The following is a 115,343-nucleotide window of genomic DNA, read 5'->3' as shown; positions in this document are numbered from 1 at the left end:
TAAGTGAATCGCTACACAAAGTCCAAGCACCATAGCACTAATTCTTTGTGCATACCAAAGCTTTGCCTGCAGGATGCCCGTACTCATAACTTGCCCCATCTACTTCCGCGGACAGCAGCCTTTGCCACCAACTTTTTCAGGCCGGCAATGCTTGCTGTCGGCTCAATAGCCTTCGGACAACGCTCTGTGCAAGAGCCTTGTGTATGACATGCATGGCAGCCAGCATCGCCTGCTACGGCACGCATACGCTCAACTTGCTGAATATCCCTTACATCATTCGTTAGTGTCCAGGCGCGATTTAATGCAGCCGGACCCAGATAATTTGGCCTAGACTCTACAACCTCACAAGAGGCATAACAAACACCACAACCAATACATTCAATTCCTGCATTAGCTAACTGACGCTCTACAGAATTTGGTTCGACCTTAGCAAAATCATCATGGCGGGTTTGATTGCCTTTAAAGAATCCAACTGCACCTTTCCACTTATTAAAAAACTCTCGCATATCAGTTGCAAGATCTTTAATGACGGGCAAGTTATTCAAGGGGGCGATCTGTAATGAATCACCCTGAAGAATTTGAGAGACGTGCGTACGACAAGTCCAGCGAGCCACGCCATTAACAGTCATAGCGCAGGAGCCGCACATACCTACCCGACAAGCAAAGCGATAACTCAAGGTGGAATCAAGCTTCCTCTGAATATAGGTAACCACATCCAAAACCGTTTGATTTGGGTTGCGAGGCACGAGGTATTCAACAAACTCGCCCTCCTGGGAGCCGCGCCACACCCTTACTTTGAGATCAGTATTTGACATGAATCTATTATATTGACGAATAGTAAAAAATAAATCGAATTAATTTTTCTTTGAGATAAAGTATTTATTTATAATAAAACCTATGTCTAGCATCAAAACCCTCAAAAACTTCCTTTCAATCACTCGTCATAAGAGTGTTGCTGCAGCAGCCAGGGAAATTGGTCTTACTGCTGCTGCCGCTGGCCAGCAATTACAACAACTAGAAAAAGAAATTGGCCTTGAGCTATTTGATCGGACTAAGCGGTCTCTTACACTAAATGCGCACGGCAGATCTTTAATTGAGCCTATCCAAGAAATTGTGGCTCGTTACGAGACTCTTGGCTCGGATCTAAAATCAGATCTTAGCGGCACTATTGTTTTGGGAGCACTCGTATCCACCCTGATGGGCGCATTCGGTAAAACTTTAAATGAACTAAAACAGAGCTTCCCCAGCCTTGAAGTGAAATTAATTGCTGGTTTATCGAGCAACTTCCTAGATCAGGTTTTAGATGGCAGCTTGGATGCAGCAATTGTCACAGAGTCTCCATATGCATTACCGCAAAACGTCCAATGGACCGAGCTATACAAAGAGCCGATGATCTTGATTACGCCAGCATCTCTATCAAAACGCAATGCAAGCTTAGCGCAATTTGAGCCTAAGCTTCCCTTCATTCGTTTCGAAAGAAATACTTGGACAGGCCACCTTGTAGATCAAACCATTAAAGCCAATAAGCTATCCATTCAAGAGGGAATGGAGCTTAACTCTGTTGAAGCGATTATTGAATTAGTGCGACAAGGGCTTGGCTACTCAATAGTCCCAAAGCTTGCAAATATTGCCTGGGAAAATGATCGACAACTATCAATTAGAGATTTATCCGGCAAGGCTATCTACAGAAAAGTGGGCTTATTAGAGCGGAAGAAACACAGCCGGCAAAATGTTACTCAACTAATTAAGCAGCAATTTTTATCGACTCTATAGCGCTTCTCGATATAGGGCAGCAGCATCACTCAGTGTGATCTCACGTGGACTGTTTTTTAGGAGGCGGGTTTGCAACATGGCATCCCTAGCTAATTGGTCTAAGTCATTCTCCGTAATACCGACCTCGACTAAATGCTGTGGCAATCCAAGCTCCCCAGCAAGTCCACCTAGATAATCGGCCAATCCATTTGCCTGCTCGATGGTTGTTCCCTTTAGACCTGGCTTAATAATCTGCCCGAGTTCTGCGTACATAGAATGTGCAACTTCAATGTTAAAGCGAATTACGGGTGCCAACATTAAGGAGTTGGACAAGCCATGAGGCACATGAAATCTTGCCCCAATCGGATATGCCAATGCATGAACTCCTGCTACTGGCGCGTTGGTAAATGCCATACCTCCTAGACAGGCACCGAGCAACATATTTTCACGCGCAACAATATCGCTTCCAGAGTTAACGGCTTTATGAAGATTGCCTGATAGCAAACGCAGCGCCTCTTTGGCTACGCAATCAGATATGGGATTTTTTTGATGCTTAGTTGTATATGCCTCAATAGCATGAACCATCGCGTCTATTCCAGTAGCAGCTGTTACGTGGGCCGGCAAGCCAAGCGTTAACTCTGCATCCAATATCGCCAAATCTGGCAATAGATGTGGCGAGAGAACACCCTTCTTTTCACTTTCACTAACAGTTACTACAGAGCTTTGAGTTACCTCAGAACCTGTACCAGCAGTTGTAGGCACCAGAATCAAGGGCAATCTTGGTCCTTTGGCCATTCCAATACCGTATATGTCGGCAAGATTTTCAGTACCAGGACTTAACAAAGCAACAAGCTTTGCTACATCCATCGAGCTACCGCCACCAAAGCCCACAATGAAATCTGCTTTACAGTCCTGCGCCACCTTCACCGCTTGATTAATTACAAGAACCGGAGGATCCGCCTCAACATCGGAAAAAATCTGAAATGGGAGCTTTAACTCTTTAAATTGGGGCAGCGCTTTATCTAGCAAGCCCGCAGAAAGAACGCCGGGGTCCGTAACAATTAAGACAGATTTGCCGCCTCGTTCCAGAATTTTTTTTGCAAGATTGGCTGAGCCGCCTCTTTCTAAAAAAATAGAAGGCGTGGAATGAAAGACAAATTGCATACTGAGTAACCCGTGAATATTTAAAACGGTTTTAGGAGAACTTTTGCACCAGCTGTTTTTCCGGCATGTAAGTCACTAAAGGCCTGAGGCCCATTATCTAAAGACCGCTTTTCTACCCAAGACAAGTCGCCAAAGGCATTGCGAGCGAGTAAATTGACGGTGGCTTGAAGATCAACCGTGGAGTAGGTGTAGGTTCCAAGCAGTGTGATTTCAGCAAGCGTAAGCTTCCTCATATCAATTTCGCTAGCCCAATCCTGAAGACCTACATGCATCATCACACCGCCCGGCTTTACGGCAGCCAGTGCAGTGTTACGAGTAACCACAGCACCAACGCAATCCATCACAAACTCAACAGAATTCTCGGTAATTTTTTCGTCTATGGGATTGAGTGTCTTGCAGCCAACATGTTCCTCAATAGCTTTTCTGCGCAATGGGTTTACTTCGGCAACCGTTAAATCATCAACACCATAATGCTTCAAGAGCAGCGCAGAAAGCATTCCTATAGCGCCACCACCCAATATCAAAACACGACATTCTTGAATGGGTCTTTGAAGGGCTTGCATTGATAAGTTAATTGCATGAACAGCAGTGGCTGCTGGCTCAGTCAATGCAGCGGCATCCAGACTAAGACCTTCGGGTATGGCAATTAGTGAACTCGCAGGAATACTCATATATTCAGCAAAAGCTCCCGGTCTTGTCATTCCCACCATGGTACGATTGGCGCACAAATTATTTCTTCCCTGTAGACAATATTCGCAGTAGCCACAAGTAATCAATGGATTGCCTGTAACTCTCTGCCCCTTAGTGAAAAGCGAAGAGCTTGTATCAGCAATGATTCCAGCAAATTCATGCCCTAAAACTAAACCTGGTTTTCTTCTTGGGTCATGGCCATGAAAGGCATGCATATCACTACCACAAATACCTACTGACTCAATCTTGAGCACCACCTCCTCAGCATCCAGCGAAGGATAAGGACGATCTAAGATCTGCATTTCATTTGGCTGTGTATAGACCAAGGCTTTCATAATTACGATCCTTATATTGCGGTGTAACCGCCATCGAGCATGATGGTTTGCCCAGTAATGTAGGCAGAGGCATCGCTAGATAAGAAGATGGCTAAACCATGGATATCTTTCATCTCACCATTGCGACCTATCGCTGTTTTTTCTGCATGCATTTTGACTAAATCAGCATTGTTAAAGACTGGCGCTGTTAATGCCGTAGGAAAGAACCCAGGACCAATAGCATTACAAGTAATCCCGAACTTTGACCATTCCTGCGCGATAGCTCGCGTTAACTGAACGACCCCACCCTTTGCTGCACCATAGGGTGCGCTATTAGCAAAAGCGCGATAGCTCTGTAGTGACGCAATATTAATGATGCGGCCCCATTTACGAGCTTGCATTTGTGGTGCCAGAGCTTGGGTCATAAAAAATGGGGCAGCTAACTGCACATTTAATTGCTCTTGCCAGCTCTGTGGAGATACTTCTCCGTAGGGCTCTCTCAAGTTAATGCCTGCAGCGTTAACCAAGATGTCGACTTTTCCGAGATGACTTAAGACGCGCTTGGACAAATCCTCTGCTTGCTCTAAGTCGCTTAAGTTAGCAGTAAATGAGGAGGCCTTAATGTCCTGAGCGATAAGACGCTCTGCGGCTTCCTTCAAAGGAGCTTCTCTGCGGGCAGCAATAGCGACTTCAGCACCAGCCAAACCTAATGCAAGGGCAATGCCCTCACCTAAGCCACTACTACCACCGGTAATGAGGGCTGTTTTACCTTGCAGATTAAATAGTTGATGAATGATTTGACTCATACTTCTACTGGACTTCCAAGATCAAACTTCTCGTTAGGAAAGTACTTTTCTAAACGATCATCTGCAGTACGCGCATGCGCCTCCATTCCCTCTAGACGACTAATTCGAGCTGTTACTAGCGCCATTTCTTTGCTTCCCTCGCGAGTCATCTTCTGCCAAGTCAGTGTTTTCATGAACTTATGCACAGATAAACCACCTGAATATCTTGCCGCACCCTTCGTAGGCAAAACATGGTTTGGTCCACTAGTCTTATCTCCAAAGGCAACAGTAGTTTCTTCACCCAAGAATAAAGATCCATAGCATGTGAGATTGCTTAACCACCAGTCTAAGTCTTTTGCATGGACTTCAAGATGCTCGCTTGCATACTGATCCGAAATCTTAGCCAGCTCTTCTCGGGTGCTGCACACAATAACCTCGCCATAATCACGCCATGCGCAGGCAGCAGCATCTTTTGCTGTTGGCGGCAAGAGATCAATCATCTGAGGAACCAATGCCATTACTTCATTAGCCAATTTGGCTGAGGTAGTAAATAACCATGCAGGAGATTCGTGACCATGTTCAGCCTGGCCAACTAGATCACTCGCTACAATTTTTGGATCCGCCGTTTCATCTGCAATCACTGCAATTTCAGATGGTCCAGCAAATACATCAATTCCGACTTTTCCGAATAGAGAGCGCTTTGCTTCAGCCACAAACTTATTACCCGGCCCCACAACTACGTCAGCAGGTTTGCCGGTAAATAATCCATACGCCATCGAAGCAATCGCCTGAACACCACCCAATGTCATGATGACATCAGCGCCGGCGGCCTTAAATGCATAGAGTACATAAGGATGAATACCGCCACCCCTAAAAGGACTTGAGCATGCAATGATATTTTTAACGCCCGCTGCTTTTGCTGTAGCTACCGTCATATAAGCGGATGCAATGTGAGCATATCTACCAGAAGGCGCATAACAACCCACCACATTTACTGGCAACACCTTTTGACCAGCAGTAACCCCAGCATGTAAGGTGGTAGAGAAATCTTGAATACTATTTTTCTGAGCAATGGCAAAGTCATAGACTTGCTTTACAGCAAAATCAATATCTCGCTTCACTGTTGCTGGCACATCAACTAAAATGGCGTTCATAGCCTGCTCTGACATCACAATATCGCCAGACCATTTATCCAGTTTTAATGCGTAATCCTTAACAGCTGACTCACCATTTTTCTCAATATTAGCAAGCATCTCCGTCACTACCTGCTGAGCTGTAGATGTCTCAGTCTCTGGCGTTTTGGCTGCTTTCTTTAAAAAATCTATAGACATATTTCTATCCTTAGTTTTGTAAGCGCTTACAGTCTCTATCTAAAAAAAGAGGCTACCCCCATTTTTTAGATTGCTTTATCGACTACTTAGAGTTGTTTGCAAATTCGCGAAGCTTTTTATCTGCATTTACCATTTTCATGAATTCATCAGTGATGTATTCATTTGCTGGCGGCACAGTTTGTATGGCGCCAGTTGATTGCATAAAGCCAGCAATAGAGTTAAACCATCCGTCTACTTGTGATGGACCCTTAGAGCCATCCATAATCTTCAACTCAGTCGCCAAGTCATAGTTAGGACGGGTATCAAACTCTTTCTTCATTGAGGCCTCAGAAATAGTGACGCCACCTTGCTCATAGAACTTTTTCATCATCGCAATTGCTTGCGGCTTATTGGCATTCATCCACTTCCAAGCACGCAAATACACAGCTAAGAACTTAGCCACATTTTGTGGATTTTCTTTTGCATAATCAGCACGTACGATCAAGGCACCAGGAACAAAAGCACCACCATCTTTACCGCTACAAATGACCTTTGCTCCAGCCTTCTCTTCGAGCGTATAAATATTTGGCGCCCACAGGCCGCCAAAATCTGCGTTACCGGAAGACATGGCAGAAATAATTTCGCCCTGACCCATATTCTTGATAACAACATCAGTCTTAGCTAAACCATATTTCCTAAGACAAGATTGAACCGCGTAATCTCCAGTGGAGTTACCAGTCAATACAATAGTTTGTCCTTTTAATGACTGAGGATTGGCTGCGAATGCCTCTGCAGCTTTACCAGTGGCTAACAAGGCATTGCCTGCTGACTCATCATTACTCAATCCGATAGTCTTAATACCAAAGCGGACATAACCCAATACAGCAGGAACAGATCCAGTGCCACCTACATCCCATGACTTGGAGGCAGAGGCTGCAATTTGCGGAACTCCAGCGGGGAAAGTGCTAAATTCTGGCTTAAGGCCCAACTCACCCCACCAGTTCTTTTCTGTTGCCACAAAGAATGGAAGTGCCCAATACAAAGCAGGCTGATAGCTCACCTTAATCTCGATTAATGCAGGCTTTGCTTGTGCGTAGACATTACCAACGCTTGCTGCTGCGAGTAACGTTCCCCCCAAAATACTTGCTAATGATTTCTTAAATTGCATTTTTATCTCCTTCAGATATTACAAAAGTGAATCAATGATCAACACCCAGGTTTTGCTCGCGCAACAACTTCCAAATCTGACTACGTAACTGCACAAAAGAACTTAAATCCATTACATCCTCAATACGACTATGAGTATCCCAACCTTCTTTTTCACGAATGGGCTTAATCTCGATCACATCTCGAATCAGACCGGGCCTCCTGGACATCACCACGACACGATCTGCGAGAAACACCGCCTCTTCAACAGCGTGGGTAATAAATAAGACGGTTTTAGGATTCTTGCGGGCAAGCCTTACAAGCTCTTCCTGCATAACCACTCGAGTTTGGGCATCCAAAGCGCCGAATGGCTCATCCATCAAAAGTACTTCCGGCTCTAGGACGTATGCACGCGCAATAGCTACGCGCTGCTGCATACCACCAGATAATTGATGAGGATAGGCCTGCTCATATCCATCTAGTCCCATCAGTGAAATTAAGCGGGCGGTTTTATCTCGTTTTTCGGCCGAACTCATACTCATGGATTTAAGGCCAAACTCAATATTTTCCTGAACTGTTTTCCATGGAAATAAAGCGAATTGCTGGAATACCACTGCACGGTCTGGTCCAGGCCCTTTTACCTCTTTACCGCCAACAAGTACCCGCCCTTTACTAGGCATTTCAAGGCCAGCTACCATGCGTAAGCAAGTAGTCTTTCCGCAACCAGATGGGCCAACGATCGCAACAAACTCTTTGTCTTTAACAGTTAAGTCAACACCGCCAACGGCCAAAAACTCTTTGCCGCTTTGTTTAAAGCTGCGCTCTACTGAATCGAAAACAATATCTGCCATAAATCAAATTTCTCTATAGTGAATAGCGAACTTTTCAGCTTGCCTTAAAAGCACATCAATCAATAAACCAATGAGACCAATTGCAATCATGCCGCTCATCACAATATCGGTCTGAATACTCGCCTGGCCTTTAACCATCATGTATCCAACACCACTAGATGCAACAATGAGTTCAGCGCCAACTAAGGATTGCCAACCTAATCCAGCAGATATCCGCAGGCCGGCAATGATTGATGGGATGGCCGCTGGAAATAAGACTTCGGTCATCAAACGCAACCTACCTGCCCCAAGCATTCTGGCTGCTTCAAGATATTTTTTATCTACGTGAATTGCTCCGCGATAGGTATTGATTAAGACCGGAGGAAATGCCCCCATAAAAATCACCAAAACCGGACCACCGATACCAGTTCCAAACCAGAGGGCAGCAAATGGAACCCAAGCGATTGGCGCAACAAAGCGAATACTTTCAAAAAATGGTGTGATTAGTTGATTGGCACACTTAGATAAAGCCATTAATAATCCTAATGGCACTCCAATCACCACTGCCAATAGGAATCCATATAAAAAGCGCTGAAAACTTGATGCAATATGAGCCAATAAGGTGTAACCAGAGAATGGCTCGTTGAGCAGGTAAACAAACCTCTGCAAAACCTCATGAGGCGCCGGAAGAAACTGCTTTGGAACGACCCCCAGCAGCACCGAGATATACCAAACCCCAAAAAAACTAGTAATGCCTAGTCCCGTCCACAATAAAAACTCACCTTGATTTAAGCGTTCTTGACGTGCCATTACGCTCTCCAAGGTGTGGCATAGCGCTCAGCCTTAGCCAATATCTGAGTCATCAACCAACCAGAAACTGCTACGCTAATCATACCCACCATAATCATTGCCGGATTAATGTCTTGAGCCGCTTGATTTAGGATCGATCCCAAACCTAAAGTTGCGCCAACTAATTCCGCCGCAACTAAAGTGGTCCAGGATGCCTGAAGTGATAGACGTAAGCCAGTAAAAATAAACGGCAATGCGCCAGGAATTAACACTTCGTAATAGTAAGCAAAACGACTAATACCCAACATTGCAGCGGCTTCGCGCTGCGGCACCTCTATTGATCTAACACCAGTGAAGCTATTAATCACTGCTGGCACAAAGGCTGCTACATAAATCACCATCACCTTAGCGGAATTACCAAGCCCTAGCCAAACAATAGCCAAAGGAATCCATGCCAAAGGGGGTATTGGCCTCAAGGTTAAAAATATTGGATTTACAAAAGCTTCAATTTTCTTATTCGCCCCCATCAGAATCCCAAGCAGGATTCCCAATGAGGAAGAGACCAAAAATCCGGAGGTAACTAAAATAACGCTTTGTAAGACATGTTGATGAAGTTTGCCATTGCCGTAACCCTGTAAGGCAATAATTCTGAAAGAATTCCAGGTTTCTGTGGGCGATGGAAATCTAGCAATTGAGATTGTGCCTGTCCACTCTGTCAGCCCAAACCAAGCGAGTAGCAGAATCGCACAGAACAAAAAGAAGGATAAAAGCTTGCTAAAAATTTCCAATTCCTCATAAAATAAATAAAATGTAAGCGCTTTCATTCTAACCATAAATTACTTGCAAAATTAACACCACCAACTGAAATTGACTAGGGCTTTCCCTTAGGTTTTGATGAAAAATAAAATTGGCTCTATCACCATAGTTCATGTAGCGGCTGCAGCAAAAGTTTCTACCGCAACCGTCTCCAGAGCCTTAAATAATCCAGATGCAGTTAGCGCCGAGCTAAAAGAAAAAATTAGTGGTGTTATTAAAAAATTGGGGTACATACCGAATGCTGGGGCTCGCGCATTGATGCTTAAGCGCTCTGGGACTATTGGCGCAATTGTTCCCACTCTTGACAATGCAATTTTTGCACAAGGGCTTGCAGAGTTTCAACGTCAACTAAATCAATCTGGGCACCAACTTTTAGTAGCAAGCAGTAACTACGATCCCGAGATCGAAGCAAACCAAATAACCAACCTACTGACTCGAGGCGTTGAAGGTATTGCCCTCTTTGGCGTTAGCCAGCGGCGCGAAGCATTAAAACTTCTGAAAACTCGCAATATTCCATATATACACGTGGGCTCATTATCCACACCCTATAACGGGTACGCCTCCGGCTTTGATAATCGAGAGGCAATCAAGCCCGGGGTTCAGCACCTACTCTCTCTTGGACATAAACATTTTGGGATATTGGCAGGCATCACTACGTACAATGATCGTGCTAGAGACCGGGTTGATGGAGTTATTGAGCTTTTGACTGAGAAGAAAATTCAGATCAAAAGCGATGTGATAGTGGAGTGTGCTTATGGTTTACATGAGGCGCGTCTCGGATTAAAAAAATTGCTCCTCAACAATCCCAAAATCACTGCAATTATTTGCGGTCAAGACGTTTTAGCTCTGGGCGCGTTGCTTGAGGCTAAAAAGCAAGGGCTGAGAATTCCAAAGGACTTATCAATCATTGGATTTGATGACTTAGAAATTTCTCAACACATCACACCCAGTCTGAGCACTATCCACATAGATGCTATAGGTATGTGGGCGCAAGCGGCCAATCACCTCATTTCCCAAATTAAAGGTGTGGATAACCTTCCCAGAAAAATCAAAACAAGTGTTAATTTGGTTATTCGTGAATCTAGCTCGTCACCACCAAAACTCTAAGCGCGCCCCAAAAGAAAAAGCCACCCCGAAGGATGGCTTAAAATATTTTTTTGGAGGTACTATCTAAAGAATGAACTACAGCTTCATATTAGTCCCGCCAGAGTTCACTCTTTAAGTGGTTTGCATGATTGGATGCATTAGTGCATGATTTTGGTGCATTAATGATTTTCTTTGGCGTGATTGATTGAATATTTAGGGATTTCAATCACTAAATCTTGTTTAGCAACAATGGCTTGACAAGATAAACGGGACTGCGGGTTTAGCCCCCATGCACGATCAAGCATGTCTTCCTCATTCTCATCGGGAGGATTAAGGCTGTTAAAGCCCTCTTTAACGATCACATGGCAAGTAGTGCAAGCGCACACCATATCGCAAGCATGTTCAATGGGAATGTCATTCTCTAACAAGGCTTCACAAATCGAAGTGCCTGGGGCAACCTCAACAACTGCACCCTCAGGACAATACTCACTATGCGGTAGTACAACGATTTGAGTCATGATTCTTTTCTATTGGTATTCGGTTTGTATTTTATTTACTTAAATTTCAGCAACATTCTTGCCAGATAAAGCCTTCTGAATACTAGCGTTCATGCGTTTTTGTGCGAAGTCATCAGTCGCCTTGGCGGCATGATCAACGGCCTTGCGAACAATAGCGCTATCAGTTTCTTCATTTAAGATCTTTTGTAGGATTGCCATCTCTTGATCAACCTCTTTCTGCTCTGCCGAACTCAGTAAAGAGCGATCACTTGCTAGCGCCGTTTGCACTGCATCTAATAAGCGCTGCGCATTTACCTGCTCTTCACGCAATGATCTCGAAAGCAAATCCTCTTTAGCAGATGCAAAACCGTCTTGCAGCATGCGAGTAATTTCTGCATCAGTTAGGCCATAAGAGGGCTTGATATCAATGGATGCTTTTACGCCAGAGCCTTGCTCTACCGCGCTTACAGACAATAAACCATCGGCATCCACCTGAAAGGTGACCCGGATACGGGCTGCGCCTGCAGCCATTGCCGGTATGCCGCGTAATTCAAACCTACCTAATGAGCGACAGTCTTGCGCAAGTTCGCGCTCGCCCTGCACCACCGCAATAGCTAAGGCAGTCTGTCCATCTTTAAAGGTCGTGAAGTCTTGCGCTCTAGCTACCGGTATAGGTGTATTGCGTGGAATGATTTTTTCTACCAAACCGCCCATGGTTTCAATACCAAGCGATAACGGAATAACATCCAATAGGAGCCACTCATCATCTTTGCTTTGATTGCCAGCTAATAAGTCAGCTTGCATCGCCGCACCCAATGCAACTACTTGATCGGGGTTCAGATTGTTCAATGGCTGGGTGCCAAAGAGTTCGCCAACAGCGCGTTGTACATTTGGCATACGGGTTGAGCCGCCCACCATTACTACACCTTTAACATCTTCAGCTTTAAGACCAGCATCACGCAAAGCTTTTTTACACGCTATCAAAGTCTTGGTTACTAGATTTTGGGTTATCTCAAAGAGCTGCGCCTGACTAACGCCAACATTAACTACCGTACCATCTGCCAGCGTCTCGTGAACGCGCGCCAGAGGGTTGTGGCTTAGTAGCTCTTTGGCATGCTTACAGGCCTGTAGCAGCGTACGATGATCATGAATGGATAAAGGGGGAAGCTTGGCCTGCTCAATTACCCAGCAGTACAAGCGGTGGTCAAAGTCATCACCACCTAAAGCAGAATCACCGCCTGTAGAGAGCACCTCAAAGACACCGCGACTCATGCGCAGTATCGAGATATCAAATGTTCCGCCACCTAAGTCATAAACTGCATAGACGCCTTCAGAGGCATTATCTAATCCATAGGCAATCGCAGCAGCAGTCGGCTCATTCAATAAACGGAGAACTTCGATGCCAGCTAACTTAGCAGCATCTTTGGTTGCTTGACGCTGTGCATCATCAAAGTAAGCAGGGACTGTAATCACAGCGCCAACAATCTCATCAGATACAGAATCTTCCGCTAATTGACGCAAGCGCGCCAAGATTTCTGCCGAGACTTCAATTGGACTCTTATCCCCAGCAACTGTTCTGAGTTTAAGCATGCCCGGTTGATCAACAAAGTCGTATGGGGCGCTTTCAATATTCTCGACATCCAACAAGCCGCGACCCATGAAACGCTTCACTGAAACAATGGTGTTTTTTGGGTCAATGACCACGCTCTCAAGCGCTTCAAAGCCAGCTTGAGTTCTACCATTAGGCAAATAACGAATAACGGATGGAAGTAGCTCGCGCCCCTGCGCATCTGGTAACACCTTAGGCAAGGCATCACGCACAATGGCTACTAAAGAATTAGTGGTCCCCAAATCAATGCCCACAGCAATACGGCGCTGATGGGGCGCGAGTGATTTACCGGGTTCAGAGATTTGTAATAAGGCCATAGGAGATAGAGTTTAGCTTGAGTGGGGACTAGATTAAGGCTGCGATGGCATCATCAAGCTCAACCGCAAACTTATCAATGAAGAGCAAGCCACGAAGTAGCTCCGCGGCACGTACATAGTTTTTGGCGGCATCAATGGCTTGGGCGATTTCTGCAAGCGTATCTTGTTTTGATTGCTCTACTTCAGCCATCAAGACTTCAAGTGCAGGCAAGTCTTCCGCTTGTTCATCTAAATTCTCACGCCATTCCATTTGCTTCATCAGAAAAGCAGCAGGCATGGCAGTATTGGTTTCTAACTTGGCATCAACACCATGAAGCTGGCAAATATAGAGGCCGCGTTGGATGGGGTTCTTTAGTGTTTGAACAGCAGTATTAGCAAGGGTAGCCATCTGCATAGCAAGGCGTTGCTCTGCATCGCTACCACGCGCATGGCGATCAGGATGCACTTCTTTCTGAATGGCCAGGTATGCCTGATCTAGAGCAGGCAAATCGATTTTGAATTGCTGATTTAATCCAAAGAAGTTGAAGTAATCGTCAGACGCGGAAGGATTCGCCACAACCACACTCATCTTTTACGTTTGGATTTTGAAACTTGAATCCCTCGTTCAAACCCTCGCGCACAAAGTCTAGCTCCGTACCATCCAAGTAAGCCAAGCTTTTTGGATCTACAAATACCTTAATGCCATTGGACTCAAATACCTGATCTTCAGCAGCAGGCTCATCTACATACTCAAGCTGATATGCCAAGCCAGAGCAACCTGTTGTGCGAACGCCCAAGCGTAAGCCACAACCCTTGCCGCGTTTCTCAAGATTGCGGTTTACGTGTGCAGCTGCTTTGTCAGTTAGGGTAATTGCCATAGTTATGCCTGCTTATTCTTTACTCTTTATTTCGCTGGGTGCTTTTCTTTGTAGTCAGCTACCGCCGCTTTAATGGCATCTTCAGCCAAGATAGAGCAGTGAATTTTTACTGGCGGTAAAGCCAACTCTTCTGCGATCAATGAATTCTTGATCTCAAGTGCTTGATCTAATGTCTTACCTTTAACCCACTCGGTTACTAGTGAAGAGGAGGCAATTGCAGAGCCGCATCCATAAGTCTTAAACTTAGCATCTTCAATTACACCTTGATCGTTCACGCGAATCTGTAACTTCATTACGTCGCCGCAGGCTGGAGCTCCAACCATACCAGTACCTACGCTGTCGTCGCCTTTTTCAAATGAGCCAACATTACGGGGATTTTCATAATGGTCGATGACCTTTTCGCTATATGCCATGGTATTTCCTCTTTAATTTCTTTATCTTTAAATATCTTTTAGTGTGCAGCCCATTGAATCGTGCTGATGTCGATTCCATCTTTATACATTTCCCAGAGCGGAGATAACTCACGCAACTTGGCAATCTTCTCTTTTACCAACTTGATAGTGAAGTCCACCTCTTCTTCAGTCGTAAAGCGACCCAAGGTAAAGCGTATGGAGCTATGTGCCAATTCATCGTTGCGACCCAAGGCACGCAATACATAAGAAGGTTCTAACGATGCTGAGGTACACGCTGAACCAGAGGAGATCGCCAAATCTTTGAGCGCCATCAACATAGACTCGCCTTCAACATAGTTAAAGCTAATGTTGAGGTTATGCGGAACACGATCATCCATGTCGCCGTTGACGTAGACTTCTTCAATATCTTTCAAGCCATTGAGTAAGCGGTCACGCAGTCCGCGAATACGCTTGTTCTCTTCGATCATTTCAACACGAGCAATACGGAAGGCTTCGCCCATACCAACGATTTGGTGAACCGCCAAGGTTCCAGAACGCATACCGCGCTCATGGCCACCGCCATGAATCTGCGCCTCAATACGAATACGTGGCTTACGACGCACAAACAAAGCGCCAATACCTTTAGGGCCATAAGTCTTATGAGCAGAAAAGCTCATCAAATCCACTTTGATCTTTTCTAGATCAATGTCCACTTTGCCAGTTGCTTGCGCTGCATCCACATGAAAAATCGCACCACGTGAACGGCACAACTCACCAATTGCAGGAATATCTTGCACCACACCGATTTCATTATTGACATACATCACTGAAGCCAAAATTGTGCCTGGCTTCATTGCAGCTTCAAGCTGCGCAAAATCAATCAGACCATTAGGCAATACATCTAAATAAGTCACTTCAAAACCTTCGCGCTCAAGTTCACGACAAGTATCTAAAGTCGCTTTGTGCTCGGTCTTGACGGTGATGATGTGATTACCGCGATCTTTGTAAAAATGTGCTGCGCCTTTTAATGCAAGATTAATACTTTCAGTAGCACCGCTTGTAAACACAATCTCTCTTGAATCAGCGTGTACTAATTGAGCAACCTCTGAACGCGCCCACTCAACCGCCTCTTCTGCAGCCCAGCCATAAGCATGACTACGGGATGCGGCGTTACCAAACTGCTCGCGCAAATAAGGCAACATTTTTTCAACCACACGCGGATCAATCGGCGTTGTAGCTGAATAGTCCATGTACACAGGGAAGTGCTTAGGGCTAAACATTGGAACCGGTTGCTTAGGAAGGTCTTGTGGTGCGTTCATGATTTATTTATAGGTAGGTAATACGTTATTAACTTTGGCGCGCCAAATTGAATACAGAATTCACTAATGGTGCTTTAGGTGCCACTTCTTTTTTAGCTGCAAGTGCTGTAGCAGGCTTATCTGCTTTAGAGCTTTCAACTTTAATTTTCTTTTGACGCATATCTTGAATCACAATGCCGCGCCCTTCTTGTTGATGAACCAAGTCTTTCAAGCTCACCGAACTCAGGTACTCAACCATTTTGGAATTGAGATTGCTCCAGAGATCATGCGTCATACAGCGACCATGATTTTCTTCATCGGTATGACAGTTACCTTTGCCACCACATTGGGTTGCATCGAGAGGTTCATCGACAGCAACAATAATGTCAGCCACACTCACCTCAGAGGACGGACGTGCCAAAGTGTAACCACCACCAGGACCACGTGTGCTCTCCACGATATTGAAACGGCGTAATTTGCCGAACAATTGCTCGAGGTAAGAAAGGGAAATCTTTTGTCTTTGGCTAATTCCGGCCAAAGTTACGGGGCCATGCGTTTCACGCAGGGCTAAATCAATCATTGCGGTTACTGCAAAACGACCTTTGGTTGTAAGTCTCATATGTCACCTTGGTAATGGATTGTTATGGACAGCTAACAGTCGGGCGGGTAATACCCGACCATTCCACTCAACTTTACCATATTCCCTATCAAATTGCTCGGGAATTATCCCAAAAAACCTCAATGCAAGCCAGGAATTGACTGCTCAATCTTTAGACAGAGTCCCTAGATCTGGCCCCAAAAGCCATTTCTTTAACCTTAGTGAGTCTATCCCTGGTGCTGGCAGCCTTTTCAAACTCCAAATTCTTGGCTTCAGCGTTCATTTGCTTCTCCAGGCGCTTAATTTCGGCCGCCAAGTCCTTCTCACCCATATCTTCATAATGAGCCCGCTCCTGCTCAACCTGCATCTCCTGACGCTTCTCTTTGACGTCATAGACACCATCAATAATGTCCTTAATGCGCTTTTTGACGCCCTTAGGCTCAATCCCATGAAGCTTATTGAAAGCAATTTGCTTGGTTCGCCGTCTTTCGGTCTCCCCCATGGCGCGTTTCATAGAGTCGGTAATCCGATCGGCATACAAAATCGCTTTGCCACGAACATTACGAGCAGCGCGACCAATAGTCTGTATCAGACTGCGCTCTGAACGTAAGAAGCCTTCTTTATCGGCATCCAAAATGGCCACTAGAGATACCTCAGGAATATCCAAACCTTCGCGCAATAAGTTAATGCCGACCAGCACATCAAAGACGCCCAAACGTAAGTCACGCAAAATTTCTACACGCTCGACTGTATCGATATCAGAGTGAACATAGCGCACCTTCACACCATTATCAGAAAGATAGTCTGTTAATTGCTCCGCCATTCGTTTAGTCAACACAGTCACTAGAACTCGCTCATGCACTTTGACGCGCGCATGAATTTGATCTAATAAATCATCGACCTGTGTACTTGCCGGCAATACTTCAATTTCTGGATCAACCAAACCAGTTGGTCTCGCCACTTGCTCGACCACCTGGCCTTGATGTGTTTTCTCATAATCAGCCGGTGTTGCAGAAACGAAAATAGTTTGACGCATCTTGGTTTCAAACTCAGTAAATTTGAGTGGGCGGTTATCCATCGCTGAGGGTAAGCGAAACCCAAATTCCACCAAAGTATGTTTACGAGATTTATCCCCGTTGTACATGGCGTTCAACTGCCCAATCAGAACATGGCTCTCATCCAGGAACATCAAGGCATCATTGGGCAAATAGTCCACTAGCGTCGGCGGGGCCTCGCCGGGAGCAGCTCCTGAAAGGTGGCGAGAGTAGTTCTCAATCCCTTTGCAGAAACCTAACTCATTGAGCATCTCTAAATCAAAACGAGTACGCTGCTCGAGACGTTGTGCCTCAACCAGTTTGCCATCCTTAACAAACTCATCTAAGCGAGTACGCAATTCTGTTTTGATAGTTTCGATTGCTTTCAAAACAGTTTCACGAGGTGTGACGTAATGTGAACTTGGGTACACAGTAAAGCGTGGAATCTTTTGACGAATCTTACCAGTGAGAGGGTCGAAGAACTGCAAACTCTCCACAACATCATCAAACAACTCTACCCTTACTGCCAACTCATTATGTTCAGCCGGGAAAATATCAATCGTGTCGCCACGCACTCGAAATACACCACGCTTGAAATCCGTTTCGTTGCGGTCGTATTGCATCGCAATGAGGCGCATTAAAATATCACGCTGACTCATCTTGTCACCAGGACGTAATGTCATCACCATGCTGTGATAGTCACCAGGATTACCAATGCCGTAAATTGCAGACACGGTCGCAACAATAATGACATCTCGACGCTCTAATAAACTCTTGGTTGCAGACAAACGCATCTGTTCGATGTGCTCGTTAATAGAGGAATCTTTTTCGATAAAGAGGTCGCGCTGAGGTACATAAGCCTCTGGCTGGTAGTAGTCGTAATAGCTGACGAAGTACTCAACGGCGTTTCTCGGGAAAAACTCCCTAAATTCACTATAAAGCTGGGCAGCGAGGGTCTTATTCGGGGCAAAAATGATGGCAGGACGGCCGGTTCTGGCGATGACATTAGCCATCGTGAAGGTCTTTCCAGACCCCGTAACCCCTAAAAGCGTCTGGAAGGTCAATCCATCCTGAATACCCTCAACCAGCGCATCAATGGCCTGGGGTTGGTCCCCAGCGGGTGAAAATGGCTGATAGAGCTGATAAGGGGAGTCGGGGAAGCTTACAAACTTGGTCGGATCGAGGTCGTGGCCTGCCTCACCCAAGGGATCTGCCACAGGGGTTTTTTGCACTTCTTTTACTTCAACTTTTAGACCAGTTTTGGGCAACTTAGGGGGCATCTCGGCTATCATTTCACCTGTGAGAGTTATTCACAGCGAATTTTGTACAAACAATGATTTTGCCGTTTTTCTTAGGAAATAGTTGATTCTGGCTTCAAAAACCGACAATTAAACTGAATATAACGTCAACAACAAACAAAACCACCCTTAATTAACCCTTAACCACCACTTTCGACCTCCAATGACCCTGTTTGCCTCAGTCCAACTAGCCCCTAAAGATCCTATTTTTGGCCTCACAGAAGCCTACGTTGCAGACCAACGTGCTGACAAAGTGAACTTAGGTGTTGGCGTGTATTACACAGACGAAGGCAAAGTTCCACTTCTAAAGGCAGTGATTAAAGCTGAAGAGGCGATTGTTGCAAAGCACTCACCACGTAGCTACATTCCAATCGAAGGTCCAAATCCATACAACAGTGCAGTGCAAAATTTATTGTTTGGCGCTGACTCCGCACTCATTAAAGAAGGTCGTGTTGTAACTGCCGAATGTCTTGGTGGTACCGGTGCACTGCGCGTTGGTGCGGATTTTATTAAGCGCCTGAACCTCAATGCGCCCTGCGCTATTAGTAACCCGACCTGGGAAAACCATCGCGGCATTTTTGAATCTGCTGGTTTTGATGTTGTCGAGTACACCTACTTTGATGGCAAAACACGTGGCGTAGATTTTGACGGCATGGTGAAGTCCTTAGAGTCTTTCCCAAAGAACACTACCGTGTTGTTGCACGCTTGTTGCCACAACCCAACCGGCGCGGATATTACTGAAGCGCAATGGCGCCAAGTGATTGACATCTGCAAGAACAAAGGCCTCATCCCCTTCTTGGATATGGCCTACCAAGGCTTTGCTGATGGGATTGAGAAAGACGGTATTGCCGTTCGTCTCTTTGCTGATTCAGGCATGTCTTTCTTTGTATCCAGTTCTTTCTCCAAATCATTCTCACTCTATGGTGAGCGTGTTGGTGCCCTGTCTATCGTGACTCAAAGCAAAGATGAATCGACTCGCGTGCTTTCACAATTGAAGCGTGTCATTCGCACTAATTATTCCAATCCTCCAACTCACGGCGCTGCCATTGCTGCTGCCGTTTTGAATTCACCAGAATTACGTAAGCTCTGGGAAGATGAGTTAGCAGAAATGCGTGACCGCATTAAAGCGATGCGTCATGGCCTGGTTGAAAAACTCGCCGCTGCTGGAGTAAAGCAAGATTTTGCTTTTATCGAGAAGCAGCGTGGCATGTTTTCTTACTCAGGCTTAACAGCTGAGCAAGTTGATCACTTACAGAAAGAGGATGGCATTTATGCTCTCTCGACTGGACGCATTTGTGTTGCAGCCCTCAATACCAAAAACATTGATAAAGTGGCTAAAGCAATCGCCCGCGTATTGGCGCAATAAGCGGATACACTGAATTACCGGAGGTACCATGCTATATCAGTTACATGAATTTCAAAAAGCCTTACTTCAACCAGTTAGTTCCTGGGCACGCGCTGCTTCAGAAGCTTTTATCAATGCTTCAAATCCCGCCTCCAAGGTTCCGGGATCGGATCGATTGGCTGCTAGTTATGAACTCCTCTATCGCCTAGGTAAGGATTACAAAAAACCGGAATTTGGCATTCGCTCTGTTAAAGCACATGGTCACGAAGTTGCGATTCATGAAAGAACGGTCATCTCAAAACCTTTCTGCAATCTAATTCGTTTTAAGCGCTTTTCTGATGATGTAGAAACCATCAAGAACCTCAAAGAAGATCCGGCTGTACTAGTAGTCGCTCCAATGTCTGGTCATCATGCCACTTTGTTGCGTGACACAGTGCGTACCCTCTTGCAAGACCATAAGGTTTACATCACCGATTGGATCGATGCTCGTTTGGTACCGGTAGAAGATGGTGAGTTTGGTCTTGATGACTATGTTCATTACGTGCAAGAATTCATTCGCACCATCGGTGCTAAAGACTTACATGTGATTTCCGTTTGCCAACCTACCGTTCCAACTTTAGGCGCAATTTCCTTAATGGCCTCTGCTGGTGAAGCTACTCCCGCATCCATGATCATGATGGGTGGTCCAATCGATGCACGTAAGTCACCAACCGCCGTTAATAATCTGGCAGATCAGAAATCATATGAGTGGTTTAAGAGCCACGTAATTTATAACGTGCCGCCTAACTATCCGGGCGCTGGCCGTAAAGTTTACCCAGGCTTCTTGCAACACACTGGCTTTATCGCCATGAATCCACAAAACCACCTGCAATCACATTGGGATTTCTTCCAAAACTTAGTACGCGGCGACGAACAAGATGCGGAATCCCATATTCGCTTTTACGATGAGTACAACGCAGTATTGGATTTGGACTCTAAGTTTTACCTTGACACTATTAAGACCGTTTTCCAAGACTACTCATTGCCAAACGGCACTTGGGAAGTTGCTGGCGAACTTGTTAAGCCACAAGATATTCAAAAGACTGCTCTCCTCACTATTGAAGGTGAGCTTGATGACATCTCTGGAAGTGGTCAAACACGTTCTGCACATGCTTTATGTGCCGGCATCCCAAAAGACAGTAAAGACCACTATGAAGTTGCCGGTGCTGGGCACTACGGTATCTTCGCTGGTCGCCGCTGGCGTGAGAAGGTTTACCCAAAGATTAAGACGTTCATTCGTGAGCATCAGAATACGAAGAAAACTGCTACACGGACTACCAAGTCTGCATAAATTAAGGGCTCTTCGGAGCCTTTAATTTTAAGAAGAATCCAACAAGCCTTTCCCATGAGCCAAGCAAATAACCTCATCGACCAACTTGAGGATATTCTTCCGCAAACCCAATGTACTAAATGCGGCTACCCAGACTGTCGTGGGTATGCCGAGGCAATGGCCTCTGGTGATGTGCTACCAAATCGCTGCCCGCCTGGTGGGGTTGAGGGTATTGAGCGCCTAAGTAAGGTGTTGATACCCATCTATCCCCAAGATGCCTTTGAGCTTCATCCCACTATCGATCTAGAGTGTGGCGTAGAACGCCCAAGGCCAGTAGCGTTTATTGATCCACAGAAATGCATTGGCTGCACTCTCTGCATTCAGGCATGCCCTGTTGATGCGATCGTTGGGGCCTCAAAACAAATGCATGTGGTTCTGGCTGAGTGGTGTACTGGTTGCGATCTCTGCATTCCACCGTGCCCTGTTGATTGCATTAGCATGATTGATGTCACCGGCAATAAAACTGGTTGGGATGCCTGGTCTCAAGACTTGGCAGACATCTCGCGTCAGCGTTATCACGATCGTGAAAAACGACTCGATAGAGAGCAAAAAGATAATGATGATCGCTTAGCCAGGAAAGCTGCGACTAAATTAGAGGCGGTCAATGCAGAAAGCCCATCATCAGCAGAAGAGCTTAAAGAGCAAGAACGTAAACGTGCCATCATTGCAGCAGCGATTGCACGAGCCCAACAAAAGAAATGATGAATCTAGAAAAGCGTCGTGCTTTTTTTGAGCAGCTCAAAGCCAACAATCCCAAACCAGAAACTGAGCTGGAATATAGCTCGCCATTTGAGCTGTTAATTGCGGTACTACTATCGGCACAAGCAACTGATGTCTCAGTGAATAAGGGAACGCGCAAGCTTTATAAGGTTGCCAATACCCCGCAAGCCCTTTTAGATCTTGGCTTAGATGGTGTTAGACCCTTTATTCAGCATATTGGCTTATTTAACTCCAAAGGCAAGCATATACAGGAAACATGTCGGCTTCTGCTTGAGAAGCATGGCGGAGAAGTTCCCCAAACCCGTGAAGAATTAGAAGCTCTACCCGGTGTAGGCAGAAAGACTGCGAATGTCATTCTGAATACTGCCTTTGGACAAATCGCCATGGCTGTTGATACCCACATTTTTAGAGTCTCTAATCGCACTGGCCTAGCACCCGGCAAAGATGTGGTGAAAGTGGAAGAGCAATTACTGAAGCGTGTACCAAAAGAATATCTATTGGATGCACATCATTGGCTTATTCTGCACGGTCGATATACTTGTAAAGCACGTAATCCAGATTGTGCGCAATGCATCGTGGAGCCTCTATGCGGCTTCAAACAAAAAACTGGCAAAGGAAAAGTTCGTGGCGATATTTAATCCAACCCGTGAAGAAGTGCGTCGCTTTTTCTGTGACACCTGGAAAAAAAAGACTGAGAATCAGATTCTTGATCCGATGGAGACGTTGGCCAGCGATTGGATGGTTGAGCATCCTGAATACCACGACCTACTTGCGGATCCAGAGGGCGCTCTAGGGCAGGATTACACGCCAGAGCGTGGTGAAACCAATCCCTTCCTACATCTATCAATGCACCTATCGATTAGCGAGCAGATCTCAATCAATCAGCCGACTGGCATTAAAGAGATCGCAGATAAACTCTCGCAAAAACTAGGTTCTATGCATGAAGCACAGCACGTCATGATGGAATGCCTAGGGCAAGTGATGTGGGAAGCACAGCGTGAAGGCCAGCCGCTTAACCCAGAGAAATATTTAGAAGCCCTGAAGAAATTGGCTTAATCCTCTTTCATATTGGCACGCTTCACTATTGGCTCTAGTCTTGCTTTCTCATCTGCGAGGAATTTAGTAAAAGCAGCCCTGGTTCCAGGTGATGGCTCAATACCCTGTGGCGTTAGGCGACTTTGAACAGCCGCAGTCTTCAGGCCTGCATTAATCGTTTGATTCATTTTCTCCAAAATAGCATCAGATGTGCCTTTGGGCGCAAAAACTCCAGCCCAGTGACCAATGAAAACTTCAGGATACCCCTGCTCTTTAGTTGTTGGAACATCAGGCAGGGCCGTAATTCTTTTATTCCAAGTGGAAGCAATTGCTTTTAATTTGCCGCCTTGGATTTGCGGAATTACTACAACACTTGCCTCTGAGGTTGCATCAACCTGATTGGAGATAACAGCCACCATTCCTTCGGAACCACTCTTATAAGGAATGATTTCATATTTACCGCCTGCTTTTACTTTCAACATCTCCGCTACGAAGTGTGGAGTACTCCCAGTACCAGCAGTTGAGAAGTTAAGTCCTTTGGGATCTTTGGCTAGAACTAGCAGATCCTTCATATTATTGATTTTGGAGTCTGCTGAAACAACAATAATGGATGGGCTTATAGCGAGCATCCCAACGGGCACTAAATCGCCTTCCTTATATGGCATGGATGACTTAATCATTGGGTTAGTAATAATTCCACCAGCACTAACAAAGAAGGTGTACCCATCTGGCGCACTCTTTGCCACAAAATCCGCACCCAATAGAGAGCCAGCACCTGGTTTGTTTTCCACAATAATAGGTTGACCCAATTGCTTTGAGGCAGCTTCAGCAACCACTCTGGCAACAGTATCGTTAGCGCCGCCAGGACCAAACCCAACAACAAATTTAATGGGGTGATTAGGCCAAGGGTCAGCAGCAAACACCGGTCCAAATGCTAAAGATAAAGATGCAATCAGAGCGGCTTTAGTAAAACACTTCATTTCTATGGTCCTTTTTATCCTACCAAGGTATTGCCGGCAAGGCTGGCTTTAATCCTGCTTTTTGAATGGTATCAACTGCTTTTGTTGATGCTAAAAATACTATGAGATCTTTTGATGCATCTAAATTTTGCGTGTTACTTGTAATACCCGCGGAAAATAGCACTGTCTTTTGAGCTTCTTGCGGTAGCTCACCTATAAAGTCAACACCAGGAATGGGGAGTAGCTCGCTGACTTGCTGAAAGCCCAAATCTGCATCACCCCTAGCTACAACTGAAGCGACCCTTTCGCTATATATCTTTCTTGCAGTTTTATTCATCTGCTCCGAAATCCCCATCTTCGGAAAAAGCTCGGTTGATAAATAAACACCGCTAGCGCTTGCGGAATACGCAACCGACTTTGCATTTAATAAAGCCAATTTCAATCCATTCATTGTGCTGATATCAGGCTTTGGTGCGCCCGCCTTTACTACCGCACCCATTACCGAAGCAACCAAATCAACTCGCGTCCCAGATCGAAGATCTCCGCTCTTAATAAACCCCTCCAAAGAGGGTGCAGCCAGGATTAATACATCAAACCGCTCACCTTTGGCTAATCTAGAAGGGATAGAGTCGGGTGCAGCGCCCATTGATGAGCCATAAGAAATAATGACTTTATTAGGAGATTGTTTTTCATACTCAGGGACTAACTGCTTTAACGCCTCAGCGAATGCTCCTGAGGTAATCACCTGAATATCTGCCGCATAAGAATAGTCAACCTGCAATATATTAGTTGCAAGTATTAAAAAGGCAAAAAATAGTTTACGCATCGAATCCCTAGGATATATTTGCAATTGCAGCCTTGATTGCGGTTGGCAATTCTTGAGCCTGTTTTCTTCTGGCCTCTAATACAGCTTCTTTTGTTTCTTGAGTTCTTTTGGACCAAGCCGATCCGGGGAAGAATACGTCATCCTTAAATCTAGGGATGACATGCCAATGAATATGCGGAACCATATTGCCTAAGGCGGCAATATTCACCTTGTCTGGATGCATGACGTGGCGTATTGCCTCTTCAACAGCGAATACTAGAACCATCAAATGCTCTCGCTCACCATGGGTAAGTTCCGTCATCTCAGCCACATGGCGATTCCAGATCACCCTGCAGAAACCAGGTAGGTCCGAGTCATTAACTAGGATGACTCGACAGTCATCGCCACGCCATATGAGTTGACCCTCTTCGGGCCTGAGTTCGTCTTTACAAAGTACGCAATTAGTCATCTGAAGAATGTAAACGAAAACGGCACCTAAGTCACCCTTGTGGGGTCATTTAGGTGCCGCGGCAGTATGGTGCTACTGCTTACAACGTACTACTTAGGGATTCTTAATGGAACTGCTCTTCTTCAGTAGAACCAGTCAATGCTGTTACAGAAGACTTACCACCTTGAATAACGGTAGTTACGTCGTCGAAGTAACCAGTACCAACTTCTTGCTGATGTGAAACGAATGTGTATCCACGGTCACGAGCAGCAAATTCTGGCTCTTGTACTTTCTCGATGTAAGCAGTCATACCGCGCTGCATGTAGTCTTGAGCCAAGTCGAACATGTTGTACCACATAGAGTGGATACCAGCCAATGTGATGAACTGATACTTGTAACCCATTGCGCCTAATTCACGTTGGAATTTAGCAATGGTTGCGTCGTCCAAGTTTTTCTTCCAGTTGAAAGATGGTGAGCAGTTGTAAGCCAACATTTTGCCTGGGAACTTTGCACGAATTGCTTCAGCAAACTGACGAGCAAACTCAAGGTCAGGGGTACCAGTCTCACACCAAACCATATCTGCGTAAGCAGCGTAAGCCAAACCACGTGAGATCGCTTGATCCAAGCCTTTACGTGTTTTGTAGAAGCCTTCTGGAGTGCGCTCGCCTGTCAAGAATGGCTTGTCATTTGCATCGTAGTCAGATGTCAACAAGTCAGCAGCTTCAGCATCGGTACGGGCCAAGATAATAGTAGAAACACCCATCACGTCAGCAGCCAAGCGTGCAGAAATCAACTTCTGGACTGACTCGGCAGTAGGCAACAATACTTTGCCGCCCAAGTGACCGCACTTCTTAACAGAAGACAATTGATCTTCAAAGTGAACGCCCGCAGCGCCCTGCTTGATCAAGGCTTTACTTAATTCAAATGCATTCAATACACCACCGAAACCAGCTTCAGCATCGGCAACGATTGGAGCGAAATACTCGATGTAACCTGCATCACCTTTGTTGATACCTTTAGCTGTTTGAATTTCATCAGCGCGTTGGAATGAGTTATTGATACGCTCAACCATCTTAGGAACTGAATCTACTGGATATAAAGATTGGTCAGGGTACATTGCTGCATAAGAGTTACCATCAGCAGCAACCTGCCAGCCTGACAAGTAAATAGCTTGTACGCCAGCTTTAACCTGCTGCATTGCTTGACCACCAGTCAAAGCACCCAAACAGTTAACGTAAGCTTCGTTATTTACCAATTCCCAAAGACGCTCAGCACCATGCTTAGCTAAAGTGTGCTCAATCTTCAACGAACCACGAAGACGTACTACGTCCTCAGCTGTATAGCCACGAGTAATACCTTTCCAGCGTGGATTGGTATCCCAGTCTTTTTGTAGTGCTGCGATTTCTGCTTTGCGATCTGCCATGTTTTTCTCCCTAAGTTAAACAAGTACTTCAAAATTTGAAGACCTTTAAGACCTATTCAAGTCTTATGTCTTATATAAGAGTTTAGACAGTTCAAAAAAGCAGGCAAGGGGAATTTGAGATATTTTTGAAAATATTTAGTTATTTAAATTCAATAACTTATATTTACATTTTTACTATGTGGAATAGTTATTCACTGCTTGGAATGAAAAGATCAACTGCTTACTGCACAGAATTTTACGCAGCGTAATGACATTTCATATTATGAAAAATATAGCTTCAGTGGGTTGGCGCAAAGAATTCGATTACGCAGTCCTTCATCAGGCGCATATGAGGCAAGACTTTCAAGTAGCTGCGCTACCGATGGCATAACACCCCAATTAGCAACATGCGGCCAATCAGAGCCCCATACACATCGTTCAGGTGCGGCATCAATTAATACTTGCGCATAAGGAACCACATCTTCATAAGGAGGCGCTTGATCAGTTAAACGATAGGCGCCGGACACTTTCACCCATGCCCGCTCTCGTACTAAATCAACAAGCGCTTTAAAGCCAGGCGAATCCAGACCAACAGAAGTTTTTAAGTAGCCCATATGATCAACCACAAGGGTAGACTTTAAGTTCTGCATGCGCGGCATCAGCGCTGGAAGATCATTTGCATCTAACAAAAATTGAATATGCCAACCCCAATCCCTTGCTAGAGCATCACACTCCTCAAGCTTCGAAATATCTAAGCCGCCTCCAGAGAACATAAGGTTCATGCGAATGCCAACTACACCAGCATCCCTCATCTTTTGATAATAAGAATCTACTTGACCAAGTAGCGGCACAGCAACCCCACGCAAGCGTTGCGGATGATTTCTTAACGCCTTTAGCATTGGCTCATTATCTTGGCCATTCACGCTAACCTGAATCAGTACGCCGTAGGTCATGCCAACCTCATCAAGCATTCGAATGTATTGCTCCTCGGTTGCCTCTGGAGAAGTGTAGGAACGATCAGGCACAAAACTGGCCGCACTAATGACATGCGCATGTGTATCCACTGCGCCAATAGGCATCTGAAAAGGAAAAGGACCACCCTGATGATCGGGCGGTCCTGGGCAAAACGGAATTTCTTTTTGTGACACAGATAAGCCGTTAGTTAGCCTTCAATTCGCGCCCCTTGGTTTCAGGAAGAATTACTGCAGCTATAAAGAAAACACCATAAGCAATCACAGCAAAGATCGCAATCGCCATAGCCAATCCATATTGAGCTGAGAAATAACCAACCAAAGCAGGGAATAAAGCACCAATACCGCGGCCAAAGTTATAGCAAAAGCCCTGACCGGATCCACGCAAACGAGTTGGGAAGAGTTCAGTCAAGAATGCGCCCATGCCCGAGAAATAACCGCTAGCAAAAAAACCGAGGGGGAAGCCAAGCCACATCATCATCTCATTCGTAATTTCTAACTGGGTGTATGCCAAGACTAAAACAATTGCGCCCAGCGAGAAAGTCATAAAGAGTTTCCGACGGCCAAAGCGGTCAGCCATCCAAGCGCCAACCAGGTAACCAACAAAGCTGCCAACAATCAGGAATGCCAAGTAACCGGTAGAGCCAACGACTGTTAATTTACGCTCAGCCTTTAGGAAGGTTGGCACCCAAGTTGTAATTGCGTAATAACCGCCTTGCGCACCCATGGTCAACAAAGAAGCCAAGATGGTAGTTTTCAAGATGCCCGGTTTGAAAATTTCAAAGATTGATGGTGAGTCACCAGCTGCCGCAACTTTTTCACGAGCAATCTTCGCAATCTCAGGCTCCTCTACATTACGACGGATGTAGAGCAGGAGTAATGCTGGGAAAAAGCCCACAACAAACATTGCGCGCCATGCCATATCAGCAGGGAGCAAGCTAAACATAATGGCCTGCAGAAGCACAGCAGCACCCCAACCTACCGCCCAAGCGGATTGCACACTACCTACAGCGCGGCCACGATATTCAGCGCGAATCGTTTCACCCATCAATACAGCACCAGCAGCCCACTCACCCCCGAAACCAAAACCCAAGAGTGCGCGAGCAATCATGAGCTGATTAAAGTCTTGTGTGAATGCACAAATCAAACTGAAGCTAGAGAACCAAAGAATCGTGAACTGAAGCGTGCGTACGCGACCGATACGATCAGCTAAATAACCTGCAAACCATCCACCAAATGCAGAAGCCAATAAAGTACCCGTTACCGCAAGACCAGCCATGCCCCGATCGACCTGCCATACTGCAATAATGGTTCCAATCACCAAGGGGTAAATCATGAAGTCCATGCCGTCTAATGCCCAGCCTAAGAAACAACCCCAAAAAGTTTTCTTTTCTTTGGGGCTCATGACCTTATAAAAACCAGTCAGACTGGTATCCGGTTGTTGACTCATTTTGTCTCCTTTATTTTTTAGGCTTTAAATTAATGAATGAGTAATATCTTTATAACCCAATTATTCCTGCTAAAGCACATACTAGAGAAAACCCCTAACACTCCATCATGATGCATTGCACACTAATTGGCGACCACAGCATATTGATTGATTTCTCTAAATCATCAGATGCCTTAAAAGATATTCATGAGCTAAGCAAGCTACTGTTGGCCAACAAACCCTTATGGGCCGCTGAAATCGTTCCTGGCCTAGATTCGCTGGTCATCCAATTGCAATATACGCATGAAGGACCAAATCTAACGCGTCAACAAGCATTTGCAGAACTAGAGAAAATTCAGCATCAGTTAGCAAAACAAAAGAAGCGCTCAACTTATCCGGCTAAGATTCATCGGATTCAAGTTTGTTATCACCCGGATGTCGCACTAGATCTACACGCCATTGCTAAGGCCTGCCAATTGTCTATTGAAGAGACAATTCATCTTCACAAGAAAAATCTTTATACGGCAGATATTCTGGGCTTTATGCCTGGGTTTGCATACTTTAGTGGCCTTGACCCTAAGTTGCGCCTACCTCGCCTATCCTCTCCTCGGCCAGCAGTACCTAAAGGTAGCGTTGCGATTGCAGAATTACAAACTGCAATTTACCCTCGAACCACGCCAGGCGGATGGAATCTTATTGGTCGCTCACCCAATCAAATGTTTGACATCCAAAATCAACCACCAGGATTATTTATGGCTGGAGATCAAATGCAGATTGAAGAAATTACATTGGATGAGTTTTACAAACAAGATCAAAAGAACGCTCACCAAGAAATTATTCACGCATTAGATAAGGTTAATAACAAAGCATCTATTGAAGTATTACAGTCTGGAACCTTTAGTACTATTCAAGATGAGCCAAGATCCGGCCTTTCTCATTGGGCGGTTGGTCCTGGCGGAGCCTGCGACTTATCATCTCTTCATCTAGCGAATGCTTTAGTAGGCAACTCAATGGACATGGCCGCTATAGAGATGACCTCCAGCGGTCCAAGCCTTCTCTTTCATCAAGCAACTTGTGTAGCATGGGTCGGCGCACACTGTGACGGCATTGTTGATGATCAACGCATCCCAGGCAATCGACCCGTATGGTTGGCAAAAGGCAGCGTGCTCAAATTTTCGCCACTTAATCCCGGGTTTCGAGCGCTATTAGCCATTGGTGGCGGGCTGCAGTTACCTAAAATATTAGGCTCCTCAGGCTCACATATCAGTGCTGATATTGGACCAAAACGTCTTGAAAAGGGGCAGCTCTTATCGCTCATCAACCCCCAATCGCCTTTGCAATCACCTTTCTTAAAGTCACTCCTTAAAGGAGATGCTCTGCCATCTTTCGCAAAATGGCATATCAAGTCACCTTTCACGCCTTTAGCAACAATCACTCCAATCTATTGCTTGGCAGGGCCTCACCTATCCTTTTTATCCATTAAAGAGCGAGAGTTATTTTGGTTGACCGTTTGGACCGTGAGCAACCAAAGCAATCGCATGGGTCTCCGTCTACAAGGTGAGTTCAAGGTCAAAAAGAATTTACCCAATATTCCATCACAAGCAATTACGTTTGGAACTGTACAATACCCGCCCTCACATGAGCCTATTGTGATGCTTGCAGAGCATCAAACTACTGGCGGATACCCGCGCTTAGCCGAAGTCATTTATTCCGACCTCATTAAATTGGCACAAGTTAAACCGGGCTCAAAAATACGATTCATTCCGATAGATATTGAAGAGGCAGACCGTTTAAATGCGGAAGCGTTAAAGTTACAAGAATCAACAATCAACTCAATTCAAACAATTATTCAAACCAGTGGAAATTCGTAATGGATATTAATAGCGATATGGGCGAAGGCTTTGGCGCCTGGGAAATGGGCAACGATGCATTATTGCTTGACTACATTACATCGACCAACATTGCCTGTGGGTGGCACGCTGGCGATCCAGCACGTATGAAAAAGTTGGTTGAAATGGCAAGCAAAAAAGGGGTTCATATTGGCGCACATCCAGGCCTTCCAGATCTAGAAGGGTTTGGGCGACGTGAGATGGCTGTATCCGAAGAGGATGCCTACAACTACGTTCTTTACCAAGCTGGCGCATTAAAAGCTTTTGTGAATGCAATCGGAAAGAAGCTACATCATGTCAAACCGCATGGAGCCCTATATAACCAGGCAGCTAAAGACATCAAACTCGCACGAGGTATCGCACAGGCTGTAAAAGATTTGGGATCCGAAGTTATTTTGTACGGCCTTGCGGGAAGCTGCCTGATCGATGCCGCCAAAGAGCTAAATGTTCCGGCATGGCAAGAGGTATTCGCGGATCGCAAATACACCAAAGAAGGCTTTCTGGTCCCGCGCACTCAAGCGGGTGCGGTAATTGAAGATGAAACAGAAGCCCTTAATCAAGTGATTAGCATGTCAAAAAATGGTAAGGTCATCGCGATTGATGGTAATGAAATCGAAATTCAGACCGACACCTTATGCATTCATGGCGATAATCCGCATGCGGTTGAATTTGCAAAAAGGATTAAAGCAGCTTTATCTTAAGCTGCCTGCCGGCTCTTTGAGGTTACTGTAAAGACGGTTGGAATAATCATGAGCTGGAATACGACGATTCCAAGAAATAGCGCCTTCGGCAATCCAGCATCCATGAAAAAACCGAAAATGAATGGACCAACTGCGGCGCCCAAATCAATTCCCGAATACACGATTCCATAAACCCGTCCAGCTACGCCTTGTGGGGTTGCCTTTTTAACCAATAAATCTCGTGAAGGCGCAACCACTCCATAACCAAAACCTAGTGCAAAGAAAATAATAGGTATCAAGTCAGTTGACATGATTCCAGTCGCCAGCAGCAAGCACATCACTACCGTAATAGACAAACAGGTAGAGACTATTCTTTCCGGAGCCCGTAACTTAGCAGCCAAATAGCCACCAAATAAAACCCCTCCAGCGCTACCTAGCGCCAAAAGGGTAATGTAATAACTACCGATATTGATTGGAATCTCATAAATACCAAATAGCGCACTTGGAGCAAAGGATTGCAAGCTGGAAGTAGATGCCATACTAAAGAAAAAGAATGCCCAACATAACCATACTGCCGGCAACTTTAAGAATGCAAAAGGACTCTCATGAGCGCTACCGAAGTTTGCAGCCTGAGCACTCGCATGTCGCTCCTTGACATTGTCAATCAGCTGGCTTTTATTAAGCCAGAGGACCAATAGAATCAAAGCCTCAAGAACTCCTGCCAACATAAACGCAACACGCCAATCTGCAAGTTGCGCAATGCCCACAATAAAGGCGGGCGCGGCAGCCCATCCCAGATATCCAGTCACACCATGCATAGAGTAGGCGTAAGGTAGATTTGGCGGAGATACTTTGTGATTAATCAATGTGTAATCGACTGGATGAAAAATACCGTTGCCGCATCCAGCAATAACAGCCCCTAATAAGAGCATGGCATACCCATTGCTTTGGGAGTAAATCAATGCCGCAAGGACTAATAATCCAACGCCACAAAATAAAACTGGCCTCGCCCCAATGCGATCAACTAAAAATCCTGAGCCTGCTTGAGCTACACATGAAACCACAAAAAAGACTGACATGAGTAAACCGAGTTCGGCATAGCTCAATGCAAAAGCATCCCTCAACCATGGGAACATGGGAGGTAGAATTAAATGAAAGAAATGAGAGCTGCCGTGAGCTAGGCTAATGAGACCAATAACCCGGACATCACTGGCACGCCTACTAAGCGCAACAGTCATGTACCGAGTGTACTGGCGCAGGAATATTCCTGCTGAACTACGTATTTGTTACTTAGGATTACTTAATGGACCTGACGGCTAAAGCTAAACTCACCTGATTTATCCACATCGACAGGCACCACATCCATGGGTCCGAACTTACCTTCCAAAATCATCTTGGAAACTGGGTTCTCAATATGCTGCTGAATCGCGCGCTTCAGAGGCCTTGCTCCAAAGACTGGATCAAAGCCCACTTCGGCAATCTTATTCAAAGCGGCATCACTAACCTCAAGCTGCATATCCACTTTTGCCAAACGATCCGATAAGTTCTTGAGCAAGATCTTGGCGATACTGGCGATATTGCCTTTGTCCAAACCATGGAACACTACGATTTCGTCAATACGATTTAAAAACTCAGGGCGGAAATGATTCTTCAACTCCTCAAATACCGCTTCTTTAATTTCCGCTTGCTTCTTATCAACCATCGACTGAATTAAATGCGATCCAATATTGCTGGTCATTACGATGACAGTGTTCTTAAAGTCCACAGTACGACCTTGGCCATCAGTTAGACGACCATCATCCAGAACCTGCAAGAGAACGTTAAATACATCTGGGTGAGCTTTCTCGATTTCATCAAACAAGATCACGCTATATGGATGACGACGGACTTGCTCAGTTAAATAACCGCCCTCTTCGTAACCAACATACCCTGGAGGCGCACCAATTAAACGTGCCACGCTATGTTTCTCCATAAACTCACTCATATCAATGCGAATCAGATGATCTTCGCTATCAAACAAGAAGCCAGCCAGGGCTTTGCAGAGCTCAGTCTTACCAACACCGGTAGGCCCAAGGAATAAGAAGGATCCATAAGGACGATTCTCTTCAGCCAAACCAGCGCGGGAACGACGAATAGCATCCGATACTGCGCGAATGGCCTCTTCTTGACCAACCACACGCTTATGCAGCAGCTCCTCCATCTTGAGCAACTTATCGCGCTCACCTTGCATCATCTTCGATACTGGAATACCCGTCGCACGAGAAACTACTTCCGCAATTTCTTCTGCGCCAACTTGAGTGCGAAGTAACCTGTTCTTCAATACGCCATCTTTGTCACCCTTAGCTTCCGCCGCAGCAGCAGACTTCAACTTAGCCTCTAGCTCAGGCAACTTCCCATATTGCAACTCCGCAACCTTTTCTAACTTACCATCGCGTTGCAACTTTGCAATATCTACCCTTACTTTTTCAATTTCCTCTTTCAGCTGAGCTGCGCCCAATACAGCACCCTTCTCTGCCTTCCAAACCTCTTCTAAATCAGCATACTCAGCACCCAGACGTTTAATTTCATCCTCAATGAGACCTAAGCGTTTTTGCGAAGCATCATCCTTCTCCTTCTTAACAGCTTCGCGCTCAATCTTTAATTGAATCAAACGACGCTCCAGCCTATCCATCACTTCAGGCTTGGAATCAATCTCCATCCGAATACGCGAACCCGCTTCGTCAATTAGGTCGATCGCCTTATCTGGCAAGAAACGATCTGTAATGTAGCGATGCGATAACTCAGCAGCCGCAACAATCGCTGGATCAGTAATTTCAATGCCATGATGTAGTTCATAGCGCTCCTTAAGACCTCGCAAGATGGCAATAGTAGCCTCAACGGTAGGCTCTTCCACCATCACTTTTTGGAAACGACGCTCCAGCGCAGGATCCTTTTCGATGTACTTACGATATTCATCCAAGGTAGTTGCGCCGATACAATGCAATTCACCACGAGCTAATGCGGGTTTGAGCATATTGCCGGCATCCATCGCGCCCTCCCCCTTGCCTGCACCAACCATCGTGTGAATCTCATCGATAAAGATGATGGTTTGACCTTCATCTTTAGCGACATCGCTAAGAACAGCCTTCAGGCGCTCCTCAAATTCACCTCGGTACTTGGCACCAGCCAATAACAAGGCCATATCCAAGACCAAGACACGCTTATTTTTCAAAGTCTCAGGAACTTCGCCATTGACGATGCGCTGCGCCAAGCCTTCAACGATAGCAGTCTTACCCACGCCAGGCTCACCAATGAGTACAGGATTGTTCTTACCGCGACGTTGCAAAATTTGAATGGTGCGACGAATCTCATCGTCACGCCCAATGACTGGATCGAGCTTACCCATACGAGCACGCTCAGTTAAATCCACTGTGTATTTCTTTAAGGCTTCACGTTGGCCTTCAGCATCTGCACTATTCACTGATTCTCCTCCGCGCACTAAATCAATAGCCGCTTCTAACGATTTACGATTTAATCCATTTTCACGAGCCACTTTACCGAACTCACCCTTGTCATCAGCCACCACTAGCAAGAACAATTCGCCAGCAATAAATTGATCATTGCGCTTATTGGCCTCTTTTTCACATAGGTTGAGCCAATTACTTAAATCACGACCGACTTGCACTTCTCCGCTGGTACCCTGCACTTCGGGGAGATTGCTGATGATTTTCTCTACGCCTTTTTCAAGCCCAGGGACATTGACCCCTGCTCGAGTCAATAAACTCTTGGCGCCACCATCAGAATCTCGCAACATCGCCAACAGCAGATGGGCTGGCTCGATGTATTGATTGTCTTTAGCTAAAGCAACACTTTGGGCCTCACTTAAGGCCTCTTGAAATTTGGTTGTTAATTTATCTATTCTCATTTTTTGTACCCAATCAACTCCATCTATATCTATCTATAGAATATAAGGGCAATATTAATAATTTCAAGCATCTACCCCACTTTTAACCCTAATTTTTCCTATTTTGACCTGGCTTGTTTACCTCCTTGAATGCGCTGACGGCACCTACTATGCCGGCATTACTAACCGCATAGAGCATCGCTTAGAGGCCCACAATTCAGGGCAAGGCGCTCGCTATACAAGAGCGCGCAGACCAGTTGTACTCTTAGCCACTCAAGAGCACCCTAATCGATCTGAGGCATCGAAAGCCGAGCTTCGCCTAAAGAGCTTGCCGCGATCCCAAAAGCTGACTTTCTTTCAGAATTAGAAGTACTCATTGGCCATATGAGGTTAACCAAATTTGTGCATGACAAGTAAGTCAACCGTATGCATGAGCCCTACAATATAGGCATAAAAAACCAATTATTGAACTGGAGACTAATCATGCAACCAAAATGGGGAACTCGAGGAATGGCGGTCGCGCCACACTCCTTGGCATCAGAATCAGCCTTAGCTGTTTTACGAGAAGGCGGAAACGCCTTAGAGGCAATGATTGCTGCTGCAGCAACTATTGCTGTGGTCTACCCCCATATGAACTCGATAGGTGGAGACTCTTTCTGGGTTGTTCATTCTCCTGGCAAAGAAATGGGTGGAATTGATGCTTGTGGCGCAGCTGCTGGTTTAGCGACAAAGCAATGGTACGCAGAACGCGGCATCGCCAAAGCAATCCCCTTTCGTGGCGCAGTAGCGGCTAATACAGTTGCCGGAACCATATCCGGTTGGGGCGCAGCACACAAGCTATCAAAACAGGGGTTAGGCGGCAAACTACCGCTGTCCCGTCTGCTGGCTGATGCGATTCACTATGCAGAAGCTGGTACGCCAGTTACCTTCAGCCAATCAAGCCTTACAGAAAAGAAGCGTAAGGAACTCAGCCCTATTCCTGGCTTTGCAGAGACTTTTTTGGTGGATGGCAAAGCGCCGACTGTTGGCAGCATCTTTAAGCAAGAACGTCTCGCAAAAACCTTGCGCCAGATTGCCAAAAAAGGAACTGATGACTATTACCGCGGTGAACTGGCTGAATCATTAGCTAAAGAACTCGCAGAGTTAGGAAGTCCACTGAGATTAGATGACTTGCACCGTCACAAGGCAAAACTCATAGACCCTCTTGAGCTAAAACATAGCATGGGTAATGTTTACAACATGACACCACCTACACAAGGCGTTGTCTCATTGATGATCATCGGCATCTTGGATCAATTGAACTTAAAACGCTTCAAAGTGGATAGTCCAGAATACGTTCATCACTGCGTTGAAGCCACCAAGCAAGCATTTAAGATACGCGATCAGTTTGTAACAGATCCTGCATATATGACAGAGAATGCGCAAACCTTCTTATCGCCCGCATTCCTGAAAAAGCTAGCCAAGAATATCGATCCGCAGAAAGCGCTTCCATGGGGCCAGGGTAAAGGTCCTGCAGATACTATTTGGATGGGTGTCATTGACGGTGATGGTAATTGCGTTTCTTTCATTCAAAGCATCTACCATGAGTTTGGCGCAGGCATTGTGCTTCCTACCTCAGGTGTCAACTGGCAAAACCGTGGTTGCAGCTTTTCTCTTGATCCAAACACACTCAATCACCTTGAGCCGTATCGTAAGCCTTTTCACACTCTTAACCCAGCGATGGCTTTATTTAAAGATGGTCGCTCAATGGTTTATGGAACGATGGGTGGTGATGGTCAACCACAAACCCAGTGCGCAGTATTTACTCGTACAGCAACTTATGGCCTTGACCCACAGGATGCTATTAGTCGCCCACGCTGGTTACTCGGTCGCACCTGGGGACAAACGAGTGATAGCTTAAAACTAGAATCACGCTTTGGTCCAGAAGTCGCAAAAGAACTTCATGCCTTAGGCCATGAAATTGAAATGCTAGACGCCTTTGATGAAACCGTTGGTCATGCGGGTTGCATTATTCGTGATCCGTCTGGAATATTGAAAGGGGGATGGGACCCTAGAAGCGATGGAGCTGTGAGCGCTTTCTAATACCTCTCAATGCAGTAACAATTAGACGACATTAAAAAAGGCTACCAAGTTGGTAGCCTTTTTTCTAACTTCGAATTTCAAATTGCCACTAAGTTGGCACTCATGCAGAACGCGTCTTCATATACTTAGCACGCATTGGACGTAGTACGAAAAATGCCAGGATAGCCGCAGTAGCATCCAATACGATCATGATGCCAAATACTGGCAACCAGCTTTCAGTCACGCCATGAATATAGGCTGCAACTGGGGCGCCGATAATAGAACCAACGCCTTGAGCCATGTACAAGAAACCATAGTTTGTAGTGGCATGCTTTTGGCCAAACGTATCAGTCAAAGTAGATGGGAATAAAGAGAAAATCTCACCCCAACCAAAGAACACGATACCTGAGAGCAATACGAACATGACAGGATCTGAGCGTGTCATTACCCATGCAAACATAGCAACTGCTTCTAAACCAAAAGCAATCGTCATGGTGTATTCACGTCCGATACGATCAGATACCCAACCAAATATTGGCCGGGTTAAACCATTGGTAACGCGATCGATTGTTAAGGCTAAAGGCAAGGCAGCCATACCAAAAACCATGGCCGATGTAACGCCAAAGTCTTTTGCAAATGCGCCCATCTGAGAGATCACCATCAAACCTGATGTAGACATCATGGACATCATCAAAAACATCAACCAAAATACTGGTGTCTTTAACATTGTCTTTGGAGCAACTCCTGTTGCAGCGGCCTCTATTTGATCAGCTGTTTGTACGCGATCAGCGTGAGGAACGCGAATGCCTTGAGCAGCCAATAGTCCAACGGCACCAATGATGTAGCCAAAGAACGTCAACGTGCCCTGAATCCCTGTCTCAGTCAAGCTAGTGGAGATTGGGAAGGTCGTCAGCAATGCACCGATACCATAGCCAGCAGCAACCATGCCTACTGCAAAGCCACGATTATTTGGGAACCAACGAACCATTAAGCCAACAACGCCGATGTAAACAATACCGGTACCCAAGCCACCTAACACACCATAGGTGAGGTAAAGATGAGATACGGTAGTCAGGTTAGCCGAAAGAACCCAGCTTGCACCGGTCAGAATAGTACCGATGGATAACAAAAGGCGAGGGCCAAACTTATCAACTAAGTAACCCTGAAACGGCGAGAAAAAAGTCTGTAAAACAATCAAGATCGAAAATGTAATTTGCAACTCTGTCAAAGTAACACCGAGCTGACCCATGATTGGCTTAGTAAATAAAGCCCAAACATATTGAGGGCTGGATATGGACATCATACAAATGACGCCTAAAGCCAGTTGCACCCATTTCGACTTTAGGGGGTTGCTACTAGTACTTTCCGTACTCAATGCTGCTGTTGTCATGTAAATCTCCTGAGCTTTGTTTAATCAAAATTTCTAAAAAACTTTTGTTAATGCATTTTGATCTAAATTTGCGGGTAATTACTAAGGAATTCCCTTGGATGGTGCAGAAACGTTTATTTTGATGCAGCTTGGTGCACCAATAAAACCTTTGAATAAGGGCCTAATCGGGCAAGGAAAATGGAATTAGCTCTGCTTCCAACGAGCCATTGCAGCCTCATCGGTGACGCGGGCATCAACCCAGCGAGAACCTTCAGGGGTATCTTCTTTTTTCCAGAAGGGGGCAGCAGTCTTGAGGTAGTCCATGATGAACTCACAGGCAGCAAATGCTTCGCCTCTGTGTGCGCTAGTAACCGCCACTAATACGATTTGATCTTCGGGCAGTAAAGGTCCAACACGATGAATCACTAATGTCTGATATATATCCCAGCGTGATTTAGCTTGATCAAGAATTTCTTGGAGTGCTTTTTCAGTCATGCCGGGGTAATGCTCAAGCGTCATACCTCTTACCTGGCTACCGTCATTCATATCTCGCACGGTGCCCAAGAAGGAAACTACCGCACCTACTCGCAGATCACCTTTACGTAATGCCAATATTTCTGCACTGACATCAAAATCGCTTTTTTGAATTTTGATTGGCATTTCAGCCCCCGGTTACCGGAGGAAAGAAAGCTACTTCAGCACCATCTTGCAATGCTGCATTTGCATCAACCATGTGCTGGTTCAAGGCACAACGCAAGACTTTGCCATTTGCTAAGACTTCAGACCATGGATTACCACGTTCAATGAGGTGCGCTCTGAGATCGGCAATGGTTTTTACTGTCGCCGGGATGGTGATACTCTCTTGCGAGATGCCAAGCGATTCACGTAGTGAGGCAAAGAATCGTAATTCGAGTTTCATGAGCTAATCGTAAACCGATTACTTGAGCAGTGCATCAAATGGGATGTACTTCACCAAATCGCCAGCTTTAATTGGCTGATTTGGCGCGCAATCAACCAGACCATCACCCCAAGAGACGCTAGTGAGCACGCCAGAACTTTGATTAGGAAATAAATCTAAGCCGCCATTGCTATTCAATTTGACACGCAGGAACTCATTGCGTCGATCGGCTTTCAACCAATCAAAATCTGCGCGCATTAAATACGACTGAGGAAGACTAGCTTCACGACCCTGCAACTTCAGAATAAAAGGACGTACAAACAATAGGAAAGTTACAAAACTAGATACCGGATTACCTGGCAAACCAATAAACCAAGCCTCACCATCCTTAGGTTCGTCTGATTTTCGGACCGCACCAAACGCTAATGGCTTACCTGGCTTAATCGCGATCTGCCACAGATCCAATCTTCCTTCAGCAGTAACTGCTGGCTTGATGTGATCTTCTTCGCCAACTGAGACACCACCAGAGGTAATAATTAAATCATGGTCCTTGCTGGCTTTACGCAATGCTGCACGGGTTGCATCTAAGCGATCTGGGACGATACCCAAATCAGTGGCATCACAACCCAAAGATTTAAGGCAGGCCAATAAAGTGTCGCGATTGGAGTTATAAATGCCGCCTGGTTTTAATGGCTCGCCAGGAAGAGCTAATTCATCGCCAGTAAAAAAGGCGGCGACCTTGACGCGGCGTTTAACACTTAAGTGAGTCAAGCCCGCTGAAGCAGCTACGCCCAACTCTTGTGGGCGCAAGAAAGTACCTGCAGTAAGAGCAGTTTTGCCAGCAGTTAGATCTTCGCCTCTACGACGAATCCACTGACCTGCTGTTGGAGGAGTATTGATAGTCACTTGACCGCTTTCACCCTCTAGTGTGCAATCCTCTTGCATCACGACTGCATCCGCACCAGGAGGCACAGGGGCTCCTGTGAAAATTCTAGCGGCAGTGCCGGACTCTAATGGGGTTCCCATCGATCCAGCCGGAATACGTTGCGCAATCTTGAGTGATTTTCCTGAAGTAACAATATCAGCAGAGCGAACCGCATATCCATCCATCGCAGTGTTATCGAGTGGAGGGACATCAACAAGGCTGCTGACGTTTTCAGCAAGCACCCGGCCTAAAGCGGCCTGCATAGCAACATTCTCACTCTCACCAACAGTTTGAGAATGAGAAAGTAAGTGATCTAAAGCCTGCTGAGCAGTCAACATCGGTGGCTTTGTCATAGAGTGATTATTTATTGCTTAAATTTTCTAAGTTAAGAATTAACTTAGATGTGTAGTAATAAATGCTTTAACTTGATTCACGTCAGCATCGATATTTTCTACGCGCTGTGGCTTAGATTTAATGTCTTTAAATGCTGGCGGACATTCTGCTGGACGACCCAAAGCAATTTCAATTGTTTCCTCAAACTTAATGGGGAGCGCCGTCTCAAGGACGATCATCGGGATTCCAGCTTGCAAATGCTCACGAGCCACTTTCACGCCATCAGCGGTATGGGTATCAATCATGACGCCATAGCGTTGATCAATATCACGAATTGTTTCTAAACGATTCTCGTGAGTGCTACGGCCAGATTGGAAACCGTATTTACCCAGATCTTTAAAGACTGTCTCTTTTGAGATATCGAAACCACCCGCCTCATCCACTTGCTTGAACATGGTTGCAGTTGCTTTACCATCTTGACCCATGAAGTCAAAAACAAAGCGCTCGAAGTTGCTGGCCTTAGAGATATCCATCGAAGGACTGGAAGTATGCAACGTCTCAGCAGACTTACGTGCACGATAGACGCCTGTGGAAAAGAATTCATCCAATACATTGTTTTCATTGGTAGCAACGATGAGATGCTCGATAGGCAAACCCATCATGCGGGCGATATGACCAGCGCAGACATTGCCGAAGTTACCGGATGGTACGGTAAATGAGACTTTTTCAGAGCTGGACTTAGTGGCCAGTAGATAGCCTTGAAAGTAGTACACCACCTGAGCCACTACACGACCCCAATTGATGGAGTTCACGGTGCCAATTTGGTTCTTCGCTTTAAAAGCGTGATCGTTGCTCACCGCCTTAACGATATCCTGGCAGTCATCGAAGACACCAGCTACTGCTAAGTTAAAAATATTGGGATCTTGTAAGGAATACATCTGTGCAGATTGAAACGCACTCATCTTGCCGCGGGGAGAAAGCATAAACACCTTCACACCCTCTTTACCGCGCATCGCATATTCAGCTGCGCTACCCGTATCACCAGATGTAGCGCCCAAAATATTGAGCTGCTGACCTTTCTTCTTGAGAGCGTACTCAAAAAGATTGCCAAGCAATTGCATGGCCATATCTTTGAAAGCCAAGGTTGGGCCATTTGAAAGACTCAATAGACCGATACGTGTTCCCTGCTCTTCCCCCAACCAATGCAAAGGCGTAATGTCTTTGGCATTGTCTTGAGCGCGACCATTACAGTAAACCTGCTCTGTATACGTTTTACGCAAGATTGCCCGTAAATCTGTCTCAGGAATATCGTCGCAATATAGGCTCAATACTTCATAAGCAAGGTCGGCGTATGACAAGCCGCGCCAAGCATCTAGCTGCGCTACAGTAACTTGTGGGTACTGAGTAGGCAAATACAAGCCGCCATCAGGCGCCAATCCACCCAACAAAATTTCTAAGAAGGATTGTTGTGGACTATTGCCACGAGTAGATTGGTAACGCATGTATTTTGCTAAGTTTTACTTAAGACAGATTTTCTAAACGGATCTTCACCACTTCGCCAGCAACTGTCTTGAGATTCTGAATCTCTTTAATCGCGGCAAGCATGTTCTTTTCTTTGGTCTCATGAGTGAGGGCTACCAAATCAGTTTGACTTTCACCTTCATCAGCCTCTTTTTGTAAGAGCGCATCGATGGAAACACCGTGTGATGCCAAGATCTTTGTGATATCCGCTAACACCCCAGCCTGATCAGCTACACGCAAGCGCAAGTAGTAGCTAGTAGTGATCTCGCCAATTGGTAATACTGGCGTGTCATGCACAGCATCTGGCTGGAAAGCCAAGTAAGGTACACGATGTTCTACATCAGCACTTAATAAACGAGTGATGTCCACCAAGTCGGCAATCACTGCTGAGGCCGTTGGTTCTGAGCCAGCACCTTTACCGTAATACAAAGTAGTGCCTACAGCATCGCCAAATACCTGAACGGCATTCATGGCGCCCTCAACGTTTGCAATCAAACGCTTGGAAGGAATGAGAGTTGGGTGCACACGCAACTCAACACCAGTTGACGTTTTCTTGGCAATACCAAGTAACTTAATGCGATAGCCCAATTGTTCGGCATATTTAATATCAATCGCATCTAATTTAGTAATGCCTTCAATGTGTGCTTTTTCAAACTGCATTGGAATACCAAATGCAATCGCACTCATGATGGTAGCTTTATGTGCTGCATCAACGCCTTCGATATCGAAAGTTGGATCCGCTTCTGCGTAACCCAATCGTTGTGCTTCTTTAAGCACGGTGCCGAAATCCAAACCTTTATCGCGCATCTCTGACAAGATGAAATTGGTTGTACCGTTAATAATGCCGGCAATCCATTCGATGCGGTTTGCAGTTAAACCTTCACGCAAGGCTTTAATAATGGGGATACCGCCTGCGACGGCAGCTTCAAAGGCAACCATCACGCCCTTAGCATGCGCAGCCTTAAAGATTTCGTTACCGTGAACAGCAATCAATGCTTTATTAGCTGTAACTACATGCTTACCTGCGGCAATTGCCTCAAGAACCAAGTCTTTAGCGATGCCATAACCACCAATAAGCTCAACAACGATGTCGATCTCTGGGTTATTGATCACGGCACGGGCATCACTTACCACTTGTGCGCGGTCTTTAACCAATTCTTTGGCACGTTCTACATTTAAATCAGCAACTGTATTAATACGAATGCCGCGCCCAGCACGACGAGTAATTTCATCCTGGTTACGCTCGAGAACAGTGAATACGCCACCACCAACAGTGCCAATACCTAACAGACCTACTTGAATCGGTTTCATGATGCCTTTGCTGCAGTTGAAGAAGCCTTACGGCTGTGTTTATTACGATAACGCTCCAGAAAACGGGCAAGGCGGCCTATAGCTTCCTTGAGAACATCTTCGTGAGGCAAGAACACTACACGGAAGTGATCAGGTTTGCCCCAGTTGAAACCAGAGCCCTGCACTAACAATACTTTTTCTTCTTTCAAAAGATCGGCTACAAATTGCTGATCATCTTCAATTGGATAAACCTCGGGATCTAGCTTTGGAAATAAATACAAAGCAGATTTTGGCTTTACGCAAGTCACGCCTGGAATATCAGTTATAAGCTTCCATGCAAGATCACGTTGCTTTGCAAGGCGGCCGCCCTCACCCACCAAATCATTAATACTTTGGTAACCACCCAATGCTGTTTGGATAGCATACTGACCTGGCACGTTCGCACACAAGCGCATTGAGGCCAACATATTGAGACCCTCGATATAGTCGCGGACCATTTCTTTATCGCCTGAAACTACCATCCAGCCAGCACGGTAGCCGCAGGAACGGTAATTTTTAGAAAGGCCATTGAAGGTAATAATGACTACATCTGTAGACAAAGAAGCTAATGAAAGATGCTTCTCACCGTCGTACAACATCTTGTCGTAAATCTCATCCGCAAACAAAATCAAACCATGCTCACGAGCAATTTGAGTTAACTCAAGCAACACTTCTTTAGAGTAAATCGCACCAGTAGGATTGTTTGGATTGATCACCACAATCGCTTTGGTACGCGGTGTAATTTTTTTACGGAGATCGTTTAAGTCAGGTGCCCACTCTTTGGATTCATCACAAAGATAGTGCACTGGTGTGCCACTCGACAAACTGACTGCAGCAGTCCAAAGCGGGTAATCTGGTGTTGGAACTAAAACTTCATCGCCATCATTTAAGAGTGCGTTCATCGACAGAACGATGAGCTCAGAAACACCATTGCCGGTATAGACATCATCTAAGGTCACACCTTGAATGCCCTTTTCTTGGCAATACTGCATGATGGCTTTGCGAGCAGCAAAAATTCCCTTGGAATCAGAATAAGCTGAGGCATTGCTTAAATTGCGAATCATGTCCAACTGAATCTCTTCAGGAGGATCAAAACCGAAAACCCCTACGTTTCCGATGTTTAATTTGATGATTTTGTGGCCCTCCTCCTCCATGCGCTGAGCAAGCTCAAGCACCGGCCCACGTATGTCGTAACAGACGTTATTGAGCTTTTGGGACTTTAGGATCGGTTTCACAATAAATTTAAGGGTAAGTTCTTGAAATATGAGAAAAAACAGCTAGCTATAATCCACATAATTATGACAGAGAGTCCACTTGAAGCTTCAATCTGACCCCCATTCCGGAGCGAATACGATCACTGGCTATGGCGATGGCTACGTAGAGATCAATAAGATCCCTTACGACCATGCGGTCCTACTCAGCTCGGACGGCGCCATCTCTAACTGGTCTGCGCAAACATTTGATAGCTTAGAAGCCAGTCATTTCGCGCAAATGGTTGATTTAAAACCAGAATTAGTCCTCATTGGGACCGGTAGCCGCCAGCGCTTTCCCAAGCCAGAACTCCTTAAATCCTTGATTGCAGCCAAAATTGGCTTTGAAATCATGGATTCTAAAGCCGCCTGCCGCACTTACAACATCCTAGTCGGCGAGGGTCGTCAGGTCGTGCTTGCCCTGATAGTGGAACCCACTTAATGCAATTTGGCCAAATTCGGCAGTCATCAGCCCTGCACCCAGGAAAGATTTTGCTGCTGGTCATTATTTACGGCTTGCTTTGGTTTGGCACCCTCAATTACCGCCACCTCATCCCATCCGATGAAGGCCGCTATGCAGAAATAGCACGAGAAATGCTGGTTACCGGTGATTGGATTACCCCGCGTTACAACGGTTACAAGTATTTTGAAAAACCCCCTCTTCAAGCTTGGGCAACTGCCGCCGCATTTCAAGCATTTGGTATTGGCGATTGGCAAGCGCGCCTTTGGACAGCACTAACGGGTTTCCTAACTATTCTTTTAGTCGGCTTTACTGGTGCGCGCATCTTCAATGCGAGAGCAGGATGGTTGGCTGCCGTTGTATTGGCATCGAGCCCAATCTGGATTATCAGCGGTCACTTCAATTCTCTCGACATGGGCTTGTCCTCATTTTTAGTGGCGGCTCTTTGCAGCCTCTTGCTTGCACAAACTTCCCATAACAAAAATCACTGTTGCAACTGGATGTGGGCTTGCTGGATTTTTATGGCGCTAGCAACACTATCCAAAGGAGTTATTGGCGCAGCGATTCCTGCAATGGTTTTTATTGCTTATTCCATTAGTACATGGGACTGGAAAATCTGGACGCGCTTACGTTTATTTAGTGGAACTATTTTGTTCTTAGCTATCACTGCCCCTTGGTTTGTATTGGTGGCTCAACGCAATCCTGAATTCCTAGAGTTCTTCTTTATTCACGAGCATCTACAACGCTTCACACAAGATGATCACAGTAGAACGGGCCCCATTTACTACTTTGTACCGCTACTCCTGATTGGCTTACTCCCCTGGATTCTGCAGGCCCCTGGGGCGCTTGCACAAGCATGGAGCGAGCGCCGCCGCGAATTCTCAGCAGGCTGGTTATTAGTCTGCTGGTTTGCTGTGATCTTTGCATTCTTTAGCGTATCGCACTCTAAGCTACCGGGTTACATCATCCCCGTTTTCCCAGCGCTCGCTTTAATTATTGGCAATCGTTTAGATCGCTTGCTTGGTCACACCAACACCATGGCATTGCCATGGAAATTACAGACACTTTGCTTTGCAATTTTGGGGTGTGTTGGATTTTTCTTTTTAGATGCCATTGGCAAACAAGCAAGACCTGATGAGATTGAAGCTTATGCGCAATATACCTATTGGGTGATTGCCGCATTAGTAGCGCTTGTCAGCTTTAGCGCTTACGCTGCATGGCAAAGCAAGCGCAATGGCATTCAAAGCATCGTCAGCTTTGCTTGTGGGTTCTTTCTCTGCGCCATCATCGCGGGAACAGGTCACGAGACATTGGGCCGCGCAGTTTCTGGTATCGATCTAGTAGAGCGAGTCAAAGCCTCTATTCCAGAAAAAGTGAACTTCTATTCAGTGCGTCTTCTAGATCACACTGTGCCTTTCTATTTAGGCAGAACAATGATCATGGTTGAATCACCCGATGAGCTTGAGTTTGGGGTTAAGCAAGAGCCAGAACTTTGGATGCCGACATTAAACGCCTTTATTACCCGCTGGCAAGAAGATCAAACGGCCTACGCCATCATGGTTCCAGAGCAATTTGATGCGCTTAAGACCCAGGGCTTCCCAATGCAGGAGGTCGATCGTGATTCACGCAGGGTCATTGTCAAGCATCCAGATATCTCGCAGTAATATAGGACACCATGTCAAACTTCATCCCCTTCACGCGCCCGAGCTTCAATCAAGAAACCATTGATGCTGTTTCAGAGGTATTGCGTTCAGGATGGGTGACATCTGGACCGAAGTTAGCAGAGTTTGAGGCAACCCTAAGCCAATACTTTGGTGACCGTCCTGTGCGCTGTTTTGCAAATGGGACAGCGACCATGAAGATCGCTCTACAAGTTGCCGGCATTGGCAATGGCGATGAAGTGATCACCACCCCAATTTCTTGGGTCGCAACTTCTAATGTGATTTTAGGTGTTGGTGCCAAACCAGTATTTGTGGATATTGATCCTATTACACGCAACATTGATCTGAATAAAGTGGCGGCTGCAATCACGCCAAAGACACGCGCGATCATGCCGGTCTATTTAGCTGGATTACCTGTTGATATGGATCAACTCTATGCGCTAGCCAAACAACACAAGCTTCGCGTGATTGAGGATGCAGCTCAAGCCTTTGGCTCGCAGTGGCAAGGCAAGAAGATTGGCAGCTTTGGTGACCTGGTGAGCTTTAGCTTCCAGGCCAATAAGAACCTCACCACTATTGAGGGTGGCTGCCTTGTTCTCAATAATCTCGACGAAGCAAAGCTGGCTGAGAAATTCCGCCTACAAGGATTAACCCGTCAAGGCATGGACGGCATGGATGTTGATGTATTGGGCGGCAAAGATAACTTGACCGATGTGAATGCAGCCATCGGTCTTGAACAGCTCAAGCAACTTCCCCCTTATCAAACACGTCGTGCCGAACTCGCGCGCCAATACTTTGATATGCTTCGTGCCAAACTGAAATCTGCTGGATTGGAAGGCTTGAGATTAGAACTTCCAGTAGAAAATTTCACTGATAGTAACTGGCATATGTTTCAAGTTATTTTGCCACTTGATCAGCTCAACATTGATCGCGCTCAAGTGATGACGGAGTTAAAAGATTTGGGCATTGGCACTGGCGTTCATTACCCCGCAATTACTGGGTTCACTCTCTATAAAAACCAGGGCTACAAAACTTCAGACACTCCGGTTGCCGAACGCATTGGTCGATCTATTCTCACCCTCCCCTTATTTCCCGCAATGGCAGATGAAGATATTGCCCGTATAGCCAGTGGATTGATCGGAATTTTGCAGAAATACCGCAAAAACTAGCGTTCCTGGGTTAAACCCAAAGAATCAGGCAAAATTGCAGCATGACTGCAAATTTAGTTGCCAACCCAATACTCAGCATCGTTATTCCCGTTTACAACGAGGAAGATGGTCTTCAGGCTCTATTTGATCGCCTTTATCCGGCATTGGATGTCCTGTCTGCCAAACGCAAGATCACCTATGAGATTGTATTTGTTAACGACGGTAGCAAAGATCGATCTGCTGGCATTCTTTCCAAGCAAGTCGAGTTACGTCCTGATGTAACCCGTGCCGTTTTATTTCACAGCAACTTTGGCCAACATATGGCCATCATGGCTGGCTTTGAATACGCCAAAGGCGAACACATCATTACTCTGGATGCAGACCTACAAAATCCTCCCGAAGAAATTGATGCTTTAACTGAGCAGCTATTAAAGGGTCATGATTACGTAGGCACTATTCGCGCCGATCGCCGCGATAGTTTCTTCAGAAAATTCGCTTCACGCGTTATGAATCGCTTGCGCGAAAATATTACGCGCATCACGATGACTGATCAAGGTTGTATGTTGCGTGGCTATAGCCGTCGCATTGTTGACTTAGTACGTCAATGCGATGAGAGTAATACATTTATCCCGGCACTGGCATATACCTTCTCTGCAAATCCAGTCGAAATTACTGTCAAACACGAAGAGCGTTTTGCGGGTGAATCCAAATACAGTTTGTACCAATTGATTCGCCTGAACTTTGACTTAGTCACTGGCTTCTCTGTCATGCCATTGCAGATTTTCTCAATACTCGGCATGCTTCTATCACTTGCGGCTGGTAGCTTGTTCGTCTACCTGCTAGTGCGTCGCTTCCTTCTGGGCGCTGAGGTTGAGGGGGTATTTACCCTATTCGCCCTAACCTTCTTCCTGATTGGTGTAATGCTCTTTGGGCTCGGTCTTTTAGGTGAATATATTGGCCGTATCTATCAGCAAATCCGCAAGCGTCCCCGCTATGTGGTGCAAACTGTTTTAGAGAAAAAATAATTGCACGCAGTCGTCTTTGCCTATCACGATGTTGGCGTCAACTGCCTCAAAGCACTTCTCAATGCTGGCATACAAGTTGATCTCGTAGTAACCCATCAGGATGATCCCAATGAGAATGTTTGGTTTGGGAGCGTTGCAAAACTTTGCCAAGAAAAAAATATTTCTTACATTACTCCAAGCGCTAATGAATTAATAGATTTAGTTCCCAAGCTCCAAGCGTTAGCTCCTGACTATATTTTTTCTTTCTACTATCGCTTCATGATTCCGGAGCAGATTTTGGATTGCGCCAAAATTGCCGCACTCAATATGCATGGCTCACTACTTCCAAAATATCGCGGACGCGCACCAGTTAATTGGGCAATTCTGCATGGCGAAACAGAGACCGGCGCAACTTTACACGTCATGGAAGCCAAACCGGATGCAGGAGATATTGTTGGGCAAGCAGCCGTCAGCATCGGCCCAGATGAAACTGCTACTGATGTATTTGCTAAGGTCAGTCAGGCTGCCGTGAGCGTGATCGATCAGGTCTTGCCTAGCCTTCTAAATGGAATTGTTCCCCGCAAGGCGAACGAGCTCCAAAAAGGCAGTTATTTTGGCGGTAGAAAGCCTGCAGACGGGCAAATTCATTGGAATCAGACTGCCAAACAGGTCCACGACTTGGTTAGGGCTGTTGCACCCCCTTATCCAGGCGCCTTTAGCAACCATGACGGCAAAACCATGATTGTGGCCCGCACCAGCCTAAACGGGCCATTTCCAGGCAAGCTCAATCTTGGGGTTTGTGGCATCCAAGTGGTTGATAATCGGGTATTCGGCATTTGTGGCGACCATCAAGCAGTTGAAGTATTGGAATGGTTTCCAGCAAGCAAATAAGTAGAAAATTCAGCAATAGCAAATTAGATTAAAACGAGGCAGTAGAGATGAAAAAAGTACTCATTCTTGGTGTTAACGGCTTTATTGGTCACCACCTTTCCAAGCGCATTCTCGAGACAACCGACTGGGATGTCTACGGCATGGATATGCAAAACGATCGCCTTGGTGATTTAATCAATCATCCACGCATGCATTTCTTTGAAGGTGACATCACCATCAATAAAGAATGGGTTGAATATCACATTCGCAAATGCGACGTCATCTTGCCTTTAGTGGCGATTGCAACGCCTGCAACTTATGTACAACAACCACTCAAAGTATTTGAACTCGACTTTGAAGCCAACTTACCGATCGTACGCTCTGCAGTCAAATACAAAAAGCATTTGGTATTCCCATCAACTTCTGAAGTGTATGGAATGTGTGAGGATGGTGAATTTGATCCTACCAAATCGAATATGGTTTATGGCCCAATTAACAAGCCGCGCTGGATCTACGCTTGTTCCAAACAATTGATGGATCGCGTGATCTGGGGTTATGGCATGGAAGGCTTGCGCTTTACTCTCTTCCGCCCATTTAACTGGATTGGCCCTGGTCTAGATAGTATCTACACACCAAAAGAAGGCTCATCCCGCGTTGTGACTCAGTTCTTAGGTCATATCGTTCGCGGCGAATCCATCAACGTTGTTGATGGTGGCGCACAGAAACGTGCCTTTACTTATATTGATGATGGTATCGATGCTTTGATGCATATTATCGATAACAAAGATGGTATTGCTAATGGCAAGATTTATAACATCGGTAATCCAAAGAACAATCACTCTATTCGTGAGCTAGCCAATCAAATGTTGGAAATTGCTCGCAGCATTCCTGAGTACGCAAAGAATGCGAATGAAGTGAAGATTGTAGAAACTACTTCGGGTGCTTACTACGGTGAAGGCTATCAAGATGTTCAAAATCGTGTTCCAGCAATTGACAATACGATGAGCGAATTGGGTTGGAAGCCAACCACTACGATGACTGATGCGCTCAAGAACATTTTTGAAGCCTATCGTGGAGACGTAGAAAAAGCACGTCACCTAGTCGACAAAGAATAAGCAAAAGTAAACTCAAAGGTACATGGCAAAGATAGCTCTCAAGGTTGATGTAGATACCTTACGCGGCACCAAAGAAGGCGTACCGAATCTAGCTCGTACTCTTGAGCGTTTTGGCCTGAAAGCCACCTTTCTATTTAGTCTTGGGCCTGACCACACCGGCTGGGCCTTAAAGCGCGTCTTTCGCCCAGGCTTTCTGAAAAAAGTTAGCCGTACCTCTGTTGTGGAGCACTATGGGATTAGGACCTTACTCTATGGCGTCCTCATTCCTGGACCGGATATTGGCAAGAAAGCTGCCGCAGAAATGCGCGTCATTGATAAAGCAGGTCATGAGACGGGCATTCATACGTGGGATCACGTTGCCTGGCAAGATGCAGTTCGTAATCAAGATGCATCCTGGACAAAAGCGATGATGCAAAAAAGCTGGGATCGTTTTATAGAAATTTTTGGTCATGCACCAGTGACCTATGGTGCTGCAGGATGGCAAATGAACGCCGCCGCCTTTGAGCAACTCGATCAATGGGGCATTGCCTATTCCTCTGATGGCAGAGCTGAACCCAATCTCATGCCCTATCGCCTTGCACTTCCTTCAGGAAAAGCAAAGCATGTTCAGTACCCAACCACACTCCCCACCTTTGATGAACTTATTGGCATCGATGGCGCAGATGAATTTGGCGCAGTAAAAAAGTTACTAGAAATCACTCAAAGCAATCCAAATGACCAAGTATTCACATTGCACGCTGAACTAGAGGGGCAAAAGCTATTGCCTGCGTTCGAGCAGCTGCTAGCTGGATGGCTAAATCAAGGTCATGAGCTCGTCACTATGGGCGAGCTTCATAAATCCTGGGAAGCCACCAAGCAACTCGATAAAATAGCTGTACTACCGCTGACCTGGGGTGAAATACCCAATCGTAGCGGTGATTTAATCATTCAAAATAACTAATTAATTTAATCAGCATTAGAGACAACCAACGAAGGATCATCATGACAGTAGCTATCGGTAAACCCATGCCGCAGTGTGCGATTCCAGCAACTTCTGGATTGACGTTTTCACCAGATTCTACAAAAGGCAAAAAACTGGTGCTCTACTTCTACCCTAAAGATATGACGCCGGGCTGCACTGCTGAGTCTGGAGAATTTAGAGACAACATTGAAGCATTTACCAAAGCCAATACTCTGGTAGTAGGTGTTTCACGAGATAGCCTTAAGTCACATGACAATTTCCGCAGCAAACTAGAGCTCCCGTTTGAGCTAGTTGCTGACACGGAAGAAAAACTTTGCCAGATCTTTGGAGTTATGAAGATGAAGAATATGTATGGCAAACAAGTCCGTGGCGTTGAGCGCAGCACCTTCCTATTTGACTCTACTGGCAAGCTAGCAAAAGAGTGGCGCGGCCTGAAGGTTCCCGGTCATGTGACAGAGGTATTACAAGCTGCCCAAGCCACTAAATAATTTTTACAATAATTTGATCAGAGGTGCTTGCAAACCCCAAAATTTGGGGTAAAGTGATTCATATGCACCGTAAACGACGGGAAAGTCTGACAATCCGTTTGATTCAGAAACCTGAATATCTCAGATCAGGTACGGGGAGCAACCCCCTCCGTTTTTCAAGTATCACTGCAACTAGTTTCGTAATAAACCGTCAACGCACTCCGCTTGGCGGTTTTTTCTTTTAGGAGAGTCCATGCCACTGCCCCCAATCCCCACTCAAATTGCTGATCAAGTCAAACTCAGTCGCAAAGATACTCCCGACTTAAAGAAACGACCCGCTCTAGCAAAACCGGTGGTAGTGGAAGCCGTTGATTGGACTAATGACGCAGAGGAAGATTTATCTGCTGCAGAAGTAGCTCTCGAAAAGATCAAAGCGGATCATCGCCCCACCTCTAATGTGCGAAACGAAAGTAAGGCGTCTACACCCGCAAAACCTAAACGCGTGATTCGTACTGGACCGCCAAGCTTATTTGTTCTCGATACCAACGTATTGATGCACGATCCAAGCTCCCTATTCCGCTTCTCAGAGCACGACCTTTATTTACCGATGACGACTCTAGAAGAGCTGGATAACCACAAGAAGGGCATGACCGAGGTAGCTCGTAATGCCCGCACTGTCAGCAGATCCTTGGACCAACTGATTGCCGGAACAAGCGGCACTCTAGATGAGGGCATTCCCCTGAACAAGTTGGGCAACCAAGATGTCACCGGTCGCCTCTTCTTCCAAACCAAATTCTCTACGCAAGCATTACCGGAGGGTTTGCCCGAAGGTAAAGGTGACAACCTGATTTTGGCAGTAGTCAGCGAGCTACAAAAAACTCGTAAGGGTCAAGAAGTGGTATTGGTATCCAAAGATATCAATATGCGCATCAAGGCACGCGCACTTGGCTTACCGGCTGAAGATTATTTCAATGACCAAGTTTTAGAGGATCGCGACTTGATGTATGCCGGAGTCATGCAACTGAATGCAGATTTCTGGCCTAAGCATGGCAAGGATATGGAAAGCTGGGCTGACTCCAAATCTGGCACCATGTTCTATAGAGTCACCGGACCATCCGTACAAAGCATGCTGGTCAATCAGTTTGTCTATCAAGAAAATCCAGATGGCTCTACGCCTTTCTACGCACAGGTTAGAGAAATTAATGGGAAGACCGCTCTCTTACAAACACTCAGAGACTTCTCTCATCAGAAAAATAATGTTTGGAGTGTGACTGCGCGTAACCGCGAGCAGAACTTTGCCATGAATTTGCTCATGAACCCAGATGTAGACTTTGTGACCCTATTGGGACAGGCTGGTACCGGAAAAACTTTGCTTGCACTGGCTGCCGGCCTCGAGCAGGTCCTCGACAGCAAACGCTATAACGAGATCATCATTACACGTGCCACCGTCCCTGTGGGTGAGGATATTGGCTTCCTTCCAGGCACCGAAGAAGAAAAGATGCAACCTTGGATGGGTGCATTTGACGATAACCTTGAGGTATTACAGCGCAATGAAGATGGCGGCGCTGGTGAATGGGGTCGTGCTGCAACTCAAGAGTTAATTCGCTCCCGCATCAAAGTAAAGAGCATGAACTTTATGCGCGGTAGAACTTTTGTGAGCAAGTTTGTCATCATTGATGAGGCGCAAAACCTCACCCCAAAACAAATGAAGACCCTGGTAACCCGTGCAGGCCCTGGAACCAAAATTATTTGCTTAGGTAATATCGCCCAGATTGATACACCTTACCTAACAGAAGGCTCCTCTGGTTTAACTTATGTGGTGGATCGCTTCAAAGGCTGGCGTCACGGCGGTCATGTGACATTGGCTCGCGGTGAGCGCTCACGCCTTGCGGATCATGCTGCTGACGCACTCTAAGCAATCCCTCTCATGCCGCACTCTCCTGGGGTGCGGCATTTTTATTTGTAGCTTACTCATCCTAAGCGGATGCAGCACATTTAGCGGTAAATCAGGATCATCTTCCAAGGTTTCTCAATTTAAGCAAGACACTAGCGTCGGCACTGAAGATATCTCCATTGCAGCCGTAGGCTTGGTGGATGTGCCCTATCGCTATGGCGGTAATACCCCAAAAGGTGGTTTTGATTGCAGTGGGTTGATTGTGTATGTCTATAACAAAGCGGCTGGGGTAAAACTACCCCGCACTATTCAATTGATGAGCACCAAAGGTAGAAGTATTGAAGGTCAGCCTCCTGCACCAGGTGATTTAGTATTCTTCAATACCACTGGTGAGAAATATTCTCATGCTGGAATTTATGTAGGACAAGGCAGATTTGTACATGCCCCTAGTGCCGGAGGAACAGTACGCCTGGATTACATCACATCACCCTATTGGGCATCTAAATTTACTGAAGCACGTCGTATGGCGCCTTGATATTGACATTCTTTAGGGTTAATAGCACTTTCCCCATATTTCCTAATAGCTTAATTTAGATTACAGTATTTTATTAAGCAGTCCACGAAAAGAAGTACTCACAATTGGAGATGTCATGAAAAAAATCATCATCGCTTTAAGTATTGCACTGAGTTTTGCGCTCCCCACCTACGCTTTCGCCGACCAAGCGGCTTGCGAAGCTAAAGCAGTAAGCAAAGAAGGTAAACCCCTCTATGGCGCAGCTAAAGATGCTTCCATTAAAAAATGCATGGGCGGAGCTCAAGCAAATGGCTGTGAAGCTAAAGCAATTAGCAAAGATGGCAAGCCACTGTACGGTGCTGCTAAAGCAGCTTCAATCAAGAAATGTGAAGGCGGAAAATAAGATTAATTATTGAATCTATTTTGATCTGATTAATTTCTTGCATTAAAAAAGCCTCACACTGTGAGGCTTTTTCTTTGGGCAATTTTTTTTCTTATTTGGATTTAAAAAGGCTCGTATCCACCAGAAGAGTATCCAACAGAGCCCATCGCTAAGTTGTCAAACTTAGTATATGGACCTTGCCAACTTAAGCGCACAGTTCCAATCGGACCGTTACGTTGTTTACCAATGATGATCTCAGCCATACCTTTATCGGTGGTAGTGTCCGGGTGATAAACCTCATCACGATAGATGAACATAATTAAGTCGGCATCTTGCTCGATAGCGCCTGACTCACGCAAGTCTGACATGATTGGACGCTTATTAGGGCGTTGCTCAAGACCACGATTTAACTGTGAGAGCGCAACTACAGGACACTGCAGTTCTTTTGCAAGAGACTTGAGGGAGCGGGAGATTTCTGAAATCTCGGTTGCGCGGTTTTCAGAACCGGAGCCACTCATCAACTGCAAGTAATCAATCACTACCAAACCAAGAGTACCACCAAAGTTTCTGGCGATACGGCGTGCGCGTGCGCGCAACTCTAAGCTAGATAAAGAGCCGGTCTCATCAATCAAAATTTGGGTATTACTTAAACGTGCAATGGCATCAGTGACACGCGGCCACTCATCATCTTGCAACTTACCGGTACGCATGCGACTCTGGTCTACGCGCCCTACCGAACCCAATAAACGGGCAGCCAATTGTTCGCCCGACATCTCCATGGAGAAAACCACAACAGGCAAACCTTCTGCCAATGCAACGTTCTCAGCAATATTCAAGGCAAATGCAGTGTTGTGAGTAACGACATAATCATTCGTTACGTAAGTTCTTTGAGGATGGCTTACTGAAATACATTGCGCTTCAGACATCCTAGACGGCTCAATACTCTTGAATGAAAGTCTACGTTGGCGATCCCAACTTGCTCTTAATCTTTCAGTCTTTTCAGGCAGAGTAAACGCTTGAAAACCGGGGTCAAAACTCATATTTAAAACATAACTTAGGCGACCTTGCTTCTTTTCACCCTTGTAGGTGAAGCTTGTCTGCTTATGCGCTATTGAGCAAAAACCACCCAAAGATCTGGCTAAAGTTGCAACATCTTCAGATAATTGTTTGCTTGCTGTACAAAAGCGAATAGAGCCCCATTTCTCAATCCAACCATCGGTATCCATCAGACCTTGGAACAATGCAAGACGAGAATTCTTGTTCGCCTCAAGATAAGTTGCTGGAATGTGTTTATCAAAACTTCTGCAGCCAAGAATACCGATATCCTGCAATGCAGACCTGAAAAAATTTGTCTTTACGGCCGCTCTTTGGCCATTAGCAGCAATTCTTTCTTTTGAGACTAATCTCCAGTCATAAGCATTAGCGTGAACTAACTCCATCTCGTAGTTTGCAAGTAAATTCATGCGCTCTACAAGCTCAGGGGACTTGGTTGAAAACATCACCGAGCTGTGAGACAGAGCTAAAGTTCCATCTCCAAGCAACGCACCCAAAACCCACGGATGGACTGGCAATGCATTCGAATGACCGAAATCGCCTGAGACCGGATCAATCCACAATCTATTTTTATATCGAACACATTGCAGCATTTCCATTAATCGGGTGGTATTGATAATACGTGGCTCGGACCAATCGCGATACATCACACGCCATAAATGCTCGTCACAACACTCCGCTTGACGACCATCAGAAAAAGTTACTTTATATATCTGCTTCATGCCTTGCGGATAAATACCGGTGACCATTGAATGCTGACCATCGACAGAGGCGAGACGATCACCAAACTTCAGATCACCCATCAGCTTCCAGCCATCAACCGTTTTCACTTTTGCATCCAGTGGTTGCGCCTTACCCATAGAAGGACGACCCGCAACAATCACTAAGTCGCCTTTTTGCAGGCCACTAGTTTGCTTATCTAAATCAATAAAGCCCGTGGCAATACCAGTGATGTCGCTACCGCCTTGGCGGTTATAAAGCTCATCAATACGGGCAACAACAGCTTTGAGCAAAGGCTCAATCTCAAGATAGTCGGCCTTGCGACTACCCTCTTCACCAATCTGAAGAATCCGTGATTCAGCCTCATCCAACAAAGTTCTTACAGTGCGCCCCTCAGGAACGAATGCTGAATTAACGATGCTGTCTGAAACTTCGATCAAGCGACGCAAAATACTGCGGTCACGAACGATATCGGCATAGCCTTTAATATTCGCTGCACTGGGAGTGTTTTGCGCCAATGAATTTAGGTAATCAATACCAACCAAATCACCACCCTGCTCAGATTTAATTGCATCATGAACGGTAATGACGTCAGCAGGATGATTGTCGCCAACCAAACGAGCAATTGCTTTGTAGATCAAAGCATGTTCGGGGCGATAGAAATCTTTGTCGTTTAATACTCCACCCAGGTTATCCCAAGAGGAGTTATCGATCAGTAGACCGCCGAGCAAAGATTGCTCGGCCTCTACAGAATGCGGCGGAACTTTTAAAGCCTGCACGACTGCATCCCCAGAACCCATCATGCCGGGATTCAGCGTAACGGAACGTGAACGGGATTCAGCCATGAGGCTAGTTTACAGATCTAAAACTTAAGCTTGCTCGCCAACTACACGAATAGTGATATCTGCAACTACGTCGGTATGAACGGCAACCGCTACAGGATGATCACCAACCATTTTCAATGGGCCAGTAGGCATGCGTACTGAAGACTTCTCAATTGTGAAGCCTTTAGCTTTCAAAGCATCAGCGATGTCGTGATTGGTTACAGAACCAAACAAACGACCGTCAACACCCGCTTTTTGACCGATTTCGAGAACCAAGTCCTTGAGCTTTGCGCCAACTACTTCAGCAGCAGCCAATTTCTCAGCAGCTAATTTTTCCAACTCAGCACGACGAACTGCAAAGTCAGCAATCGCCGCTTCAGTTGCACGACGCGCTTTACGTTGTGGAATTAAAAAGTTACGAGCGAAACCGTCTTTAACGCGAACTACATCGCCAAGGTTGCCCAGGTTAGTTACTTTTTCTAAAAGAATGATTTGCATTGAGGGCTCCCAATTATTTCTTATGTTGATCGGAGAATGGCAATAAAGCCAAGTAACGAGCACGCTTAATAGCAGTGTCTAACTGACGCTGATATTTAGCTTTTGTGCCTGTCAAACGAGCAGGAGTGATCTTAGCGTTTTCGCCAATGAAGTCCTTCAATGTATCTACATCTTTGTAATCAATCTGTTCTACGCCAGCAACAGTGAAACGACAATAACGCTTACGCTTGAACAATGGGTTCTGAGCTGGTTTCTTTTTGAAATCGGGTTTCTTTCCAAACGCCATGATGATTTCCTCTTTAATTTTTCAATTGAATATGGGTAATATGGAAAACAAGTCTTTGATTACGTAGAGTCTTGGGTGCTAAGAATCCCTCAAACACTGCCTCAGCCCCTAAATCCATTCGCTCTAAGTCCTTTTGTATCGGACCGATTGTGATGGCTTCAACGTTCATCTGAATTTTCCTTGCCACTCCTACCTCGTTTGCTTGGCCGCTATGTTCTAGCTGGCAATGCATCACCGGTATTCCTGCTGGTGTAAATCGAATCGCGTCTTTAGATACCAAGATCGCAGTGAGGGTGAAATGATTCAACGCCGCTCCGCTTCTCTGATACGTTTTCTAGTCTGTGTATTCCTCTTCAAATTTCTAACTTAGGCTGTCGCTACAGGAGCGTCGGCTTGAGCAGATTTACGCGCTTCTTCACGTTGCACTTCTTTCATCATGATGGAAGGCTCTGTTTCAGCTTTCTTAGTCTTGATGATGAGGTGACGCAAAACAGCATCGTTAAATTTGAACGCATGCTCGAGCTCTTCCAGAGTTTTCTGGTCGCACTCAATGTTCATGCAAACGTAGTGGGCTTTAGCAAGCTTGTCGATCATGTAAGCCATCTGACGACGACCCCAGTCTTCCATACGATGAATTTTGCCGCCCGCAGCTGCTAATGTAGCTTTGTAACGATCGATCATCGCTGGCACTTGCTCGCTTTGGTCCGGATGGACGATAAAGACGATTTCATAATGACGCATCTAACACTCCTTAAGGATACAGTCACCTGGGCGTCTTGCTAAGTTCTGATGGTTGTGAACTCAGCGCCAGTGTGACAAGGTAGTAACAAATTGTAGGTACTGCTAACAACACTTTTACAGCTGCTTTTCAGCACTTACCGGATTACAGGCAAGACCGCTATTCTAGCAAAAAAATCCTGCCAAGTCAGGGATTTACCAGCTATTTGAGCCTGTTTTTCGGCATTCAGAGAGAGTTGGAGTGCAATTCTGGCTCTCGGGGCAGTCAGACTACCTGAAGCTAAGCACCCAGCAATATCCTTTTCAGGCAAATCGAGCAGGGTTTCACCTGCGCCCGTTCTAGTAGTCCTCACCAAGGCAATTCCATGTTTTACTGCCGCACCAAGGGAATCTCTCCAGGCATCATGAAAGCCTCCCATGCCAGAGCCCGCAAGGACCAAGCCCTTTACTTTGGAGTTCAGCCAATGGGTAATCGTTTCTGAGCGAGCGCCTGCATGGCTAGTCAATATCTCTACCCAAGGCCATTCACCCTCTTTAGGAATGGGTAAATCTTCACTCCAAAGGGCCTGAACCGCCTTAACACCTGACAGCCAAGATGGATTAATCAACCCAACTGAGCTACTAGGAGAAGCTTGGATGGGTGCATTGAGGGCGCTACCATGGCGTTTTGCCAGATCCATAGCCAAACAACCCCTGCCATCCATAACGGCATAAATACCGCCAGGGCAGTTATCAATAGGTGTTGAAGCCCAACGAATAGCGTCCAGCAAGTTGGATGGGCCATCCGCCTTAGGGGCATTGGACGGCAACATAGCGCCAGTCAAGATGACTCTTTTGCCTAAATTTTGAGCATATTTTCCGCAAGTCAGCTGCAAAAAGACACCCGTCTCTTCAATCGTGTCAGTTCCGTGAGTGACCACTATCCCTTTAACCAAGGTATTAGCAAGGGCCTCTCTTACAGTCTCGCCCAGTAAGGTCAATAAAGACTCTGTCAGGTTGCGGCTATTGATATTAGCAACCTGCCTTGAAACCAAGCTGATGCCTTCAGGAACGGCAGACTGAATATGGGTAAGCAAGGAGGCCACTTCGACCTGGCCAGCTTCATATAGCATAGGATTTTCAGCTGGACTCGGCGCCAAACCGGCAATCGTGCCACCCATACCCAACACCAAGATATGGGGTGAAGTTTCAGGAGTATTTTGTTGAGAGCTCATACCCCATTATCCCCCTTAAATAGCTTGATCTATCAAATACTGCTGTATACAATCCCAGTATGGACATAAACACAGTCGATTTTCCGGAGGAGCTGACTGCCCTCCCCAAGCTCACTCCACGTCAGAATGAGATTTTGGAGTTGATTAATAAGGCCATCGATGAAAGTGGTCTGCCGCCCACTCGTGCAGAAATAGCTACTCAACTCGGATTTGCTTCTGCCAATGCCGCCGAAGAACATTTGCGCGCGCTTGCTAAAAAAGGTTACATCGAATTAACGCCCGGTACTTCACGCGGCATTCGGATTCCGCAACGATTTAATCAATCGCACAATAGCAATAAATACCGCCAGCTTTCTTTACCGTCAGGCGCATTACAACAACTCACATTGCCATTAATTGGTCGCGTTGCAGCTGGATCCCCAATCATGGCTGTGGAACATATTGAAAAGCATGTTCCAGTGGATCCAAATTTATTTAGTAAAGGCGCTGATTACCTATTAAAAGTAAAAGGTATGAGCATGCGCGATGCCGGCATCTTAGATGGCGATTACTTGGCAGTAAGAAAGACAACCGAAGTTCGTAATGGTGACATCGTTGTCGCTCGCTTAGATGATGAGGTGACTGTGAAGCGTTGGCAACAAAAGAAAACTGCGAATGGCATGGTCATCGAATTACAAGCAGAGAACCCAGACTTCAAAAACATTTTGGTAGATGATCGTCAGCCCAACTTTGCTATAGAAGGACAAGCGGTTGGCTTAATTAGGGCTGAAGGCCTTTAAGCAAGGTTGCATATAAGAAAAGGCCTCTGAGTAGAGGCCTTTTTATTTGCTGCCGTGAAGAGCGGTATTTTTGATTTACTTCTTACTAGGCGCCACTACGTTAGCATTCTTTGGTGAAGAAGTAATCGTGATCAATGTCTTTGGTCCAGTTAATGACCCTTCATTGAGTTCCACTGTAGCAGTACGATCACCTTTGGTGAATACCAAGATGCTCGTTTTTGTTTTCACTGCGCTCACAGTTGTCCAGCCGGCACGTGGATATTCAGATTGGAAAAATGCATAAATATCAGTGGGCGTTTGCACACCAGATAAAACTACACGACCGACCCAGTTATCACCGCGACCAATAATTAATGAATCCGCGCCAATAATTTTTGAGGCTGCCGGCAAAGGCATATCGCCCAACAACTGAGCCTGAACTTCTTGAACTTCCTGAGGGGTACCTGTTGGCGAATCGCCAGAGCTAGCGCATGCTCCTAACAATACCGACAGGAACAAAGTAAGAGCGCTGAGTTTAAGGGTGTGAAGTTTGATCATTTTTCGCTTTACAGAATTGATGCGACTTTCTTATAGATGCTGAAAGTATTTTAGGTGCTCTACCTATTTCGTCAAGCGAAATTACTGGAGGCGCGTGAGGGAATCGAACCCCCGTACGAAGCTTTGCAGGCTCCTGCCTAACCACTCGGCCAACGCGCCATACTCTTGAATCAAAAATGGGAAGCTTTTGAGGGCTTCCCATCGAACTTGGAGCGGGAAAGGAGGTTCGAACTCCCGACCTATACCTTGGCAAGGTATCGCTCTACCAGCTGAGCTATTCCCGCATAACAGGGCAGTAGTTTAACAAACAATCTGCAAGAAAGCATTATTCCTCACAAAACCTTAAAGCTAGGGGAACTCAATCTCCCTGAAAGGCTTAACTGGCTGGGCTTTATAACGCTTAGTCGATTTTTCCAACGAGCTGAGGCAAGGCCTTTTTCATGTAATAGAACATCGACCAAAGAGTTAAAAATGAGGCAATCCAAATTAACCAGGTACCCACTTGCGCACAATTTAACCAACCAAATAAGGTGTCATTCAGCAATAAAAAAGGAATGGCGATGAGTTGAGCAGTCGTTTTGAGCTTGCCAACCATATGAACTGCCACACTTTTTCCGGCCCCTAATAAAGCCATCCACTCCCTCAGGGCGGAGATTGTGATTTCACGACCAATAATGATGAGTGCAACCCAAACTTGGACGCGATCCATGTTTAATAAAACCAATAAAGCGGCAGCAACAATAAGCTTATCTGCCACAGGATCCAAGAACTGACCAAATGCAGATTCTTGTTTTAAACGGCGCGCTAAGAAACCATCCAACCAATCGGTAATGGCGGCAGAGATAAAGATGATTGCAGCAATCAGATTCTTATCAAACGGAGTAAGCCAAGAATTGGGGAGATAAAAAATAGCTACCAACAGCGGAATCGCTGCAACACGCAACCAGGTCAGGGCGATCGGTAGATTAAAAGGCATTAGATAAGCATAAACCAAGAACGGTCAATGCTCCTAGTGAAGCTGACGATATATCTGTTCAGCGAGCGTTAAAGAGACGCCTTCAACACCGGCGATCTCTTCGATGCTGGCATTGGAGACGCCCTTTAAGCCACCAAAACGAGCCAACAACTTTTGACGACGCTTGGCGCCAATGCCCTCAATCTCCTCTAAACGGGAGATTGTCCTAGCCTTGGCACGCTTAGCGCGCATGCCAGTAATGGCAAACCGGTGGGCCTCATCTCGTATCTGGGCGACTAATAGCAATGCCGCGCTATCAATACCCAATTCCAAAGACTTGCGTCCATCCGCAAAAATGAGGGTTTCCAGTCCAACCTTACGACCTTCACCCTTAGCAACGCCCACAATTAAACCCACATCCATGCCAAATTCAGAAAGCACTTGTCTTGCCATCTCTACCTGGCCTTTGCCGCCATCAATCAAAATCACTTGAGGAATTTTTTCAACAGGTAACTCTTGAAAGTTAGCATAGCGTCTCTGCAAGACCTGGCGCATAGCTGCGTAATCATCACCTGGTGTAATGTCATTAATATTGAAGCGTCGATACTCACTCGACTGCATCGCGTTCTTGGTATACACCACACAAGATGCTTGGGTTGCTTCACCAGAGGTGTGGCTAATATCAAAACATTCGATGCGCAACTGCTCAAGACTCTCCAATTCGAGACTCAAGATATCAGCCAATGCACGTGCCCTAGCCAACTGCCCACCCGTCTCAACTAAGCGTTTAGTGAGTGCAATCTTCGCATTACCCTCTGCCATCCCAAGCCAGTGACGTCTTTGACCTTGGGGTTGATGCAAGAAAGTAATTTTTCTGCCAGCTTGTGCATTTAATAACTCGTGCAAATCTTCAGGGGGAGATTCATTGAGTTGAGTCAGGTCATCGCTTGCGGATTGAAGGGGATGATTTAAAACTAGTACTGGTGGAATTAAATTGGCGGCAGTTGCATCCACATGCTCTTCTAAATAATGCTGAGTAATAAAGGCTTCCAATATCTCCGCGGGGGATGGCAGCTCACCAGAGGTGGAGCGCAAACCTTTAGGGAAATAGGCTCTATCACCCAAGTGACGGCCGCCACGAATCATTGCTAAGTTCACGCAAACCATACTCTCCATTTGTGCTACAGCGATCACATCTACATCACCCTCACCCTCGGCAACGGTATCCATCGACTGTTGTTGTAGCACGCTAGATAAGTCAGCGATGCGATCTCGCAATACCGCAGCCATCTCAAACTCCATTGCTTCGCTATGCTTGTGCATTTCTTTTTCGAGTTCGGATAACACTCGGCTGTGATCACCCTCTAAAAATCGAGTTGCTTGGGCAACATCCTGCCCATACTGTTCAATACTCAGACGGCCAACGCAAGGAGCGCTGCAGCGATGAATCTGATGTAAGAGGCAAGGACGACTGCGATTCTTGAAAACAGAATCCTCACAAGTTCTTAAGCGGAATACTTTTTGAAGAATTTGCACACTATTGCGTACTGCCCAGCTATTCGGAAATGGTCCAAAGTAATGATTGCGCTTATCCACTTTTCCACGATACGAGGCCAGCCTTGGGAACTGATGCCCCGTTAACATCACATAGGGATAAGACTTGTCATCACGAAACAAAATATTGAATGGAGGAGCCAACTCTTTAATGAGATTGTTCTCTAAAATGAGGGCTTCCGTTTCAGTCCGTGTTACCGTTGTCTCATAGCGGGCAATTTTGCCCACCATTAGTTCGATACGCGGTGATAACTGGGTACGCTGGAAATAACTAGAGACACGCTTTTTGAGGTTGCGCGCTTTGCCTACATACAGAATATGTCCCGCTTCATCAAAAAAGCGATATACCCCCGGTAATCCGGGTAGCCGTTTAACATCCTGCTGAAGGGTTTCGAAAAGCGAATTACTCATGCGTTGGGATATTTTCTGCCAAATCGTCGATAACTATGGTGATGCCGGTGTTTGCTGGCGTCTAGCCCGAAGCTTATCAAGCATTCATAGGCAAGAGGTCCGTATTTTTTGCGATGATCTGCCAACCCTTAATTTACTCGCATCAGGAGTAGAGCCGTCCATTAAGCAAAAAATCGATATACAGCCATGGGAGGCCAGCCATGCTAATGCCCGTCATCCAGTACAAATACCCGACGTTGTGATTGAGGCTTTTGGTTGCGAACTGCCAGAACGTTACTTGGCGGGCCTTTTTATCGCCCCGGTCAAACCCATCATTATTAACTTGGAATACTTGAGCGCAGAGCCCTGGGTAATTGATTTTCATGGCAAAGCGTCACCTCAGTCACACGGTATTCCGAAATATTTTTTCTTTCCCGGCTTCCAGGATGAGGTGGGTGGGCTATTGCTAGACCCCATTCCGCCAGAAGGTCATATTGTGGCAAAAAATATTCCTGGCGATCTGAAGACCGTATGGTCTAAATTGCGTCCTGGCGCAAAACGGATCAGCATCTTTTGCTATCCCGGCGCTCCTCTGAAAAAATGGCTAGTTGACTTAGGACATCTTGGTGAAGATGTTGATGTCTTGCTTGCCCATGGTCATGCCGAACAATTAAGTCTTTATGGAGAGCACCCAATCTCTCTATCCACCAATATCCAACTGCTCTCGATGCCATTTGTATCTCAGGATGAATATGACTGGGTACTATCGCAATGCGACTTCAATATTGTGCGGGGAGAAGATTCTTTTGTTCGGGCGCAACTTGCTGGCAAACCATTTATTTGGCATATTTATCCCCAAGAAGACCGCGCCCATGAAGTGAAATTAGCAGCTTTTCTGGACCTCTACCTGGAAGAGGCTAGCCAAGGGTTGAGGCTAGCTACGATAGCCGCCATGACTTGGGCAACGCCCAGCGAATGGCTTAAGGACTTAAACAGCTGGAATGCGCATGCCGAGCATTGGCGCACCCATTTACTTGGAAAACAAGCAGATGGCGGCTTGCCAGCGCGTTTAATCCGCTTTGTCGCCTAATCCCAAGCAATAAAGGCTTGCGGGCGGTTACAATCTTGTTTTTGATAAAAACCGCAGAAAATTAGCTCTGCCCCCCAGGAATAGCAAGATGAAAACAGCACAAGAACTCCGCGTTGGTAACGTAGTGATGATCGGCACCGATGCCCAGGTCGTTTTAAAGGCCGAATATAGCCGCTCTGGCCGCAACTCCTCTGTTGTAAAAATGAAATTTAAGAATTTGTTAACCGGCGCGCCAAACGAAGGTGTTTACAAAGCGGATGACAAATTTGATGTTGTGATTCTCGATAAGAAAGAATGCACTTATTCTTATTTCGCAGATCCAATGTATGTATTTATGGATACTGAATACAACCAGTACGAAGTTGAAGCTGAGTTCATGGGTGATGCATTGAACTACCTCGAAGAAAGCATGCCGTGTGAAGTAGTATTCTACGAAGGTAAAGCACTCTCAGTAGCAATGCCTAACTCATTGGTTCGTGAAATCATTTACACAGAGCCAGCAGTTAAAGGCGATACCAGCTCAGGCAAGGTATTGAAGAATGCAAAATTGGCAACTGGTTATGAATTACAAGTTCCTCTATTCTGCAATACCGGTGACAAGATCGAGATCGATACTCGCACCGGTGAATACCGTAGCCGCGCTAACTAATTAGCTAGCTACAGATGTTAAAAAGCCCGGCATGCCGGGCTTTTTTATTTCTACAGACCAATATTTACTTAATCAGCAATAAGTCCCAACTGTCCCAGCAAGCCTTTAGCGTGCTGGTACTGGGCCTCGTTCTGCAATGCACTCCATATTGGCGCTGGCGCTAAAGGCATCAGACGATTTAAACGTGTTGCAGATTCAGATTGCTTTGTTTTTGAGACTTTTAATTTTGAGAGTAGTTGATCAGCAAGGTCTGGACGATTACAGATCAATACCGCATCGCAACCAGCATCTAGAGCCATTTCTGCACCCTTGACTACCGACCCTGCAACACTTGCGCCTTCCATAGAGAGATCATCACTAAAGATCACACCTTCAAAGCCTAATTCTTGACGCAAGATGGAATGGAGCCAAATCTTTGAAAATCCTGCTGGGTTCTTATCCACTTTTGGATAAATCACATGGGCAGGCATGACTGATGCCAAACTCAAATCTAACCACTCATACGGCTTAGCATCATCATTCAAAATTTCCTTTAAGGGGCGCTCATCTACCGGGATAGCCACGTGTGAATCTGCCTCAGCCCAGCCATGTCCTGGAAAGTGTTTACCGCAGTTGGCCATGCCGGCAAGACGTAAGCCTTCATTCAGACTCTTCGACAAAGCAAAGACTATTTGTGGATCGCGACCAAAAGATCGATCACCAATCACACCGCTGCGACCAAAATCTAAATCGAGCACTGGTGTAAAGCTGAAGTCAACGCCACAAGCACGCAACTCAGCAGCGAGCACATATCCGCAAGCTGTTGCTGCAGCCATTGCGATAGCAGCAGATTCTGCGGCATGAGTTGATTTATTTTTAGCGCTCCACAATTCACCCAATTTACGCATAGCTGGTAAGTGGGTAAAGCCGTCTGTTCTTGCGCGCTGTACTCGACCACCCTCATGATCAATGGATATAAGCACATCAGGGCGCAGCTTCTTAATAGCAGCAGTTAATTTAGTGAGCTGCTGGCGATTGGTAAAGTTTCTACCAAATAAAATAACGCCACCAGTCAGGGGATGCAAGATGCGTCGACGATCCTCGGCATTTAATTCCAGACCAACTACATCCAGAGTGACTGGGCCTGGGGCCATGGTTGACTTACTCATTTCTTCCTCTGATTAAACTGTATTTTTTATTTACATTTGAGTAACGATGACATGCGCAATTGCCATATCTTTTTCATCGCTAACAGTAACATGAGCTTCCCAATTTTTTTCCTGCATAAATTGTGCCAAAGCACCCAAGTACGAAGTGATTGGCTTGCCGCTAGGCTCATTTAGGGTTTGGAGTGAACGCCAAGTCATAGGCATTCTCATTCCCAAACCAATCGCTTTTGAGAAGGCTTCCTTGGCAGCAAAACGGGTAGCTAAGAACGCAATCCCGCGCTTATGGTTTCTGGCAAGGCGGTGCTTAAACACCAACATTTCATCTGGCCCCAGAATTTTTTCAGCCAGGCGGCCATTGGTGCGATCGTATGCCGCCTGTAAGCGCTCAATCTGCAGAATGTCTGTGCCGATGCCGATGATCATATTTACTGTAATGGGTTTTTGTTATTTGCTGTTATTAATACTTAAGCGCTGGCTCTACCCTGAGCCATCAAGACTTTCATGTCGGTGATCGCTTTTTGCCAGCCTTTAAACAAAGCCTCAGCCACAATGGCATGACCAATATTGAGTTCGGATAATTCAGCAATGGCAGCCACTAGTCTGACATTGCCCTCATGCAAACCATGACCAGCATTCACCCTCAGGCCGATACTTTTTCCAAATATCGCAGCCTTACGAATACGTTCCAACTCTTTTGCCTGCTCGGCTCCAGATAAATCAGCGTAACGACCGGTATGCAATTCCACTACGGTTGCGCCAACTTCTTTAGCTGCTTGGATTTGTTTTTCTTCTGGGTCAATAAATAGAGATACCCGAATACCAGCATCAACTAATTTCTTTGCAGCGGCTTTCACCGCCTCAAAATGCCCCAAGACATCCAAACCACCCTCCGTTGTGACTTCTTCACGCTTCTCCGGAACAAGGCATACATCGTGCGGTCTAACCTTGCATGCAATATCAATCATCTCGGGCGTTACCGCACACTCTAAATTCATGCGCGTTTTAATCAGTGGTCGCAGTGCTAATAAATCCGCATCTTTAATATGACGACGATCTTCCCGCAAGTGAAGGGTAATGAGATCTGCGCCAGCTTCCTCAGCCAAGGCTGCCGCCCTTAACGGATCGGGATAGACGGTGCCTCGTGCATTACGTAAAGTGGCGACGTGATCGATATTGATACCCAGTTCAAGGGTGTGGGGGCTACTCATCTGTGTAGATTACTAGATTTTCTTCAAATCAATCAAAATTTGGCGGGTCGTTAATACCTGATCCTGCAAATGCAAGCCCAGCAGAAAGCGCATTAACTGCTTACTCTCAGAAAGAGTCTCAGGGTCTGAGAAATCCCCCGCTGCAATCGCCAAAAGGGATTTACCAGTAAGAACAGGCCAGTGCCCAGGATCATCGGCCTGAACAGGGCGTACCCCTCGCTCTGGTTGATAGACATATTGCTCTTGAGCTAGAGGTACTTCATTTGTTTCAACGCAGCGATCTAAGGCGGCTGCATACCCCGTCTCCTGCAAGAGTGATAACTCAAACGGACGCAAAATCTCTTCTAAGCCTTTAGACTCAAACTCCAAATTCGATAAAGCATTAATAGTCTCAGAATAGCGATCGTAGAGTTTTTCATAATCATCTTCGCGCGCTAAAAACTTGACGAGCAATTCATTGAGATAGAAGCCGCAGAGCAAAGCATCGCCAACCAAAGAAGGCATACCCCCCACCCACTCTGACTTCGTTAAAGTGCGGAGCTCTGATTTACCACTCCAAGAAACTAATAATGGCTGGAAGCGCTGTAGAACAGGTCTTAAGGTTGAGTGTGGACGCTTGGCACCTTTAGCAATTAAAGCCATGCGGCCATATTGCCGAGTAAAGACATCCAGAATTAAGCTAGTCTCTTTATAGGGAATGCTATGCAATACAAAAGCAGGCTCGTCAGCAATGCGAATCGAGGCCATGAAACTTATTCCAGACCTTGAGCCCGCAATTCAGCTCGATCATCTGCCCAGCCACGTTTAACCTTCACCCAAGTCTCTAAAAAGACTTTGCCGTCAAAGAGCTTTTCCATATCGATGCGGGCATCAGTTGAAATCTTCTTGAGACGCTCACCCTTTTGACCAATGATCATTGCCTTGTGACTGTCACGATCAACCAAAATAGTTGCCGCAATCCGACGCATCTTGCCATCCATCTTGAACTGGTCTATTACTACCGTGCTGGTGTATGGCAGTTCTTCGCCAGTAAAGCGGAATACTTTTTCACGCAGAATCTCAGCAGCTAAGAAGCGCTCGCTGCGATCGGTAATAGTATCGCCATCATAGACAGCCTCAGCCTCAGGTAGGTAGCCCTCAAGGACATCTAACAATCTTTCAATATCGCCAGGACTCTTGGCGCTCATCGGTACTATCTCAGAAAACTCACACTTCTGGTCTTCATGGCCACCTAGTTCGCACCAAGGGCGAGCCATGTCTTTAATGAAGCTAAGGAGAGCTTGGTCACGCTCTGATGGAGTCTGAAAGCGACTGTTAAACAGATCTAATTTATTCAGAACCAGAACAACCGGTAAGTCATCTGGCAGCAGCTTCAATACCTTCTTATCGTCTTCACCAAAGTATCCAGCCTCAACCACAAAGCACGCTACGTTTACATCTTGCAAAGCTGTAGTGACAGTGCGGTTCAACGCTTTGTTTAAGGTATTCATTAAACGGGTCTGAAAGCCTGGGGTATCGATAAAGATAAACTGCGCTTCTTCGCGATTCTGAATACCCAATATACGGTGACGTGTCGTTTGCGCTTTACGAGAAGTAATGCTGATCTTCTGACCAACCAACGCATTCAGAAGAGTTGATTTACCCATATTAGGACGCCCAACAATGGCGATGGTGCCGCATCTAAACACGATTAGCCCTTCAGCTTAAGATTGAACTGCTCTTCGGTTGCTTCTTTTTTGGCCGCTTTCTTCTTGGCCGACCGAGTTTTCTTGGGTTTGCGAGATTCTTGCGGTAAAGCCTTAAGCATAGCAATCAAAGCTAACTTTGCTGCCGCTTGTTCAGCAGCACGACGCGAAGCACCCTCACCTTTGACCGCCACTTTATGACTAGGGATCAAGCACTCCACCTCAAACTGCTGGTTGTGTGCAGCACCAGTAGTGCCGGTAACGTTATAGGTCGGCAATGGCAATTGATAGCCTTGCAAGCATTCTTGCAATAAAGTTTTGTCATCCTTACCTAAGGTTTTAGGGTCTACGTTTGCCAAGATAATGGAATACAGCTTACGTAAGCTGGCCTTAGCCGCTTCAAAACCACCATCCATAAAGATTGCGCCAGTCACTGCCTCTAAGGTATCAGCAAGAATAGAGGGGCGACGGAAGCCGCCGCTCTTCAACTCACCTTCGCCCAGGCGCAAGTAATCCGACAAGGATAATGTTTGGGCAATTTCATATAAAGCTTGTTGCTTTACTAAGTTTGCACGTACGCGAGAGAGATCGCCCTCATCTAAGTCCGAATAACGCTCATAGAGCATTTCAGCAACGACACAATTCAGAATAGAGTCGCCCAGAAACTCTAAGCGCTCGTTATTTTTCTTGCTATGACTGCGATGAGTCAAGGCTTGATTTAGTAGCTCGGGCTTCTTGAAGGTATAGCCGAGGCGCTCTTGTAGCGGCCCAGTTTCGATAACGGCGCGCGCATTCATGATATTTACTCGAATCCGCCTACACGGCCAAGATTACCCAGGTTCAACCAAACAAAGAAGGCTTTGCCTACGATATTTTTATCAGGTACAAATCCCCAGTAACGTGAGTCTGCGCTGTTGTCACGGTTATCGCCCATGGCGAAGTAATGTCCTGGAGGGACTTTGCAAGTCACACCAGACTGCTGGTACTGGCAGAACTCAGAACCCGGAAAACGCTCGGTTGGAAATACGGTAGCCGGACGATCTGGATCATTGAGGATCTCATGACGATTGCCGCCCAAGTCTACCGGGAAAGTCTCTGTGAAACGTTTGGCATAGCGCATATTCTCGGGATCGAGATACGGCTCGCCACCACTATATTGCAGAGGCTGACCATTAATAGTCAGACGCTTATTTTCATAGGTGATTTCGTCACCTGGCAAGGCCACTATGCGCTTGATGTAATCCACCGATTCATCACGTGGATAGCGAAACACTACAACATCACCGCGCTTGGGTGAGCCCAAGGCAACGACTTTTTGATTGAGCACCGGCAAACGTATTCCATAGGTAAATTTATTGACCAAAATAAAGTCGCCAATTTGTAATGTTGGAATCATTGAGCCAGAAGGAATCTTGAAAGGCTCAGCGATAAAAGAGCGCAATACAAATACCGCACAAATTACTGGGAAGAAACCTGCCGTGTATTCAAGCCACAAAGGCATACGGTCAATACCAGCCAAACGTCTTTGCGGGGCAAAGTGCAATTTGTCAGCAATCCAAGCGATTCCAGAAACAATCACCAGGATAAAAAGGACTAGAGCAAAGTTCATTAATCCTCCACCTGCAGAATAGCCAAGAAAGCTTCTTGTGGAATTTCCACGTTACCGACTTGCTTCATACGTTTCTTACCTTCTTTTTGCTTCTCTAATAACTTACGTTTACGGGAGATGTCACCGCCGTAGCACTTAGCCAATACGTTTTTACGCAACGCCTTGACGTTTTCACGCGCAACAATATTGCTGCCAATTGCCGCCTGAATAGCCACATCGAACATTTGACGAGGAATAATGCCGCGCATCTTAGCGACCACTTCCCGCCCACGGTGCTGACTATTACTGCGGTGAACAATCACAGAGAGGGCGTCAACCCGCTCACCATTAATGAGGATATCGACCTTCACTACATCTGCTGGGCGATATTCTTTGAACTCGTAATCCATCGAGGCATATCCACGTGAGATGGATTTCATTTTGTCAAAGAAGTCCAAAACAATCTCAGCCATTGGTAACTCATAAGTGAGTTTGACCTGACGACCTAGGTAATTCATATCCATCTGAATACCACGCTTACCAACACACAAGGTAATCATCGCTCCTACATACTCTTGCGGCATGTATAAATTAACGGTCACGATAGGCTCAAGAATGGTATTGATCTTGCTGGCCTCAGGCATCTTCGAAGGGTTATCCACCATCATGAGCGTGCCGTCAGATTGCTCTACTTGATACACCACCGTTGGAGCGGTCGTGATGAGATTCATGCCGTACTGACGCTCCAAACGCTCTTGCACAATCTCCATGTGGAGCAAACCTAAGAAGCCGCAGCGGAATCCAAAACCTAAAGCCTGAGATACCTCTGGCTCATACAAGAGTGAGGCGTCATTTAGCTTGAGCTTTTCAAGGGACTCGCGCAACTGATCGTATTCACTCGCTTCTACTGGATATAGGCCAGCAAAAACTTGGGGCTTCACTTCTTTAAAACCAGGAAGTGGCTCGGCCGCAGGAACGCGCCCTTGCTGCCCAGTAGTATGTGTCACGGTGTCGCCAACCTTGGCGGCTTTTAATTCTTTAATGCCAGCAATCACGAAGCCCACTTGACCGGCAGATAACTCTGGACGATCTACTGACTTTGGGCTAAAGACACCTACATGCTCGACTAAATGGCTTGAACCATTGGCCATCAAGGTAATTTTTTCTTTTGGTTTTAAAGTGCCATTCACAACACGCACCAACATGACTACGCCTACGTAGTTGTCAAACCAGGAGTCAATAATCAAGGCTTGCAATGGATCTTCTGCATTACCCTTTGGCGGCGGCACCCTGGCGATCATTTCTTCGATCACGTCCGCAACGCCCAAGCCAGTCTTGGCTGAGCAAGTAACCGCTTCAGAAGCATCAATACCAATGACATCTTCAATTTCTTTTTTAGCGCGCTCAGGATCAGCTTGCGGCAAGTCAATCTTATTCAGTACTGGTACAACCTCAACGCCCAACTCAAGCGCCATGTAACAGTTGGCAACGGTTTGCGCCTCAACACCTTGACTGGCATCTACGACTAACAAAGCACCTTCACAGGCAGACAAAGAGCGACTAACCTCATAAGAGAAGTCAACGTGTCCCGGTGTGTCAATCAGGTTGATGTGGTAAATTTTGCCGTCTTTGGCTTTGTAATTTAAAGCTGCGGTTTGCGCCTTAATGGTGATGCCGCGCTCACGCTCAATATCCATTGAGTCTAGAACTTGGGCTTCCATTTCACGGTCGGAGAGGCCGCCGCAGAGCTGAATAATGCGATCAGCAAGCGTCGATTTGCCGTGATCGATATGGGCGATGATAGAAAAATTGCGGATTAAATCCATAGCGTCTTAATAGGTCATTCAAAAAACGCCTTGTCAGAACGCACCACGATGATGCGCTGCAAAAAGTCGTCTTAAAGTGATTGTAATGGGTGGCGCCTAAAAGGCGCCAAACCCCTTTTTTAGGCCCAAAATGGGGTTATTTAGGCCTTACAGGAACAACTAAAGTGCTATCAGCGCGGCGGATAAAGACCGGTACAGCCTTATTGGCGTCCAAACCCTTAATTAGAGCCTCAAACTGCTTAATGCTCGTAATATCGGCATCTGCCACCCGAATAATGACGTCACCCGGTCGAATCCCCGCCTTTGCTAAAGGGCCGTCCCCTAAACCGGTCACTTCAACCCCACCCTTGATATTCAAATCCTTCTTTTTGTTATCCGATAGCTCACCAACAACAACCCCTAGGGTATTGGCGCCATTGCCATTTGCCGCAGGGGCATCTGCCTTTTTATTGGCTGCCTGAGTAGATTCGGTATCGGTTACGGTAACCGTTAAATCACGGGTTCCCCCTTTACGCCAAACTTGCACTGGCACCGAAGTGCCTGGCTTCGTTTCGCCAACTACTCTGGGTAAGTCGTTTGATTTAGAAATATCGCGCCCGTTGAAACCAAGAATCACATCCCCTGCTTCAATGCCACCAGCTGCTGCTGGTCCACCTGGCTCAACATTGCGTACATATGCTCCGCGAGGCTTACCTAAACCCAGACTCTCAGCAACTTCTTTTGTCATCTCGCCTAAAGCAACGCCAATTCGGCCGCGAGTCATCTTGCCATTAGTACGCAATTGATCTGCCACACGCATTGCCTCATCAATCGGAATTGCAAAAGAGATGCCCATATAGCCACCAGAGCGACTAAATATTTGTGAGTTGATACCAATCACTTGACCAGCAGTATTTAAAAGTGGGCCGCCAGAGTTTCCTGGATTCACGGCTACGTCAGTCTGAATAAAAGGTAAGTAGTCACCCGTATCGCGGCTCTTGGCCGACACAATCCCTGCAGTTACCGTGTTCTCAAGGCCGAACGGGGAGCCGATTGCAAGCACCCATTCACCTACACGCACCCTAGATGAATCACCCAAAGGCAGCTTTGGTAAATCACGCGCTTCAATTTTGACGACTGCAACATCGGTACGCTTATCCATGCCGAGTAACCTTGCTTTGAACTCGCGCTTATCAGTCAGGGTCACATAGATAGTGGTGGCACCTTCAACAACGTGAGCGTTAGTCAAAATCAAACCATTAGATTCGATAATGAAACCGGAGCCTACGCCACGATCTGCTTCTTGCGGCTTGCCTGGATTAGGTTGCGCTGGTTTAGGTCCATTTGGAATTCCCGGAATAGGTACGCCAAAGAAACGGCGGAAGAATTCGGCTTGATCTTCTGGCATTCCCGGAATGCCACCTTGCGCTTGCTGCACTACCACTTTTTCAGTGGTGCGAATATTGACGACCGCAGGACTTGCGCGTTCAACCAAATCCGCAAAGTCAGGAATCGTGACCCGGGGATTTTGCGCAGAAGCAAATGGAATAAAGGCGACTTGTCCTAGACTAAATATAGCCAAGAGTGCAATGAAGTACTTTTTCATGATGCTATAGACCTACTTGGTGAAAACCAACAATGAAGATATTAAGAATATTAGGTCAGTTTGCCAAAAATCAAGGTACCGTTAGTACCCCCAAAGCCAAAATTGTTTTTGACTGCATGGTCAATCCTCACATCCCTAGCGGTATTGGCGCAGTAGTCCAGGTCGCACTCAGGATCTTGATTGAAAATATTGATAGTTGGTGGTGATTTTTGGTTATGAAGAGCCAAAATCGTGAAAACAGACTCCAAGCCACCTGCACCGCCCAAGAGGTGACCAGTCATAGACTTGGTGGAGTTAATTAAAGTCTTCTTAGCGTGGTCGCCAAGAGCAGCCTTAATAGCGCCAGTTTCATTCTTATCACCCAAAGGCGTGGAAGTGCCGTGAGCATTAATATATTGAATCTGATCAGCATTTAGGCCTGCATCGCGCATTGCATTGACCATACAACGACGGGGGCCATCCATATTTGGGGCAGTCATGTGATAAGCGTCACCACTCATGCCGAAGCCCAGTAATTCGCAATAAATTTTTGCGCCACGGGCTTTAGCGTGCTCATACTCTTCAATCACCACTACGCCTGCGCCCTCACCCAGAACAAAACCATCACGGTCTCTATCCCAAGGGCGTGATGCAGTTGCAGGATCATCATTGCGTGTAGAAAGCGCTCTTGCAGAAGCAAAGCCACCAACCCCTAATGCGGAGATAGTGGATTCAGCACCGCCAGCAACCATGACATCAGCATCACCGTACTGAATTAAGCGTGCAGCCAATCCAATGCTGTGTAAACCCGTTGTACAGGCTGTTACTGCAGCCACGTTTGGACCTTTGAGGCCAAACAAAATGCTGAGGTGGCCAGAAATCATGTTGATGATGGAGCCTGGAACAAAGAAAGGCGAGATACGACGAGGGCCACGAGCCAATAGCTCAGCGCCCGTTTCTTCAATCATTGGCAAGCCACCGATACCGGAGCCAACCATGACACCAACTCGCTCGGCATTTTGTTCAGTAATCTCTAAACCGCTGTCGCGAATAGCTTGTGTACCAGCAGCAATGCCGTAATGGATAAAGGTATCCATGTGGCGCGCCTCTTTGGCAGAAACATATTCTTCGACATTGAAATCTTTTACCTCTCCAGCGAAATGAACGCTAAGCGGAGTATGGTCAAACTTAGTGATGGTAGCAATGCCTGATTTGCCCGCAAGCAAATTAGACCAAGCTACATCAACTGAATTACCAACAGGTGAGATAAGACCAAGGCCGGTGACTACTACCCGGCGTCGGCCATTTGATGCTGACACAGTAATACCTAGGCTAGGGAATTAACCCTGAGCTTTTGATGTAGCGAAGTCGATCGCGAGCTGAACTGTGGTGATCTTTTCAGCTTCCTCATCAGGAATTTCGATGCCGAATTCATCTTCCAAAGCCATAACCAGCTCAACAGTGTCAAGAGAGTCAGCGCCCAAGTCGTTCACGAAAGAAGATTCATTCTTGATGTCTCCTTCTGCGACGCCTAATTGCTCAGCGACGATTTTCTTAACGCGTTGTTCGATGTTGTCCATTAATTTCCCCAGGGGTTGTAAAAAACGATGAAAGGATTTTATCAGTTTGGCGGACCGAATTAGCAAATTCGCCTAAAAATGACCAAATCCTGGCTTTGCCGTTAGGCTAAATAGAGTCCGCCATTGACGTGTAGGGTATTACCCGTAATGTAGCCAGCTGCTGGAGAGGCCAAAAAGGCCACCGCTTGGGCGACATCCTCTGGACTACCCAAACGCGCTAAAGGAATGTTCACTTTTAGGGCATTTTGCTGTTCTTCGCTCAAAGCGCGGGTCATATCAGTATCGATAAATCCAGGAGCTACGCAATTCACAGTGATATTGCGGCTACCAATTTCACGGGCTAAGGCACGGGTCATTCCAGAAACACCCGCTTTTGCAGCTGCGTAGTTTGCCTGACCAGGATTACCCATATGGCCAACAATCGAAGTGATATTAATAATGCGGCCACCACGGGCCTTCATCATGGGACGCATCACTGCTTGAGAAAGACGGAAGACTGAACTGAGGTTGGTATCAATCACATCAGTCCACTCATCAGACTTCATGCGCATTGCTAAATTGTCGCGAGTGATGCCAGCGTTATTCACCAAGATATTGATGCCGCCATACTCTTTGACGATCAGATCAATAATTTCTTCACAAGCATTTGGGGTGGTTACATCCAATACCTTGCCAGCACCGCCTGAAGCTTTTAAACGCTCATCAATCGCTTTAGCTCCACTCTCGGATGTAGCAGTTCCAATTACCTTGGCACCACACTTCACCAGCTCATCCACAATTGCCTGACCGATACCGCGTGAGGCGCCAGTTACTAGGGCAATTTGTCCGCTTAAGTCGAGATTCATATTTGTTTTCCGCTCAGTTCTATATTTCTTTAATCTTGTTTTATTTCAAGCTTGCCAGAACTTCATTCAAGCTAGCTTCGTCAAATACTGGCACACCAGTCACTTGATCATTAATGCGCTTGGTAAGGCCTGCTAATACTTTGCCAGGGCCACACTCCACTACCTGAGTAATACCTTGAGAAGCCATAGCCTGAATAGTTTCCTGCCAGCGCACAGGCTTGGCGGCTTGACGCACTAGGGCATCTTTAATTGCAATCGGATCATTCAAAATTTCAACATCAACGTTGTTGATCACAGAAATCGTGGGGGCTTTAAATTCGATATTGGCTAAATAGCCTTTGAGCTTTTCAGAAGCGGGTTGCAATAAAGAAGAGTGAAATGGTGCAGATACTGGCAATGGCAATGCACGTTTAGCACCAGCCACTTTTAATAGCTCACATGCTTTAGTAACAGCATCACTTGCACCAGCAATCACTACTTGACCGGGAGCATTGAAATTCACGGCCTCAACAACTCCGCCAGCAACAGCACTTGCTTCAGCGCAAATCTTAATCACCGCGGCATCATCCAAACCGAGGATCGCAGCCATGCCGCCCGTACCAACCGGCACAGCAGTTTGCATTGCTTCAGCACGAAAGCGCACCAATGGAACAGCATCTTTAAAAGAAATAACGCCAGACGCAACCAAGGCAGAGTACTCACCAAGGCTATGACCTGCCATTACCTTGGGCGCAGATCCACCTGCTGCCAACCAGGCTCGATAAAAGGCAACGCCCGCAGTCAACATCACAGGCTGAGTATTCGTGGTTAATGACAGCGCCTCTGCAGGGCCTTCAGAAATCAGCTTTGCAACGTCTTCACCCAATGCCTCAGAAGCCTCTTGCAATGTTGCGCGTACTTCTGGGCGCTCAGAAATGGAATTGAGCATGCCAACGGATTGGGAACCTTGACCAGGAAATACAAATGCAAATGTCATGTGATTAATTCGCTAAAAAGAAATTAAAGAGATGAATAAAAATAGTGTGCTGCCCTTAGTATTTAATCGCAACCGCACCCCAAGCGAACCCGCCGCCAACACCCTCTAGCAAGAGATGTTGTCCACGCTGAATCTGCCCAGAGCGTACGCCAGCATCCAATGCCAATGGAATGGATGCAGCCGAAGTATTGCCATGCTCATGCACGGTAACGATCACTTTATCCATGGACATACCCATCTTCTTAGCCGTGCCTTCCATGATGCGAATATTGGCTTGATGCGGTACTAGCCAGTCGATTTGCTCAGCCTTGAGGTTCGCTTTTTCGAGTGCCTCGTGAGCTACCTGCTCTAAGACCTTCACAGCAAGCTTAAAGACCGCTGGACCATCCATGGTCATAAATGGGGAACCATGCACTTCGCCATTACCAGCACGCCCAGGAACACACAAAATATCGCGTTGACTGCCGTCAGCATGTAATGCAGTAGAAAGAATACCCGCCTCTTTAGAAGCCTCAAGCACAACAGCTCCAGCACCATCACCAAACAAGACACAAGTGCCACGGTCTTGGAAATTCAGAATACGCGAGAAGGTCTCAGCACCGATCACCAATACTTTTTTGTATGAGCCACAACGAATAAATGCATCTGCAATAGCAAGTGCATAAGTAAAGCCAGCACAGACTGCTTGCACATCAAAGGCCGCACAAGCAGTGTGCGCGCCTAATTTGTCTTGTACTACGCAAGCAGTACTTGGAAAGCCGCCCAAATGATCTGGGGTAGAAGTGGCCAAAATGATGAGGTCCAAATCTTCAGAGGTAATGCCAGCACTAGTTAATGCAGCTTGTGCCGCCTTCACTGCTAGATCACTAGTTAACTCATTTTCAGCGGCAAAGTGACGTGCAGAAATACCGCTACGCGTTTTAATCCACTCATCACTGGTCTCTAAGCCAGTTTTAGCAAGACGCTCCACTAAGTCTTGATTAGTTAAGCGCAACTCAGGAAGATAGCTTCCAGTGCCCGCTACTCTTGCAAAGATACTCATTCTTATGTCTCCACCACAAAGGCTGCAGCAATGCGCTCTACCATGCGGTTCTTAGCTGCCTCATAGGCGCGATCCAAGGCAAAGCCAAATGCAAAGCGATCAGCAGAACCATGACTCTTAATCACACAACCACGTAAACCCAACAATACTGCACCGTTATAACGGCGATGATCAACCCGCTTACGTACTCTTAGTAGTGGCACCATCGCACAGATCGCCATCAACTTAGTAAGCCATGAGCGATTAAATTCCGAGCGAATCAAACCGCTCATCATTTTTGCTAAACCTTCACTGGCTTTAAGAACTACGTTACCAACAAAGCCATCGCAGACCACAATATCAGTTGTGCCCTTAAAAATATCATTGCCCTCTACGTTGCCATAAAAGTTTAAAGAGGTTTTGCGCAGTAACTCGCCGGTTTGCTTAACAACCTCATTGCCTTTAATTACTTCCTCACCAATATTGAGAAGGCCAATTGAAGGATTTTCTTTGCCATCCACCACTTGCACCATCACGTTTGCCATCTGGGCAAACTGCACCAAATGCATTGGCTCGCAGTCAGCATTTGCGCCAAGATCCAGCATAGTTGTACCGCGCCCTAATTCATTAGGGATGGCGGTAGCAATCGCAGGACGATCAACACCATCAAGCGTTTTGAGAATGTAGCGAGAGATCGCCATGAGTGCGCCAGTATTGCCAGAAGAGATCACTGCATCGGCGGCGCCCTCCTTCACTTGCATGATGGCAACGCGCATAGAGGAATCTTTTTTGCGACGCAGAGCAATCTCAATGGGATCATCCATCAAGACAACTTCGCTAGCGGGAATAATTTGAATGCGCTCCATCGGAGCTTTGGGGGATTTACTCAAGGCTTGCTTGATTAAATCGGGATCGCCAACGAGGGCAATCTTCACATCAGCGTGTTTTTCTAAAAAATCGCAGGCAGCCGGAACCGTCACGACGACTCCATGATCTCCGCCCATGGCATCAATAGCAAGAGTAACGCTCATAAGCTCATTGATTGCTGCAAGTGATTTATCCAAGAAAAAAGCGGCTTTTTCTGGAGCCGCTTCTATCTGTTTAGACTAAAAAATTAGTCGTTTTTAGTTTTAACAACTTTACGACCACGATAGTAGCCGTTAGGTGAAATGTGGTGGCGCAAATGAGCCTCACCAGTTGTGGCTTCAACAGCCGTAGCAGGTGCGGTCAAGAAGTCGTGCGCACGGTGCATGCCACGTTTGGAAGGTGATTTTTTGTTTTGTTGAACGGCCATATTGAACTCCTAAGCAAGGCGATATTCTAGCATGGAAATGCGCCTAAATGCTTGATTTATTGACAAAAGATACTTAAAACAACAACTGAAATCAGACCCCTAATTTCAGTTTTTCTTCATATTTTTCAATACGTTAAAGGGATTTTCCCGCTCATTTGATGGCCCCTCATCACCGCCATCCCCAAAGGTAGATGCATGGGGTTCACAAAACCCATCTGGATGCTTTGGAATCAGGGGTAAAGACAATAGAACCTCATCCTCAATGGTTTCTAAGAGGTTGAAATGCTGATTTACGACCAGGGGCTCTTGCTCCTCATCCTCAACAGGGTATTCATCAGCCTCAGAATCCGTCAAAACCAGAATAAATCGGCGTTTTTCATCCAAATCTACCGCGCAATCTTGTAAACAGCGTTGGCATACCAGGTGCAAACGACCCTTTAGACCCAATTCGAGGATTTGATGAGGCTCACTACCTGGGGAATCCTGAAAATGGGTCTTCACCGACCAATTGAAGCCGTCGGCCGGATTGACGGTTGAAGCCTCCTCAGCCACTCTTGGCATATCTGACATGCTTAAAAAACCAGCGCCTGTATAAGATTGGGGGGCACAAAAATCCACCCTCTTTAAAGCACTGGGCTCGGCAGATAACTCGACTTGAGGTAAAACTTGATTACGATTCATGGCATCAGTCTAATTGAAGGCGCCTTAGAAAGCACAGCAAAAATGAGCATCCCCACAAATGCACCTCAAAACCCAAGACTCATCTTGGCATCCACATCAGCATATCGCCGCGAACTTTTAGAGCGCCTACACATCCCTTTTCAAGTCATCTCACCAAAGGTAGATGAAACCCCACTTACTGGCGAGAGTACTCTTGAGTTAGCACTTCGACTTGCTCAAGCGAAAGCAACTGCAGTTGCCAAAGAACATCCTGATGCCTGGGTAATTGGTTCTGATCAGGTTGCCGATCTTTGTGGCGCAGCAATTGGTAAGCCCGGTAATTTTGAAAGAGCTTTAGCGCAACTACAACTCATGCGTGGTCAAGTAGTGACTTTTCAAACGGCATTATGTTTGATGAAGGGCGACACCCAAACTACTTTATGCATTCCTACTGCAGTCACCTTTCGCAAACTTCCAGACAGCACTTTAGAGTCCTACCTACTTGCCGAAGAGCCTTATGACTGCGCTGGCAGCGCTAAGTCTGAAGGCCTTGGCATTAGCCTGTTAGAGTCCATCAAGAGTGATGACCCAACTGCTTTAATTGGCTTGCCGCTGATCGCATTAACCGGCTTACTACGCGATGCTGGCTTTGCAATTCCATCAAAAAAATAAAGCAAAAATTAATAACTAGATTCATCAGAAAAAATAATTCATGAGCAAACTTGGCACCCTGTATTTAGTTCCCAATACCTTGGGTGATGATGGTCGATCTGAGCAATTACCTTGGGTACTTCCATCTGAAACGATTACACAAACAGCCAAGCTAAGGCACTGGATTGTGGAAGATGCCAAGACGGCGCGGGCGTTGTTAAAAGCAATCGATTCTGTCTCTCCGTTGGCATACACTATTCAAGAAATGCAAATGAGTGAATGGCGTGGAGCTGCGCGCAATGCAAAGTATGGTGACGCGGTTAAGCCGGCAGATTTACTAAAACCTTTGCTTGCCGGAAATGATATGGGCTTGATGTCTGAAGCAGGAGTCCCTGGCGTTGCAGACCCTGGTGCAGAGTTAGTGCTAGCGGCACATAAGCTAGGCGCCCAAGTGAAGCCACTTGTTGGACCGAGCTCTATCTTGTTAGGCCTGATGGCAAGCGGACTCAATGGCCAACGCTTTGCGTTTCAAGGGTACTTGCCTCACGACACCCATGAGCGCACTGCCAAACTTAAGCAACTCGAAGCTGAGTCTCGTAAATTACAACAAACTCAAATTTGGATTGAGACACCCTATCGCAATACTGCCATGCTCATGGCTTGTATCCATTCGTTGGCACCGCAAAGCCTGCTATGCCTCGGCGTGGACCTTAGTCTGCCATCAGAAATGATTGCCACCCTTTCAATTGCAGATTGGCGTAAACGCTATCCGAATGAAGCCGCTTGTGCTTCATTGCAAAATAGGCCAGCAGTATTTCTACTGCTGGCCTAAACCTTCAATGCTTTAGCAATGCTTTAGTTTTGCTTTTTTCTTATTTCTATTTAAGGTCAGGTGTCTTTACCAACGCTTTACCAGCAGCAGTTCCAGCTTCAGCACCAAAGCGTTTAGCAACACGCTCAGCGAAATTCTCTTTCATGGTGTAGTCCAGAATATCGGGCGCCTTAAAGATGTCGCGGGCAACGGTATCTACTGTGCCATACCCATCAGCCAAACCAATCTTGACTGCTTGCTCGCCATTCCAAATACGGCCAGAAAATAAATCTGGCACGTCTTTTAAGCGATCGCCACGGCCCTCTTTCACCACTGCAATAAATTGCTGGTGAATCTCATCAATCATGGTCTTGACCATTTCAACTTGCTTTGGATTCTCTTTGCTAAATGGATCCATCATGCCTTTATTAGAGCCTGAGGTAATCATGCGACGAGTAACACCCAACTTATCCATGAGGCCTGTAAAACCAAAGCCTTCCATGATCACCCCAATGGATCCCACCAAGCTGGCTTTATCAACCAAGATTTGATCCGCAGCGACCGCAACGTAGTAACCACCAGATGCACAGATGTCTTCGACAACGACATAAAACGGTTTTTTGGGATAGAGCTTGCGCAAGCGGTGAATCTCATCATTGATCATGCCGGCTTGAACTGGCGAACCTCCAGGGCTATTAATGCGCAACACAACCCCAGCACTGTGTTCATTCTCGAATGCAGATAGTAAGGATGAATTGATATCCATTGCATTAGCCATCGAGCTGGAAGAAATTTCTCCTTCAAGCGTTACCAATGCAGTGTGCTTTTCTACCCCCATGCCCTTGCCTGGAAGGTGAAAGTCAAATATCGAAAGCAATGCGCCAACAATGACTAGCAAGGTAAGTACTCGCAGTACTGCTTTCCAACGACGTGCTTTACGAGTCTCTTTTAAATTCTCCAACAAGAGATGTTCGAGAGCTTGACGTTCCCAATTCGGGTTTGGGTTGTTTTCCATCTTTTTGCGTCCTTAGTGTTGCAGGTTATTTTTAAGCCATTGCGAGAGTTGCGCGACATCATCCACATGCGTTAATGATGGTGAAGCTTTTAAAGTATCGGGCGGGTGAGCGCCATAAGTCACGGCTACCGCATCGACCCCAGCATTCGCTGCCATATCAAGGTCGTGGGTTGTGTCCCCAATCATGAGCATGCGACGAGTCGATACTTGAGTCACATCCGACAGCTCAAGCAACATTCCTGGATGTGGCTTAGAAAAAGATTCGTCAGCCGTACGAGTCTCATGAAAGAGATGGCCGATCTGATGATGCCCAAGCGAGCGATCTAGTCCGACGCGCGACTTTCCAGTGGCAACAGCTAGTAAATACTGTTTAGCATGCAGTTCTTCTAAAAGTTCTCGTATGCCAACAAACAAATCGAGCTCATGATCTTTGGCCAAGTAGTGATAACGAAAACGCTCTGTCAGCTTTGGAAAATGGGCCGGCTCTATCCAAGGAACCGCTCTGCGCAATGAATCCTGAATTCCCAAACCAATGACTGAACTCGCTAATGTGTCGTCAGGCGCTTTAAAACCCAAATCGCGACAGGCTTGCTGAATACAATGCACGATGGTTGGCGTGGAATCCATGATGGTTCCATCCCAATCCCACACAATCAGGTCATAGGGTCGATTCGATTTATTTGCTTGAGACATTCCGATATTTACTGCTCAAAAGTTTTCATCATGGCGGTAAATTCTGCGGGCAATGGCGACTCAATCCGCATCTTTTCGCCAGTACGCGGATGAGTAAAACCAGCCAGATGAGCGTGTAGATATAAGCGTTTGGATTTAACTACTTTATCCAAATCTTCAAAGCCATACTTATCATCACCCAAAATTGCGTGGCCCAATTTTTGCAAGTGCACCCGAATCTGATGAGTACGTCCCGTCTTCAGTTGCGCCTCAGCGAGAGTGATTGACGCACCTTCGCGCTTGAGCGCTTTAGTCACTCTTAAAGAGGTATGGCTTGGTAATCCATCTGGATCAACCCGAACGCGGCGCTCGCCATTAGGCAGAAGATATTTATGCAGCGGATATTTGAGCTGCATGGTTTGAGCGCCTTGGACAATTTCACCATGTGCAAGCAAGTAATAGCGCTTATCCGTTTGACCCTCACGAATTTGACGGTGCAGCTCCACCAAAGCGCTCCGCTTTTTAGCCAAGAGTAAAACGCCTGATGTGTCACGATCCAAGCGATGAACTAATTCCAAAAACTTGAGCTCTGGACGGGTAATGCGCAGGGTCTCAATGACACCAAGTGCGATGCCTGAGCCACCATGCACCGCTAAACCCGTTGGCTTATTGACTATTAAGAGTGCTTCATCCTCAAAAAGAATCGGCATTTTGTCCGAGTAGCCATGCGCCCGAGATTTGGTTTGAGCGCTATTAACCGCAGCCATTTGCGCGGGTTCAGCAATTCGAACTGGGGGGAGGCGGACCACATCACCCTCAATCAGACGGGTGGTTGGTTCAGCCTGCTTTTTATTCACCCGGACCTCGCCAGATCGAATAATTCGGTAAACGTGGCTTTTGGGAACTCCTTTGGCCCAGCGCAATAGATAGTTATCCAGGCGTTGACCGGCCTCTTCGGGACCAATGGTCTGAAGATGCACTGCAGCAGGTGCTGCAGTAGTGGGTGTTTTCGCCTTTAGGGGCTTGGAAATGGGTTCGGATTTCATGATTTATCTCTCTTGTGACCCTACCAGGGGATGACAAGGGACTCAACAATACCCCATTGTCACGCAACTTGTGCCGTATAATCAACGCTCTAGCCAATTTATTGGCCCGAGACCAACCTGAAGTCAGGTTTGAATCGTGGAGCTTGGAGTCGCCCTTTAAAAGACTCCCGGGGTTGCCCCTCCCCCGTTTAATGAGGCGCAGGGTTGGTGTGCCGTATGCCGCGACCCGCGATTAGAAGACAGTTTTTAGGCGCGCGCCTGCATTGATGACCTAAAGGAGGTCTCTGCGGCGATCGTCAGGTGTGGCACCAAATTAACCAACAGTTAAGCTGGTGAACTAGGCAAAAAATGTCTAGATTTGCATGATCCACACTCATAAACCGCCTTGGGCTTAGTCCCAAGTGGTATCTAACTTGTCCCCTAACGCAGCGCGCAACGACGCCCTCCCCCATAGGAGAGTGTTATGAAACGCATGTTGTTTAATGCAACTCAACAAGAAGAGTTGCGAGTTGCCATCGTTGATGGTCAAAAACTCATTGATATCGATATCGAAGCTGCCGGCCGTGAACAACGCAAAGGCAATATTTACAAAGGTGTCATTACCCGTATTGAACCCTCCCTTGAGGCCTGCTTTGTCAATTACGGCGAAGAGCGTCATGGCTTCTTGCCATTTAAGGAAGTAGCTCGCAGTTACTTTAAAGAAGGTATCGACGTCCGTAATGCTTCTATTAAGGATGCTTTACGCGAAGGTCAAGAAATCATTGTTCAAGTAGAAAAAGAAGAGCGCGGCCAAAAAGGCGCAGCCCTCACATCCTTTATCTCCTTGGCAGGTCGTTATTTGGTTCTCATGCCAAATAACCCACGTGGAGGCGGTGTTTCCCGCCGTATTGAAGGTGAAGACCGTCAAGAACTCCGCGAAGCGATGGCTCAATTGGAAGTGGCAGATGGCATGAGCATCATTGCTCGTACCGCAGGAATTGGTCGTGATGCTACTGAATTGCAGTGGGACTTAAGTTACCTTATGCAATTGTGGAAAGCGATTGATGAAGCTGCTAAAGGCAACTCTGCTCCATTGCTGATCTACCTCGAATCAAGCTTAGTAATTCGCGCGATTCGTGATTACTTCCAGCCTGATATTGGTGAGATCCTCATCGATACCGATGACATCTACGAACAAGCTGCAGCATTTATGTCTGTAGTGATGCCCGACAATTTGCCACGAGTAAAGCGCTATCAAGACGATGTGCCTTTGTTCTCTCGTTTCCAAATTGAGCATCAAATTGAAACTGCTTACTCACGCACCGTGCCATTGCCATCTGGCGGCGCAATCGTGATCGACCACACTGAAGCCTTGGTTTCAGTAGACGTTAACTCAGCACGTGCAACCCGTGGCTCTGATATCGAAGAGACTGCTACTCGCACCAACTTAGAAGCCGCTGATGAAATCGCCCGTCAAGCGCGTTTGCGTGACTTGGGTGGCTTGATCGTGATCGACTTCATTGACATGGAATCGAGCAAAGCACAAAAAGATGTTGAGAACCGTTTACGCGATGCTCTGCGTCATGATCGTGCTCGCGTTCAGATGGGCAAAATCTCCAAGTTTGGCTTGATGGAAATGTCTCGTCAGCGCTTGCGTCCTGCACTGTCTGAAGGTAGCCATGTCACCTGCCCACGTTGCAATGGCACTGGCCACATTCGCGATACTGAATCTTCTGCATTGCAAGTTCTGCGAATTATTCAAGAAGAAGCGATGAAGGAAAACACAGCAGCGATTCATACACAGGTACCAGTCGAAGTGGCTGCCTTCCTCCTAAATGAAAAACGTGCTGAAGTCATCAAGATCGAGGCTCGCTTCAAAGTGAACGTCTTGATGGTTCCTAATAAGCATTTAGAAACTCCGCATTACAAACTAGAGCGCTTGCGTCATGACGATCCACGTCTTGACGACCAAAAGGCTAGCTATGTGATGGCGGAAGAAGCTGCTCGCGAACTCGAGACAGACACAACAGTTAGTAAAAAAGATGCGGATGTAAAAGTACGTCCAGAAGCCGCAGTTAAAGGCATTACTCCAACACAACCTGCACCAGTTAGTCAGCCACGTCCTGCACGTACTGAAAAAGTAGTGACAGAAAGTTCTGGCGGTCTCTTTGGATTTATTAAGAAGCTTTTCTCCTCATCCCCAACAGTTGAAGAGAAGCCCGCTCCGAGCAACCCACGTGGCCGCAATCAAGGCCGTAATGGCAACGATCGCAATCGTGGTCGTAACCGTCGTGGCGAGCGTACTGAGCGCCCAGAAGCGGCTGCAGCTGAAGGTACTCCAACAGAAGGTGCTAACAACAATCGCAACCGCAACAACCGTAACGGCAATCGTAACCAGGGCAATCAAAATGGTCCGAAGCCAGAACGTCAAGATGCGAACCGCAATCAAGCTAATCCAGCAGCAGTAACGCCTGCAACTGAAGCCGCTCCTGGTAGCGAAACTACTCCAGGCGCTGAAGGTGAAGAGCGTCGTGGTCGTGGTCGCAACCGTCGTGGTCGTGGTCAACGTGGCGAGCGTACTGAAGGTGGCAATGATGTTGCTAATACACCAGCAACTGCTGTGTCAGCAAGCCCATTTGCAGGCCCTCCAGTAGGTATGGCTGGTGCATCTGCAAGCATGCCTATTCAGAACATTACGAACAGCTTTGGTAACGTAAAACCTGTAGCAGAGAAACAAGAAAGGCAAGAGCGCGCACCACGCGCTCCACGTCAATCAAATCGTCCTGCACAAAACTCTGCTCCTGCGTCTACTCCAGCGCCAGTTGCTGTTGCGGCTGCCAAGCTAGAAGTAATTGCCAAGCCTGCACCAGAGCTTCCTAAGGTTGCCTTCCAGGCGCTTGAAGAAACTCCATTGCACAGCGTTGTGCAATCAGCCGGCATGATTTGGGTTGCTACCGACTCTTCAAAGCATGCTGATGCTCAAAGTCAGATTCAGGCAGAGCCTGTTGCTCATAACTTGGGCAGAGCACCTAAACCGGCTGTTAGTCTTCATGATGGCCCAATGGTTTTAGTAGAAACCGGCGGCCAAGAAAAAACGGTTTAACGCTTATTGAAGCTTTTTCTCCAGACTGCCATTTATCCCAAAAGGATATTTGGCGGTTTGGCAGAAACCCCGTTTCACAGCCATAATTGCGTATATGGTTGAAAAAGTAATCCCCATTCGAATAGACGAAGGCAAAGGCCTAACGCCACCCATTGGTGCCGAACTCGTCACTCCTCACGGCCATACGAAAGACACTCGGGGACGCACCCTAAGAGATCTCCGTATCTCAGTGACTGATCGCTGCAACTTCCGCTGTACCTATTGCATGCCTAAGGAAGTGTTTGACCAAAACTATCCTTACTTAGCTCATAAAGAATTGCTGAGTTTTGAAGAAATCACTCGCCTCACTTCTATCTTCGCCACATTAGGCGTTGAAAAAATTAGACTGACTGGTGGCGAGCCTTTGCTACGCAAGAATTTAGAAGTGCTGATTGAGATGTTGGCAAAAATTCAGACGACTGAAGGTAAGCCGCTTGATCTAACCTTAACGACTAACGGCAGCATCTTGCGCAAGAAAGCTACCGCTCTAAAAGCAGCCGGCCTCCAAAGATTGACAGTAAGTCTTGATGGGTTGGATGATGCGATCTTCAAGAAAATGAATGATGTCGATTTCCCAGTCGCCGATGTACTTGATGGAATTGCCGCAGCACAAGAAGCAGGCTTCCAGAACATCAAAGTCAATATGGTGGTGAAAAAAGGTACCAACGATCATGAGATTGTTGCAATGGCTAAGCACTTTAAAGGTAGTGGCGTCATTCTGCGTTTTATTGAATTTATGGATGTGGGTAGCTCTAATGGCTGGAATATGGAGCAGGTACTTCCATCCAAAGAAGTCATTGCCAGGATTCATGAAGCCTTTCCTCTGGAGCCTGTTGAAGCCAACTACACCGGCGAAGTTGCACAGCGTTGGCGCTATGTCGATGGCTCTGGCGAGATTGGCGTGATCTCCAGTGTTACTCAAACGTTCTGTCATGAATGCTCTAGAGCGCGCATCTCGACTGATGGGCAAATGTATCTCTGCCTTTTTGCCAATGAAGGTTTTGATTTCAAAACCCTATTGCGCTCCAGCAAGAGTGATTTAGAAATCGCTAATGCAGTAATGAATACCTGGTCAACTCGCAATGATCACTATTCAGAAATTCGAGGTTCGCATACCGCGAATCTGTTATCTGGTAACCGCAAGGTTGAAATGTCTTACATTGGTGGTTAATGATTTCTACTGAAGACATTACTGGACTCATACTTGCTGGCGGGAGAGCACAACGCATGGGTGGCATTGATAAAGGCTTAATCCCTTTTCACGGTAAACCACTCATCGAGTCAGCTATCGTAAAACTCAAGCCCCAGGTACAAACCATTGTGATTAATGCCAACCGCAACATCACAAAGTATGCGAGCTATGGGTATCCAGTGATCATGGATGAAACGCCAGATTTTTCAGGGCCGTTAGCAGGCTTCTCTGTAGGCTTGAAGTCCTGCAAGACGGCTTATCTCCTAACTTCACCTTGCGACTCACCCTTGCTACCCAATAATCTCGCAGAGTTATTAATTACCGAGATGGAGCGAGGGGATTTTGAATTGGTGTACGCCTCTACCAAAGAAGCGGATGGTAAAGTATGGGCACAGCCTGTTTTTTGTCTTATGCGTAGTAACTTGCAAGATTCATTGAATCAATTTCTCCAAAAAGGGGATCTCAAAATTGATCGTTGGTTTAAAGGGTTGAGAAGTAGCACTGTGGTTTTTGAAGATCCGCAGGTATTCGCCAATATAAATACCCCTGAAGAGCTAAAGTCACTAGAAGAAGTATCGGCATGAGTCATTCCCCAAACCAACCAATTCTCTTGACCTCGTCACTTCATGTTGATGATGCACGCAAGGCAATTGCTGCGTTGGTAGAAGATCTCATTGAAGAATCTAAGACGATTAATGATCCTGCAGATGTTGAAACTGTTCCATTGGATCAAGCGATTAATCGGATATTGGCAGCCGATTTACTTTCACCTATTGATGTTCCGGCTGCAGACAATTCAGCTATGGATGGTTTTGCATTTGATGGCAAATGTCTCGACACCAACAGCACGGCCATCACCTTAAGAGTGATTGGTACAGCGCTTGCTGGCAAACCCTTTGAAGGCAGCATTGGTCCTGGGAAATGCCTCAAGATCATGACGGGCGCACTAATGCCCACTGGCTGCGATACCGTCATTCCACAAGAATTCACAAGTGACAAAGATGAGAATGTAATTGAATTCAAGCAAGATCAATTAAAGCCTGGCGAGAACAGACGCCTACGTGGCGAGGACCTTCAAAAGGACAAACCCGCAATTGCTGCCGGCCGCTTACTGCGCCCTTCTGATCTAGGTCTAGCCGCATCACTTGGCATTGCCTCCTTACCTGTAAAGCGCAAACTCAAAGTAGCTATTCTGTCTTGCGGTGATGAATTGCGTGCGCTAGGCCAAGCATTGGATGCAGGCAGCATATATGACAGCAATCGCTACAGCCTTACTGGTTTACTTAATCGCCTGAATTTAGAGATCATTGACTGCGGCATTGTGCGCGATGATCCCACCCTTTTGAAGCAAGCCTTTATCGATGCCGCTAGCAAAGCAGATGTATTGATTTCTTCTGGGGGCGTTTCGGTTGGTGAAGCAGATTTCACAAAACAGATCATGCAAGAGTTAGGCGATGTCGGTTTCTGGAAAATCGCCATGCGCCCAGGACGCCCTATGGCGTTTGGAGTTCTCAAACCAGTCGCTGAAAAATCTCCTGCTCGCAAAACACTCTTCTTTGGCCTACCCGGTAATCCCGTAGCAGTCATGGTGACCTTCTATCAATTTGTCCGAGCAGCACTTCTACAGCTCAATGGTGCCAATCAGACTGAGCCACCTCTTACCCAGGCCATTGCCGAAGTTCCCATTCGAAAAAAACCAGGTCGTACAGAATTTCAACGCGCTATTCTAGGACGTGGAGTCGATGGCAAACCAGCAGTAAGGCTAACTGACAGCCAAGGTGCTGGAATTTTGCGCTCGATGAGTGAGGCCAACTGCTTTGTGATCCTAGGTCATGAGCAAGGAAATGTTGCCGCTGGAGACTGGGTAGATATAGCGCTTTTTGATGGACTGCTTTAAGATTGCGTCATCATGAAACTTAGCAAAAAAGAACTCGTCTTTCTAGACCCAATGCATACCGCCAAAACCTTAGTTTTGGTTTACCTCTGCTTCTCTGTACCAATCGTATTGTTGGCTTTGTTTGTAGCCTTCATTCGTGACGGTGCTATCCCAGGATTTACTGTGTTATCCGCACTCATTCTCAATGCCCTGCTCGGGTTTGGATTGTTGTGGATCGCCTGCAAAGTCTATAACTGGGTTGCTGGAAAATTCGGCGGTATTGAATTAGCGTTACGCGAATTGCCAGAAGAAATTGATGCTGAGTAAACATTGGATATTCGGAGTTATCTCCAATAAATAAAGCCGAGTAATGCTCGGCTTTATTTTTACTAAGTTTTATAAACTTCGGCGTTAATAAGGCTGGGTGGTTTTTTTCCTGCAAGCACTGCACGTAAGTTATCTACCGCCAAATCCACCATCGCTCTACGTGTTTTTTCTGTAGCACTAGCAATGTGTGGAGCAAGTACTACGTTACTCAATTTCAATAGTTCAGGATGCACTTTGGGCTCACCTTCAAATACGTCTAAGCCGGCTGCAAAGATTCGTTTCTCCTTGAGAGCTTGAGCCAGCATTGCATCATCCACAATACCACCACGAGCAATGTTTATCAGGGTTGCCGTTGGTTTCATGAGAGCAATTTCTTTGGCGCCAATCGTATGATGACTCTCGGCGCTATAAGGCAGCACTAGAACTACGTGATCAGCTGTGCGAAGCAATTCTTCTTTAGAGACATACTTAGCGCCACAGGCTCTTTCATCAGCCTCTGATAAATGACTGCGATTGTGATAAATCACATTCATACCAAAACCTAATGCACGCTTGGCTATGCCTTGGCCAATTCGACCCATACCAATAATGCCTACTGTACTGTGATGCAAATCCATGCCAAGGGGGTTATTCACAATCGACCATTTGTCCCACTGCCCTGCCCGCACCCAGTGCTCAGATTCAGTTATGCGCCTTGCGGTTGCCATCAATAAAGCAAATCCGAAGTCAGCCGTTGTGTCAGTTAAAACATCTGGCGTATTCGTTGCCATCACACCAGCAGCAGTCATTGCTGGCACATCAAAATTGTTATACCCCACAGAAATATTGGCCACAATTTTCAGATCTTTGGCATGCATTAAGGCGTTTACATCAATTCTTTCACTACCTGCAACTAAAGCCCCTACAACCCCAGAGAGTTCTTTTTGCAACTCTTCAGAGCTAAAAATCCGATCCTCCTGATTGGATCTCACCTCAAAAGATTCCTCTAATTTGGCTAATGCCTCTGGAAATATGGCTCTTGCCACCAAAATCTTAGGTTTTTGCTGATTAACTGGGCTATTGGGCTGTGTATTCATAGTGGGAACTTTACCTCAACTAAATAGGCCCTTTCGCCTGAAAAATAGGCTATTTCAGCTAAAATTGAGCTTTTATAACTTAGCACCCGGCTTTTTGGGGCTCTTGAAACAAAACCACCATGACTTACGTTGTTACCGAAGCCTGTATCCGTTGCAAATACACCGACTGCGTTGATGTTTGCCCAGTTGACTGCTTTCGTGAAGGTCCTAATTTTTTAGTGATTGACCCAGATGAGTGTATCGATTGCGCAGTTTGTGTTCCAGAGTGTCCTGTTAACGCTATTTACGCTGAAGATGATGTTCCTGGTGATCAACAGTCATTCATCAAACTCAACGCTGAACTTTCCCCTTCTTGGACTTCGATTACTAAGTCCAAAGCAGCTCTCCCAGATGCTGAAGAATGGAAAGACGTTAAAAACAAACTTGATCAGCTAGTAAAGTAATTTTCTAGCCAAAGAAATTGGTGTCGAATAAACCTATAGAAACCGATGCCGTCATCATTGGCGCCGGTCCTGTGGGTCTCTTTCAGGTTTTTGAATTAGGCCTCTTAGAAATTAAAGCGCATGTGATTGATTCGCTACCAGAGGTAGGCGGTCAATGCATCGAGCTTTATCCAGATAAACCTATCTACGATATTCCTGCGATTCCAGTGTGTACTGGTCGCGAACTTACCAATAACTTACTCAAACAGATTGAACCCTTTAAGGCTCAATTTCATCTGGATCAAGAGGTTAGTACGCTTGAACCCCAAGCCGATGGCCGCTTTCTGATTAGCACCTCGCAAGACAATCACTTTCTGAGTAGATCTGTATTTATTGCTGGTGGTGTTGGGGCTTTTCAGCCTCGCACCATTAACCTTGAAGGCATTAATGCCTTTGTAGGGAAACAACTTTTCTATCATGTTAAAAATCCTGAGCAATTCGCGGGAAAGCGAATTGTGATTTGCGGTGGTGGTGATGCAGCCCTAGATTGGGCAATTCATTTTTCCGAAATTGCTGCCAGCGTTACCCTAATCCATCGTCGTGATGATTTCAAGGCTGCGCCAAAATCGATTGCGAGAATGCGCGAGCTATGCGCCAGTAATCAGATGCAATTGTTAATTGGACAAGTTACTGCTTATGAAGCAAAAGATGGTCTGCTTTCTGAGATCACTTTCACCAATATTGATGGTGAGACAAAACAGCTTCCACTCGATGATCTTTTAGTGTTTTACGGACTCTCCCCTAAGTTGGGTCCGATTGCAGAGTGGGGCCTGAATATCGATCGCAAACAAATCTGTGTTGATACAGAAAATTTCCAAACCAGCATGCCCGGAATTTATGCCGTTGGTGACATCAATGTCTACCCTGGTAAGAAAAAATTGATTCTGTCTGGGTTCCATGAAGCAGCTCTTGCCGCCTTTGCTGCTGCAGCATACCTAAACCCCGAAAAACAGATTCAACTCCAGTACACAACAACCTCTCCCAAGCTTCACAAGGCCTTGGGAGTCAAGTCGCCCACATTCGAGTAAGCTATCCTTAATTCGTTAATACATAACCACTTTTAGCCAATCTATATGCATCAATATCACGATCTCATGAAAGAAGTCCTCGCCAAGGGGGTTCAAAAGTCCGACAGGACCGGAACTGGCACGGTCTCCGTATTTGGACACCAGATGCGCTTTAACTTGGCAGATGGCTTTCCTATGGTGACCACCAAGAAGCTTCATTTGAAGTCAATCATCTATGAATTACTCTGGTTCCTCAAAGGCAGTACAAACAATAACTGGCTGAAAGAGCGCGGCGTATCCATCTGGAATGAATGGGCAGCACCCGATGGTGATTTGGGTCCTATCTACGGTTATCAGTGGCGCTCATGGCCTGCGCCGAATGGTCAGCATATCGATCAAATCTCCGAAGTAGTAGAGACCATTAAAAAAAATCCAGACTCGCGTCGCATTATTGTTTCTGCTTGGAACGTAGCTGATATTCCTCGCATGGCTTTGGCTCCTTGTCATGCCTTCTTTCAATTTTATGTAGCCGATGGCAAGTTGTCATGCCAGCTCTACCAACGCAGTGCGGATATCTTCTTGGGCGTGCCCTTTAATATTGCCAGCTATGCATTGCTAACGCACATGATGGCGCAACAATGTAACCTGGAAGTGGGTGACTTTGTTTGGACCGGTGGCGACTGTCATTTGTATAGCAACCATCTAGAACAAGTGGAACTTCAGTTATCGAGGAACTTCTTCCCCTTGCCTAAGCTTAATATTTTGCGCAAGCCTGATTCAATCTTTGATTATGAGTTTGAAGACTTCGAAATCATCGGCTATGAATCTCATCCTCACATTAAAGCTCCTGTAGCCATTTAAGAATCGTACTTATGACTCAACCTGCTATTTCTATGATCGTTGCGCGTTCACGTAATCACGTCATTGGCCGTGACAATCAAATGCCATGGAAGATCTCGGCTGATTTACAGTTCTTTAAGCGCGTGACCATGGGACATCCTGTGATCATGGGTCGTAAAACTTGGGAGTCCATTGGACGTCCACTTCCCGGTCGTCGCAATATCATCGTAAGCCGCAATTCAGATTATGAAGCTACTGGTGGCGAATTAGTCGGATCACTCGATGAGGCCCTGAATAGCTTAAGTGAGTTCCCACGTGTTTTTGTCATTGGTGGCGAGCAACTCTTCACGCAGGCCTTTCCTAAAGCAGATCGACTCTACATTACTGAGATCGATATGGATGTTGAGGGTGGCGATACCTTTTTTGAAGTTCCCGATAAGTCGGACTGGAAAGAAGTAGAGCGCACCCCTGGATCCGAAGGTGATGTTACCTTTAGCTTCATTACGCTAGAGCGAAAATAAACAAGGACTCCTTAGAGTCCTTATTCACGGTAAAGCATTACTGTTTTTACTGGACCACAATTTTTGCATCTTTTGCAATCTGGCCCAAGAATTCGTACTGCTTTCTTTGTGTCATGCCGGCACGAATAGCTGCCTTAGCTTGCTCGAATGCTGGTGGCTTGCTTGATTTCTTATCTTCCAGCTTGATTAAATACCAACCTTGCTGCATCTGAATTGGCGCTGGTGAAACCTGCCCCTTAGAAAGGGTTGCCAATACAGAAGCTAACTGTGGAGCCACTTGACCAGGCTGAACCCAGCCCACTGCACCGCCCTGCACTTTGTTCGGCGCTAAGGAAACGCTCTTAGCAACCTTATCAAATGGCTCGCCTTTCTTAATACGTGCCAAGGCAGCTTGAGCATCGGCTTCGCTAGCTACTGCAAGATCACTCACTTTATATTCGGTAATCATGCCTTGAGGGCCCAAGGAGGTAATCTCCTTGTTGTATTCAGCCTGAACATCTGCTTCGGTGATTGGGTTTTTAGCCATATAAGTTGATAGCTCTAGATCTGCCAAATAATTTTGACGAATCATCATCAGTTGTGTATTGGCTTTTTCTGAGTTTGCTAAACCCTCTTTTTCTGCTTGCTGCGAAAGTAGCAACACCTCAATGTACTTCTCAATAACTACTTTACGTAATTCTGGAGAATCCTTTTGCCCTTGTGAAAGCGCAACTTTAATTCCCTGCTCCACCATATCATTGGTAATGATGGTTCCATTAACAGAGGCTGCAGCATTAATGGGTAAACCACTCTGCTGGGCATAAGCACCGCCAACAAGCGCGCTGGTCAAAAAGCCTACGGCGATAAAACGAACGACTATTGGATTCAATGCAGAGACAAAAGGTTTCATAAGGAGGATATCTTTCTAAAATTTAGCCTCAATACTACCAGTAGGTATGGGATCAAGAGCAATAAGGCGCAGTAAAATAGCGCTATGTGCGTTCAATATCTCACTACCGTAAATATTGATTGGGTAAAAACCCACTTTGACCTCGATTTACCGATATCAACGGCTCATGATGTATTCCCAACCCATCCAGGGCCCATCATCCTCAAAAGTCATAATGTCGACCGTACCGCAATCGGCTTAGCACGCTTTGGCCTGTTGCCATCGTGGGCTAAAGAAGAAACCTTCGGCAGAAAAACTTATAACGCGAGAGTTGAAACGGTAGCTGAAAAGCCTTCTTATAAATTCGCCTGGGCTAAGCGACATTACGCCTTAGCCCTAGCGGATGCTTTTTATGAGCCTTGTTATGAATCTGGTAAGGCAGTCCGTACTGCTATCAAGCAAGCCAATCACGAACCAATGGCCATTGCCTCTATCTGGGATACTTGGACTGAACCAGAAACCGGTGAACTGATCGTTTCATTTTCTATGCTCACTATCGATGCTAGCAATCACCCAGTGATGAAGCGTATGCATAAATCTGAGGATGAGAAACGTACTGTGGTTCCCTTGCGACCTGAACTTTTTAAAGCATGGCTCAATGCCACTCCAGAGGAAGCACAAGCGCTATTGCAAATAGACTCTATTCCTGAGCTAACGCTAGCCTAGAAAGTGATCACAGGCCTTGTGGCTTGATAAGGATCGGCTGATTGGGTTTCTATAGACTCAGCCTCTTCCTCACCATTTGGTTGATTATAAAATTTTGAATCCATTGCGCGTTCTTTAGCTATACGAAGATCTTCTGCTCTTGGATCAACTGGACCAAATGGTCCTTCTACTGGCGACATGGGCTGCTGGTTAAATTCCTGAACCTGCCCGGGAGTATATGGGGAATAAGTGGTCGACCCAGGAGGCAAGGGAGGAGTTTGGGAACAAGCGAAAACACTCATCAACAACAGGAGTGGGCTCAGCTTCGAAAAGAATGTATTCATGAGACTCATTGTATGGCAGCAGCCATTACTTCATCTAAGCGAATTACTTCGGTAACTCTGGAGGATCTTTCTGACCGCTGGGATGCGACACATCAGCAATAGAAAAATAACTGCCGCATAAATCGAGACTGTTCCCAAATCATTTTTACCTGCCTTGTGCCACCAATAGTGAACTATTGCAGTGCATGCGATCAAGTACACAAGCTTGTGCAATAAAGTCCAACGTCTACCAAGCTGACGAACTGCCCAATGATTTGATGTCACTGCCAATGGGACAAGCAATACCAAAGTCAGAAAGCCCATCGTAATGAAGGGGCGCTTTACAACATCACTCCACATGGACTGAATATTTAAATTCTGATCCAACCAGAACCAAATCGAAAAGTGCATGCAGGCATAGAAGAAACAAAAGAGTCCCAACATGCGACGCAACTTAATCCAAGCAGACAAGCCCGTAATTAAGCGTAAGGGGGTCATCGCCAACGTAATACATAAAAAGACTAACGCCCAAGTACCAGTAGAGCGGGTGATGAATTCGATTGGATTAGCACCCAAACCTTCGTGATCGCCAAGCCAAACTAAGCGAGCTAAGGGCAGCAAAGAAAGCAAGAAGACCGATGTCTTAATCAAATTCATAAGCCATATTAAACGACCCCATTGATTCAGAATCAATGGGGTCGTTTAATTAATTGCAATACGATTAAAACTTAAGCTAAAACTAAGCCAAACTCAGACCTTCCTTGCTCAGCGGGAAGTTTCGAACTGGTCTACCAATCGCAGCAGAAATGGCATTCGCAACGGCGGGGCCAACTACGCAGATCGTTGGCTCACCCACTCCACCCCAAAAATCAAAACTCGGCACTAAAACTGTTTCAACTCTTGGTGTGGCCGATAACTTCAATATTGGGTAGGTATCCAGATTCTGCTGTTTGATGCGGCCTTTTTCTACCGAGATCTCTGGTAAGAAGATTGCGCCCAATGCCATCGCCACAGAACCTTCAATTTGCTCTCGAGTTAAGTAGGGGTTAACGACATGCCCAGAATTTAAAGCAAATACCAAGCGCGTAACCTTCACTACATTATTCTGTACAGTCACTTCAGCAACACAAGCAGAGTAGCTGGCATAGCCCATAAACTGAGCAACGCCACGATAGGTTCCTGCTGGTAAAGGCTTATCCCAATCCGCCTTCTTCGCAGCAGCATTGAGCACTCCCAAATGCTTTGGATGACTTTGCATAAGCGCCTGCCTAAATTTCACAGGATCCTTACCTGCCGCCTTAGCGCACTCATCCATAAAACATTCCATGAAGATGCCGTTTTGGTTGGTGTTTACGCCACGCCATGGGCCAACTGGCACATGGGTATTCTTCATTACATACTCTGTTAAGAGTGTCGGGAAAGTATAGCCAAGCTGCGCATCAGGACCCTTCTCATAGAAGCCCTGGAGCTGACGCTCATCTTTTCCATTTTTGATGGCCTGTGGCGCCAATGTGGCATTAATCGATTGACCGGCAACTTTAATATGCATGCCTGTCAAATTGCCAAAACTATCTAGCCCAGCAGTCATTTTTGCCATCGCTATCGGATGGTAGTAATCATGAGTCATATCCTCTTCTCGACTCCAAATTACTTTGACCGGCACCCCTGGAAACTTTTGCGCCACTTTGGCGGCAAAGGTTGTGAAGTCTTGTGTAGATCCACGACGACCCAAGCCACAACCAGAATCCAATTTATATACTTCGCAATTCGCGAGTGGTAATCCAGTAGCTTCAGATAAAGCTGCATGCGAACCTTCGCCATTTTGAGTTGGTACCCATGCTTCTGCACGGTCACCCGTGATTTTGACGGTGGCATTCATAGGCTCCATCGTGACGTGTGCACGATAAGGCGTGTAATAGATGGCTTCTACTTTCTTAGCAGCGCTATTGATGGCGGCAGGTGCGTCACCTTCCTTACGCTGCCAAAAGTCACCCTCTTCATCCAAACCATCGCGCAACATCTTATTAATGCCATCTTGTGAGACGTTGGCAGCCTTACCCTCGTCCCAAACAATGGGCATTGCATTGAGTGCTGTATTCGCATGCCACCAGGTATCAGCTACCACCGCTACAGTACTGTCATCAATCTTGACTACACCCTTCACACCGCGCATTTCTTTAATTTTGGCTTCGTCATAACTCACTAATTTGCCGCCAAAGACAGGGCAAGCTTTTACAGAAGCGCAGAGCATGCCTGGAAGCTGTAAATCAACACCATATACTTTTGATCCATTAACCTTATTGGCAGTATCTAAACGCGCATAAGGTTGCCCAGCAACCTTCCAATCCCTAGGGTCCCTCAAGGTGATCGACTTGGGATCAGGCGGAGTTAAGGTAGATGCCAGCTCGGCTACTTTGCCGTAGGTCGTTTTTCGACCTGTTGCTTTATGTGTGATCACACCCTTATCTACAGTCAACTCTGCAACGGGCACATTCCATTGATTGGCAGCTGCCTGCATCAACATGATGCGAGCTGCTGCTGCGCCACGGCGCACATAATCTTCAGAGATTCGAATGCCACGGCTACCACCAGTACCGTGCTCACCCCACACGCGCTTGCGCGCCAAACTTTGTCCTGGCGTAGCTGACTGAGTTTTAACCTTTTTCCAATTGCACTCGAGCTCCTCAGTAACCAATTGAGCCAGCCCCGTACGAGTGCCCTGCCCCATCTCTGATCGAGCAATTCTGATGTAGACAGTATCGTCTGGCTTAATGCTGACCCAAGCATTGACTTCAGCATCACCTGCTTGAGTTGGCGTATTCGGGTCATATTTCGCGCTAGCCTGAGCGAATGCGGCATCGGGTAAAGCGCCTATCCCCAGCATAAGCCCACCACCCAGCATAGTGCCCTTGATGATGAAATCACGACGAGAAGAATTTTCTAAATCAGGAGTTTGTTTTTGTGTTGTCATGTTCTTCTCCTTAACCACGTGTCGCAGGAGTGGCGTTGTACTGCGCTAAAACATCCGCCAACTTCTTTTGACCGGAGGCAACATAAATTCCATCCCGAATTTTTTGGTACGTTCCACAACGACATAAATTACCCATTGCATTATCGATGTCTGTATCCGTAGGCTTTGAATTCCTCTTTAAAAGAGCGGCTGCTGCCATGATTTGGCCTGATTGGCAATAACCGCACTGAGGCACATCGAGTGCAACCCATGCTTGCTGTACTGGATGCGTATTGTTTTTAGAGAGTGCTTCAATGGTAGTAATTTTGGCTTTACCAACGGCAGATACTGGAATTGAACAAGAACGTACTGGCTCACCATTGAGGTAGACGGTACAGGCTCCGCATTGCGCAACTCCACAGCCATACTTCGTACCAGTGAGTCCTACCACTTCCCGAATAGCCCACAATAAGGGCATATTTGGCTCTACATCAATACTCTGCACCTGACCATTAATGTCTAATTGCATGTTGTCTCCTATGGTTTTGTTTTCAAAAGACTATAAATCATTCTGAACTTTTTGCGCTCGCACATAAATGTCTCGGTCTAGGGCAAAACCCTATCGAATTAGGCTGTAATTTGCTATCCTGAAAGCTCAATCAAGGATAAATATGACTGAAGAGAACCAAACCCAGAATGACGAAGATTTTGACTATGGGTGCGAGTGTGCAATGACCTTGCTCAACGAGCCAACCGAAGACCGTCTGAACGACTTAATTGATGAACTAGATGAAGATGGCATGATCTCCACCGAAGTAGTCTATGGCTTGCTAGCTACCATCCTCATGAGCATGAATGAGGAAGAGCACGAAGGCGACGAACACTAATTAGTGTTGATTTACTTGGGAAGCAAAGGCATCCATTGCCTTTGCCAACTGAATATCTAGTTTAGTTAAAGCGCCGACTGAGTGCGTACTCAATTCCACAGTCACTTTATTCCAAGTATTTGACCAATCTGGATGATGGTCAATTTCTTCCGCATACTGCGCACAGAGCGTCATAAATTCAAAAGCTTTTTTGAAGTCTACAAAAGTAAACTCCCTCGATATCTTTTTGCCACAGGCCTGCAAAGACCACAACGGAATTTCTTTTTTCAAATCGATGCCATCAATCAACACAGAATCTCCTTTAAACAGCAACACTTTGCGAGAGCTGCTTTAAGTCTTCTGGATAGAGCCAGCGCCATTCACCTTCTGCCAAATCTGTAGGCATTCGGTATGCCCCAATTTCAGTACGGTGCAGTTTGGCGACATGATTTCCAACAGCTGCCATCATACGCTTTACCTGGTGATAGCGCCCTTCAACTATCGTCATTGCTAGGACATGTTCAGATACTTGCTTGCATGCTGTGGCATAGCAAGGTTTTGGGTCATCATCAAGCACAACGCCACTCATCAAATGATCAATTTGTTTTTGCGTAATCGGCTCTGGTGTTGTGATTTCATAGACCTTACCAATATTTTTCTTTGGGGTCGTCATCTTATGAATAAACTGACCATCATCCGAGATCAAGAGCAATCCGGTGGTGTCATAATCCAGGCGCCCAACGCATTGGAGTCCTCGCTCAACAAAAGGACTTGGTAGCAAGCTATAAACACTGGGATGGTGTGTCGTTTTATGCGAGCACTCGTAATTCGCTGGCTTATTAAAAGCAAGATAAGCTTTCTCGTGATACTCCCAGTCTTTACCCTCTACGTTCAGCATCAGATTGTCGGTGGCAATTCTTTCTTCCGGGTCATCAGCCAACGCGCCGTTCACTTTAACTAGGTCGGCATATACCAAATCACTGCAATAGCGACGGGTGCCAAAGCCTTGGCTAAAAAGAATTTTTTCTAGGGAAATAGGTTTTGCCATATGCTGCAGAGCATACTACAGAGCAGGCCCCCATTGAGTTGAGTATTCATATGCTGCAATTCATTATCATTAGATAACCCTCAATTAAATAATCCCATCACCATGCTATCCACCCCAAAACCACGCTCCCTATTACATACCCGAGAAATTACTTTTCAGGGTTATGCAAGGGAAGATGGTTTATGGGATATCGAGGGTCATCTCAAAGATTTCAAGACAAACCCTTTTCAAACAAGTGCAAAAACCTGGCAGCCGGGCGAAGCCTTTCATGATATGTGGGTACGAGTCACGCTTGATAAAGAGTTTGTCATCAAAGGGATTGAAGCAGTCATGGATGGGCAACCCCATGCAGAATGCACAGCAGCTATTCCGCCGATGGATTCCCTCATTGGAGAGCGGCTAGGTAAGGGCTGGCGAAAAACGATTGATAACCACCTTGGTGGAATTAAAGGCTGCACGCATTTGCGCGAACTTCTCTTCAACCTTGCTACCGCAGCTTATCAATCCATTCCAGGGGCATTCTTTGATCCGAATGGCGATAAGCCACCGCTTTACTTGGGCACCTGCAAGTCATGGGACTTTGATGGCCCCGTAGTCATGCGCGTGTACCCCAAGTTTTATCACTGGAAGCCGTAGACCTTATAGGGCGCCTCGATGCAAGGTTGTGCCAGCAAATGATTGCTGAACCGGCATCACTTCAAGGGCATTGATATTCATATGCGCAGGTAAAGTAGCAGTCCAATAAATTGCTTCCGCAATATCATCCGCACTTAAGGCGTGAACACCTTCATAGACTTTATCTGCTTTTTCATCATCACCCTTAAAGCGAACATTCGAATACTCGGTACCCGAACTTAAGCCTGGTTCAACACAGGTGACGCGCAAGGGCGTTCCCAATAAGTCAGCGCGCAAATTTAAACTAAATTGCTTAACAAATGCTTTCGTAGAACCATATACATTACTGCCGGGGTAGGGATACAGACCTGCTACCGATCCTATATTAATAACGTGACCGCATTTACGCTCAACCATTCCAGGTAAAAAGGCCCTAGTCATGTGAACTAAACCTTTAATATTGGTATCAATCATTTGATCCCAATCGGAAATCTTTGCTTGGTAAGCTGGCTCAAGACCTAAAGCAAGACCGGCGTTGTTAACTAAAACAGTCACTTTAGAAAACTCTGCCGGCAAAGTACTGGCCAGAGTGTCTACATGAGTGCTGTCACAAACATCCAGTACCAAGGTGTGAAGTTTTTTCTGCTGCTCAGCAGGCAAGGAGTTCTTTAGAGCTTCTAAACGATCCGCCCTTCTGCCGACAGCCACAACTTTATTACCATGGGCTAAAAAACGTCGGGCAGTTGCCTCTCCAAATCCAGCGGTTGCGCCAGTAACTAATACGGTATGTTCCATACTTCCTCTTCAAATCTTTAGTAAATAGTGTTTTGTAATTTAATATTAATGCCTATATGGTATTTCTGCGTGCGCTCACCTTCTCCTTGCTATGCATTCCTGCCGTTATAGTGTGCGCCACGGAGCAACCCTCTTCCACGCCCATTTTAGGGCTTGTTAATGCATCCCAAGAAAGATCTCAAGATCACATACTGGAGTTCTGGGACTACCATGCTGCCCAGGGATCTGGAAATTATGCTGATACGCTTAAATTACGCTATTACAACCCCTTAAATCTTGGTAGCTGGCATGGCACGATGAGGTTGGATACCGCTTATACCGCCGTCTATGGACCAACGCTTGCTGCACAATCCACCGGTACTTACTCACCCAACAATGCAATGCTCACCATTTGGGGCGGTCAAGCTGATTGGTTGGCAAATGTTGGAGCCAGGATATTGGCCCCGCTCGGCAACACGGGTCAATGGCTAGCAGGGCCTCAGGTAAGCGCCTCCTTTAAACCCGCAGGTGGTGGTCAAAATATTCTTTCGGATATTTCGCCTCTCGCGAGATACATGATGGGCTTCAATCGCAAGGCGCCCTCCAGCGCTAGCTTGCCTCCAGTTGATAATCATCTTGAGCTTTATCCAACGGTAGGTCTAAACCTGAGTCCCAATACACAGCTTCGCTTCTGGGATGAAAATGGGGCTGTATATAACTCAGCAGGTGGTGGCTGGTTTGTGCCAATCGACGCTATGGTAACTCAACGCATTAATAAAAACCTTCTAATCGCTATTGGTGGAGCTAAGCAAGTAGTGCAAACGTACCAACTCTACAACTGGACTGTGTACGGCAAAATTTCACTTAGCTTTTAAAGCAGATGATGAAAAAAGATTGGTTAAGATCAACCAAGGTCAACTAAGGTCTTATTCTCTATTTTTGCTGCGCCGGATTTGACCAAGGCCTTAGGTAACCACTGCGTAAATTCATCTATGTTCATATTGAGCAGTTTTGCTGCGCTCATTAATGCCGGCGTTTTCACAATCCATTCATTCACTTGCGCAAGATCACGACTGCGCCATTCCAAGAGACGATATTTCAGCAATACTTTAGCGCCGTGGCGTGCATTTCGATCTGGATCGGAGGCCAAGTAATCCAATCTTGATCTTGCTGAGGCAAGAGATTTAGAAACATCTACAAAAGGTGCGCCATGCCCAGGAATCACCAGATTGACTGGCAAGGCCTCTATTAGATCCAAGGTTTGTGCTACCTCCTCAAAACCCGCCTCCCCCCAGAGCTCTGGGAAAATAACCCCAAAGCCCTCTTCCCATAGGGCGTCTGCTGAAATCAAGATGCGATGATCCGCCTGATATAGCATGACAGAGTGTGGATCATGCCCTGGTGCCGCCAATATCTTCCAAAAATATCTTCCTAGCAATATTTCCTCGCCTGGAACTAATACACCCTGATACGGAAACTGTGGGCACTCCTGCCCCAAGTTGTCGTAGCTTAATAGAGTGCTATCCCAGTTTTTAACTGCTATCGCTTCAGCAGCTGGAATGTATACCTCGCAATGAAAAGACTCTACTAAGGCAGCATTGCCGCCACAGTGATCTGAATGTAGATGGGTATTCACCATCTTATTTAATTTCAGTAGGCGATGCTTTTGCATAGCATTCCGAACTAAACCGATAGTCAGATCTTGGTGAGCACAATATCCAGAATCCACTAAGGAAGCATCATTTTCACCAAAGTGAAAAATATTATTGGCTGAGAGCCAGCCTCTTTCAAAGACTTCAATTCCTGGGGGCAGAAAATGCGCAGTCATAACTTAGGAGCTTTGTGTTTACTTGGTAGTTGCTTGTGGAGTTAACTCTAGCTTCCGCACATCAAACTGCTGCGCTTGTATGCGCACCAAGGCGTCTTCATAGACTTTTTTGTCTAACTGTGGCGTTCTGGACAGAATCCAAAGATATTCACGGCGAGGATCACTCACGACAGCCACTTGATACTGAGGATCTAGGTCAATCACCCAATAATCGCCCCATACCAAAGGGATAAAGGCCAGCCACTCAGGTGCAAATCGCACCTCCAGCCTGGGAGAGTCTTTTACCCCAATCTGCCTTGCCGTACCCTCGGCCTCTGATAAATCGCCTTCAGCCGTTTTGCAGCTATTAAGCACTTTTAGCGTGCTATCAGCCCTAGCTGAATAGACCGCCCTAGTATTACTGACGCACTTCCTCTGAAACCAATTGGGGTATTTGGCAATCTCATACCAAGTACCTAAATAACGCTGCACATCTAGAGAGGGAATCGTCTTTACCGGTGTATCACTTCCCTGCCCGTAAGCAGAAAAGTGAAACAACAAAATGCAGGCACTAAAAAGTAATGAGTAAATTTTGCTCATTACTAATAGTACTTCTTCAGATCCATGCCCGTATACATGCTAGCTACTTGGTCGCCATAGCCATTAAACATCTGGGTTTTAACTTTTGGCGCAAACATGCCCTTAGGGTCGCCAATGCGACGCTCAACCGCTTGACTCCAACGCGGGTGATCTACCTGAGGATTGACATTGGAATAGAAGCCATACTCACGTGCATCGAACTGATTCCAGCTAGTCTTAGGCATCTCTTCTGTAAAACGGATCTTGACAATCGACTTAGCGCTCTTAAAGCCGTATTTCCAGGGCACCACTATGCGGACTGGCGCACCATTTTGTTTTGGCAAGACTTCGCCATATAGACCAAAAGTCAGTAGCGTTAATGGATTCATGGCCTCGTCCATGCGCAAGCCTTCACGATAGGGCCAATCAATAATATTGCTCTTCACGCCCGGCATTTGCTTGCGATCAGCTAAGGAAATAAATTCCACATACTTTGCAGATCCCAGTGGCTCGACTTTATTAATGAGCTTAGAAAGTGAGTAACCATCCCAAGGGATGACCATAGACCAACCCTCAACACAGCGCATCCGATAAATTCGCTCTTCCATTGGAGCCAGCTTGAGAAAGGCATCAATATCAAGTGTCATTGGCTTTTTGACCAATCCCTCGATCGAGATAGTCCATGGTCTTGTCTGCAAAGAATCTGCATATGCCGCTGGATCAGCCTTATCAGTACCAAACTCATAAAAGTTGTTGTAGCTGGTGACGTACTTCAGGGCAGTCAAATCATCCTTATTCGCATAGGCGGGATTAAGGGTAGCTGCCAACTTTTCCGGACTGACAGCAAGCGCTTCCCTAGAGAACCAGGGCGCCAGCGCCATTCCGAAACCCCCTGCAGCAGCAGTCTTAATAATATTACGGCGGTTTTCAAATACGGTTTTTGGAGTGATATCACCCGCAAGAATGGTCTTATCAGTAAAACGCATGTTGCACTCCCATGAATGTAATAAACCTATTTTGCTACCGATGGGAATTTCTTGCTTAAGATAGGCTCGCGCGCATTTTGTTCATCAAAGCCAGGCTATGCTTATCCATACCCCCAACCATATCAGTGAGAGCCGGATAGTCTCGAGTGAGGGTCTCTCCGCCGTAAAAGCGCAGCAACCAATCTGGAAAGTTACGTTCAGTAATTTCACGAATTTCTAACAGCTCAACACGATGATGGCGCTTATCTTCCTGAATGCGTTTCCAGGCCTTCATGACATTAGCGTGCTCACCTTCTATGATTTGACCAAACTGCTGGTTGTCATACAAAAGAATGCCGGTAACACCATTTTTTTGATTAAACGCGCGCGCCGATTCTAGCAAGCGCATTAAGCCAAGAAAAGACATATCCGAGACCGCTTCACTCAGATAACTCAATTCAACCAGGTCTTTTGGTTTTGGCATATCTCAAAATAAGATTTATAAATAAAAAAGGCAAACCCGAAGGTTTGCCTTTAAATACTAAAGCTATTTTAAAATTTAAATACTTATCGCTTATACCTATTATGCGTTTGCTGCCTTTAAGGCTGCATTCAAAGTAGCACTAGGACGCATTACCGCTTCAAACTTCTCAGAATCGGGCATAAAGTAACCGCCAATATCTGCTGGCTTACCTTGAACCGCTTTGAGTTCATCCGCAATCTTTTGCTCATTCTCAATCAAAGATTTTGCCAAAGGAGCGAAGTGCGCTTGCAATTCTTTATCTTCTGTTTGAGCAGCCAATGCTTCAGCCCAGTACATAGCAAGGTAGAACTGGCTACCGCGGTTATCTAACTCACCAGTTCGTGGTGAAGGTGACTTATTGTTATCCAATAACTTACCAGTCGCTTCATCCAAAGTGCGGGCTAAGATTTTTACCTTGTTGTTACCTGTCTTATCACCAATATCCTCAAGAGATACAGCTAAAGCCATGAACTCGCCAAGTGAATCCCAACGCAAATGATTTTCTTCTACCAACTGTTGAACGTGCTTAGGAGCTGATCCACCAGCGCCAGTTTCAAACAAGCCGCCGCCAGCCATTAAAGGCACGATGGACAACATCTTTGCACTAGTACCTAATTCCATAATTGGGAATAAGTCGGTGAGATAGTCACGCAAAATATTACCAGTCACAGAAATCGTGTCCTTGCCACGAATCACTCGCTCTAAGGTATAACGCATTGCACGAGTCTGGGACATGATTTGAATATCTACACCAGTCAGATCGTAATCCTTGAGGTAGGTATTGACCTTCTTGATCAATTCAGCTTCATGTGGGCGGTATTCATCGAGCCAGAATACTGCTGGAGTATTAGAAAGACGCGCGCGATTTACGGCCAACTTGACCCAATCACGAATTGGCGCATCTTTAACCTGACACATACGCCAGATATCGCCCTCTTCCACATGTTGTTCAAGCAATACGGTGCCATCATCGGCAACGATGCGTGCCACACCAGCTTCAGGAATTTCAAAAGTCTTGTCGTGTGAACCGTACTCTTCAGCCTGTTGAGCCATCAAGCCGACGTTAGGCACTGTACCCATAGTCGTTGGATCAAAGTTACCGTGCGTCTTACAGAAATTAATCATTTCTTGATAGATACGGGCAAAGGTACTTTCTGGAATGACTGCCTTCGTATCATGCAAACGACCATCAGCACCCCACATTTTTCCACCAGCACGAATCATTGCAGGCATAGAAGCATCTACGATCACATCACTTGGGGAATGAAGATTAGTAATACCTTTAGCAGAGTCCACCATCGCCAATGCTGGACGATGCTCGTGGCAGGCATGCAAATCTTGAATGATTTCTTCGCGCTTAGATTCTGGCAAAGTCTTGATCTTTTCATACAGGCTGCTCATGCCGTTATTAGCATTTACGCCCAATTCTTCAAACAGCTTGGCATGCTTTTCAAAAGCATCTTTGTAGAAAATCTTTACCGCGTGACCAAACACGATTGGGTGAGAAACCTTCATCATGGTTGCCTTGACGTGCAAGGACAGCATCATGCCGGTCTTATAAGCGTCTTCGATTTCTTTCTCGTAGAACTCACATAACGCTTTTTTGCTCATGTACATGCTGTCGATAATTTCGCCAGCTAATAAAGAGACCTTTGGTTTAAGGACAATAGTCTTGCCGCTCTTTGTCACCAAGTCCATCTTCACATCACAAGCCTTAGTCAAGGTCATGGACTTCTCACCAGCATAAAAATCGCCGCCATGCATATGAGAAACGTGAGTACGTGACGCCTGACTCCACTCCCCCATCGAGTGTGGATTTTTACGAGCGTAACGTTTCACAGCAGGAGGTGCACGGCGGTCAGAGTTACCTTCGCGCAATACAGGGTTTACTGAGCTACCCAAACATTTGGAATAGCGAGTGCGAATGGATTTTTCTTCATCCGTTTTTGGATCTTCAGGGAAATCAGGAATCTTGTAGCCTTTAGATTGCAACTCTTTAATGGCTGCAAGTAACTGAGGTACGGAAGCACTAATATTTGGCAGCTTAATAATGTTGGTATCAGGCAATAAAGTCATTTTACCTAGCTCAGCCAAGTTATTAGGAACTTGCTGTTCAGGGGTCAAGCACTCAGGAAACTCAGCCAAGATACGGGCGGCAACTGAAATATCACTCGTCACAATCTCCACACCAGCGGGAGCTGCAAAAGTACGAATAATTGGCAGAAATGCGCGAGTAGCCAAAAGTGGCGCCTCATCTGTCAGCGTATAAATAATCTTTGATTGCTCTGAAGCCATGAATGTTTCCTCAATATTGAAAAAATTACAGAGTCAGGTTTTTACCCTGTCGCCCTCAAATCCACATTTTGCAAGTCGCTTTTAGCGCACCTTTTGCCAATGAGGCGAGATCTCTATTTTAAATCATCAGGCTTGGCAAAAATGCTGGTTTTGCACCTTAAAGTGTCTGATAAAGGGCAATTTAAGGGAATCCACCGAGACAACCGAAGCTTCAAATTCACTGTACACTGCATGCCATGACCAGCAAACATCCTTTACTAAACAAAAATCTGGTGCTGCTGATCATTTGTCAGGGGCTATTCCTCACCAATAACGTCACTTTTATCGCCATCAATGGGCTTGTTGGGCTCAGCCTTGCGCCAGCCAGCTGGATGGCTACCCTACCCGTCATGGGCTATGTTGTCGGGGGCGCCTTTTCAACCTCCATTGTGGCTAAATCTCAAAACTACTTTGGGCGCAGAGTTTCGTTCCAATTAGGCTTGCTAGTAGCAATGCTCTCAGCACTGCTATGCGCCTACGCCGCCATCACGAGAAACTTTTGGCTGTTGGTCTTGGGGACCTTTATTGCAGGCTATTACAGCGCTAATGGGCAGCTCTATCGCTTTGCTGCAGCAGAACTGACAGACCACAGTCAACGCGATAAGGCGATTTCTTGGGTATTAGCTGGTGGCATCCTTGGCGCAGTTATTGGACCCAATCTAGCCTCCTGGACGCGAGATCTTTTTGATACCGCCTTTCTGGGAGCCTATCTCACTCTATCCATTGCCGGGTTCATTGGCATCTTCGTGATGCAGTTCATTCGTTTTCCACAAGAGCTAAAGACCCAGCATGCCCTCACTGATGGACGCCCACTGAAAGTCATTCTCCAGCAGCCCGTCTTTATGGTTGCCATCATTGGTGCAGCATTGGGGTATGGGGTCATGAATCTACTCATGGCCGCCACACCTTTAGCAATGCAAATCTGTGGATTACCATTCTCGGACACCGCTTTAGTTCTGGAGTGGCATGTGATTGGCATGTTTGCCCCTGGATTTTTTACAGGATCACTTATCCAACGATTTGGGGTATTAAAGATCATGGGGACTGGGGTGCTTCTGAACTTCATCTGCATTGCAATCGCCCTTACCGGAACCGATCTCCATCAATTCTTTATCGCTTTATTTTTACTCGGTGTTGGCTGGAACTTTTTATTTACTGGCGCCACCTCTTTAGCAATGACTGCCTATCGACCCAATGAGCGCGACAAAGCACAGGCTGCCATTAATTTCTTCGTCTTTGGAACTATGGCCTTCACTTCTTTTGGATCAGGCGCCCTTGTCACTTCACATGGTTGGAGCATCCTCAATTGGGGATCACTCATCCCTGTTGTAGTGAGCGGTCTGGCGATTTTCTGGCTTGCTCAGCAACGGAGAAAATCGCGAGTCACGGCCTAAGAGGCTTTAGCTAGCGGCAAGTTAAACAATAGATTTTGAGGCTTTAACTTCAGCTGCTGCTGGTTGTTCATGGCAATAGCCATATATACCGGCTTACCAGCCTGTGCCTTAGCTACGGCAGCTTCATCGATAAAGTCTAGACGAAATAAACAAATCACCTTTTGTAACTCATCTGCTTCTACCAACTCTTTGTTGTAAAGCTTATTAAGTATTTCAGTAGCGGCTGCATCTAGACCAACATGCCATGACCACTTAGGATCCGTGATTTGCTGCATGGGAGTAATGCGTACGCTAACCCCCAGAAAATGCTTTATCCATTTTTCTAAGACGCGACAAAAATAGTTAATAGGCTCATGCTCAAAATTGAGCTGAACCGCTAAATCAAAATCTTCGTTTCTAGTCCAATAGGTATCAGCATTGTCTTCATGTAGCACATCCAGATCGGCTGAACGCATCGTCATTGACTTGCCTTTAAGCAAATCCATGATGTTGCCCGTATCACTAGCCTGAGCATTGCGCGCAACTACCTCATCGTCTGCGCCCATCACAATGCCATCCTCGATAACAGTAATCTTCTGAGTTCTGAAAAAGAGCTCGCCCATACGGGCTTCCAGTGGATGTGCATCGTTACCCAGGATATGTCTAATAAAAATTTGGGCGAGTTGAGCAATAAATAAAGGCGGTACGTCTACTCCCTCACCCTTAAACAAACTCATATAAAAGTTCTCTAGGGAGCTTGCCCCTAATAAACGCTTCCGATAACGCAGCCAAACACGATAGTTCTCCTGAATATCCTCATCAGCCATCGCCGAGATTTCATCATCAGTAACATCTGTACGAGGGTTGTCAGTTAAACGTTGATGGAGCGAACGTTCGATAGCGCAAGATTCGGGAACTAGCTTGAGCTCCGGCCTCTCCATATAAGTACGCAAAAAGTCATCTGTCACCAACAACTGATCATCAGAACTGATGGTCAGGGTGCTATATGCAGAATTTGGCCAATAATTTGTCATACGTTTTCGCTATTGCATGATTACCGAAGGAATTTACAGAGCTCAGAATATACTAGCCAATCAATTTGTGTGAAATAGGAAAACATCATGAGTGAACTGAAAAAAATCGATACTGTTGTGGGCGAAGGCAAAGAGGCTGCAGCAGGTAATCATGTGGATGTACATTACACCGGCTGGCTTTATGACGAGAAGGCTACTGACCATAAAGGTCAAAAGTTTGATAGCTCCTTAGATCGTGGCCAACTCTTTAGCTTCCCTTTGGGTGCTGGTCATGTGATCAAAGGCTGGGATCAAGGCGTAGCTGGCATGAAAATTGGTGGCAAACGTACCCTCATCATTCCTTCCGAGATGGGCTATGGCCCTCGCGGCGCGGGTGGCGTTATTCCTCCAAATGCCACCCTGGTATTTGATGTGGAGCTCCACGGCGTTAACTAAGGCTCGCGTATTCGGCAGCTAAACAAAAGCCACCCTCTGAACTGACCCCCAGTAGTTGGACAGTTTAGTTAGGTTAGCACGAGGGATTGAGTTCGGTATTGCACCGGACTTAATCCCTTTAGCTTTTGCTTGATTCGATCATGGTTGTAGTAGTGGATGTATTCCTTTAGTTCTGTTTTAAATGATTCGATACTTTCAAACCTTCTCCGATAGAAGAACTCTGTTTTCATAATCCCGAACCAGTTTTCCATCACTGCGTTGTCTAAGCAGTTACCTTTTCTAGACATGCTTTGAGTAATGCCCTGCTTGTGCAAGGCTTGTTGATAAAGCCCCATTTGGTATTGCCAGCCTTGGTCTGAGTGCAATACTGGCCTGTCTTCATTCTTGAGTCGTTTGAAGGCGCTCTTTAGCATCTGCATTACTGAGCTAATCTGTGGTCGATCAGCAATCTCATAGGAGATGATCTCTTGGTTATATAGATCCAGGATGGGTGAGAGATAAACTCGCTCGCCCTTGATACTGAACTCCGTCACATCAGTCACCCACTTTTGATTGGGTGCTTTAGCTATAAAGTTGCGCTCTAACAAGTTAGGGGCTGCCTTACCCACAGACCCCTTATAAGACTGATAGCGCTTGGGCCTCACAAGGGACTTCAGTCCTAGTTGGCCCATCAGCTTTTGCACGGTCTTGTGGTTTAGGTATAGCTGTTGATTACGCAGCTCTAAATGCACCCGCCGATAGCCATAGCGACCCCGATGGGCATTAAAGATCTGGGTGATATGCTCTTTAGCCCCCTGATAAGGATCAGCTTTACTACTGGCTGCCCGCCAGTAGTAATACACGCTCTTAGGCATTTGGGCGATGAGTAGTAAGTCTGGTAAACGGTAATGCGGCCTTAGCTCAGTAATTACTTGGGCTTGTTCTCTTTTGTTGCTTTGCTCTGAGCTAAGGCTTCTAACTTTTTTAGGTAGGCAGCCTGTGCTTCGGCATACTCCAAACGTCTTCGCAACTCTGCCGGTGTGAGTTCCGAGATCGGCTTTTTGAGTAATGCTTTGATATTAAATTGGGACATAGGCGGTTGTCCTCTCTGTCGATTGGCAAGGGCTGTAATACCGCCCTCATTGTAGAGTTTTTGCCATTGCAAAA

At 46.2% G+C, this 115,343-nt stretch carries 118 protein-coding genes, 2 tRNA genes and 2 pseudogenes (1 of these 122 running past the window's edge); 42 read left to right on the top strand and 80 right to left on the bottom strand.

The genetic code is table 11. The features are described from left to right. On the bottom strand, window positions 1-87 hold the 5' end (the start) of the coding sequence (locus VC188_RS04480; RefSeq protein WP_216190991.1) for a succinate dehydrogenase. It extends 264 nt beyond the left edge of the window; the window shows 87 of its 351 coding nt (coding positions 1-87); the start codon lies at window positions 85-87; its stop codon lies beyond the left edge, outside the window. Further along, the gene (locus VC188_RS04475) at window positions 84-815 is read right to left on the bottom strand and encodes a succinate dehydrogenase/fumarate reductase iron-sulfur subunit (protein ID WP_323483161.1); all 732 of its coding nucleotides are present in this window, start codon (window positions 813-815) and stop codon (window positions 84-86) included. Before VC188_RS04475 ends, VC188_RS04480 begins: the two co-directional genes overlap by 4 nt. An 82-nt stretch (window positions 816-897) precedes the next feature. On the opposite strand from VC188_RS04475, the gene VC188_RS04470 reads away from it, so the two are divergent. Next, the gene (locus tag VC188_RS04470; protein ID WP_216265153.1) at window positions 898-1,773 is read left to right on the top strand and encodes a LysR family transcriptional regulator; all 876 of its coding nucleotides are present in this window, start codon (window positions 898-900) and stop codon (window positions 1,771-1,773) included. Here the strand turns inward: VC188_RS04470 and VC188_RS04465 are convergent. From VC188_RS04465 to VC188_RS04430, 8 genes are all read right to left on the bottom strand, one after another. Continuing rightward, window positions 1,768-2,916, bottom strand: a complete 1,149-nt coding sequence (locus VC188_RS04465) for an iron-containing alcohol dehydrogenase (RefSeq protein ID WP_216265154.1) — start codon at window positions 2,914-2,916, stop codon at window positions 1,768-1,770. The genes VC188_RS04470 and VC188_RS04465 overlap by 6 nt on opposite strands. A 20-nt stretch (window positions 2,917-2,936) precedes the next feature. Beyond that, window positions 2,937-3,941 carry a galactitol-1-phosphate 5-dehydrogenase gene (locus tag VC188_RS04460; protein ID WP_323483160.1) on the bottom strand — a complete coding sequence of 335 codons (1,005 nt, stop codon included), beginning with the start codon at window positions 3,939-3,941 and terminating at the stop codon, window positions 2,937-2,939. Between the two features lie 11 nt (window positions 3,942-3,952). Beyond that, on the bottom strand, window positions 3,953-4,726 hold the full coding sequence (locus VC188_RS04455) for an SDR family NAD(P)-dependent oxidoreductase (protein WP_323483159.1): 774 nt from the start codon (window positions 4,724-4,726) through the stop codon (window positions 3,953-3,955). Beyond that, entirely contained in the window at window positions 4,723-6,036 is a 1,314-nt protein-coding gene (gene hisD / locus VC188_RS04450) for a histidinol dehydrogenase (RefSeq protein WP_323483158.1), read from the bottom strand. The genes VC188_RS04455 and hisD overlap by 4 nt, the downstream gene beginning before the upstream one ends. An 82-nt stretch (window positions 6,037-6,118) precedes the next feature. Then, the gene (locus VC188_RS04445; protein ID WP_216265158.1) at window positions 6,119-7,183 is read right to left on the bottom strand and encodes an ABC transporter substrate-binding protein; all 1,065 of its coding nucleotides are present in this window, start codon (window positions 7,181-7,183) and stop codon (window positions 6,119-6,121) included. A 31-nt stretch (window positions 7,184-7,214) separates the two neighbouring features. After that, window positions 7,215-8,012 (bottom strand): ABC transporter ATP-binding protein, encoded by a 798-nt coding sequence (locus tag VC188_RS04440; RefSeq protein WP_216265159.1) that lies wholly within the window; start codon window positions 8,010-8,012, stop codon window positions 7,215-7,217. A gap of 3 nt (window positions 8,013-8,015) precedes the next feature. Next, window positions 8,016-8,801 carry an ABC transporter permease gene (locus VC188_RS04435; RefSeq protein ID WP_323483157.1) on the bottom strand — a complete coding sequence of 262 codons (786 nt, stop codon included), beginning with the start codon at window positions 8,799-8,801 and terminating at the stop codon, window positions 8,016-8,018. Further along, the gene (locus tag VC188_RS04430; protein WP_255558718.1) at window positions 8,801-9,568 is read right to left on the bottom strand and encodes an ABC transporter permease; all 768 of its coding nucleotides are present in this window, start codon (window positions 9,566-9,568) and stop codon (window positions 8,801-8,803) included. The genes VC188_RS04435 and VC188_RS04430 overlap by 1 nt, the downstream gene beginning before the upstream one ends. Before the next feature lie 106 nt (window positions 9,569-9,674). Here VC188_RS04430 and VC188_RS04425 point away from each other — a divergent pair, with 106 nt between their 5' ends. Then, on the top strand, window positions 9,675-10,703 hold the full coding sequence (locus tag VC188_RS04425) for a LacI family DNA-binding transcriptional regulator (protein WP_215321642.1): 1,029 nt from the start codon (window positions 9,675-9,677) through the stop codon (window positions 10,701-10,703). A 158-nt stretch (window positions 10,704-10,861) separates the two neighbouring features. Here the strand turns inward: VC188_RS04425 and fdx are convergent, their stop codons facing one another. From fdx to uvrB, 8 genes are all read right to left on the bottom strand, one after another. Further along, window positions 10,862-11,200, bottom strand: a complete 339-nt coding sequence (gene fdx, locus VC188_RS04420; protein ID WP_215275308.1) for an ISC system 2Fe-2S type ferredoxin — start codon at window positions 11,198-11,200, stop codon at window positions 10,862-10,864. 39 nt (window positions 11,201-11,239) lie between these two features. After that, window positions 11,240-13,105, bottom strand: a complete 1,866-nt coding sequence (hscA, locus tag VC188_RS04415) for a Fe-S protein assembly chaperone HscA (protein ID WP_216190987.1) — start codon at window positions 13,103-13,105, stop codon at window positions 11,240-11,242. A 28-nt stretch (window positions 13,106-13,133) separates the two neighbouring features. Next, window positions 13,134-13,661: a Fe-S protein assembly co-chaperone HscB gene (hscB, locus tag VC188_RS04410; RefSeq protein WP_416350488.1), complete on the bottom strand. Its 528-nt coding sequence runs from the start codon at window positions 13,659-13,661 to the stop codon at window positions 13,134-13,136. Beyond that, entirely contained in the window at window positions 13,639-13,962 is a 324-nt protein-coding gene (iscA, locus tag VC188_RS04405; RefSeq protein ID WP_012357505.1) for an iron-sulfur cluster assembly protein IscA, read from the bottom strand. Before iscA ends, hscB begins: the two co-directional genes overlap by 23 nt. A gap of 26 nt (window positions 13,963-13,988) precedes the next feature. Beyond that, on the bottom strand, window positions 13,989-14,375 hold the full coding sequence (gene iscU, locus VC188_RS04400; protein WP_068322308.1) for a Fe-S cluster assembly scaffold IscU: 387 nt from the start codon (window positions 14,373-14,375) through the stop codon (window positions 13,989-13,991). A 38-nt stretch (window positions 14,376-14,413) separates the two neighbouring features. Next, on the bottom strand, window positions 14,414-15,673 hold the full coding sequence (locus tag VC188_RS04395; protein ID WP_371816838.1) for an IscS subfamily cysteine desulfurase: 1,260 nt from the start codon (window positions 15,671-15,673) through the stop codon (window positions 14,414-14,416). Between the two features lie 28 nt (window positions 15,674-15,701). After that, entirely contained in the window at window positions 15,702-16,271 is a 570-nt protein-coding gene (locus tag VC188_RS04390; protein WP_215321639.1) for a Fe-S cluster assembly transcription factor, read from the bottom strand. A gap of 151 nt (window positions 16,272-16,422) precedes the next feature. After that, window positions 16,423-18,576 carry an excinuclease ABC subunit UvrB gene (gene uvrB / locus VC188_RS04385; RefSeq protein WP_323483155.1) on the bottom strand — a complete coding sequence of 718 codons (2,154 nt, stop codon included), beginning with the start codon at window positions 18,574-18,576 and terminating at the stop codon, window positions 16,423-16,425. 169 nt (window positions 18,577-18,745) lie between these two features. On the opposite strand from uvrB, the gene VC188_RS04380 reads away from it, so the two are divergent. From VC188_RS04380 to VC188_RS04360, 5 genes are read left to right on the top strand one after another with little or no spacing between them, the layout of a single operon-like run. Beyond that, a complete protein-coding gene (locus VC188_RS04380) occupies window positions 18,746-19,948 on the top strand; it encodes an amino acid aminotransferase (RefSeq protein WP_323483154.1) in 1,203 nt (400 codons plus the stop codon). Between the two features lie 28 nt (window positions 19,949-19,976). Further along, window positions 19,977-21,257: a polyhydroxyalkanoate depolymerase gene (locus tag VC188_RS04375; RefSeq protein ID WP_323483153.1), complete on the top strand. Its 1,281-nt coding sequence runs from the start codon at window positions 19,977-19,979 to the stop codon at window positions 21,255-21,257. Between the two features lie 54 nt (window positions 21,258-21,311). Beyond that, the gene (rsxB, locus tag VC188_RS04370) at window positions 21,312-21,998 is read left to right on the top strand and encodes an electron transport complex subunit RsxB (protein ID WP_323483152.1); all 687 of its coding nucleotides are present in this window, start codon (window positions 21,312-21,314) and stop codon (window positions 21,996-21,998) included. Continuing rightward, window positions 21,998-22,654 (top strand): endonuclease III, encoded by a 657-nt coding sequence (gene nth / locus VC188_RS04365; protein ID WP_323483174.1) that lies wholly within the window; start codon window positions 21,998-22,000, stop codon window positions 22,652-22,654. The genes rsxB and nth overlap by 1 nt, the downstream gene beginning before the upstream one ends. Then, a complete protein-coding gene (locus VC188_RS04360) occupies window positions 22,647-23,072 on the top strand; it encodes a DUF1841 family protein (RefSeq protein ID WP_323483173.1) in 426 nt (141 codons plus the stop codon). Before nth ends, VC188_RS04360 begins: the two co-directional genes overlap by 8 nt. Here VC188_RS04360 and VC188_RS04355 read toward each other — a convergent pair. From VC188_RS04355 to VC188_RS04330, 6 genes are all read right to left on the bottom strand, one after another. Beyond that, window positions 23,069-24,031: a tripartite tricarboxylate transporter substrate binding protein gene (locus VC188_RS04355; RefSeq protein WP_323483151.1), complete on the bottom strand. Its 963-nt coding sequence runs from the start codon at window positions 24,029-24,031 to the stop codon at window positions 23,069-23,071. The two genes, VC188_RS04360 and VC188_RS04355, sit on opposite strands and share 4 nt — an antisense overlap. A 19-nt stretch (window positions 24,032-24,050) precedes the next feature. Further along, window positions 24,051-24,836: a substrate-binding domain-containing protein gene (locus tag VC188_RS04350; RefSeq protein ID WP_323483150.1), complete on the bottom strand. Its 786-nt coding sequence runs from the start codon at window positions 24,834-24,836 to the stop codon at window positions 24,051-24,053. 7 nt (window positions 24,837-24,843) lie between these two features. Continuing rightward, window positions 24,844-25,284 carry an HIT family protein gene (locus tag VC188_RS04345; RefSeq protein WP_323483149.1) on the bottom strand — a complete coding sequence of 147 codons (441 nt, stop codon included), beginning with the start codon at window positions 25,282-25,284 and terminating at the stop codon, window positions 24,844-24,846. A 103-nt stretch (window positions 25,285-25,387) separates the two neighbouring features. Next, window positions 25,388-26,686 carry an isocitrate lyase gene (aceA, locus tag VC188_RS04340; protein ID WP_072583092.1) on the bottom strand — a complete coding sequence of 433 codons (1,299 nt, stop codon included), beginning with the start codon at window positions 26,684-26,686 and terminating at the stop codon, window positions 25,388-25,390. Between the two features lie 260 nt (window positions 26,687-26,946). Continuing rightward, entirely contained in the window at window positions 26,947-27,813 is an 867-nt protein-coding gene (locus VC188_RS04335) for an amidohydrolase family protein (RefSeq protein ID WP_323483148.1), read from the bottom strand. Between the two features lie 10 nt (window positions 27,814-27,823). Further along, window positions 27,824-29,086 carry an MFS transporter gene (locus VC188_RS04330; protein ID WP_215321631.1) on the bottom strand — a complete coding sequence of 421 codons (1,263 nt, stop codon included), beginning with the start codon at window positions 29,084-29,086 and terminating at the stop codon, window positions 27,824-27,826. A 107-nt stretch (window positions 29,087-29,193) separates the two neighbouring features. Here VC188_RS04330 and VC188_RS04325 point away from each other — a divergent pair, with 107 nt between their 5' ends. Next, window positions 29,194-30,936, top strand: a complete 1,743-nt coding sequence (locus tag VC188_RS04325; RefSeq protein WP_323483147.1) for an urea amidolyase family protein — start codon at window positions 29,194-29,196, stop codon at window positions 30,934-30,936. Next, entirely contained in the window at window positions 30,936-31,655 is a 720-nt protein-coding gene (locus VC188_RS04320) for a 5-oxoprolinase subunit PxpA (protein ID WP_215321629.1), read from the top strand. Before VC188_RS04325 ends, VC188_RS04320 begins: the two co-directional genes overlap by 1 nt. Here VC188_RS04320 and VC188_RS04315 read toward each other — a convergent pair. Together VC188_RS04315 and clpB are read right to left on the bottom strand one after the other, a co-directional pair. Continuing rightward, window positions 31,652-32,872: an MFS transporter gene (locus VC188_RS04315; RefSeq protein ID WP_323483146.1), complete on the bottom strand. Its 1,221-nt coding sequence runs from the start codon at window positions 32,870-32,872 to the stop codon at window positions 31,652-31,654. The genes VC188_RS04320 and VC188_RS04315 overlap by 4 nt on opposite strands. A 62-nt stretch (window positions 32,873-32,934) precedes the next feature. Beyond that, window positions 32,935-35,538, bottom strand: a complete 2,604-nt coding sequence (gene clpB / locus VC188_RS04310) for an ATP-dependent chaperone ClpB (RefSeq protein WP_323483145.1) — start codon at window positions 35,536-35,538, stop codon at window positions 32,935-32,937. A 103-nt stretch (window positions 35,539-35,641) separates the two neighbouring features. Between clpB and VC188_RS04305 the strand changes: the two genes are divergently transcribed. Beyond that, window positions 35,642-35,884 carry a GIY-YIG nuclease family protein gene (locus VC188_RS04305; protein ID WP_323483144.1) on the top strand — a complete coding sequence of 81 codons (243 nt, stop codon included), beginning with the start codon at window positions 35,642-35,644 and terminating at the stop codon, window positions 35,882-35,884. Window positions 35,885-36,000: 116 nt separating this feature from the next. Continuing rightward, the gene (gene ggt / locus VC188_RS04300; protein ID WP_323483143.1) at window positions 36,001-37,599 is read left to right on the top strand and encodes a gamma-glutamyltransferase; all 1,599 of its coding nucleotides are present in this window, start codon (window positions 36,001-36,003) and stop codon (window positions 37,597-37,599) included. Between the two features lie 100 nt (window positions 37,600-37,699). Here the strand turns inward: ggt and oxlT are convergent, their stop codons facing one another. The 7 genes from oxlT to VC188_RS04265 form a co-directional block, all read right to left on the bottom strand. After that, window positions 37,700-38,968 carry an oxalate/formate MFS antiporter gene (gene oxlT, locus VC188_RS04295; protein WP_215321624.1) on the bottom strand — a complete coding sequence of 423 codons (1,269 nt, stop codon included), beginning with the start codon at window positions 38,966-38,968 and terminating at the stop codon, window positions 37,700-37,702. Window positions 38,969-39,151: 183 nt separating this feature from the next. Next, window positions 39,152-39,607, bottom strand: a complete 456-nt coding sequence (moaE, locus tag VC188_RS04290; protein ID WP_215321623.1) for a molybdopterin synthase catalytic subunit MoaE — start codon at window positions 39,605-39,607, stop codon at window positions 39,152-39,154. 1 nt (window position 39,608) lies between these two features. Further along, complete coding sequence (gene moaD / locus VC188_RS04285) at window positions 39,609-39,866, bottom strand: molybdopterin converting factor subunit 1 (protein WP_215321622.1); 258 nt, start codon at window positions 39,864-39,866, stop codon at window positions 39,609-39,611. Window positions 39,867-39,884: 18 nt separating this feature from the next. Then, a complete protein-coding gene (gene glp / locus VC188_RS04280; RefSeq protein ID WP_215322261.1) occupies window positions 39,885-41,108 on the bottom strand; it encodes a gephyrin-like molybdotransferase Glp in 1,224 nt (407 codons plus the stop codon). A gap of 54 nt (window positions 41,109-41,162) precedes the next feature. Then, the gene (gene thrC, locus VC188_RS04275) at window positions 41,163-42,605 is read right to left on the bottom strand and encodes a threonine synthase (RefSeq protein ID WP_215321621.1); all 1,443 of its coding nucleotides are present in this window, start codon (window positions 42,603-42,605) and stop codon (window positions 41,163-41,165) included. A 19-nt stretch (window positions 42,606-42,624) separates the two neighbouring features. Next, on the bottom strand, window positions 42,625-43,935 hold the full coding sequence (locus VC188_RS04270; protein WP_323483142.1) for a homoserine dehydrogenase: 1,311 nt from the start codon (window positions 43,933-43,935) through the stop codon (window positions 42,625-42,627). Next, window positions 43,932-45,188, bottom strand: a complete 1,257-nt coding sequence (locus VC188_RS04265) for a pyridoxal phosphate-dependent aminotransferase (protein ID WP_323483141.1) — start codon at window positions 45,186-45,188, stop codon at window positions 43,932-43,934. The genes VC188_RS04270 and VC188_RS04265 overlap by 4 nt, the downstream gene beginning before the upstream one ends. A gap of 79 nt (window positions 45,189-45,267) precedes the next feature. Here VC188_RS04265 and VC188_RS04260 point away from each other — a divergent pair, with 79 nt between their 5' ends. The 11 genes and pseudogenes from VC188_RS04260 (at window position 45,268) to VC188_RS04210 (ending at window position 55,700) form a co-directional block, all read left to right on the top strand. Then, window positions 45,268-45,645 (top strand): Mth938-like domain-containing protein, encoded by a 378-nt coding sequence (locus tag VC188_RS04260; RefSeq protein ID WP_323483140.1) that lies wholly within the window; start codon window positions 45,268-45,270, stop codon window positions 45,643-45,645. Next, window positions 45,645-47,327 (top strand): glycosyltransferase family 39 protein, encoded by a 1,683-nt coding sequence (locus tag VC188_RS04255; protein WP_323483139.1) that lies wholly within the window; start codon window positions 45,645-45,647, stop codon window positions 47,325-47,327. The genes VC188_RS04260 and VC188_RS04255 overlap by 1 nt, the downstream gene beginning before the upstream one ends. An 11-nt stretch (window positions 47,328-47,338) precedes the next feature. Beyond that, the gene (locus VC188_RS04250; protein ID WP_323483138.1) at window positions 47,339-48,493 is read left to right on the top strand and encodes a DegT/DnrJ/EryC1/StrS aminotransferase family protein; all 1,155 of its coding nucleotides are present in this window, start codon (window positions 47,339-47,341) and stop codon (window positions 48,491-48,493) included. A 41-nt stretch (window positions 48,494-48,534) separates the two neighbouring features. Then, window positions 48,535-49,497, top strand: coding sequence for a glycosyltransferase (locus VC188_RS04245; RefSeq protein ID WP_216157478.1), 963 nt, complete (start codon window positions 48,535-48,537; stop codon window positions 49,495-49,497). Then, a complete protein-coding gene (locus tag VC188_RS04240; RefSeq protein ID WP_323483137.1) occupies window positions 49,498-50,367 on the top strand; it encodes a formyltransferase in 870 nt (289 codons plus the stop codon). A gap of 47 nt (window positions 50,368-50,414) precedes the next feature. Further along, on the top strand, window positions 50,415-51,461 hold the full coding sequence (locus VC188_RS04235; RefSeq protein ID WP_215321613.1) for a bifunctional UDP-4-keto-pentose/UDP-xylose synthase: 1,047 nt from the start codon (window positions 50,415-50,417) through the stop codon (window positions 51,459-51,461). A gap of 22 nt (window positions 51,462-51,483) precedes the next feature. Beyond that, a complete protein-coding gene (locus VC188_RS04230; RefSeq protein ID WP_323483136.1) occupies window positions 51,484-52,401 on the top strand; it encodes a polysaccharide deacetylase family protein in 918 nt (305 codons plus the stop codon). A gap of 41 nt (window positions 52,402-52,442) precedes the next feature. Further along, entirely contained in the window at window positions 52,443-52,910 is a 468-nt protein-coding gene (locus tag VC188_RS04225) for a peroxiredoxin (protein ID WP_215321611.1), read from the top strand. A gap of 232 nt (window positions 52,911-53,142) precedes the next feature. Then, window positions 53,143-54,804, top strand: a complete 1,662-nt coding sequence (locus VC188_RS04220; RefSeq protein WP_215321610.1) for a PhoH family protein — start codon at window positions 53,143-53,145, stop codon at window positions 54,802-54,804. A 127-nt stretch (window positions 54,805-54,931) separates the two neighbouring features. Next, window positions 54,932-55,315: pseudogene (locus VC188_RS04215) on the top strand (C40 family peptidase); the annotation flags it as partial. 118 nt (window positions 55,316-55,433) lie between these two features. Continuing rightward, the gene (locus VC188_RS04210) at window positions 55,434-55,700 is read left to right on the top strand and encodes a hypothetical protein (protein WP_323483135.1); all 267 of its coding nucleotides are present in this window, start codon (window positions 55,434-55,436) and stop codon (window positions 55,698-55,700) included. Between the two features lie 101 nt (window positions 55,701-55,801). On the opposite strand, the gene dnaB is transcribed toward VC188_RS04210, so the two are convergent. From dnaB to VC188_RS04180, 6 genes are all read right to left on the bottom strand, one after another. After that, window positions 55,802-58,252, bottom strand: coding sequence for a replicative DNA helicase (dnaB, locus tag VC188_RS04205; protein WP_323483172.1), 2,451 nt, complete (start codon window positions 58,250-58,252; stop codon window positions 55,802-55,804). A 69-nt stretch (window positions 58,253-58,321) separates the two neighbouring features. Next, window positions 58,322-58,774 carry a 50S ribosomal protein L9 gene (gene rplI / locus VC188_RS04200; protein ID WP_072583119.1) on the bottom strand — a complete coding sequence of 151 codons (453 nt, stop codon included), beginning with the start codon at window positions 58,772-58,774 and terminating at the stop codon, window positions 58,322-58,324. A 13-nt stretch (window positions 58,775-58,787) separates the two neighbouring features. After that, on the bottom strand, window positions 58,788-59,060 hold the full coding sequence (gene rpsR, locus VC188_RS04195) for a 30S ribosomal protein S18 (RefSeq protein WP_011902267.1): 273 nt from the start codon (window positions 59,058-59,060) through the stop codon (window positions 58,788-58,790). A 13-nt stretch (window positions 59,061-59,073) separates the two neighbouring features. Further along, window positions 59,074-59,367: a primosomal replication protein N gene (priB, locus tag VC188_RS04190; RefSeq protein ID WP_215321607.1), complete on the bottom strand. Its 294-nt coding sequence runs from the start codon at window positions 59,365-59,367 to the stop codon at window positions 59,074-59,076. 59 nt (window positions 59,368-59,426) lie between these two features. After that, on the bottom strand, window positions 59,427-59,801 hold the full coding sequence (gene rpsF / locus VC188_RS04185; RefSeq protein ID WP_072583121.1) for a 30S ribosomal protein S6: 375 nt from the start codon (window positions 59,799-59,801) through the stop codon (window positions 59,427-59,429). A 134-nt stretch (window positions 59,802-59,935) separates the two neighbouring features. Continuing rightward, on the bottom strand, window positions 59,936-61,012 hold the full coding sequence (locus VC188_RS04180; protein ID WP_323483134.1) for an asparaginase: 1,077 nt from the start codon (window positions 61,010-61,012) through the stop codon (window positions 59,936-59,938). Window positions 61,013-61,071: 59 nt separating this feature from the next. Between VC188_RS04180 and lexA the strand changes: the two genes are divergently transcribed. After that, window positions 61,072-61,791: a transcriptional repressor LexA gene (lexA, locus tag VC188_RS04175; protein ID WP_323483133.1), complete on the top strand. Its 720-nt coding sequence runs from the start codon at window positions 61,072-61,074 to the stop codon at window positions 61,789-61,791. A 75-nt stretch (window positions 61,792-61,866) separates the two neighbouring features. Here the strand turns inward: lexA and VC188_RS04170 are convergent, their stop codons facing one another. The 5 genes from VC188_RS04170 to uvrC all read right to left on the bottom strand — a co-directional run bounded on the left by VC188_RS04170 (window position 61,867) and on the right by uvrC (window position 65,248). Further along, window positions 61,867-62,328 (bottom strand): hypothetical protein, encoded by a 462-nt coding sequence (locus VC188_RS04170; RefSeq protein WP_323483132.1) that lies wholly within the window; start codon window positions 62,326-62,328, stop codon window positions 61,867-61,869. Window positions 62,329-62,413: 85 nt separating this feature from the next. Further along, window positions 62,414-62,487 (bottom strand) — tRNA-Cys (locus tag VC188_RS04165). 49 nt (window positions 62,488-62,536) lie between these two features. Next, window positions 62,537-62,612, bottom strand: a tRNA-Gly gene (locus VC188_RS04160). A 116-nt stretch (window positions 62,613-62,728) separates the two neighbouring features. Next, entirely contained in the window at window positions 62,729-63,304 is a 576-nt protein-coding gene (pgsA, locus tag VC188_RS04155) for a CDP-diacylglycerol--glycerol-3-phosphate 3-phosphatidyltransferase (RefSeq protein WP_216157492.1), read from the bottom strand. Window positions 63,305-63,337: 33 nt separating this feature from the next. Next, the gene (uvrC, locus tag VC188_RS04150; protein ID WP_323483131.1) at window positions 63,338-65,248 is read right to left on the bottom strand and encodes an excinuclease ABC subunit UvrC; all 1,911 of its coding nucleotides are present in this window, start codon (window positions 65,246-65,248) and stop codon (window positions 63,338-63,340) included. Here uvrC and earP point away from each other — a divergent pair. Together earP and efp are read left to right on the top strand one after the other, a co-directional pair. Then, complete coding sequence (gene earP, locus VC188_RS04145; protein WP_215321601.1) at window positions 65,247-66,317, top strand: elongation factor P maturation arginine rhamnosyltransferase EarP; 1,071 nt, start codon at window positions 65,247-65,249, stop codon at window positions 66,315-66,317. The genes uvrC and earP overlap by 2 nt on opposite strands. Window positions 66,318-66,405: 88 nt before the next feature. Beyond that, window positions 66,406-66,966 carry an elongation factor P gene (efp, locus tag VC188_RS04140; protein ID WP_072583128.1) on the top strand — a complete coding sequence of 187 codons (561 nt, stop codon included), beginning with the start codon at window positions 66,406-66,408 and terminating at the stop codon, window positions 66,964-66,966. A gap of 68 nt (window positions 66,967-67,034) precedes the next feature. Here efp and nagZ read toward each other — a convergent pair whose 3' ends face one another. From nagZ to VC188_RS04055, 17 genes are all read right to left on the bottom strand, one after another. Next, window positions 67,035-68,114 carry a beta-N-acetylhexosaminidase gene (nagZ, locus tag VC188_RS04135; RefSeq protein ID WP_215321600.1) on the bottom strand — a complete coding sequence of 360 codons (1,080 nt, stop codon included), beginning with the start codon at window positions 68,112-68,114 and terminating at the stop codon, window positions 67,035-67,037. Window positions 68,115-68,144: 30 nt separating this feature from the next. After that, on the bottom strand, window positions 68,145-68,537 hold the full coding sequence (gene acpS / locus VC188_RS04130; protein ID WP_216190942.1) for a holo-ACP synthase: 393 nt from the start codon (window positions 68,535-68,537) through the stop codon (window positions 68,145-68,147). Window positions 68,538-68,578: 41 nt separating this feature from the next. Next, complete coding sequence (pdxJ, locus tag VC188_RS04125; RefSeq protein ID WP_216190940.1) at window positions 68,579-69,322, bottom strand: pyridoxine 5'-phosphate synthase; 744 nt, start codon at window positions 69,320-69,322, stop codon at window positions 68,579-68,581. Between the two features lie 12 nt (window positions 69,323-69,334). After that, entirely contained in the window at window positions 69,335-70,069 is a 735-nt protein-coding gene (gene recO / locus VC188_RS04120) for a DNA repair protein RecO (RefSeq protein WP_215321597.1), read from the bottom strand. 5 nt (window positions 70,070-70,074) lie between these two features. Then, window positions 70,075-70,968: a GTPase Era gene (gene era, locus VC188_RS04115; protein WP_216863838.1), complete on the bottom strand. Its 894-nt coding sequence runs from the start codon at window positions 70,966-70,968 to the stop codon at window positions 70,075-70,077. Window positions 70,969-71,012: 44 nt separating this feature from the next. Continuing rightward, a complete protein-coding gene (gene rnc / locus VC188_RS04110; protein ID WP_215321595.1) occupies window positions 71,013-71,804 on the bottom strand; it encodes a ribonuclease III in 792 nt (263 codons plus the stop codon). A gap of 5 nt (window positions 71,805-71,809) precedes the next feature. After that, a complete protein-coding gene (gene lepB, locus VC188_RS04105; protein WP_323483130.1) occupies window positions 71,810-72,616 on the bottom strand; it encodes a signal peptidase I in 807 nt (268 codons plus the stop codon). Next, window positions 72,616-74,421 carry a translation elongation factor 4 gene (gene lepA, locus VC188_RS04100; protein ID WP_215321593.1) on the bottom strand — a complete coding sequence of 602 codons (1,806 nt, stop codon included), beginning with the start codon at window positions 74,419-74,421 and terminating at the stop codon, window positions 72,616-72,618. The genes lepB and lepA overlap by 1 nt, the downstream gene beginning before the upstream one ends. Window positions 74,422-74,557: 136 nt before the next feature. Beyond that, window positions 74,558-76,006, bottom strand: a complete 1,449-nt coding sequence (locus VC188_RS04095; protein ID WP_323483129.1) for a DegQ family serine endoprotease — start codon at window positions 76,004-76,006, stop codon at window positions 74,558-74,560. Window positions 76,007-76,056: 50 nt separating this feature from the next. After that, the gene (gene fabF, locus VC188_RS04090) at window positions 76,057-77,304 is read right to left on the bottom strand and encodes a beta-ketoacyl-ACP synthase II (protein ID WP_323483128.1); all 1,248 of its coding nucleotides are present in this window, start codon (window positions 77,302-77,304) and stop codon (window positions 76,057-76,059) included. Window positions 77,305-77,325: 21 nt separating this feature from the next. After that, window positions 77,326-77,565 carry an acyl carrier protein gene (acpP, locus tag VC188_RS04085; RefSeq protein ID WP_011902246.1) on the bottom strand — a complete coding sequence of 80 codons (240 nt, stop codon included), beginning with the start codon at window positions 77,563-77,565 and terminating at the stop codon, window positions 77,326-77,328. A gap of 101 nt (window positions 77,566-77,666) precedes the next feature. Beyond that, on the bottom strand, window positions 77,667-78,410 hold the full coding sequence (gene fabG / locus VC188_RS04080) for a 3-oxoacyl-ACP reductase FabG (protein ID WP_323483127.1): 744 nt from the start codon (window positions 78,408-78,410) through the stop codon (window positions 77,667-77,669). A gap of 40 nt (window positions 78,411-78,450) precedes the next feature. Beyond that, window positions 78,451-79,386 carry an ACP S-malonyltransferase gene (gene fabD / locus VC188_RS04075; protein ID WP_323483126.1) on the bottom strand — a complete coding sequence of 312 codons (936 nt, stop codon included), beginning with the start codon at window positions 79,384-79,386 and terminating at the stop codon, window positions 78,451-78,453. Between the two features lie 55 nt (window positions 79,387-79,441). Then, entirely contained in the window at window positions 79,442-80,428 is a 987-nt protein-coding gene (locus VC188_RS04070; RefSeq protein ID WP_323483125.1) for a beta-ketoacyl-ACP synthase III, read from the bottom strand. Between the two features lie 2 nt (window positions 80,429-80,430). Next, on the bottom strand, window positions 80,431-81,438 hold the full coding sequence (plsX, locus tag VC188_RS04065) for a phosphate acyltransferase PlsX (protein ID WP_323483124.1): 1,008 nt from the start codon (window positions 81,436-81,438) through the stop codon (window positions 80,431-80,433). A gap of 83 nt (window positions 81,439-81,521) precedes the next feature. Further along, complete coding sequence (gene rpmF, locus VC188_RS04060; protein WP_011902241.1) at window positions 81,522-81,701, bottom strand: 50S ribosomal protein L32; 180 nt, start codon at window positions 81,699-81,701, stop codon at window positions 81,522-81,524. 105 nt (window positions 81,702-81,806) lie between these two features. Beyond that, a complete protein-coding gene (locus VC188_RS04055) occupies window positions 81,807-82,382 on the bottom strand; it encodes a DUF177 domain-containing protein (RefSeq protein ID WP_323483123.1) in 576 nt (191 codons plus the stop codon). Window positions 82,383-82,424: 42 nt separating this feature from the next. Here VC188_RS04055 and VC188_RS04050 point away from each other — a divergent pair, with 42 nt between their 5' ends. Together VC188_RS04050 and VC188_RS04045 are read left to right on the top strand one after the other, a co-directional pair. Then, window positions 82,425-83,033 carry a Maf family nucleotide pyrophosphatase gene (locus VC188_RS04050; protein ID WP_323483122.1) on the top strand — a complete coding sequence of 203 codons (609 nt, stop codon included), beginning with the start codon at window positions 82,425-82,427 and terminating at the stop codon, window positions 83,031-83,033. Between the two features lie 40 nt (window positions 83,034-83,073). Then, window positions 83,074-83,844, top strand: a complete 771-nt coding sequence (locus VC188_RS04045) for an SAM-dependent methyltransferase (protein ID WP_323483121.1) — start codon at window positions 83,074-83,076, stop codon at window positions 83,842-83,844. Window positions 83,845-83,890: 46 nt separating this feature from the next. On the opposite strand, the gene sppA is transcribed toward VC188_RS04045, so the two are convergent. From sppA to VC188_RS04030, 3 genes are read right to left on the bottom strand one after another with little or no spacing between them, the layout of a single operon-like run. Next, window positions 83,891-84,838: a signal peptide peptidase SppA gene (gene sppA, locus VC188_RS04040; protein WP_216242420.1), complete on the bottom strand. Its 948-nt coding sequence runs from the start codon at window positions 84,836-84,838 to the stop codon at window positions 83,891-83,893. A gap of 12 nt (window positions 84,839-84,850) precedes the next feature. Then, window positions 84,851-85,531, bottom strand: a complete 681-nt coding sequence (locus VC188_RS04035) for an HAD-IA family hydrolase (protein WP_323483120.1) — start codon at window positions 85,529-85,531, stop codon at window positions 84,851-84,853. Window positions 85,532-85,539: 8 nt separating this feature from the next. Further along, window positions 85,540-86,556, bottom strand: a complete 1,017-nt coding sequence (locus tag VC188_RS04030; RefSeq protein ID WP_323483119.1) for an RluA family pseudouridine synthase — start codon at window positions 86,554-86,556, stop codon at window positions 85,540-85,542. 463 nt (window positions 86,557-87,019) lie between these two features. Between VC188_RS04030 and VC188_RS04025 the strand changes: the two genes are divergently transcribed. From VC188_RS04025 to VC188_RS04005, 5 genes are all read left to right on the top strand, one after another. Continuing rightward, complete coding sequence (locus tag VC188_RS04025) at window positions 87,020-89,638, top strand: Rne/Rng family ribonuclease (protein ID WP_323483118.1); 2,619 nt, start codon at window positions 87,020-87,022, stop codon at window positions 89,636-89,638. Between the two features lie 94 nt (window positions 89,639-89,732). After that, window positions 89,733-90,848: a GTP 3',8-cyclase MoaA gene (moaA, locus tag VC188_RS04020; protein WP_215321580.1), complete on the top strand. Its 1,116-nt coding sequence runs from the start codon at window positions 89,733-89,735 to the stop codon at window positions 90,846-90,848. Then, window positions 90,848-91,453 carry a molybdenum cofactor guanylyltransferase MobA gene (gene mobA, locus VC188_RS04015; protein ID WP_323483117.1) on the top strand — a complete coding sequence of 202 codons (606 nt, stop codon included), beginning with the start codon at window positions 90,848-90,850 and terminating at the stop codon, window positions 91,451-91,453. The genes moaA and mobA overlap by 1 nt, the downstream gene beginning before the upstream one ends. Further along, window positions 91,450-92,766: a gephyrin-like molybdotransferase Glp gene (glp, locus tag VC188_RS04010; protein WP_323483116.1), complete on the top strand. Its 1,317-nt coding sequence runs from the start codon at window positions 91,450-91,452 to the stop codon at window positions 92,764-92,766. The genes mobA and glp (VC188_RS04010) overlap by 4 nt, the downstream gene beginning before the upstream one ends. Before the next feature lie 12 nt (window positions 92,767-92,778). After that, window positions 92,779-93,072 carry a hypothetical protein gene (locus VC188_RS04005; RefSeq protein WP_072583151.1) on the top strand — a complete coding sequence of 98 codons (294 nt, stop codon included), beginning with the start codon at window positions 92,779-92,781 and terminating at the stop codon, window positions 93,070-93,072. A 62-nt stretch (window positions 93,073-93,134) separates the two neighbouring features. Here the strand turns inward: VC188_RS04005 and VC188_RS04000 are convergent, their stop codons facing one another. Beyond that, window positions 93,135-94,148 (bottom strand): D-glycerate dehydrogenase, encoded by a 1,014-nt coding sequence (locus VC188_RS04000; RefSeq protein ID WP_323483115.1) that lies wholly within the window; start codon window positions 94,146-94,148, stop codon window positions 93,135-93,137. Window positions 94,149-94,267: 119 nt separating this feature from the next. Here VC188_RS04000 and fdxA point away from each other — a divergent pair, with 119 nt between their 5' ends. Genes fdxA through VC188_RS03980 form a run of 4 tightly spaced genes read left to right on the top strand, consistent with a single transcriptional unit; the run spans window position 94,268 to window position 96,998 of the window. Next, window positions 94,268-94,591, top strand: a complete 324-nt coding sequence (fdxA, locus tag VC188_RS03995; RefSeq protein WP_215322258.1) for a ferredoxin FdxA — start codon at window positions 94,268-94,270, stop codon at window positions 94,589-94,591. A gap of 20 nt (window positions 94,592-94,611) precedes the next feature. Beyond that, window positions 94,612-95,658, top strand: coding sequence for an NAD(P)/FAD-dependent oxidoreductase (locus VC188_RS03990; RefSeq protein ID WP_323483114.1), 1,047 nt, complete (start codon window positions 94,612-94,614; stop codon window positions 95,656-95,658). A 45-nt stretch (window positions 95,659-95,703) separates the two neighbouring features. Next, window positions 95,704-96,498, top strand: coding sequence for a thymidylate synthase (locus VC188_RS03985; protein WP_216157538.1), 795 nt, complete (start codon window positions 95,704-95,706; stop codon window positions 96,496-96,498). A gap of 11 nt (window positions 96,499-96,509) precedes the next feature. Further along, window positions 96,510-96,998 carry a dihydrofolate reductase gene (locus VC188_RS03980; protein ID WP_323483113.1) on the top strand — a complete coding sequence of 163 codons (489 nt, stop codon included), beginning with the start codon at window positions 96,510-96,512 and terminating at the stop codon, window positions 96,996-96,998. A gap of 46 nt (window positions 96,999-97,044) precedes the next feature. Here the strand turns inward: VC188_RS03980 and VC188_RS03975 are convergent, their stop codons facing one another. Beyond that, complete coding sequence (locus VC188_RS03975; RefSeq protein WP_216190915.1) at window positions 97,045-97,887, bottom strand: foldase protein PrsA; 843 nt, start codon at window positions 97,885-97,887, stop codon at window positions 97,045-97,047. A gap of 84 nt (window positions 97,888-97,971) precedes the next feature. On the opposite strand from VC188_RS03975, the gene VC188_RS03970 reads away from it, so the two are divergent. Continuing rightward, window positions 97,972-98,592: an SOS response-associated peptidase gene (locus tag VC188_RS03970; RefSeq protein WP_215321573.1), complete on the top strand. Its 621-nt coding sequence runs from the start codon at window positions 97,972-97,974 to the stop codon at window positions 98,590-98,592. On the opposite strand, the gene VC188_RS03965 is transcribed toward VC188_RS03970, so the two are convergent. The 4 genes from VC188_RS03965 to VC188_RS03950 form a co-directional block, all read right to left on the bottom strand. Beyond that, entirely contained in the window at window positions 98,589-98,771 is a 183-nt protein-coding gene (locus tag VC188_RS03965; protein ID WP_255533281.1) for a hypothetical protein, read from the bottom strand. The genes VC188_RS03970 and VC188_RS03965 overlap by 4 nt on opposite strands. A gap of 174 nt (window positions 98,772-98,945) precedes the next feature. Beyond that, window positions 98,946-99,551 carry a protein-methionine-sulfoxide reductase heme-binding subunit MsrQ gene (locus VC188_RS03960; protein WP_216157548.1) on the bottom strand — a complete coding sequence of 202 codons (606 nt, stop codon included), beginning with the start codon at window positions 99,549-99,551 and terminating at the stop codon, window positions 98,946-98,948. Between the two features lie 82 nt (window positions 99,552-99,633). Beyond that, window positions 99,634-101,865 carry a xanthine dehydrogenase family protein molybdopterin-binding subunit gene (locus VC188_RS03955; protein ID WP_323483112.1) on the bottom strand — a complete coding sequence of 744 codons (2,232 nt, stop codon included), beginning with the start codon at window positions 101,863-101,865 and terminating at the stop codon, window positions 99,634-99,636. A 10-nt stretch (window positions 101,866-101,875) separates the two neighbouring features. After that, window positions 101,876-102,373, bottom strand: coding sequence for a (2Fe-2S)-binding protein (locus VC188_RS03950; RefSeq protein WP_323483111.1), 498 nt, complete (start codon window positions 102,371-102,373; stop codon window positions 101,876-101,878). A gap of 142 nt (window positions 102,374-102,515) precedes the next feature. Here VC188_RS03950 and VC188_RS03945 point away from each other — a divergent pair, with 142 nt between their 5' ends. Then, window positions 102,516-102,731 (top strand): hypothetical protein, encoded by a 216-nt coding sequence (locus VC188_RS03945; RefSeq protein WP_068322043.1) that lies wholly within the window; start codon window positions 102,516-102,518, stop codon window positions 102,729-102,731. Here the strand turns inward: VC188_RS03945 and VC188_RS03940 are convergent, their stop codons facing one another. Both VC188_RS03940 and VC188_RS03935 read right to left on the bottom strand, forming a co-directional pair. After that, window positions 102,732-103,022 (bottom strand): 4a-hydroxytetrahydrobiopterin dehydratase, encoded by a 291-nt coding sequence (locus tag VC188_RS03940; RefSeq protein WP_323483110.1) that lies wholly within the window; start codon window positions 103,020-103,022, stop codon window positions 102,732-102,734. A 10-nt stretch (window positions 103,023-103,032) separates the two neighbouring features. Next, window positions 103,033-103,758, bottom strand: a complete 726-nt coding sequence (locus VC188_RS03935) for a pseudouridine synthase (RefSeq protein ID WP_216157559.1) — start codon at window positions 103,756-103,758, stop codon at window positions 103,033-103,035. Window positions 103,759-103,860: 102 nt separating this feature from the next. Between VC188_RS03935 and VC188_RS03930 the strand changes: the two genes are divergently transcribed. Beyond that, the gene (locus VC188_RS03930) at window positions 103,861-104,394 is read left to right on the top strand and encodes a DUF2889 domain-containing protein (protein WP_216157562.1); all 534 of its coding nucleotides are present in this window, start codon (window positions 103,861-103,863) and stop codon (window positions 104,392-104,394) included. A 3-nt stretch (window positions 104,395-104,397) separates the two neighbouring features. On the opposite strand, the gene VC188_RS03925 is transcribed toward VC188_RS03930, so the two are convergent. Then, entirely contained in the window at window positions 104,398-105,168 is a 771-nt protein-coding gene (locus VC188_RS03925; RefSeq protein WP_323483109.1) for an SDR family oxidoreductase, read from the bottom strand. 56 nt (window positions 105,169-105,224) lie between these two features. Here VC188_RS03925 and VC188_RS03920 point away from each other — a divergent pair, with 56 nt between their 5' ends. Continuing rightward, window positions 105,225-106,022, top strand: coding sequence for a hypothetical protein (locus tag VC188_RS03920; protein ID WP_323483108.1), 798 nt, complete (start codon window positions 105,225-105,227; stop codon window positions 106,020-106,022). A 29-nt stretch (window positions 106,023-106,051) separates the two neighbouring features. On the opposite strand, the gene VC188_RS03915 is transcribed toward VC188_RS03920, so the two are convergent. The 5 genes from VC188_RS03915 to VC188_RS03895 form a co-directional block, all read right to left on the bottom strand. Continuing rightward, complete coding sequence (locus tag VC188_RS03915; RefSeq protein ID WP_323483107.1) at window positions 106,052-106,975, bottom strand: MBL fold metallo-hydrolase; 924 nt, start codon at window positions 106,973-106,975, stop codon at window positions 106,052-106,054. Between the two features lie 18 nt (window positions 106,976-106,993). After that, window positions 106,994-107,554, bottom strand: coding sequence for a lipocalin family protein (locus VC188_RS03910; RefSeq protein WP_323483106.1), 561 nt, complete (start codon window positions 107,552-107,554; stop codon window positions 106,994-106,996). A gap of 2 nt (window positions 107,555-107,556) precedes the next feature. After that, window positions 107,557-108,519, bottom strand: a complete 963-nt coding sequence (gene msrP / locus VC188_RS03905) for a protein-methionine-sulfoxide reductase catalytic subunit MsrP (RefSeq protein ID WP_216157573.1) — start codon at window positions 108,517-108,519, stop codon at window positions 107,557-107,559. Window positions 108,520-108,574: 55 nt separating this feature from the next. Further along, complete coding sequence (locus VC188_RS03900; RefSeq protein ID WP_215321564.1) at window positions 108,575-108,982, bottom strand: BLUF domain-containing protein; 408 nt, start codon at window positions 108,980-108,982, stop codon at window positions 108,575-108,577. Between the two features lie 99 nt (window positions 108,983-109,081). Further along, entirely contained in the window at window positions 109,082-111,316 is a 2,235-nt protein-coding gene (locus VC188_RS03895) for an NADP-dependent isocitrate dehydrogenase (RefSeq protein ID WP_216157579.1), read from the bottom strand. Window positions 111,317-111,552: 236 nt separating this feature from the next. On the opposite strand from VC188_RS03895, the gene VC188_RS03890 reads away from it, so the two are divergent. Continuing rightward, window positions 111,553-112,749, top strand: a complete 1,197-nt coding sequence (locus VC188_RS03890; protein ID WP_215321562.1) for an MFS transporter — start codon at window positions 111,553-111,555, stop codon at window positions 112,747-112,749. Here the strand turns inward: VC188_RS03890 and VC188_RS03885 are convergent. Beyond that, window positions 112,746-113,762: a DUF6352 family protein gene (locus VC188_RS03885; protein ID WP_323483105.1), complete on the bottom strand. Its 1,017-nt coding sequence runs from the start codon at window positions 113,760-113,762 to the stop codon at window positions 112,746-112,748. The two genes, VC188_RS03890 and VC188_RS03885, sit on opposite strands and share 4 nt — an antisense overlap. Before the next feature lie 87 nt (window positions 113,763-113,849). Between VC188_RS03885 and VC188_RS03880 the strand changes: the two genes are divergently transcribed. Then, window positions 113,850-114,197: an FKBP-type peptidyl-prolyl cis-trans isomerase gene (locus tag VC188_RS03880; RefSeq protein WP_215321560.1), complete on the top strand. Its 348-nt coding sequence runs from the start codon at window positions 113,850-113,852 to the stop codon at window positions 114,195-114,197. A gap of 68 nt (window positions 114,198-114,265) precedes the next feature. On the opposite strand, the pseudogene VC188_RS03875 reads toward VC188_RS03880, so the two are convergent. After that, window positions 114,266-115,343 (bottom strand): annotated as a pseudogene (locus tag VC188_RS03875) (IS3 family transposase); the annotation flags it as partial.

It is taken from the genome of Polynucleobacter sp. MG-28-Ekke-A2, from assembly GCF_035012985.1.
GTDB lineage: Bacteria > Pseudomonadota > Gammaproteobacteria > Burkholderiales > Burkholderiaceae > Polynucleobacter.
This window is presented reverse-complemented; position numbering and strand designations above follow the sequence as displayed.

Bases quoted from the DNA above. Each gene is read 5' to 3' on its own strand.
- thrC (WP_215321621.1), bottom strand. From the start codon at position 42,605: ATGCGTTACCAATCTACTCGTGGCAATAGTCCACAACAATCCTTCTTA.
- VC188_RS03890 (WP_215321562.1), top strand. From the start codon at position 111,553: ATGACCAGCAAACATCCTTTACTAAACAAAAATCTGGTGCTGCTGATC.
- VC188_RS03915 (WP_323483107.1), bottom strand. From the start codon at position 106,975: ATGACTGCGCATTTTCTGCCCCCAGGAATTGAAGTCTTTGAAAGAGGC.
- VC188_RS03975 (WP_216190915.1), bottom strand. From the start codon at position 97,887: ATGAAACCTTTTGTCTCTGCATTGAATCCAATAGTCGTTCGTTTTATC.
- VC188_RS03930 (WP_216157562.1), top strand. From the start codon at position 103,861: ATGCTATCCACCCCAAAACCACGCTCCCTATTACATACCCGAGAAATT.
- VC188_RS04465 (WP_216265154.1), bottom strand. From the start codon at position 2,916: ATGCAATTTGTCTTTCATTCCACGCCTTCTATTTTTTTAGAAAGAGGC.
- VC188_RS03950 (WP_323483111.1), bottom strand. From the start codon at position 102,373: ATGCAATTAGACATTAATGGTCAGGTGCAGAGTATTGATGTAGAGCCA.
- sppA (WP_216242420.1), bottom strand. From the start codon at position 84,838: ATGGAAAACAACCCAAACCCGAATTGGGAACGTCAAGCTCTCGAACAT.
- VC188_RS04230 (WP_323483136.1), top strand. From the start codon at position 51,484: ATGGCAAAGATAGCTCTCAAGGTTGATGTAGATACCTTACGCGGCACC.
- VC188_RS04070 (WP_323483125.1), bottom strand. From the start codon at position 80,428: ATGAGTATCTTTGCAAGAGTAGCGGGCACTGGAAGCTATCTTCCTGAG.
- rplI (WP_072583119.1), bottom strand. From the start codon at position 58,774: ATGCAAATCATTCTTTTAGAAAAAGTAACTAACCTGGGCAACCTTGGC.
- VC188_RS03900 (WP_215321564.1), bottom strand. From the start codon at position 108,982: ATGCCAAAACCAAAAGACCTGGTTGAATTGAGTTATCTGAGTGAAGCG.
- ggt (WP_323483143.1), top strand. From the start codon at position 36,001: ATGCAACCAAAATGGGGAACTCGAGGAATGGCGGTCGCGCCACACTCC.
- rpmF (WP_011902241.1), bottom strand. From the start codon at position 81,701: ATGGCCGTTCAACAAAACAAAAAATCACCTTCCAAACGTGGCATGCAC.
- VC188_RS04375 (WP_323483153.1), top strand. From the start codon at position 19,977: ATGCTATATCAGTTACATGAATTTCAAAAAGCCTTACTTCAACCAGTT.
- VC188_RS04390 (WP_215321639.1), bottom strand. From the start codon at position 16,271: ATGAGACTTACAACCAAAGGTCGTTTTGCAGTAACCGCAATGATTGAT.
- recO (WP_215321597.1), bottom strand. From the start codon at position 70,069: ATGGCCTCGATTCGCATTGCTGACGAGCCTGCTTTTGTATTGCATAGC.
- VC188_RS03920 (WP_323483108.1), top strand. From the start codon at position 105,225: ATGGTATTTCTGCGTGCGCTCACCTTCTCCTTGCTATGCATTCCTGCC.
- rpsR (WP_011902267.1), bottom strand. From the start codon at position 59,060: ATGGCGTTTGGAAAGAAACCCGATTTCAAAAAGAAACCAGCTCAGAAC.
- moaD (WP_215321622.1), bottom strand. From the start codon at position 39,866: ATGAAACTCGAATTACGATTCTTTGCCTCACTACGTGAATCGCTTGGC.
- VC188_RS04470 (WP_216265153.1), top strand. From the start codon at position 898: ATGTCTAGCATCAAAACCCTCAAAAACTTCCTTTCAATCACTCGTCAT.
- msrP (WP_216157573.1), bottom strand. From the start codon at position 108,519: ATGCGTTTTACTGATAAGACCATTCTTGCGGGTGATATCACTCCAAAA.
- VC188_RS04425 (WP_215321642.1), top strand. From the start codon at position 9,675: ATGAAAAATAAAATTGGCTCTATCACCATAGTTCATGTAGCGGCTGCA.
- glp (WP_323483116.1), top strand. From the start codon at position 91,450: ATGAGTCATTCCCCAAACCAACCAATTCTCTTGACCTCGTCACTTCAT.
- VC188_RS04095 (WP_323483129.1), bottom strand. From the start codon at position 76,006: ATGAAAAAGTACTTCATTGCACTCTTGGCTATATTTAGTCTAGGACAA.
- VC188_RS04210 (WP_323483135.1), top strand. From the start codon at position 55,434: ATGAAAAAAATCATCATCGCTTTAAGTATTGCACTGAGTTTTGCGCTC.
- efp (WP_072583128.1), top strand. From the start codon at position 66,406: ATGAAAACAGCACAAGAACTCCGCGTTGGTAACGTAGTGATGATCGGC.
- fdx (WP_215275308.1), bottom strand. From the start codon at position 11,200: ATGACTCAAATCGTTGTACTACCGCATAGTGAGTATTGTCCTGAGGGT.
- dnaB (WP_323483172.1), bottom strand. From the start codon at position 58,252: ATGGGTTCTGGGGATGCAGTCGTGCAGGCTTTAAAAGTTCCGCCGCAT.
- VC188_RS04220 (WP_215321610.1), top strand. From the start codon at position 53,143: ATGCCACTGCCCCCAATCCCCACTCAAATTGCTGATCAAGTCAAACTC.
- pdxJ (WP_216190940.1), bottom strand. From the start codon at position 69,322: ATGAGTAGCCCCCACACCCTTGAACTGGGTATCAATATCGATCACGTC.
- VC188_RS03895 (WP_216157579.1), bottom strand. From the start codon at position 111,316: ATGGCTTCAGAGCAATCAAAGATTATTTATACGCTGACAGATGAGGCG.
- lepA (WP_215321593.1), bottom strand. From the start codon at position 74,421: ATGGATTTAATCCGCAATTTTTCTATCATCGCCCATATCGATCACGGC.
- VC188_RS04435 (WP_323483157.1), bottom strand. From the start codon at position 8,801: ATGGCACGTCAAGAACGCTTAAATCAAGGTGAGTTTTTATTGTGGACG.
- VC188_RS04045 (WP_323483121.1), top strand. From the start codon at position 83,074: ATGAGCAAACTTGGCACCCTGTATTTAGTTCCCAATACCTTGGGTGAT.
- VC188_RS04325 (WP_323483147.1), top strand. From the start codon at position 29,194: ATGATGCATTGCACACTAATTGGCGACCACAGCATATTGATTGATTTC.
- VC188_RS03885 (WP_323483105.1), bottom strand. From the start codon at position 113,762: ATGACAAATTATTGGCCAAATTCTGCATATAGCACCCTGACCATCAGT.
- hisD (WP_323483158.1), bottom strand. From the start codon at position 6,036: ATGTCTATAGATTTTTTAAAGAAAGCAGCCAAAACGCCAGAGACTGAG.
- nth (WP_323483174.1), top strand. From the start codon at position 21,998: ATGAATCTAGAAAAGCGTCGTGCTTTTTTTGAGCAGCTCAAAGCCAAC.
- VC188_RS04050 (WP_323483122.1), top strand. From the start codon at position 82,425: ATGAGCATCCCCACAAATGCACCTCAAAACCCAAGACTCATCTTGGCA.
- VC188_RS03935 (WP_216157559.1), bottom strand. From the start codon at position 103,758: ATGGCAAAACCTATTTCCCTAGAAAAAATTCTTTTTAGCCAAGGCTTT.
- VC188_RS04350 (WP_323483150.1), bottom strand. From the start codon at position 24,836: ATGCGTAAACTATTTTTTGCCTTTTTAATACTTGCAACTAATATATTG.
- VC188_RS03960 (WP_216157548.1), bottom strand. From the start codon at position 99,551: ATGAATTTGATTAAGACATCGGTCTTCTTGCTTTCTTTGCTGCCCTTA.
- VC188_RS04000 (WP_323483115.1), bottom strand. From the start codon at position 94,148: ATGAATACACAGCCCAATAGCCCAGTTAATCAGCAAAAACCTAAGATT.
- glp (WP_215322261.1), bottom strand. From the start codon at position 41,108: ATGTTGACTGCTCAGCAGGCTTTAGATCACTTACTTTCTCATTCTCAA.
- acpP (WP_011902246.1), bottom strand. From the start codon at position 77,565: ATGGACAACATCGAACAACGCGTTAAGAAAATCGTCGCTGAGCAATTA.
- VC188_RS04170 (WP_323483132.1), bottom strand. From the start codon at position 62,328: ATGATCAAACTTCACACCCTTAAACTCAGCGCTCTTACTTTGTTCCTG.
- VC188_RS03880 (WP_215321560.1), top strand. From the start codon at position 113,850: ATGAGTGAACTGAAAAAAATCGATACTGTTGTGGGCGAAGGCAAAGAG.
- VC188_RS04440 (WP_216265159.1), bottom strand. From the start codon at position 8,012: ATGGCAGATATTGTTTTCGATTCAGTAGAGCGCAGCTTTAAACAAAGC.
- VC188_RS04255 (WP_323483139.1), top strand. From the start codon at position 45,645: ATGCAATTTGGCCAAATTCGGCAGTCATCAGCCCTGCACCCAGGAAAG.
- VC188_RS04025 (WP_323483118.1), top strand. From the start codon at position 87,020: ATGAAACGCATGTTGTTTAATGCAACTCAACAAGAAGAGTTGCGAGTT.
- era (WP_216863838.1), bottom strand. From the start codon at position 70,968: ATGGGTAAATCAACTCTTCTGAATGCGTTGGTTGGTCAGAAGATCAGC.
- mobA (WP_323483117.1), top strand. From the start codon at position 90,848: ATGATTTCTACTGAAGACATTACTGGACTCATACTTGCTGGCGGGAGA.
- lexA (WP_323483133.1), top strand. From the start codon at position 61,072: ATGGACATAAACACAGTCGATTTTCCGGAGGAGCTGACTGCCCTCCCC.
- VC188_RS04005 (WP_072583151.1), top strand. From the start codon at position 92,779: ATGAAACTTAGCAAAAAAGAACTCGTCTTTCTAGACCCAATGCATACC.
- iscA (WP_012357505.1), bottom strand. From the start codon at position 13,962: ATGGCAATTACCCTAACTGACAAAGCAGCTGCACACGTAAACCGCAAT.
- VC188_RS03945 (WP_068322043.1), top strand. From the start codon at position 102,516: ATGACTGAAGAGAACCAAACCCAGAATGACGAAGATTTTGACTATGGG.
- rpsF (WP_072583121.1), bottom strand. From the start codon at position 59,801: ATGCGTCATTATGAAATCGTCTTTATCGTCCATCCGGACCAAAGCGAG.
- VC188_RS04320 (WP_215321629.1), top strand. From the start codon at position 30,936: ATGGATATTAATAGCGATATGGGCGAAGGCTTTGGCGCCTGGGAAATG.
- VC188_RS04380 (WP_323483154.1), top strand. From the start codon at position 18,746: ATGACCCTGTTTGCCTCAGTCCAACTAGCCCCTAAAGATCCTATTTTT.
- VC188_RS04445 (WP_216265158.1), bottom strand. From the start codon at position 7,183: ATGCAATTTAAGAAATCATTAGCAAGTATTTTGGGGGGAACGTTACTC.
- fabG (WP_323483127.1), bottom strand. From the start codon at position 78,410: ATGAATCTCGACTTAAGCGGACAAATTGCCCTAGTAACTGGCGCCTCA.
- rsxB (WP_323483152.1), top strand. From the start codon at position 21,312: ATGAGCCAAGCAAATAACCTCATCGACCAACTTGAGGATATTCTTCCG.
- VC188_RS03980 (WP_323483113.1), top strand. From the start codon at position 96,510: ATGACTCAACCTGCTATTTCTATGATCGTTGCGCGTTCACGTAATCAC.
- uvrC (WP_323483131.1), bottom strand. From the start codon at position 65,248: ATGAGTAATTCGCTTTTCGAAACCCTTCAGCAGGATGTTAAACGGCTA.
- VC188_RS04460 (WP_323483160.1), bottom strand. From the start codon at position 3,941: ATGAAAGCCTTGGTCTATACACAGCCAAATGAAATGCAGATCTTAGAT.
- oxlT (WP_215321624.1), bottom strand. From the start codon at position 38,968: ATGACAACAGCAGCATTGAGTACGGAAAGTACTAGTAGCAACCCCCTA.
- VC188_RS04345 (WP_323483149.1), bottom strand. From the start codon at position 25,284: ATGACTAATTGCGTACTTTGTAAAGACGAACTCAGGCCCGAAGAGGGT.
- VC188_RS04330 (WP_215321631.1), bottom strand. From the start codon at position 29,086: ATGAGTCAACAACCGGATACCAGTCTGACTGGTTTTTATAAGGTCATG.
- VC188_RS04235 (WP_215321613.1), top strand. From the start codon at position 50,415: ATGAAAAAAGTACTCATTCTTGGTGTTAACGGCTTTATTGGTCACCAC.
- nagZ (WP_215321600.1), bottom strand. From the start codon at position 68,114: ATGAGTAAGTCAACCATGGCCCCAGGCCCAGTCACTCTGGATGTAGTT.
- VC188_RS04030 (WP_323483119.1), bottom strand. From the start codon at position 86,556: ATGAAATCCGAACCCATTTCCAAGCCCCTAAAGGCGAAAACACCCACT.
- earP (WP_215321601.1), top strand. From the start codon at position 65,247: ATGCGTTGGGATATTTTCTGCCAAATCGTCGATAACTATGGTGATGCC.
- VC188_RS03985 (WP_216157538.1), top strand. From the start codon at position 95,704: ATGCATCAATATCACGATCTCATGAAAGAAGTCCTCGCCAAGGGGGTT.
- VC188_RS04475 (WP_323483161.1), bottom strand. From the start codon at position 815: ATGTCAAATACTGATCTCAAAGTAAGGGTGTGGCGCGGCTCCCAGGAG.
- VC188_RS04250 (WP_323483138.1), top strand. From the start codon at position 47,339: ATGTCAAACTTCATCCCCTTCACGCGCCCGAGCTTCAATCAAGAAACC.
- clpB (WP_323483145.1), bottom strand. From the start codon at position 35,538: ATGAGAATAGATAAATTAACAACCAAATTTCAAGAGGCCTTAAGTGAG.
- VC188_RS03965 (WP_255533281.1), bottom strand. From the start codon at position 98,771: ATGTCGCCAGTAGAAGGACCATTTGGTCCAGTTGATCCAAGAGCAGAA.
- VC188_RS04055 (WP_323483123.1), bottom strand. From the start codon at position 82,382: ATGAATCGTAATCAAGTTTTACCTCAAGTCGAGTTATCTGCCGAGCCC.
- aceA (WP_072583092.1), bottom strand. From the start codon at position 26,686: ATGGCAGATCGCAAAGCAGAAATCGCAGCACTACAAAAAGACTGGGAT.
- hscA (WP_216190987.1), bottom strand. From the start codon at position 13,105: ATGGCCTTATTACAAATCTCTGAACCCGGTAAATCACTCGCGCCCCAT.
- VC188_RS04355 (WP_323483151.1), bottom strand. From the start codon at position 24,031: ATGAAGTGTTTTACTAAAGCCGCTCTGATTGCATCTTTATCTTTAGCA.
- VC188_RS03955 (WP_323483112.1), bottom strand. From the start codon at position 101,865: ATGACAACACAAAAACAAACTCCTGATTTAGAAAATTCTTCTCGTCGT.
- VC188_RS04270 (WP_323483142.1), bottom strand. From the start codon at position 43,935: ATGAAACCGATTCAAGTAGGTCTGTTAGGTATTGGCACTGTTGGTGGT.
- VC188_RS03910 (WP_323483106.1), bottom strand. From the start codon at position 107,554: ATGAGCAAAATTTACTCATTACTTTTTAGTGCCTGCATTTTGTTGTTT.
- moaE (WP_215321623.1), bottom strand. From the start codon at position 39,607: ATGCCAATCAAAATTCAAAAAAGCGATTTTGATGTCAGTGCAGAAATA.
- VC188_RS03970 (WP_215321573.1), top strand. From the start codon at position 97,972: ATGTGCGTTCAATATCTCACTACCGTAAATATTGATTGGGTAAAAACC.
- VC188_RS04455 (WP_323483159.1), bottom strand. From the start codon at position 4,726: ATGAGTCAAATCATTCATCAACTATTTAATCTGCAAGGTAAAACAGCC.
- moaA (WP_215321580.1), top strand. From the start codon at position 89,733: ATGGTTGAAAAAGTAATCCCCATTCGAATAGACGAAGGCAAAGGCCTA.
- pgsA (WP_216157492.1), bottom strand. From the start codon at position 63,304: ATGCCTTTTAATCTACCGATCGCCCTGACCTGGTTGCGTGTTGCAGCG.
- rnc (WP_215321595.1), bottom strand. From the start codon at position 71,804: ATGAATGCGCGCGCCGTTATCGAAACTGGGCCGCTACAAGAGCGCCTC.
- plsX (WP_323483124.1), bottom strand. From the start codon at position 81,438: ATGAGCGTTACTCTTGCTATTGATGCCATGGGCGGAGATCATGGAGTC.
- uvrB (WP_323483155.1), bottom strand. From the start codon at position 18,576: ATGATAGCCGAGATGCCCCCTAAGTTGCCCAAAACTGGTCTAAAAGTT.
- VC188_RS04035 (WP_323483120.1), bottom strand. From the start codon at position 85,531: ATGTCTCAAGCAAATAAATCGAATCGACCCTATGACCTGATTGTGTGG.
- VC188_RS04315 (WP_323483146.1), bottom strand. From the start codon at position 32,872: ATGACTGTTGCGCTTAGTAGGCGTGCCAGTGATGTCCGGGTTATTGGT.
- iscU (WP_068322308.1), bottom strand. From the start codon at position 14,375: ATGGCATATAGCGAAAAGGTCATCGACCATTATGAAAATCCCCGTAAT.
- fabD (WP_323483126.1), bottom strand. From the start codon at position 79,386: ATGACATTTGCATTTGTATTTCCTGGTCAAGGTTCCCAATCCGTTGGC.
- VC188_RS04395 (WP_371816838.1), bottom strand. From the start codon at position 15,673: ATGAACGCACCACAAGACCTTCCTAAGCAACCGGTTCCAATGTTTAGC.
- acpS (WP_216190942.1), bottom strand. From the start codon at position 68,537: ATGATCATCGGCATCGGCACAGACATTCTGCAGATTGAGCGCTTACAG.
- VC188_RS04245 (WP_216157478.1), top strand. From the start codon at position 48,535: ATGACTGCAAATTTAGTTGCCAACCCAATACTCAGCATCGTTATTCCC.
- lepB (WP_323483130.1), bottom strand. From the start codon at position 72,616: ATGAACTTTGCTCTAGTCCTTTTTATCCTGGTGATTGTTTCTGGAATC.
- fdxA (WP_215322258.1), top strand. From the start codon at position 94,268: ATGACTTACGTTGTTACCGAAGCCTGTATCCGTTGCAAATACACCGAC.
- VC188_RS04180 (WP_323483134.1), bottom strand. From the start codon at position 61,012: ATGAGCTCTCAACAAAATACTCCTGAAACTTCACCCCATATCTTGGTG.
- VC188_RS04225 (WP_215321611.1), top strand. From the start codon at position 52,443: ATGACAGTAGCTATCGGTAAACCCATGCCGCAGTGTGCGATTCCAGCA.
- VC188_RS03925 (WP_323483109.1), bottom strand. From the start codon at position 105,168: ATGGAACATACCGTATTAGTTACTGGCGCAACCGCTGGATTTGGAGAG.